Genomic DNA, 115,343 nt, shown 5'->3' on the forward strand with positions numbered 1-115,343 from the left:
TCTCCATACCGCACGCGTTTGAAGATGGCGCCGGTCCGCGCCCATTTTTGGGAGAATTCTTCCAGTGTGTCTTCGACTGACTCCGCTTCGTCGTCGGTGAGCGCGCCGCGAATGCGGGTCATGAAGGAGTGCGTGACGGCATCGGTAGCGAAATAGACGTCGGCGGGGTTCGCGATACTCTCGGCAAACTGCTGGGCGTGACTGTGCCGAAAATTGTCGAGAACGGACAAGGTGCCGCAGATTTCATAGGTGGATGACATGGAATTTCTCCCTAGGCGAATCCAAGCCTGTTGGGGTACGAGCAGACGCGTATATCAAGACGCGATATCGTCGCGTCTTCGGTAGCGTACGTTCATCACACTAGTACTCAAAATCGCACATGTCAACAATAGATCCGAATACGAGTAACTTTTCGATTCGCCTCAGGCAGGAGCGGCGGCGTTTGCACATGAACCAGGAGGATTTCGCTAACGTCGGTGGTGTTCGAAAGCAGGCCCAGTCCAATTACGAGAATGGCTTGAGATTCCCGGACGCAGGCTATCTGGTCCGGATCGCGGAGGCAGGCGCCGATGTTCAGTATCTGCTGACTGGCCGGACGTCTACGCCGGCCACGCTCGTGCTGACCCACGATGAGGAACGTCTTCTGGCTGGGTTCCGCGATCTGAAGGCGCGGGAAAGATATGGTGTGCTCGCGCTCATCGAGGCGATTGGCAAGTTTCCTCAGCAATAGCCTTCCCAAGCGGGCCGTCCCTCAACGCGCGTCGTCCGATAGACCGGGCGCGCCGCGCGAATGATCCGATTGATATCGGGTTTTCCGCTGGCAGACAGAGTTCGCCGGGTCCAGTCATCGCACCGGTATTGGCCCCGGCAAGGCGGACGGCGGGTTGGGCGCCGCGAAGTACCGCATGCGTTTGATACGGGCACGTCGATGACCGGCTGATGATTGCTCCAGTACACCATCAGCCCGAACACCAAGGCCGCATAGACCACAACCGCCCCCATTGCCAGAAACACCGTCTGACGCACACCCCGCCGCGTCGATGCGGCAGTTTGCCGGGCGGCGGCGTCTACTTTCTTCGTTGCCGCATCGACGGTTGCCTCGAAGCGCTGTCGTGCCTGTTCTAGCTTCGCGGCATGCTCGGCCGCGCTGCGTATCAGCAACCCGTCTTTTCCGGTCAGGCACCGGGCCACGTCCTGCACGATGCCGTTCGCGCCCTTGTCGACGAGCTTGGTAAGTTGCCGGACCGAGAGTTCGGCCAAGACTTTGCGATACTCGGCAGTCGATGCACGTTCGATGTCCAGTATGGTCTCCCGCAAACTCAGAACTGCTTTGGACTGCGCTTCGATTACCGATTGAGCCTGATTGCTGACCACGCGCGCACTGTTGCCGATCTTGCGTAGGGCGAGATCCGATGCTTCTTCGATTGCCTTCGCAGTGTCCTCAGCTTGTGCCTTCAGCTCGTCCAGGGTCATTTGCGTGATCGCGAACGGGACCCACGACGGATCATCGAACGTCAGTCCGTAGGCAATCGCCATCTCGTGAATGCGTTCGCGATCCGTATGGTCGAGCCGCGAGAGCAGCCGGTCGAATGCCGCGCTGCTCATCAGGGACTCCCTGCCAGTCCGAGATACTGGGCGGCTTGATCGAGTTGGGCGTCCACCGCCTGCATCCAGCGATGCAAGCGCGAGCGTTGGGGCGTCGTCAGCCTGGTATCCTCGCGTGCGTCGGAAAACGTCAGCAGCTGCTCGTCGATTGCGACAAGCACACCAGCCTGGAGCTTCGGCAACGCGATCTCAATGCCGCCGTATTCGGGCAGCATTGTGTAGCCTGGACTCGGCGGGCTGTTGCCATGGCCGTACCACATGAAGAAGTCTTCGCGATCGCCAAACCATTGATTGACCGCCACGACATAGTCTGCCTGTTTCCCGGCCAGTTCGATCATCTCGCGCACCGTGCGGGTACTGGCGCTGAAAGGCGACAGGACATTGACGAGCGTCGGCCGATAGCCGGCCCGCACGAGTTCCGAAAAAAATCCCGTCTCGGCGTCGAACTGTTTCAGTTGCGTGAGCGACGCGGCCGGCATGTCGGCGAGGATTAGCGGCCGACCGAGATCGACCGCTGCGAGCAACTGATCGCGCTCCCGTTCTGGACCTGTGAAGCGGATCGGTACGACGCCGTCGGGCATCTGATCGGCGACCGGCTCACCGTGCACGTCGAGCTTCGCGTAGAACTGGAACAGGTTGCCGATCTCGCCGTCGCCATCGATCATCAACGCGTCGCGTTGTTCGCGTCGGAACCGGTCCGCCAACGCCCGCGCTTTCAGACTTTTACCGGTCCCGCCCTTGTCGCCGCAGACCATCACGAATCGTTTCATCGCTGATTTCATCGTTGGCCCCGCTTCGTGGCGCCCTGAGTCAATGCCGAACCCAGCGGCGTGATTGCCCGGCCGCGTGGCACGTCCGTCTTTGCTTCCGATGCTGCAATCGGTTGATCAGCGACCGGCCACAGGCCGGCTTGACTAGCGCCGGCTGCCACTGCAGCTTGCGGCACCGGTGGCGCCGCGGTCATGCGGCGTTTGTGGGGCCGTTTCGCACGCGGGCGCTTGGCATCCGGTTGCGCATTGATCAGTGCTTGTCGTAGCGCCGTCTGGATCGTGCTGGGCGACACGTCAATGCCGGCGACGTCCTTGAAGAACGCCACAAGGTCGCGGATGCGCCAGCCCGATTCCAGCGCTGCACGCAGCGTATCGGCGCGCCGGAGGATTTCGTGCGCCAGCGGTGGAGCGGTGCCGGGCGGCGTACGTTCCTGCATCCCTTCCAGCGCTGCGTCGAGCCTGGCCCACTGATCGGGCGAGGGGCGTTGCCGTTTTGTGGTCATCGTGCCGTCCTGTCGGAATCGATCCCGTTCGGGCATGTCTTCACCGTACACACGCAACGGCACGGCAGCTGTAACAGGATCGACCACCTCGCGTTACAACAGCGCACTGATGGGCGCGCGTTTGTTCGCCGTTGCCCAAACCCGAAATCTGCGCTTACTGTTTTATGGTCCACACAGCCCGGTTGGCGCGGCACACTGGTCTTGCGTCGGGGCTGCGTTGCTCGCTGCGCCGCCCGTGACGGCGCGGTGTGCAGCGTGTGCAAATCGATCACGCCAGGATGCTCGGCGAGCGTGCGGCATTCGTTCCGATACGTTTGGCGTTCACGAGGACGCGCATCAATCGCGGGGGCAGGGTGAGGGTTGTGCAACCGCGCGGCATGCGCGCCGTTGCCCACCGCCAGGCCGCCACTCGCTGTTGCTCGTTATGCCTGACTACCCCCTGCTCAGGGCGCTGCCCCGAGACCCCGAACCCCGCGCGCCGCCCACGCGTGCTCACGCCGAAGGAGGCGCTCACATGACCCACGGCACCGAAAACAGGCAGCGCACGATTGTCGTCGGCGTGCGCGTGACGGGGGACGAACACGTCGCCCTCCTGCAAAAGGCGAATGATTGCGGCCTCACGCTGGCGGCGTATTTCCGCGCCTGTGCATTCGGCCGGAAAACGAGAAACGTCGCCACCAGCCGCGTGCTCGATGCGCTGACGGTTCTGGGCAACGAACAGCGCCGCATCGGCGGCTTGATCAAGCATTTGCGGGGCGAGGAATATCTGTCGGCCCATGAACGCGCCACGTTGATAGGGCAGATCGAAACCGCGCAGCGCGCTGTGATCGACGCGATTCGGCGCGTCGACCATGCTGGCTAAGATTCCACCGAAGCGCGGCGACGCACGCAGCAGCTTCCGCTCGCTGATCGAGTACGTGACGCGGACCGACGAGGGGCAAACCTCCGACATCGAGACGTTCACGAACTGTCTGTCGCTGGAGACGGCCCATGCGGAGATGCATGCAGTCGCGGATCGGAGCGCCCGCGTGCGGGATCCGGTACTCCACTTCGTGATCTCGTGGCGCGAGGGGGAGCAGCCGAATGCGGCTCAGGTGCGTGAAGCGGGCCGCACGGCGCTCGAGGTGCTGGGCATGCCGCCCGACGCGCATCAGTACGTGTTCGCCGTCCATCGCGACACCGATAACGTGCATCTGCATGTCGTCGCGAATCGCGTGAATCTGGACACCGGACGTGCCGTGCATCCCGGCCTGAGCTACCTGAAACTGGATCGCTGCATGCGTGAACTGGAACTGCGCCAGGACTGGCAGCATGATCGCGGACCGTACGTCATCGTTGATCATGGTGACCAGCACGTCGTCGAGCGCGATCGTACGCATCGAAAGGAGCGGCCCTTGCAACCGGCACGGGCACGCGATTTGGAGGTGTTCAGTGGTATGGAAAGCCTCGCCACGTACGTGAGCGGGGCGCCGAAGCAGGAGGTGCTGGCGGCGCTCAAGAAGCCTGGTGTGACGTGGCAGGACGTGCATGAGGCACTGGCGCGACACGGATTGGAGCTACGCATCAAGGGGCAGGGGCTGGTGTTTGCCGCGAAAGGGCGCGACGACCTAACGCCGGTGAAGGCGAGCAGCGTGCACGAACACCTGGGCCGCGGCAAGTTGGAAAAGCGCCTTGGACCGTGGGTCGAACCGATCCGCGTGATCCGGGTCTCAAGCGCTGAGCGACAGTATCTGGAACGGGAGATCGATGGTGCGCGCGCCGTACGCCGCGAAGCACGGGCCCGCATGCGGGCCGACCTGCGCGCAAGCTATGAGCTCGACCGCACGAAACAGCAACGCGACTTCGACACGGCGCGGCAACAGATGCGCACTCGGCACCGTAACGACCATCGCGCATTGCTGGATCGGCATCGACAGGTGCGCGAGCGAATCCGCAGCAGCGGCATGCGCTCGGTCGAACGCAAGGCGGCGTATTCCGTATCGGCCTTCGAGCGTGCGCGTGAACTCGAGATTCTGCGCGAGCAACAAGAAGGGGAGCGGGTGGCGCTGCCGCGACCGCAAACCTATCGTGAATGGGTAGAGATGCGGGTAAGGGAAGGTGATGAAGCGGCGATTGCGCAACTACGAGGCTGGGCCTATGCGGCGCGACGCCGGCGCAAGCAACTAGTGGAACCCGAGCGCCGTAACCGGATCACCGGGCTATTCGGAGACGACCGCGATCCGCTGCCGCCGAAGCGGGTGCAGGTCATGGAGCACTGGACGTGGCGCGTCGACACCGCGAGCGGCAACGTCGACTATCTGCACGAGGGCGCGCGGCAGTTTACCGACGAAGGCTGGGGCGTCGTGTTTGCGTCCGATGCTGCGCAGTGGGACGCGATGCTGACAGGATTGTTGCTCGCGCGTCAGAAGTTCGGCTCGGCCATCGACGTGAGCGGCAGCGAGGATTTCCGGGAGCGGACTGTCATGCTGGTCGTTGCCTATCGGCTCAACGTAACGTTTGGCGACGAGGCGCTGGAGGTGGGGAGGAAGCAACTCATGCAAGCGCGGGAGCAACGTGAGCACGCGCGGGAAGCGCAGAGAACGTTTCCTGTTCCTCCACAGCGAGCGGGCGATCGGTTACAGGAGCCACAGCCGGTGCCGAATCCGGAGCAGTCATCCGATGGACTGGAGCGCTAGGGACGTACGGTCTTGATTTTATGGAGATCGAAGCATAGGTTGTGGTCATGAACCCGATTCCTGATTCTCTCGATCTGTATCGACGCGGCCCCGGCCGCGACGCAGATGTATTGCCGGCATATGCCATTCGCTTGGGCTGCGAGGGATTCCGTTCGCAGCTCGATCGCGTCTCACATGAGAATCGGTCGGTGTCGGTTGGGGTGCTCGGCTCGTTCTTGATACTTGCGACGTTCACGTTGGTGTTCAGCGTTGAAGCGCAGCGCGTTCCGATGCTGGCCTGCTTCGCCGGTATGGTCGCTTGGGTGGCGATCTTCTACGGCCTGTGCGGATGGACGCAGTGGAACAGGATTCGCTCTGCCAGCTTGCTGCGAGTCGGCCGCATCAACGCGTGGCTTGCGATGCTGAGTCTATGCGTGCGGTTGGGATGGCGCACGATCGCGCAACGCATCCGCATGACACTCGGCATGTTACCTGTTGTCCTGAATCGTCTTAGGGCCTGCCTTCGCATGCGGCTGGGCTTGATCGATCTCAACCTCACAGCATTCCGCATTGTTCCGCCGAAGACCCCGCACGCCTGAGCGTGGCGCAGATTGCTTTGCCTCTTGCTGCGCGCGCGGCGTGCTTCCCTGATGAACTCGAAGAGGCTGCCTATGTTTCGGAGGCAGTCTGATGGCTCGGAAGACTTCTGTGCCGTGGCCAACCGGGCCGCTAGTCCCCGGTTATCTGCTGCGTTTCACTGATCTGCGACTCTACGTTCGCCTGTCACGGCAAACTGTTCTGGCGTTGGAGCAAGCGGGGCGTTTTCCGCGCGCCGTGCGGTTCGGGCCACGCTGCACGCTCTGGCGCTCAGATGACGTGATCGAGTGGCTGGTTGCCCCTGAGCGTTACCGTGTGCGGCCTCCAGAGGATCTTCATGAGCCGTGAGCTCGAATCTGCAGACGTTCACGCAACAATCCCTGCGAGACGGCGCGACGCCGCTATCAGATCGGTGTAGGGAGCGTTATCGAGCTGCTCAATGCTCAGTCGGCACTTGCCAAAGGAAAGAGGCAGCGTATTCAGGCGCTGACTGATTGACGATCAGAGAGGCTTCAACTTGCCTCGAAACTGCGGTGGCTTGGGATGTGGAGCGTGCAGTCCTTGTGACGAGAGCTTTGAGGTGGGTTGGCGAGGACGGGGCCTTACCCGTCAAAACTAGGGCGCGGCATTGAAGTCAGGTTTGCCGCCCGCTGAGTTCGTTGTAGAGGCGCGACACCGTGACATGCGATTTTATCGCATGCAATAAATCATACTGGCGCACAAGAATCAATTTTAAATGTCAATTTTAGGGATTGACGTTTGGTGTGGTCATGGAAATGGATCGATGGTTTTCGCAAAAAAGTTCGCGACTAACGGAGTGTTTTTTAAGGAAGGTGGTCAATAGGCTGCGTGTCTTGATTTTATTGAAAAATAAAGGGATTGGTCGATGTGACTCGGTGCTCTCGGGTTTCTGGGAGCATTGGTCGAGTCAATTTTATAATGTCGTTTTGTGTGTTGGATTTTGGTTTGTAAAATGTTTCAAATTGTCAATTTGGTGTGGTCGATTGCGATGCTGAAATTTGCGGTGTTGAGCTGGCAGGACATGTGCATTGCTGCAGAAAAATAGTTGGGCAGTCAATCGATCAAGTGCCTTTGCAATCCCTGACAATGCGCGGGCGAATATTTCGATAGATTTCGGCGTGAGAGACCAACCATTACGCCGCTAACAAGTGAAGAAACGAGAAACTTCGGCCGCGTTGATTTCGGCGTTGGCGAGCGTTTCTGCGCTAGCCCAAGGCGTTCCGCCATCCGAAACTACGTCCGGCCCACAAATCCAGCGTTTGCAGCAACAGCAACTTGAGGCCACCAAGGAGCTGAATCCACGCCCCAATGTGCTGACACCCACCGGAGAAAAATCTTCGGCGCCCAGCGTCACGAGCCTGCCGCTCGATAACCCGTGTTTTCCGATCAAGGAAATCGCGCTGGAAGACAATACATTTGGCTGGCTCGCGCGTTTCCTTCAACCGGTCGTGGGCCAGTGCGTCGGCAAGACCGCACTCAAGCAGATCCAGGATGCAGCCAATAATGCGCTGATCGAGCGCGGTTACGTGACGTCTCGCGTGCTCGTGCCGACGCAATCGTTGCAATCGGGCACGTTGACGCTACGCGTTGTGCCGGGACGCATCAGCGAGGTCCGAGCCGACAAGCCCACGATTGGCTGGTTGCGCGCAGCACTACCCACTTCGGGCGGAGTGCTGTTGAACCAGCGCGACATCGATCAAGGTTTGGAGAATCTGCGTCGTCTTCAATCCCAGTCCGATGCCACGTTCGACATCGCGCCGGGCCTGAATCCGGGAGACTCCGAACTCGTCTTTCACCCTGGAACCGGCAAGCGCTGGCATGCCGTTATCGGGACGGACAACGCGGGCCTCGATTCGACGGGCAAGTACGAACTGTCTGGCTCGTTCACGTTCGACTCGCTGTTTCACCTCTACGACCAGCTGCAAATTGCCGGCACGACGAACGCCAACTTTGGCGCATCCGACAAGGGCAACCAGTCGGTGTCTGCCAACTACAGCGTGCCGATTGGCTATGCGATGCTGACGTTGAACGCGAGCCGCTCTCGCTATAAGCAGACGGTGGCCGGTTTCGATGCGCCGATCGAATACAGCGGCGTGCAGTCGCAGCTTCAGGCTGGCCTGTCGGGTGTGATCTATCGGAACGCTCACGCGCGTACGGAGCTTCACGGCAACTTGTTCCACAAAATCAGTCGCAACTCGCTGGATGGTGTCGATCTCCCCGTGCAGCATCGCGACATCATCGGCTACGAGCTCGGCATCGCACATCGCCAGTACATCGGCGATGTTGTCCTCGACGGCTCGTTCGCCTGGCGCGCATCGCTGCCGGGGCTGTCCAGTAATTCGGGCACGGTGGTCGGCACCCCCGACTTCGACGGCAAGACACAGGTTGAGTTGGCAAGCCTCAGCGCCCAGGTCCCTTTCAAGATCGGCAGTCAGACGTTCTCGTACCAGTTCGGCTGGAACATGCAGAACGCACGTACGCCCCTGACCCCTTCCGACTATTTCACGATCGGCACGCGTTACGCCGTGCGCGGCTTCGATCAGCAACTGACGCTGGCTGCAGAGAGCGGCTGGGTCGTTTCCAACGAACTTGACTGGTATGTGCCGACGCCTGTTGGCACGCAGGCGCTTTATGCCGGCGTCGATGCCGGGCGCGTGCGAGGGCCGGCCGCACAGTACCTGCTCGGCGAAACGCTGGTCGGTGCCGTTGTCGGTGTGCGCGGCAATCTCGCACCGAAGAACGTGCTCGGTGCCGCACTGAACTACGACGTGTCGCTTGGCTTCCCGTTGTCGAAGCCGCAGGGCTTCAAGACGAGTTCGCCGACGTTGCTGTTCCAGGTCAGCACATTGTTCTAAGCAGTAGGGGCGCGCCGAGCGGAACGACATGTTGCGACTCGGTGTTTTTTGTCGATCGAGAAAGAGAAGAAGGAAAGACTATGCAGAACGCGTATGAGAAGCGTCGTGTTTTTCAAGCCGTAGCGGCAACGTTTGCGGTGGCGGCAGCGCTTGGCCTGAGCGCATGTGGCGGTGGTGACGATGGTGGCAGCGGTAGCAGTGCCGCATCGAGTGGCGCGTCGTCGAACGCAGCACCGTCGGGCAGCGCGTCGTCTTCGTCGGGGATTCGTGTGGAAGGGCAATCGCAATCGATCTCGAGCCAGGTTTCGACGGTTCGTGTTCTGATGCCGCCCGCGTCGTGGAACGGCGGGCAGATGCCGAACGGGAATTACACGCTGGCGGCCCTTTCTCAGCCTGTATCGACGCTCAAGGAGCAGGCGCCGGGTGCGTATATCGCGATTCCTTATGGTTCGTCGGGCACGATCAAGACGCTGACGAAAGGCGTCGTGACGGACCTCGCTGGAAATGGCGACATCGCGATCGGCCGCTGGGCGGACGGCACCGATTCGTCGGGCGCTACGTATAACGCGAATCAAGGCCAGGTCTGGGCGGTCGGCGTACCGGTTGCAATTGATGCGACCTCGCCTGTGCAGATGCAATGTTCGCTCGCCTTTGCTACACGTCCGACGTCCGCGGATGGCAACACGGCACCGGGTTCGCTTGCTGGCGCCACGGCGACGCTGACAACCGGTACGAACACGTTCGGCAATACAGCCATCAATTACACGTTGAATCTGCAGTACTCGATCGGCAACGACCAGAACCAGTCGTTCGTCGGAACTTCCTCGGTCGGCCTCACCGAACTCAGCTCCAAAACGAAGTCGACGCTGATGAGCACGGTCATGGGTTCGGATGCGAAGCAACCGTACCTGATCGTGTCGTACGGCATCCCGGCAACGACGACGGGCAACATCAACGGCTTGGTGGCACTGAGCTGCAAGTAACGTGAGTGGGGCCGGTCGTTTGCGCGATGTGCGCAATGCCGGCCTGACATGCATTCAAGAATAGAACGATCATGAATTCCGGAATCTTTCGCTTGGTGTTCAGTGCCGTGCGCGGCATGCTGGTGGCAGTTGACGAAAACGCGTCGGCGCATGGGGGCGGTGAGCGCTCTCGTGCACGGCGTGCCGTTCGTCCGGCAGCCGAGGATTCCGGAATCTCGATCTGGTTTGCGGCCCGTGCGACTGTCTTTGCTGCGCTCTGTACATTCGGCATGCAGCCGCTCGTTGCGGAAGCGCAGGCCACGCTGCCGATCACGCCTGATCGTAGCGGTCCGACCCATCCGATCGTGGGCGTGTCGGCATCAGGCGTGCCGCTCGTCAATATCACCGCGCCGAAAAACGGCGTCTCGCTGAACAACTTCACGCAGTACAACGTCGGGACGAAGGGCGCGGTGCTGGTCAACAGCGGCCAGAATTCACAGACGCAGCTCGCCGGCTGGGTGCAAGGTAACCCGTTCTTGGGTAACAGCTCGGCGCGTGTGATCGTCAACCAGGTCACGTCGGGCAATCCCAGTCAACTGCTCGGACCGACCGAGATCGCAGGCAATCGCGCGAATCTCGTGATCGCGAACCCGGCAGGCATCACCTGTGCGGGTTGCGGTTTTCTGAATGTGCCGCGTGTCACGCTGACGACCGGCGTGCCGACGTTCAATCCGGACGGCACGTTGGCAGGTTTCAACGTGACGCAGGGGCAGATCGGCATCGCCGGTGCAGGGCTCGATGCGCATGGCAGTGCGATCGACCTGATCGCGCGCGCGATGACGATCAACGGTCAGGTGTGGGCGGATTCGATCAACGCAGTGGCGGGAGCGAACCGGGTCGACTATGCGAGCAGCACTGCGCAGGCACAGACCGGTACCGGCGCAGCGCCGGGCGTCGCGATCGACGTGCAAGCGTTGGGTAGCATGTTTGCCAATAGTGTCCGGATGATCGGGACCGAGGCTGGGGTGGGCGTGCGAGAAGCGGGTTCCGTCACGTCACTGACCGGTGATATTCAAGTCTCGAACAACGGCGATGTGACGATTGCGCCGACCGCGCGTCTGCAATCGGCCGCGAACACCCGGATCGATGGCGCCAACGTCGCCCAGCAAGGCACGATTGTCAGTACGCAGACCACCGATCTGAACGCGTCGCAGGCATTGTCGAACGCCGGAACGATTTCGTCGGGCGGCAACACGAACCTCATTGCGGCAACCTCGCTCGACAACAGCGGGCAGGCATACGCGGGGGCAGATTCCGCAGGTAATCTCGTCGGCGGTGGCTCCGTCACGGCACGCGCTGCGAATCTGATGAGCAGCGGCACGTTCGCAGCGGGCGATAACGTCAATCTGTTCGCAAACGACGTCACGCTCGACCACGGGACCGTGAATGCGGCCAGCGCAATCAATGTCACGACGAACGGCGCGCTGTCGAACGTCGCCGGCACGATGAGCGGTCAGAACGTGACGCTGAATGCGGGGCAACTGGTCAACGACTCGGGCGTCATCAGTTCGCAGAACCTGGCGAATGTGGCCGCGCAATCGGTATCGAACCGGTCCGGCACGTTGGCGGCCGATGCGCTGTCGCTGAACTCGTCCGGTGCGCTCGACAATACCGAAGGGCACATCACGGCGCGCACGGCGCAGATCGCTGCAACCGACCTGACGAACGTGGCCGGTGAGATCGGCACGTCGACGGGCGCGTTCGCACTGACGGCGACCGGGAACGTCGCGAACGATAACGGGAAGATTGCAGGCGGCAATGGTCTAACGCTGACGGCGAATACGGTTTCCAATGCACAGGGACAGATCGGTTCCGTATCAGGCAATACCTCGCTCGACGTCACGCAATCGCTGAACAACGCAAACGGCAAGCTTGCGTCTGGTAACGACCTGACCATCCACACGGCCCGTCTCGACAACTCGGCCGGATCGATCAGCGCACACGCCGCACAGATCACCGCGACCGATGTCGTGAATGCGGGCGGCAAGATCGGCACCACTGACGCACTGACCGTGACGGCGACGGGCGACGTTTCGAATCAGTCGGGCTCCATGGTCGGCGGCAATGGCCTGTCGGTGACGGCAAACAGCATTGGCAACGCGGCGGGTACGATCGGATCGGCCACCGGCGACACGACGCTGCGTGCGACGCAGTCCCTGACGAACACTGGCGGTACGGTGAGTTCGGCCAATGCGCTCGTCGTTGCAAGCGATACGATCGACAACTCGAACGGCAGTATGACGGCCGTGCGCGGTGCGCAAATCCAGACGGGGGATCTCGCCAATGCGGGCGGCCAGGTCGGATCAACGTCGGATGCATTGTCGCTGACTGCCACGCGCACGCTGTCGAACGATAGCGGCAAGCTGGTGGGGGCGACCGGGTTGTCCGCAACCGCTGGCACGCTGAGCAACCGTGCAGGCCAGATCGGTACGTCCACCGGCGACATGGCGCTGACCGTCTCTCAGGCACTCGACAATACCCAGGGCAAGATTACCGCAGCTGGCGCGCTGAATACGCAGGCCGGTACGTTCGACAATTCGCAAGGCACGGTGTCGGCGGATGCGGCGAAGCTCACTGTAGCAGGCGCATTGACGAATGCAGGCGGCACGATCGCGGCGACACACGACACGACCGTGACGGCGCAGACCGTGTCGAACCACGGTGGCACCATCGGTTCGGTTTCCGGCGCGTTGGCGGTGACGACATCTGGCACGACGGACAACGCTGGCGGCAAGCTGCTGGCATCAGGCGACACGACCCTGTCCAATGCTGGACTGCTGAACTCGGGCGGCACGATCACGGGGGCGAACGTCACGCTCGCGTCCGGACAGGGGGCGATCGACAACACGCTCGGTAAAGTGGCGGCAAGCCAATCACTGACGAGTCGGTCGGGAGCATTCGATAACCGGTCGGGCTTGGTGCAGGCAACGGGAGCGGTTGACATCGATACGCACGGCCAGACGTTCGACAACGGCGTACTGGCAGGGCAGTCCACGGGTGGTCAGGTTCTCGGCAATGGCGTCACGCTGGCAACCGGAGCGCTGAACAACGCAGGTGGTGCCATCTCGTCGAGCGGTGCGGCGACCGTCAATGCCGCATCCGTGACCAACGACGCGGGTTCGCTCGTGGCGGACGGTGCATTGACAGTACGAAGCGCCGGTACGGTGTCGAACGTGGCAGGCCAGATTGGCGGCAACCGGGACGTAACGGTGTCCGGTACGACGGTCGACAACACGCGCGGGGCGATGCACGCGAGCGGCGCGCTGTTGGTGACGGGCGATACGATTCGCAACGCGCAGACCGCCAATTCGACGCTGCCAACGACGGCAGGTGTGCCGGGGCTGACGGCAGGGATGGAGGGCGCAAGCGTTACGCTGAACGCCAACCAGGCGATCGACAATACGTCCGGCTCGATTCGCGCGGACAAGGATGCGAAGCTCACAGCACCGACGATCGACAACACGTCGGGGAGCATCCAGTCGAAAGGCACGGCAACGTTGATGGCATCGAATACGCTGATCAACAGCCAGGGCGACATCAACGGCGGCCAGCGACTGACGGTCTCGACCGGGACGCTCAACAATGACGGCAAGCTCCAATCGGCGGGCGACGTCAACGTAACGACGCAAGGCAATCTGACCAACAGTGGGCAGATCGTCGCTGGTCATGATCTGACGACCACGGTCGGCGGCGCGCTCGACAACAGCGGCACACTGTCGGCCGGTAATGTCGCCAATGTGAACGCCAATGCGATCCAGAACCGTGCGACCGGCGAGATTTTCGGAGGCACTGCCACCAACATTCATGCGAACCAGTCGATTACGAACGAAGGACTGATCGATGGTGGTACCACGACGGTGACAGCCGGGGACACCATCACGAATGCCGGTGGCCGGATCTACGGCGATACCGTCGCGGTGGGTGCGAACGCGGTTGTCAACGACCGGAATGCCCAAGGCGTAGGTGGCGTGATCGCATCGCGCGGCGACCTCGACATTGGCGCGCAGACACTCAAGAACCAGAACAATGCACTGATCTATGCGAGCAACGACATTCGAGTCGGCGGCGCGCTGGACGCGAATCATCTGGCAACCGGCAGCGCCCAGCTCGTGACGAACAACGGCGCGCAGATCGATGCCGGCCGTGACATTACGATCGGCGCGAACCGGTTCGAGAACCTGAATTCGAACTTCCAGACCTCGACCGTCACGACCGACAGCGGCAATCAGTTGTGGTACCAAGTACCGGGTTCGACTGAAAAAATCGATCCGTCGACCGTTTACCTGTACCAGAAGAACAGTCAGGAAATTCATCCAGGCACGGACTACCAGTGGGCGCTGGACGACGACCAGAAGTTCATTCTGCTGCCGTCAACCAAATATCCGTTCGCCGAGTACGCGAAGTACACGATGAACGGGGTCGCGGGCAAGATCGATAACACCGCGTATCCCGCAAGCAACTTTGGTGCGGACGGCGCAGCCGCACAAAGCGGTGCGTATCGGACCGTCCCGGCTGACATTTGGGCAACGATCGGCGTAGCGCCGCCGCCGGACGCGAATCCGGCGTGGATGACGTCGGGGCCATTCGCCATGACTGCGGGTGCTGGACTGGTTAACGGCAGACGCGGCGTCGGCAGCGATTGGTTCGCCATCAAGCCGCCCACGGAAGCCGATGTGACTGGTCAGAAGCCGCCAGTCTTCGGGCCGCAGAGCCCATCATGCCTGGACTCGACCAGTGCGGCTTGTGCGCCGTTCCAACAGTGGTACAAGGCGACCGTTGCGGCCTATCAGAACCTGAACCAGGCGCTGGTCGGCTATAACGCGGACGTGTCGAACCGCCTTGTGCAGACCTATACCGTCTACACGGTCGATGTGAAATCGACCAAGGACGTGGTAACGGCTTCGCAACCCGGCACGATCACCGCTGGCCGACATATCACGATCAACACGCCCTCCGGCGTCAACGACAAGAGCCAGATCGTGGCCGGCGACGGCAACAATCCGATGAACGTGCAGAACATCGGTGCGATCGGTACTGAAACGTTCACCGGCTCGGGCAAGGCGATCTATACCTGGGTCCAGTCCGCCGGCGCCTTCCATGGCGACGAACGCGCGACCTCGACGACGAACTACTCGCCGGCCATTCCGTCACAAACGATCGATCTGCCGGTAGTGCTGACCGATCCGAGCAAACCGTCCAATCCGATCAAGAGCGTGGCCGCGGCGACGTCCGCTGCGCAGGGCGCAAGCGGTACGGGCGTGACACCGGTGGCGGGCAAGGATGTTGCCGGGCAAGTGCTGATCGGCGCGGGCGTGTCGGGTGTCGGTGTGGGGGACGTATCGGCCGTGAAGGCCAATGTGGGTGATGTCGTCGTGCGCACGGCGACGCCGAACACGCGTTTGCCCAACAACGCGCTGTATCAGGTCACGAGCGACCCGGGCAGGCACTTCCTGATCGAGACGGACCCGCGCTTTACCGATTATCGGAAGTGGTTGTCGAGCGACACGATGCTGGATGCGCTCAAGGTCGACCCCAATACGGTTCTCAAGCGCATCGGCGACGGCTTCTACGAGCAGCAACTGATTCAGCAACAGATCATTCAGACGACCGGCCAGCGGTTCGTCGGCGACTATACGAACAACCAGAGCGAATACGAAGCGCTGATGGCGAGTGGCGTGAAGGCGTCGCAGCAGTTCGGGCTGAACGTTGGCACGGCACTGACCGATGCGCAAATGGCCGCGCTGACAAGCGACATAGTCTGGCTCGTGAATCAGACGGTGACATTGCCGAATGGCAGCCAAGAGATGGTGCTTGTGCCGCAGGTGTATCTGCACGCGAACGCGGCGGACGTGACTGGTGAAGGCACGATCATCTCCGGCAAGAACGTTACGGTCGATGCCAACGGCACGTACAAGAACTCGGGCACGATCGCCAGCCGCAACGTGACGATCATCCATGCAGATTCGATCGAGAATCGCGGTACGGTTTCGGGTGGAACTGTGCTCGCGAGTGCGAACCAGGACCTCAATAATCTTGGCGGGTTGATTCAAGGCAATACCGTAGCGCTGTCAGCCGGCCGCGACCTCAACCTGACAAGCACGACCAGTTCGGCGAAGGCTGCGAATGGCAGTGCGACCGGCATCGATCGTGTATCGACGGTCAATGCGGGTACGCTTCAAGCCGTTGCCGGTCGGGACGTGAACGCCAATGCGGCCGTTATTGCGACGACCGGCGATGTAGTGCTGGCCGCGAACAACGACGTCAATCTGAACGCGGTTCGTCAGAGCAGCCAGGACGCGGTCAAGTGGGACGACCGCAACCACGCGGAACACTCGGCGTCGAGCGATACGGGCACGCAGATCGCGACGGGCGGCAACCTGGCGATTGTGGCCGGCCATGACGTGAATGCAACGGCTGCGTACGCCAACGCGCAGGGCGCAATTGGCGTCAGCGCCGGCCATGACGTTAACCTGAAGGCCGGTGAACAGAGCGCGAGCGCGAACGACGAGCACTATCACAAAGAAAACGGCTTCCTGTCGTCGAAATCGACACACACGATCGATTCGAGCAGCTACACCAATGCGGTCGGCACGACGTTGTCGGGCAGCACGGTTGCGGTGCAGGCCGGCAACGACCTGACGGCGAAGGCCGCGACGATCGCAGGGACCAACGACGTGAGCCTTTCTGCTGGCCACGATCTGACAGTCACGACAGCGGACACAGCCTCGAGCGAATATCACTACAAGGACGTGAAGAAGTCCGGCCTCGGCAGCGCGGGCGCCGGAATCTCGTATGGCACAAACCAGACGATCGATACCAGCCGCGATACGGTGAAGGGGTCGCAGGGCAGCCTGATCGGCAGCACGGACGGTAGCGTGTCGATGGTGGCTGGCAACAAGCTCCATGTGACAGGTTCCGACATCGTTGCCGGCAAGGATGTGACCGGCATCGCGAAGGAAGTGACGATCGATGCGTCGCAGACGGATCGTCATCACGAAGAAACCCATGAGGTAAAAAGTTCGGGTTTCACGCTGGCCGTGAAGTCGCCGGTGATCGATGCGATCCAGAACGTGAATCAGCAGGCGCAGGGCGCGGGCGGCAGTCAGGATGGCAGGGCGGCAGCGCTGCACGCGATTGCGGCGGCGGGCGGCATGGTCGATCTGGTCGGTGCAACGGGCAGCATGACGAATGCGCTGAATGATCCCAAGGGCAAGGTCGAGGCGAAGGTCGAATTGAGTTTCGGCTCGTCGTCCAGCAAGTCGACGTTCACCGAGAACAGCACGCAGAACAACGGCAGCAGCGTGAAGGCCGGCGGTACGGCTGCGTTCGTCGCGACGGGTGACAAGAGCGCCGGACAGGGCAACGTGACGATCCAGGGATCGGACGTGACCGCGAAGGATGTGCTGCTGCAGGCGACGAACAAGGTCAATCTGGTCAACAGCACGGACACGGATAGCACGCGCAGCACGAACGAGTCGAAGAGCGCGAGCGTGGGCGTGTCGTATGGCACGGGCGGGTTCGGCGTATCGGCGTCAATGTCGCGCGCACACGGCGATGCAAACTCGGATGCGGCGACGCAGAACAACACGCACGTCAACGCGAGTAACACGGCAACGATCATCAGCGGCGGCGACACCAATATCATCGGCGCGAACGTCAATGCGAACAAGGTGATCGCGGATGTTGGCGGCAATCTGAATCTCGCGTCGGTGCAGGATACGAGCCATAGCGAGGCCCACCAAAGCAGTTCGGGCGGTGGGTTCAGCGTCAGCCAGGGCGGCGGCAGCGCGAGTTTCAGCGCGCAGAACGGTCATGCGAGCGGCAACTACGCGGGCGTGAACGAGCAATCGGGCATCCAGGCTGGAAGCGGTGGATTCGTCGTCACGGTTAAGGGCAATACGGATCTGAAGGGTGCGTACATCGCGAGTACGGCGACGCCAGACAAGAACCAGCTCACGACGGGCACGCTGTCGTTCTCGGACGTTCAGAACAGTTCGAGCTACAACGCGAGCAGCTTCGGGATCGGTGCTGGTGGCGGCGTCGGTGATGGTGGCAACAACTACGCCACGCATGGCCAGACGAGCGGCAAGAATACGGGCGGTGGCCAGCCGCTCTACGTGAGCGAGAGCGACAGCAGTAACGCAACCACGAAGAGTGCAATCAGTGCCGGCAACATCACGATCACGGACAAGGCGAGCCAGAAGCAGGATGTGGCGACGCTGAACCGGGATACGACCGATCTGAACGGCACGGTCAGCAAGACGCCGGATCTGCAGCAGGTCCTGAGCAACCAGTCGGATCTCATCAACGCGGCGCAAGCGGCGTCGGAGACGATCGCGAAGCAGATTGGTAGCTACGCCGATAGGAAGCGGGACGAGGCACAGACGAAGGCGAATAACGCGACCGATCCGACGCTCAAGGCACAGTATCAGCAGGAAGCCGACAGTTGGGCTGAGGGCGGTGACAACCGTGTTGCGCTGCATATCGCTGGAGGGGCGCTGACCGGCGGGTTGACCGGTGGTGGCTTGGGTGCGGCTGGTGGGGCGGCAGGTGCGGGCGTGTCGGCGAAGCTCGCACCGCAACTGAATGAAATCGCGCAGTCGATCAAGGATGCCGGGCCGACCGGCAACGCGAACGCCGACGAGTTACTGGGTAACGTGGCGTCGAATCTGCTGGCAGGCGGAGCTGGCGCGCTGGTCGGCGGCGGGACGGGAGCGCTGACTTCAACTACCGTGGATCGCTTCAATCGGCAATTGCATCCGGACGAAAAGAAGGCCATCCACGACAAGGCGAATGGCGATAAGGCACTTGAGAAGCGTTTGACCCGTGCGGCCTGCTTTATAGATCAGTGTTGGGCGGAGTTTCCGCCTAACAGTGCAGCCTTTAATGCAAACTTCGTTTCGCTTGTTGAGGCGGAGAATCTGAAATCGGAAATAGGATGGGTGAAGGGGCAGCAAGATAAAGGGCTGTTCGTGTATACGGATGGTCAGCAATATTTTGATAATGTTAAGGCGAATCTTATTGCCCCTGGAAAGGATGCCATTAAGGTGGTGACGGGCGGTATCGCGACGACTACCGGTCTCGGTATATGTGGCGTTGGTGGGCCGGCGTGTATCGTTGGAGGGCCAATGACTGCCATGGGAGCCAGCGACTTTACTGAGGGCGCTTCTGGGTTGTACAACTTTTATATGGGTCGTGGGGCCGCTGGATATAACCCTTTGAGAGAGACTTTCTCTTCCATTTCTCCTAAATGGGGTGGGACGGCGTATGACGTCGTGAATTTTGGTGTAAGCGTCGGTGGTCTCTTTGCGCCTCGCACACTTAATGTTGGACTTGCCGACGGGCTTGGTCGCCCACAGTCGATGTTTGGTGTTACGGTTCCTGCATACAACAACGTTAAATTGCTTCCGCTCACAAAAATGCCATTGCCAGGGGTAAATCAACCATTGATGCTGTTTGGGGTTGGGTCAAGAGGTGTTGCGGTTTACAATGATGTATCGAAGGAAACCAAGCCGAGTCGTCCATGACTAAAAACGCTTACGAGGGAATTTTCCGATTCCTGGCAATTGCATTTATTTCTTTTGGGACGGGTGTATTCTGGGCATTTCTGGTGTCGGAGCTGATTCGACATGCATTTGATTTGAATGAAGATAAGACGTTGATATATTTCGGTGGGCCATTTTTGTTGATTTATTTTTTTTGGTGTTGGCGCTTACTGTCTCGAATTTTTTCGCGGGCTGGGGGGCTGTAAGAAACTATCGCGAAGCAGATCGGCACTTATGCGGACAAGAGGCAGGCGGAAGCGCAAAAAAATGTGAATAATACGACCGATCCGGCGCTCAAGGCGCAGTATTTGCGGGAGGCCAAGGACTGGGCCGAAGGTGGCGACAATCGCGTTGCGCTGCATATCGTGGCCGGTGCGCTGACGGCGGGATTGACGGCGGGCGGGCTCGGATCGGCTGGCGACGCGGCGGGAGCCGGCCTGTCGGCTAAGCTCGCCGAGGATGCCCGATCGAGCAAGGATGCCGGGCCGACCGGCAACGCGAACGTCGACGAGGATTCTGAGCCGTGGCGTCGGGTGCCTTGTGAGATTTGCTGGTGGCGGGAGATAAACGAGAAAGCTAGATATTTTCCTCGTGCCTGGTTACCCCGACCAGGTACTTTCGCATGCCGACTCTGGGCGGCATGCATTTTTTATTTGTAGGTGTTGATGCGTCTGCTGTGCGGCTCAATGGGGTGACACGCGACCATATTCGGGATCACGAAAGCGACCGTGACGGGAGGGGGCGCAAGGATATGCTGCTAGCAGGCGATGTTATTGGTTCAAAAAATAATGGCACCAAAAATGCACAAGGTTGTAGTTGGAATTTTACTGGTGCTGTCGGCTACGTCGACGTTTGCCGAGTATCGAGAGGCTTGGGTGAGTCCGGGCGAGCTGAAGAATCTGGAGGCGGAACAGAAGCGCACGCTGGGCAAGACGCCAGCTAAAACACAAGAGAAGGCGAGTGTGGCTTCGTTGTCTCGTCGCGATCAACAAGGTCGCGTACCGGGGCAACGCTCGTCAGATCCGATCGCTGCTTTTGCGCACGGCGACGGACGAGCGAGCTTACCTCGAAAATCACAAGCAACTTCGCCCCCGCCTTATAAGGCGAAGGTCGTTCGTCGGAAAGTGAAAGCGGACGTTGGCACTGGCCGCCGAATGAAGGCAGTTACTCGGTCAATGGTGTAACGGTACTCGTTTGGGCATATGCGCACGCGACTGAAAACACATTCGCAGGTTCTTGAAAAGGGAGAGAGTCAAATGCAAAGATCCAAATGTTTTGCTTCGGTAGTGGCGGCTGCCGCTGTTCTTGGGTTGAGCGGTTGCGCGACCGAGTCGTCGCGTACGCTCGACGTGCCACCCGTCAGCAGCGCGCAGAAGCCATATGCCGGCAAGCCGGTCGCGATTGCAGTCGGCAAGTTCGATAACCGTTCGAGCTATATGCGCGGCATCTTCTCCGACGGTATCGACCGACTCGGCGGCCAGGCAAAGACGATCCTCGTCACGCGACTTCAGCAGAGCCGGCGCTTCAACGTGCTTGATCGCGAGAACCTCGACGAGATCAAGCAGGAGGCCGGGTTCATGAAGAAGGCGCAGGCTGTGAAGGGCGCGAACTACGTGGTGACGGGCGACGTGACGGAGTTCGGCCGCAAGGACGTCGGCGATCAGCAGTTGTTCGGCATCCTCGGCCACGGCAAGACGCAGGTCGCCTATGCGAAGGTCAACCTCAACATCGTCGATACGACGACGTCGGAGGTTATCGCATCGAGCCAGGGTGCGGGCGAATACAGTCTGTCGAACCGCGAGATCATTGGCTTCGGCGGTACCGCGAGCTATGACTCGACGCTGAACGGCAAGGTGCTCGACCTCGCGATTCAGGAAGCAGTCAATCACCTTGTTGAACAGGTCGACGCAGGCTCGCTCAAGACGGCGCAGTAAGCGCCGCGAAGTTCATTGATTCAAACGTCAAAATAAGGAAGAACTATGAAACGGGGTATTGGGCTGTCGGTGATTGCGACCGCCTTGCTGCTTGCTGGTTGCGCGGCGCCGACCACGCCGCCGCTTTATCAGTGGAACGGTTATCAGCCGCAGGTGTATGAATACTTCAAGGGCAAGACGTCGCCACAAGAGCAGATTGACGCACTTGAGAAGGCACTCCAGGAGATTCGCGCGAAGGGCAACAAGCCGCCGCCGGGATTTCACGCACATCTCGGGATGCTATATGCCAGCGTTGGTAACGGGCAGCAGGCCGCGCAGGAGTTCCAGGCTGAAAAGGATTTGTTCCCGGAATCAGCCGCCTACATGGATTTCCTGATGAAGAAGCCCGCGCAACAAAAAACTGCCAAACAGTAACGTACCCGCCATGTTCAAAACACTTTCATTCAAGCTGCTGTCCGTGCTGTCGATCGCCGTGCTGTTGAGTGCGTGCGCACAGTCGGTCACGCGCCCCGACTATACGGCTTTCAAGAAGAGCCAGCCGCGCTCGATTCTCGTGCTGCCGCCAGTGAACGAGACCAACGATGTCACTGCGACCTACGGAATTCTGTCGCAGATGACACAGCCGCTCGCCGAGGCCGGATACTACGTCGTGCCGGTTGCAGTGATGGACGAGACCTTCAAACAGAACGGCCTGACGAATGCGGCCGAAATCCAAGGAACGTCGCCTACGAAATTGCGCGAGATCTTTGGGGCGGATGCTGTCTTGTATTCCAAAGTGACGCAATATGGCTCGGTTTATCAGATCATCGACAGTACAACAATAGTTGCAGCGACCGCGAAACTCGTAGATTTGAAGACAGGCGACGTGCTTTGGCAGGGCGAAGGTCGGGCGACTGGCAAGGAGATCGGCAATAACGTCAACGTGGGCGCATTCGGGATTGTTGGTGTGCTGGTGCAGGCGGCAGTCAAGCAGGTCGCGCATTCGCTTTCTGACGAAGGCCATGACGTTGCTGCGCTGACGAGCAACCGCTTGCTGTCGGCCGGGCCTCCGAAGGGATTGCTGTATGGTCCGAGATCGTCGAAGTTCGGAACAGATTGACCTTGCTTTGTTCGGTGCGGGCGCAACAGCACACGGAGTCGTTGTAGCAGATTGAAGGTAGCGTAACTATGTCCAGAATTGATGAACCTGTTCGTCCTGGCATCCTCAGGGAAAACCGTGAAACCCATGCGGTCCGGCGCTTCGATGCCACGGTTGGTGCGATCACGGCAAAAGAGCCCGTCAATGACGCCGAAACCGAAGACGTGGATCTGACGGATTACCTGATGCGGGCGTGGTACGACCTGATTCATCGGTCGCCGACGCCCGTACCGCGATGCCCGCATTGTGACGGGCTACGCATTCGGGCCGAACGCCCTTCTGGCAAGAGCAAGCTGCCGACCTATTTTTGTCATACGTGCAAGAAGCGCTTCAATCGCTTGACCGGTACGCCGTTTTCAGGTCTCCAGAATCTGGCAAAGGGCACGGAAATGATTCCGCTGCTGTCGCGGCAGATGTCGATGATGCAGGCGGGTGAACGGCTGGGTCGCACACAAAAGGCTGTACTGTCGTGGTTGTTGGCGTTTCGGCGCTTCCTATTGGAACTCGATCCGTCAGGGCGATGGGAGGCTCGTGTTCGACTTGGCGTGCGAGTTGCACCGCGCGCACGTTGTACGAAGTGCGGATTCGAGGGCGGGTTCCTGTCGGGCGGATTCGATCCTCAGCGGCGGCGGCGTATCCGTTGCCCGAAGTGCGGGCGTAGCCGGCTCCTGGATGTGTTGCAGGATGGGGGGGAAGGCGTCGAAGGCGAAGTGATGCACGACGCGATCGACACGGCAATTCGAGTGCGTCGCAAGGTGCATCCAAAGATGCTCGTGCCGGTCGTGGCACGTGTGGCGAGCGTCAGTGATGCGGCGCTCGAAGCGAAGGTGCGGGATCGCGTACTGTGGAGCGAACGCGAATTGCCGGAACGCTGGCTGGCTCCCGGACCCGTCGAGCGAGTCGAGGATGCGGTGCTGTCAGCGTTTTTGCTGGAGCGGATCGAGACGGCGTTGAGTCAGAGTACGGAGTCACCGCAATGTCCGTGGTGTGGCAGCGAACACACGGAATATCATCCACAGCGACGGCCTAATGGACTGCCCGGCTTTCGGTGTCGCGCGTGCTTGTCCTATTTCACGCGAATATCGAACACGCCGTTGAATGGTCCTCATATGCGCAAGCATGCTCGGCAACTCACGCGGATGCTGGGATGGCGGGAGACCGGTAAGGCTGCTGCCCTTGAGCTCGGAGTCGATTCTGAGGTGGTTCGTCGTTGGGTATATGGCTTGCGTCAATGGTTGCTGATGCTCGATCCTACTGGTCGTATGGAGGCACGGGCCAGGCTGTGCATTAGTCGCGAACCTATTGTGCGAACGTGCGCGAAATGCGGGCATGTTGGACCGATCCGACTGTTGGGGCCGACGAATCGTCCGTTGGCGGCGAACGGAGAACGCCAATACAGATTCCGGTGTGGCAGTTGCGCACGTTGTAGTCGAACGTGGCTGTCGTCTGCTGACCGAGGGGTAGCTTCATAGGCCGGAAAGCAGGGCGGGGCGCCCAGATGGCGTGGCTTGGTACACGACAGCAAGCGCTAGAAATTTCAATGCTGTTGTTTGAAGATCAGATCGGTAGAGGAGTGCAATGGGGCTTCTAGATAGATTGCTCGACAAGGCGCATGTATCAGACGCTGGGCCACGAAAGGCGATTTTCCGGGTGCTGCTAGACGATGAGGGTAGAGTTCAGGATGTCGTGATGAAGAATAGCAGTGGAAATCCTGAGGTTGACCAGCAAGGTCGAGCGAAGTTTATGAACATGCGGTTTCCGCCTGGTCGCTTGGGACCCACTTCCAAGAAGGCACGGCGTTGGCACGAGTTTGCTTACTCGGGGGAAGAAGATAAGTAGCGTTTGATTGATCCGATGCGCGTTGGGTACGCTGAACCCGTAGCAAAGGCAGCCGTGGGACAGGGGGGAGTTGGTAGTGAAGCGAGTCGGTAAGCGCCATCGGGGCGTACCTCTGACGAAAGAGATGTTGCTACCGCTGTCGATCGAGAAGGTGCGATCGTTGTCACTGGAGAATCACATGGCACTGGCCGTGGTTCGTTCCGGGAACGGGGATTGTGACCAAGTCACCTGTCTGCTGCGAGTCGTCTACCTGGCGTTCTTCATGCGCAGCGAGACGACCTCCGGCTCAGACCTGGATTTGTATCGACGAGCGGAGACTGTATTGGACGCTTGTATCGCGCGTGCCGAACGCGGCGAGGCGTGGGCGCTTTACGAGAACGAGTTGGCCGACGTGGAGCGCGTGTTGGTCGTGCATGACGAACAACTGGCCGCGATTCCGAAGCATCGCTATCTGGCGGCTTGGGATCGACTTCAACGCTCTGTGATGGGTGGTGGCCGCTCGCCGATTCCAACACGTGATACTCAGTAGACGCGAGCATGAGCCATACTAAGGGCGTGCGTCCACTGCTGTCCTGCGCGATACACGATGGAGTCCGGTTGATTGAAGGATTCGCAGTAAGTATCTGCTGGGGGCACTTTTGGGGGCATGGGGCTGAGGATTTGTCTGGGCTGCCCTTGTGTGGCGTGGGATTGGTTGATTTGTTCCATTCCTGCAGCCGCACCATATTGAACGAAGGGCCGGGAGATTGATTCTCCCGGCCCTTTGTTTTTTTGGATATCCAAGGCGAAACACGCGACGCCGACCGCATGGCAAACCGGCTTCGGCATACGGCATCCAACTCGGTCACAAGCATCGCCCTCGAGGCTGAAGATGCCTACGCTCCCGCCCCGATCCGCACGACGTGCGCTGCGCTGGCAATCCGAGTGCGCATCGCACATCGTTGCGCCCCCCTTTCCCTGTCACGCCCGCGTCATGCTGCGCCCCTAACGTTGCACGTTCCGCCGCGGCGCCACCGTCGCGATTCGGGCGTGCGTAACCCGCACGCGACGCCGTGCTTGCGTCGCGCAACGGTCAACCGGGATCTCGCTCCCGGCGGCGCATCGACTATGCCTCGCGTCATTCCATTCAAAAACACGATCGACGCCGTTCGAACCGGATCGCGGACGATCAGGAGACAAGGACCATGTTGAGTCCGCATGAATTCTCGATGCTGCTGCGCATAGCCCGCGCACCGGACAGCGTCGACCTGGCGAACCCCGCGTTCGCCGTGCTCGTCGAAAAGCGGCTCGTCGACGATACGCAGGTACGCGTGAATGAGGTGGCTGCGCGCCCGGCGCTGACGCCGATCGGCCAGATGCTGCTCGCGCGCTTCGACGAAGCGGCCTGAGCGAAGAGAGCGGGAGAGAAGAGGCGTCACGCCTTCGCCGCAGCGAGTGACGTGACGCAACGCGAGCGCGGCGAACCGCTTACTGCGCGACCGGCACCGTCACGTCGCTGCCGAACCAGTGCATCGAGATCTTCTTCAACGTGCCTTCCTTGCGCAGTGACTCCAGCGCATCGTTGATCGCCTTCTCGAACTTCGGATTGCCCTTGCGGAACGGGATCGCCATCTCCTGCTTGCCGCCGTTCAGCACCGCGCCCGAGCGCAGCGGCAGGTTCGACGTCTTGATCATGTACGGCAGCATCAGGCGGTCGTCGAGCGTCGCCTCGATCCGGCCTGCCGCGAGATCACGCAGCTTTTCCGGTGCGCCAGGATACGTCTGCACCTCGATGCCCGGCACGCTGCGCGCCATCTGGTCGTAGTTGGTGCCGAGCGTCACGCCGAGCTTCTTGCCCTTGAAGTCCTCGAGCGACTTGAAGTTGCGCGTGTCGTCCTTGCGCTGGATCAGCTGCGCGGCCGAGTACGTGTACGGCTCGCTGAAGTCGAGCGCCTCCTTGCGCTGCGGCGTGATCGTGACCTGGTTGACGATCACGTCGAACTTGCCGGCCTGCAGCCCCGCGATGATCCCGCTCCATTCGGTCGGGACGAACTGCGTCTTCACGCCGAGCTTGCCGGCAACCGCATTCGCGACGTCGACGTCGAAGCCCTCGAGCTGACCCGACGTGCCGCGCGAGTTGAACGGCGGATACGTGCCTTCGAGGCCGACGCGCAGCACGCCGGCTTTCTTCACCGAGTCGAGCAGGTCTTCGGCGTGCGCGGCGACGGCCGTGAAACCGAGGGCCGACGCGAGCAGCAGGCCAGATAGCAGGAACTTCGAACGTTTCATCGTGGATCTCCAGTGTTTAGTGTGGTGATGGCGCACCGGGCATCGATCGTGCCCGGGCCGGGCCGAATGACGGGCACGTAGACACTACTCGCAACCGGGCGGCGCCGGAAGTCGAATTGGCCCTGATTGCAATCGATTTCAGCGGGCGGCGGGGTGGCAGCGCGGTGTGACGACGTGGCACGTGAGCGCTGGACGAGCGTTAGAAAGGTTTGCCGTGGACGTTCGGACCAACGATTAAAAATACTCTTTTAAATCAGGTCATTTTCCGAGTCGGCTAGTAATTTGTCTGTAAAATCGCGCGAGCGAAAATCGCATCACGCGCCATCCGAGGGCGCGTCAAAAGAAGAAAAGGCCGTTGCCATGAACATGCAGAACACTGTTGCCGCATTGCGCGGCGGGTTGCTTCAGCAGGACCGGCTGCTGAAGCTCGATACGCCATTGGGCGCCAACGTGCTGACCGTGCAGCGGGCCGTCGGCCGGTCGCGCATCGGGCGCGCGTACGAATTCACGCTCGATGTGCTGTCGACCGACAGCGATCTGGAGCTTAAAAAGCTGATCGCGCAGCCGGTCACGTTGTGGATCCAGCAAGGCGATCGCAGCTACCGGCCGATCAACGGGTACGTGCACACCGCGCGCCGCCTCGGCGCCGACGGCGGGCTCACGACCTATCAGCTCACGTTCGCCGATTTCATCCATTTCCTGAAGTTTCGCCGAGACCAGCGGCTCTGGAACGACACGACCGTCGACCAGATCATCAGCGACGTGCTGAACCAGCATCCGCAGGCGCAGGGGCATTTCCGCTTCGCGCTGTCGAAACCGCTGCCGAGCCGTTCATACACTCGTCAGCACGACACCGACTGGCATTTCGTGCATCGGCTGATGGAGAGCGAAGGCCTCTACAGCACATGGCAGCAGGCCGACGACGGCAAGTCGCATACGCTCGTGATCACCGACAACCTGCAGGCGTTCGCGCCGCTGTCGCCGGAGACCGTGCGCTTCTATCGGGGCGGCGCGGCGAGCGAAGCCGACGCGTTCACGCAATGGTCGGGCTCGCGCACGCTGCAGAGCGTGACCCGGACGACGCGCACGTTCGACTACAAGAATCCGTCGCAACCGTCGAACCCGAAGGGCACGACGCTGCCGACGATGGGCGGCCAGGGCGAATTGCCCGACCAGCTCGAAGTCTACGAGTACACCGGTGCGTACACGTATCTGGACCAGACGCGCGGCGACCATCTGACGAAGCTGCGGATGGAGGAATGGGAGTCGCAAGCGAAGCGCTTCCACGGCGCGGGCGGCGTGCGCGCGATCGATGCCGGCCGTCGTTTTACGCTGGCGGATCATCCCGAACACGATCGCGATCCGGCCGACCAGCGCGAGTTCGCGGCGATCGGCGTCGAATGGTGGATCGAGAACAACCTGCCCGTCGCGAGCAGCAGCGCGGACTTTCCGTACAGCCTGCGCGACGCGTTGACGCAAGCGCAGGAGGGCTACGGTGCCGACGCCGCGTTCCGCGTGCCGCATGACGACGGTTCGGTCGGCTTCTATCTCGTCGAGGTCGAAGCGCAGCGCGTGAGCGTGCCGTATCGCAGCCCGTTCGAGCACGAGAAGCCGAAGATGCATCTCGAGACGGCCATCGTCGTCGGGCCGCAGGGCGAGGAAGTCTATACGGATGAGCTGAACCGGATTCGTGTGCAGTTCGTATGGGATCGTTTGAATCCGGGCAACGAGAACGCGTCGTGCTGGGTGCGCGTCGTGCAGTCGGATACCGGCGGCGGTTACGGTGGCGTGCACGTGCCGCGCATCGGCGAGGAAGTGCTGATCGACTACGTGGGTGGCGATTGCGACCGGCCTTTGGCAGTCGGGCGCGTGTACAACGGCGCGAACCAGCCGCAGTGGCATAGCGACGGGATTCTGTCCGGGTATCGATCGAAAGAGTATTCGGGCAGCGGCTACAACCACCTCGTGATGGACGACGCGACCGGGCAGAACCGCGTGCAGCTGATGAGCAGCAGCGCGAACAGCCTGCTGCATCTCGGCTACCTGATCGACCAGAACGGCAATTCGCGCGGGTCGTATCTGGGCAGCGGGTTCGATCTGCGTTCGGATGCGTATGGCGCGGTGCGGGCGAGTCAGGGCCTGTACGTGACCACGCACCCGAAGGCGCCGAACAGCCAGCCGCTCGACGTGAAGGAAGCGCAGCAGCAACTGGTGACGGGCGAAAGCCTGGTCGAGGCGATGTCGGGCGTGAGCGAGCAGCATCAGGCGGAAAGCCTCAAGGAAGCCCACGACACGATGCGCGCGTTCACCGACGCGACGCAGGACAGCGCGTCGGGCAACGCGTCAGGCGGACGCACGGCAGGCGGCGGCACGGGCAGCGCGAATGCGTTCAAGGAGCCGGTGATGCTGTTCGGCAGCCCGTCGGGGATCGGGATGTCGACACAGCAGTCGCTGCACGTGGTCGCGAACGATCACGTGAACGTCGCGAGCGGACAGAGCGTGCACGTCGCCGCGGGCAAGTCGCTGATCGGCAGCATCGGGCAGAAGCTGAGCCTGTTCGTTCAGAACGCGGGGATGAAGCTGTTCGCCGGCAAGGGCAAGGTCGAGATCCAGGCGCAGTCGGACAACGTCGAGGTGACCGCGCAGAAGGCGGTGAAGGTTGTGTCCGCAACTGACCGGATCGAGATCGCGGCCGACCAGGGGATTCTGCTGACGAGTGGCGGCGGGTACATCCGCATCAAGGACGGCAACATCGAGATTCATACGCCGGGTGCGGTCGATGTGAAGGGCGCGTCGCATACATTCGCGGGGCCGGCGAGCATGGGATATCCGCTGCCGAGCCCGCGGCCGGACCAGCCGGGGCAGTTGGAGCTGTTTCACAAGTACGTGAACGGCGAGGCAGTGAAGGGCGGGCTGTTCACGGTGAGAGACGTGAACGGCGCCGTGCTGAAGAAAGGGGCGCTCGACAACAGCGGTTATACGGCTGTGAGCGGTTTGCCGCCGGGTGCGGTGCGTGTCGAGTTCGGGAAGGATCCGCGCGAGTCGGCTCAACCCGCAAATTACTTCAAGCAGGCGCAGTGGCCGGTCGAGCCCGTCGAGCCGTCGCCGCAGGCGGCGCAAGCCGCGGCGACGGAGCAACTCGCGAGCCAGTTGAAGGGGATGGCGCCTGCGGCGACGACGGCTGCGATGGGGCTTGCGAGCGGAGGTGGAGCCGGTGCTGCGTTGGGCGGACTGGCGAGTTCCGCATTGCCGGCCGCGGCAAGTGCGCTGGGTGGGGCAGGCGCGGTTTCCGCGCTACAGACGGCATCGAGCCTGGGCAGTGCCGCGAAGCAGGTGGCCGGGATGGTGCAGGCAGCTCGCCAAGGTGGGCTCGCGGCGCTGGCCGCGCCGGCTGCGAATGCGGCATCCGGTGCGCTGCAGGGCGCGCTACCCGGTGTCGCCGGGATCGCCGGAAAGGGCGCTACGACGGTGGCGTCAGCCGCCGGTGCGACCGGCATGAAGCTTCCGACGAGCGGGTTCGGCGGACCGCTGAAATCCTGAGAGGGCGGCTCGTCAGCCGTCTTGAAAAAACGAATTGAACGAACAACGACATGGCACAACAACTTCCACCTGGCGCCGAGAAGGAACAGGCCGTTTCCTGGCTCAGCGATATTTCGCCGAAAGATGTAGCGGCGGGAGGCGACCGTTTCAACAAGTGGCTGCTCAAGATCAGCGGCAATCACATTTCGTTCGAGGATCTCAAGACCTTCGCAAGCGCGGTGCCGATCATCGGCAACCTGATGGCGTTTTACGATGCGGTGTGCGACATCGTGATGATCGTCGAGAAGCGCCACGCCAATCTGCTCGATTACCTTGGGCTTGCGATCAACCTGATCGGCGTCATTCCGGTTCCGCCGCCACTCGCGTCGTTCCGACTGTCGGCACGGCCGCTGCTGGCGCTCGTGCGCAATCAATTGCTGGTGTCTCGCGGCAATCTCGGCGCGGCGCTCATTTCGGTGCTCGTCACGCATGTCAACGCCGCGGCCGCGACCGAAATCGAGAACTTCCTGAAGACCCTGCAGGACGTTCTTGTCGAACTGCTGAACGACTGCGCGCATAAGGCGCAGGAGTTGATGCTCGGTATTGCTACCGGGCTGGAACTCGCCCTCAAAGGGCAAATTTTCGACAGCAGTGCCAACGTGCGGCGTACTGCACAGATCGCCCGGAAGATGGACAAGCGGTCCTGGTACAACCCGATGCTGGTGGTTGATGCGATCGAGTACGGTTACGAAGGTTCGATCGCGTTGGGGAAGCAAGCCGGGAACGCGACGGTCGGGACTGCGGCGAAGCTTGCTCCGGATTCGTGGCTGCAACCGTTCCGCGATATCGTCGCGTTCCTGAAGGACGAGGCGCCGAAAGTCGCGAAGGCGATCCGCGATCTGAACGGCAGCGAAGAAGGCAAGATGCTGTGGCTGATCGCGCAAGTGATCGAGGCCGTGGCAAGAGTGCGCGCACGCGGGAAGCTTCACGAAAAGACCGCCGACGTGCCGCCCGGCGGCAAGGGGCGCGCGCAGCACGATCGTCCTCAGGAGCCGGCGGGTGCGATCGGACAGCAGGCGCATGCGGAAGGCGCCGGCCAGAGTCCTTGTAAAAGTTGCGGGATTGGCGCATCGACCGGGTCGATCGATTTTGCTTTCGGCGATGAGACGTTCACTCACACGGACTTTGAACTGCCCGGCGCACTGCCGCTCGTCTGGGCGCGCACGTACCGGTCGCGCCTCTCTGCATACGACAACGGAGAACTTGGCGCGCGGTGGCTCACGCCATACACGACGCGCATCGATGTCGAAGGCGATACATGGTTCTTTCGCGATGCCAGCGGGCGCAGCATCGAATATCGAGCGCTTGCAGCCGGAGGTGTGCATGACGATCTCGCGGAAAACCTGACGCTGACGCGTCTGGACGAGACGTGGGTCGCGATCGCATACGGCCACGACGAGCTTCACGTGTATGAACGGCGCGGCAATGCGTTCCGGCTTGCGATGCAGAAGGACCGTGCAGGCAATGCGATCACGCTCGATTACGACGCGCTCGACCGCGTGGCACGCCTGATCGATGCGAGCGGCAACGTGCTGTCGTTCGAGCACGACAAGCAAGGCCGGATCGTGCTGATCGAGCAGGTGCTCGACGATGGAAAGCGCCGTACGCTTGCGAGCTACGCCTATGACGAAGCGGGCGATCTCGTGCGCGCAACCGACCGGTATGGCAACGCGTGGAGCTATCAGTACCACCGTCATCTCGTGACGCGCTATACCGATCGCACCGGCCGCGGGATGACGCTCGAATGGGACGGCGCGGACGCTGAAGACAACGCGAACGCGAAATGCGTGCGCGAGTACGCGGACGACGGCAGCCTCGATATCCGCCTTGCATGGCATCCGAACATTCGGCTGACCTACGTGACCGATGCGCTCGGTCAGATGTCACGCTACTACTTCAACATCAAGGGATACGTTTATCGAATCGCCTATCCGGACGGCAGCGAGGAATGGTTCCGGCGCGACGAGCATAACAATCTGACGCTGCACATTCTGCAAGACGGCAGCATTGAGCAGATGCGTTATGACGCACGTGGCAACCGGACCTGGCACGAGCGCGCGGACGGCAGCATCGTCGAGATGGCATACGACGGCAAGGATCGGATGATCCGGCTCGTCGATCCGAACGGCCATGTGTGGCAGCGCAAGTACGACGATGCGGGCAATCTCGTCGAAGAAATCGATCCGCTCGAGCATGCGACGAAGTACGCCTACAACGACAAGGGGTTGCCTACGCAGATCACCGATGCGAAGGGCGGCTCGAAGGCGCTTGGATACAACGACGCCGGGCAATTGACGAGCTACACGGACTGCTCCGGAAAGAAGACGGAGTGGCGGTACGACGATATCGGCCGCGTGATCGAGACAAAGGACGCGTCCGGTGGCGTGGTTGCCTATGGTTATGGCCCGAACGGCCAATTGACGGAGACGCGTTCGCCGGCTGGTGTCGAGCACGTGCAATACGACGCTGAAGGTCGGTTGTTGCGGCATACGGATCAACTCAATCGATCGACCCGATACGGCTACGATGCAGTGGGTCGTATTGCGAGCCGCGCGGACGCGCTCGGGCAGACGATTGCGTATCGCTACGACCGTCTCGGCCGCTTGACCGCGCTGACCGATGCGAACCTTGCGACGTACCAGTTCCACTACGATCCGGCGGGGCGGTTGATCGAGGAAATCGGTTTTGACGGCAAGTCGACGCGTTATCAATACGACCCGGACAGCGGCAGCCTTGTTTCGGTTGATGAAGCGGGTTGCGTGATATCGATCGACGTCGACGCAACCGGTCGCCTGATGAAGCGTGTGGCGGGGGAAAGCGAGGAGCGGTTTGCCTACGACCGGAGCGGCAGGCTGATCGACGCGGTGAACCGGTACAGCCGCGTGCAGTTCTTCTTCGATCCGGTCGGCAATCTGGTGCGCGAACATCACGCGTACGATCTGTTCGGCGAGCGGCGTAGCTACGTCTGGCACCACGAATACGACGAGCTCGGCAACCGACGACGTACCGTGCGGCCGGATGGGCATGCGGTTGACTGGCTGATGTATGGCTCGGGGCATGTGCACGGGATGCTGCTCGATGGCGAGGAGCGTGTGCAATTCGAGCGCGATGACCTGCATCGCGAGACGGTACGCATGTTGTCGAGCAAGGTCGGACAGCGCACGCATTACGACCCGGCAGGACGCGTACTGCAGCAGACGATCCAGCGGTCGACCTCGCCCGCGCCGCTCGCCGAGCGGCGGTATCGCTATGACGCGGTCGGGCAATTGTCGCGGATCGAGGATAGTCGCAAGGGCGGGACGGATTACCGATACGATCCGGTCGGGCGGCTGATCGAGGCGATCAGTCCGGTCGCGAAGGAGCAGTTTGCGTTCGACCCGGCGAGCAACATCATCGATCCGGTGCGGTCCACCGAAGCGCCGGCCGCCCGTTCGAGCCCGGTGCGGCCGGAAAGCACGTTGCCGGTCGAGGTGCCGAAGGTGCTGGGCAACCTGCTGAAGGCGTATGCGGGGATGCACTTCGAGTACGACGCGCGCGGGAATCTGGTGCGCAAGCGTACGCCTGCGGGGCAGCAGGAATACGAGTGGGACGAGTTCAATCGCTTGCTGTCGGCGCGGGTTGCGGAGGCGTCGCGGCAGAGTCAGTCACGGTATTTCTATGATGCGTTCGGTCGACGGATCGCTAAGGAGGTGAACGGCGAGCGGACGGTGTTCGGGTGGGATGGCGACGCGCTGGCGTACGAGAGCGATGGCGAGCGTGGCACGCACTATCTTTACGAGCCGGGAACGTTTGTGCCGCTGGCGCAGTATGTGGCGGAACCGGTTGAGGGAATCTCGACGCCGGAGTGGAAGAGTACCGACCGCTATGTGCCGGAGGAGGATCCGCTGCAGAAGATGCCGGAGCGGCGGGGTGACGCGGCGCTGTTCTATTACCACTGCGATCAGATCGGGACGCCGCAGTTGCTGACGGATGACGACGGAGACGTCGTGTGGGAAGCGTCGTATAAGGCGTGGGGCGAAGCGCGGGAGGTCGTTGCGCGAGTGTCGAAGGCGGCGGGGATCGTGGCGAGGAATTCACTGCGGTTCCAGGGGCAGCAAGTCGATGAAGAGACGGGGTTGCACTTTAACCGCAACCGCTACTACGATCCCCAATCGGGCCGCTTCGTTAGCAAGGACCCGATCGGGTTACAAGGCGGCATCAACGTCTTCCAGTACGCGCCCAATCCAGTGCAGTGGGTCGATCCGTTAGGTCTTTCGAAGCAATGTCGTAAATGTTTGCCTAGCTGCAATGATTACGCGTCTCAGGGGCCGAAAGATCCAACGGAGATGGCCCAAGAACTTTCCAATCAGATCAACCAAAACTCGGTAACGTTCTCTACGCCCACAACACAGGGCCACATTGACCTGCAAGGGGCATCGCATTTCGATAAGGCCACGGGAACCGATATTCCGACACCTCATGTTCAGACTCGTAAAATTAACATAGGACCAAACGGCCAGGTGACGACATCGAAAAAGACGGAGGTTACAAGGGCTGCGACTAAACAAGATGTTCGCGTTGCAAGGGAGTTGGCGAGACGAAAGGGATTGTGCAAATGAGTGATCTTATTAATGCTTTGCAAAACTGGTATACCTCCCAATGTAACGACATTTGGGAGCACTCTTATGGCGTCGAGATTGCCAATATCGACAACCCGGGCTGGAAGGTTAAGGTAAGCGGTGCATCAGGAAGGAAGCCCATCGATATGAACGCAGAGCGCGATGAAGACGATTGGATCACAGTGAAGGCGACCGAAACGGAATTCGTCGGGTACGGCGGTCCTGGTAATCTCGATGAACTGCTGGCACTCGTCGTAGATTGGTTGCCGTAAGTGCAAAGGGCCGCGTGAGCGGCCCTTGTTGTCTGTATGATGAGTTGAAGATCGGCGTTCGGGTAGTATGGGTATATGCTACCAATCCGGTTGACTGGATTGATCCAGTGGGACTCAAATACGTACCCCGTAGTCGTGCTTGTGATTTGCTTGGAAAGGATAAGTCGAATAAGTCGAATAAGTCGATAAAAATATTTCTGAATGGCGGCGTGTTGTTTTTAGAGGTACTCTGAAGGAGGAGCGAACGAAGTTCTTGTGCGACGATTTTGTGAAGATTGGGCCGGGAAAGCGTCAGGTTTGCGTGACGCCATCAGATTATAGTGGCGGTCATGGGGTGGGCGGCGCCACTGTGCCGGATACTCCGTATGTTCGTTTTGAGCTCTTGCGGCGACGGGTAACGGAAATCGTCTTGTTACAAAGAACGTGCAAGTTCCACTTGATGCTGGGAATAATGGATGTCAATGATGTTGGAGGTGTTGTGGGAATGCGGTGGAATTTCATTCATCTTTGATTTGAAAGAGGGGGGTGTTCCTTGGTGCGCTAAATGGCCTCAAGGAAGGTAAAAAATTCGAAAAAAATGGTGAATGATAAGTTGACCGGGGGGTGATTCGCTTCGCGTTTTTTGCGGGGAGTGATGACGGCTTTAAAAATGCCAAAGATGGTGCGGAAGTTATTTTGTCGATTGAGGTGTGTGAGTATGCAGGTCACAAACTAGAGGGGTTGAAGATAGGTAGAGGATTTTCGACGCCTGAGTTCGTGCAGCTAAGAAATTTGAAATCGAAGGGCAAGGTTTTAGATGCATTCTTTGTTATCGGAAAGTAGCGCTTGCAAGCGCGAGTAATGATGGATCTTGGGTTGAGATATAAATATGTCGACGTATGATTGGGTTGCCACGAATGGTGGCATCACTCTCGCGTGACGGACTCCCGCTTTGCCTTCGCGAAAGTTGAATTTGTGCTTCGGAACAGCAGTCAACCCTTGCAGCATCGTTCGGGACTCGGGCGCACTGTCATACGATAGTTGAGGGGTAAGTATGCAAGGGCTTCGGAAGATTATTTTTTCGGTTGAAGAAGGGTGGAGACGGATATCCTAAAATGGAATATGAATCTCTCCGGGGGATATTTTTCGGATGATTTGTCGTACGTCGTCGACAATGTTCCGTATTACGCCTATCGCGTGAATAAGGGGGTACGGTAGCGCATCCGTTCATTGACCGATAGCTCCCGCCGAGCCAACCCCGCGCATACGAACTTGGCATAATCACGCCTTGCTCGACACGAGCGCCGCTGCGCAGACACGCTTGTGCAACCGCCGCATCTTGGCTCGGGCGTATTGACTCCAGTCCCGTTACCACCGCAATACCCATGTCGACCATCACCGCGACCACCGCGTCGCTGAAACACATTCTCGAACATCCCGGCGATTTTTCCGGTTGGCTCTGTTTGCCGCCGATGCCGTGGACGCTCGATACAGAGGGCGCATTCACCGAAGCCGCCGACGACCCCGAAGCCGCCGCGCCGCCCGCTACCGCACCGCAACCCGGCTGGCGCGTAACGCTGAATAGCGCGACGATCGAGGACATCGTGATCAATGCGCATGACCAGGTCGACGAACCGAGCGTCGCGCAATTGTTCGACGCGTTCGTGTTCTACGTCGACAACGAGGAATTCATTCTGCTCTGACGACGCACGACGCACGACGCACGACGCACGACGCACGACGACGCGCCCCACGCACCACAGTAAAAAAGGACCGCCGAGCGGTCCTTTCTTCACGAAGCGTCAACATCCGAACGAAGCCTGCCCCTCAAGGCAAGGAAATCGTCAAATTCGCCGACTCCGGCCCGACCTTGATCACCTGCGAATAAGGCGCCAACGCCTGCAGCGTCTTGTCCTTGAGATAGGTATTGAGCCCGAGATACCCGAGCAGGGCCACCAGCGCAAACACCGCCCCGATCGCCCAAACCGGGACCTCCCGCTTCAACCGATGCGCGATCTGATCCGGCAGCGGCCAATGCGGCGCAAACGCCGCCCGCTTGCCCTTCATATGCGCGATCTCATCCCCCAGCCGCGCGGTCAGATACGCGAGCTTCTCCGGCCCCTCGAGCAGATACTTGCCCTGGAACCCGAGCAGCAGGCACATATGAAACACCTCGAGCGACTGCAACCGCGCCGCGCCTTGCGCGCGACATTCCTCGAGATACTGAAAGAACTTCTCCCCCGCGAGTTGCTCGCCGAACAGCACGAGCTGCAGCGGCCGGCGTTCCCAGTCGGTGCGGATCTTGAACTGCGACGACAGCACCATTTCATCGACCGCCGCGCAATACGCGAACTTCGCGCCATACACGTCCTCGGCCGGGATGTTCAGCTTCTTCGCGCCACGCTCGAAATCCGCCAGAAACTCCTGGATCTTCGTGCTGAACTCGCTCGCGCTGTCCGGCTCGCGGCCGTTCTTGAGCAGGAACAGCATGAAGAACCCGTCGTACAGCAGGTCGAGCAGCGAACGGGCCTGGAACGCGGCGTCGGTCGACGCCGGGGTATGCAGCGGGGCCGGCGCGTTGTCGCCGAACAGGGAAGGCGCGTAGCTCATGATGTGACCGCGATCAGTTCGAATTTCAGGTCATTGATGCCAGTCGGCGCGTAGATCATCGCGGACTGGGCCTGCAGCATGCGCTCGTACAATGCGCCGCGCGAGTCGAGCTGGAAATAGCATGCACCGGGCCGCACCGGAATCGCGGGCGGCACCTGCGGCATGTACGACAGCCGCACGCCGGGCATTGCCGACAGCACGAGCTTGTCGACGTCGTCGGGCGCGCCGACCTTGAAGCGCGCCGGCACCGCATCGATGAGCTCGACGTTCGGCATGTCCGCGGACACGGCCAGATAGAACTCGGTCTTGTCGTCGATCTTGCCCGAATCGAGGCGGCCGAGGTGGAACGACGGACGCACCTCGTCGAGCGTGATCGCGAAGTAGCGCGTCGAGATCACGGTGTCGAGCAGCTCGCGCAGCATCAGGTCGAGACGCGCGAAGCTCGGGCCCGGATCGTCATGGCGATACACGGGCAGGTCGGCGAGCGTGTAGCCCTTCGAAAACGTCATCAGCTGGCCCGCGAGGCGCAGCAGTTCCTGGAACAGCCGCTCCGGATGCAGCGCCGCGTGCTGGTGCAGGTGCGCGAGCGTCGCGAACGCGGCGTTCGCCGTGTGCAGCAGCCAGAACGACGCGATGTCGCCCGAGCGGAACTCGATGATGTTCTTCGACGGTTCGCGGTGAAAACCGTACAGCGCGTTCACCTTCGCCTGCAGCGCGTCGACGAGCTGGCGCAGCCGCTGGTGCAGGATCGGCGACGCGTCGATCGCGAGGCACGGCGGCACGAAGCTGTCGTCCATCTCGAAGCCGGACGTCGCTGTGCGGCGCACGCGCACGAGCGGCACCGACAGAAGCTGGTCGCGCGGCTCGCTGTGCGCGATCAGCTTGACCTGCGTCTTCAGGAACGTGATGTCGGCTTCGGCGGCGTCGGTGAAGTTGTCGGCGACGCTCGTCTGCTCGCTGACGAAGCGCGTCATGAAGCCGGCGGCCGGATCGTCGCTGTAGTTGGTGCCGTTCTCGCGCAGCGGGTGCAGCGCGAGGTAGAACACGAATTCGTTGATGCCGTCGGGCAGCGTGTCGAGCGCGATCGGCGGCGGCAGGTCGTCGGCCTGCGGCGCGGCGTAAAGCGCGCCGTCCGGAAACACGAGCGCGAGCTCGGCCACGCGCAGCACGTTGCTGCCGAGCGCATCGCGGTCGATGCGCACCGAGCGCACGCCCCAGTTGTACGGCTGGATCGCCTGGATGGATTCGAACAGGCGCGCCTCGTGGTACGCGTCCTGCCGCTGAAAGTGTTGAGGCCGGAGGAACAGCCCTTCCCCCCACAGCACCTTGGCCGAATAACTCATGTCAAATCCGGTTAATGTCGCGTTGCGATGTAATCGATTTGTTCGTGCCCGAATTAATCGCCATTTTGTTAACTCTTGTTAAATGACATTCGTGCGTCATGTTTAACCGCAGGTCACCGACGAAAGCAAATTCAGCGGTTGCGAAGGCGCACCCTGTTGCGGTGCGATGACAGAGCCGTCGGTGACCGTCATCGCGCAATTATGCAGGCCGATGATTATGCCGGATTTCTCCGACTTTGCCGGGTCGAACGTCAGTTTCCATCGCTGGATTGCGGGATCGCGGAACAGCGCGACGATGCCGAATGCCTGCGCTTCGCGCGACAGCTTTTCGGTTGCCGTATAGCGCTGGCCCGGAATCAGCGTGATTTCACGCACGTTCAGCAGATCGGCGCCCAGCGCGGCCTTTTCCTTGGTCGGATCGGTGAATGCATCGAACGGCGCTTGCTGGAACGAAGTCGGATCCTTCAGCGCGTAGAGCCTGACCACCAACGCGAGCGGCTTGTGATCGTTCGCGGCATTGAGGTTCGGCGCGGCGGCGAGCGTGAGCCCGATGTTGCGCGGCGGTTTCTGGGCATCCGGCACGTCGGGCTTGCCGACGCCGGCGGCCTGCATGACGGCGCTCGCGGCGGAGCCGAGCAGCGGGGCGGCCGCGCATCCGGCCAGGAGCGCGCAGGCAATCAGCGGCAGCGCATAGCGAATCATGGACGATCTCATCGTGTTTACGGCGTGCCGCCTTTAACTCCCCTGTCAAAACTGCCGGGTATTTCCGCGTTCGCCGCGAATCCCCGGCGTATCGGCCGTTCAACTATTAAGCACACGCGCCCGGCAGCGTGCCTTCGGAAATTTTTTCCGTCGTTCGCGCAAAGCGTTGCAGGCCAAGTAAAACTTGCGCATTCCGGTCGATGCGAAAGCCGTCGGCGAGCCGCTGCCAGAGGCGTTTCGAGGGGGTGGCGCACGATTTTAAAAGGAATTACTCTGCACGCAGCGATTGAATTATGAAAAATTGATCGGTACTATACCCGCGCGCTTCTTGCAAAGCAAAAGAACCAGATTCTCAACGATTTTAATACTCACGCGCCGGTGGATATAACGATGAAAGACCGTCTCTTCGCAAAACTTTCTGGGGTAGTGCTGGCTTGCGGCGTGATCGCCGGTTGTGCGAGCCAGCCGCCGGCGCCGCCGTCTGCCGAGGTGTTCAACAAGTCGCTGGCCGATGCGGACGCCGTCGCGAAATCGGGTGACCAGGACAAGGCGCTCGGCCTGTACCAGCAGCTCGCGAAGTCGGATCCGACGCGCGAGGAGCCGTGGTCGCGCATCGCGCAGATCCAGTTTGCCCAGAACCACTACGGCCAGGCGATCGTCGCCGCGCAGGAAGCACTGCAGCGCGATGCGACCGACCGTCAGGCGAAGAGCGTGCTCGCGGTCGCGGGGCTGCGGATCGCGACGCAGTCGCTCGGCGAACTGCGCCAGGATTCGTCGCTCGCGGGCGATGCGAAGTCGGACGCGCAGGCGCTCGCGAAGCAGCTGCGCGACACGCTCGGCGAATCGGCGCTGTTCCCGCCGGAGCAGAAGGCGCAAACGCGCAAGGTCGTGCGTCGCCAGATTCACCGTCCGAAGGCCGGCGCCGGCGCTGCAACCGAGGTCGCCGCCGGTGCTGCCACCACGCCGACGGCGTCGGGCAACACCGCGCCGCAGAAGGGCGGCGCCGATCCGTTCAGCGCACTGCGCAACTGATCGCAACTGACCGCAACTGACGCGATAACCACAACTAACCTGGGAGCCGTCGAGATGGCCAAGAAAGAAAGCATTCAGAAAAGCTTGCAGAAAATACGGCCGCCGCGCGTCCAACTCACCTACGAGGTCGAGAAGGGCGACGCGATCGAGGTAAAGGAACTGCCGTTCGTCGTCGGGGTCGTCGGCGATCTGGCGGGCCAGTCGGAAGTCGAGCAGCCGAAGCTGCGCGACCGCAAGTTCGTCAACATCGACCGTGACAACTTCGACGACGTGATGAAGGCGATCGAGCCGCGTGCCGCATTCCAGGTGGAAAACCGCCTGAGCCCGGAAGGCGGCAAGTTCGCGGTCGACCTGAAGTTCCGTTCGCTGTCGGATTTCAACCCGGACGAAGTCGTCGAACAGGTCGAGCCGCTGCGCCGCCTGCTCGAGGCGCGCTCGAAGCTCGCCGACCTGCGCAACAAGCTCGCCGGCAACGACAAGCTCGAGGACCTGCTGTCCGAAGTGCTGAAGAACACGCAGCAGCTGCAGGAGCTCGCGAAGGGCACCGGCGGCGACAAAGACGGCGAATGACGACGGAGTGTTGAGATGAACCAGCAAACGGCTGCGGCCCAAGCGAGCGGCGCGGAATACGCCGCCGGGACTTCGCTGCTCGACGACATCGTCGAGAAGAGCAAGGTCGCGAAATCCGATTCCGAGCATGCACGTGCGAAGGACCTGATCGGCGAACTCGTGCACCAGGTGCTCGACGGCACGGTGATCGTGTCGGACAACCTGTCGGCGACGATCGACGCGCGCGTCGCGGAACTCGATCGCCTGATCTCCACGCAGCTGTCCGCGGTGATGCACGCGCCGGAATTCCAGCGCCTCGAAAGCACGTGGCGCGGGATGGATTACCTGGTCAAGGAAAGCAACACCGGCCAGACGATCAAGATCAAGGCGCTGCACGCACCGAAGCGCGACCTCGTGCGCGACTTCAAGGGCGCGAGCGAGTTCGACCAGAGCGCGCTGTTCAAGAAGGTCTACGAAGAAGAGTTCGGCACGTTCGGCGGCTCGCCGTTCGGTGCGCTGATCGGCGATTACGAGATCTCGCGCCAGCCGGAAGACATGTACTTCATCGAGCAGATGTCGCACGTCGCGGCGGCCGCGCACGCGCCGTTCATCGCGTCGGCGTCGCCCGAGCTGCTCGGCCTCGAGTCGTTCTCCGACCTCGGCAAGCCGCGCGATCTCGGCAAGGTGTTCGACACGGTCGAATACGCGAAGTGGAAGTCGTTCCGCGATTCGGAAGACTCGCGCTACGTCGGCCTCACGCTGCCGCGCTTCCTCGGCCGCCTGCCGTTCAATCCGAAGGACGGCCAGACGGCGGAGAACTTCAACTTCGTCGAGGACGTCGACGGCACCGAGCACGACAAGTACCTGTGGTGCAACGCGGCGTGGGCCTTCGCGGCACGCCTGACGGCCGCGTTCGACGACTTCGGCTGGTGCGCGGCGATCCGCGGTGTCGAGGGCGGCGGCCTCGTCGAGGACCTGCCGACCCACACGTTCAAGACCGACGACGGTGAAGTCGCGCTGAAGTGCCCGACCGAAATCGCGATCACCGATCGCCGCGAGAAGGAGCTGAGCGACCTCGGCTTCATCCCGCTCGTGCATTGCAAGAACTCGGATTACGCTGCGTTCTTCGCCGCGCAATCGGTGCAGAAACCGAAAAAATACAGCACCGACAGCGCGAATGCGAACGCCGTCCTGTCCGCCCAGCTTCAGTACATCTTCTCGGTATCGCGCGTCGCGCACTACCTGAAGGCGATGATGCGGGACAAGATCGGCAGCTTCGCATCGGCGCAGAACGTAGAGACTTTCCTCAACCGGTGGATTTCGCAGTACGTCCTGCTCGACGACAACGCGTCTCAGGAACAGAAGGCGCAATTTCCGCTGCGCGAGGCATCCATACAAGTGTCGGAGATTCCGGGCAAGCCGGGCTCGTATCGTTCGGTCGCGTTCCTGCGTCCGCACTTTCAGCTCGACGAACTCTCGATTTCTCTGCGACTTGTCGCTGATCTGCCCAAACCGGCAAATTCATAAGCGAGTAAATCGCCCGGGCGGGCCGCCTGGGTAGGACGTTAAAACCACCTCTTTGGGGAGTCGAAGGGCCATGTTACATATGCACTTGCAGTTTGGTAGTCCGGCGGTGAAGGGTGAATCCGCGGACAAGGACCATCAAGGCTGGATCGAGCTGAAATCGTGGGATCACTCGATCGTTCAGCCGCGTTCGGCAACGGCATCGACCGCAGGCGGTCACACGATGACGCGCTGCGAGCACGGCGACATGATTTTCACGAAGGAAATCGATTCGTCGAGCCCGCTGCTGTATCAGCACGCGTCGGGCGGCACCACGTTCGATGAAGTGACGGTCCATTTCTCGCGCGCGGACGGTGAAGGCAAGCGCGTGCAGTATCTGGAAGTGAAGCTCAAGTACGTGATCATCTCGAGCATCGCACCGAGCGTTCGCGAAGAAGGTCTGCCGCTCGAGACGTTCTCGCTGAAGTACGCGGCCGTGCAGTGGAAGCAGACCCAGCAGAAGATCGGCGGCAACCAGGGCGGCAACACGCAAGGCGCCTGGAGCCTGACGAAGAACGACAAAACCTACGCGGTCTAAGGTCGGTTGCGGCAACGGGGCGCTCGGCGTCCCGTTGCCGTTTTCGCTGTGCACGCCGGCCGATGAAAAGATTCGAACCCAGTTTTCTCGACAAGCTGTTCGACGACGAACCGCATCTGCCGGCCTCGGCCGCGATGCGGCAATTGTCGCTGGACGAGCTCAAGAACACGGTCGCCCGCGACGTCGAGGCGATCCTCAACACCCGTATCGCGCACACCGAAATCGAGCTGGCCGCGCTGCCGGAATGCCAGAAGTCGGTGCTGACCTACGGGCTGAACGATTTCGCGGGGCTGAGCCTCGCGAGTCACTACGACCGCGCGTTCATCTGCAAGTCGATCCAGCAGGCCATCGCGCGCCACGAGCCGCGGCTGCAGCAGGTGCAGGTGACGTTCGAGCTGAACGAGCAGTCGACCAACGCGCTTTACTTCGCGATCCAGGCGCTGCTCGTCGTGCACCCGGCCGAGGAGCCGGTGAGTTTCGATGCGATGCTGCAGCCGTCGACGCTGCAGTATTCGGTCACGCGCGCACGCGCGGCCAGAATGCTGTGAATCGAGCTGCCGAGCGGGCCGGACCGCCCGGTGGTGGATCAGGGTCCGGCAGGAAATATTGAGGTTCGGGGTCGTCGATGGAAGAATTGCTGCCGTATTACGAGCGCGAATTATCGTTTTTGCGGCGCTATTCGCGAGATTTCGCCGAGCGCTATCCGAAGATCGCCGCGCGGCTCGCGTTGTCGGGCGAGCACTGCGAGGATCCGCACGTCGAGCGGATGATCGAGTCGTTCGCGCTGCTCGGCGCGCGCATCAACAAGAAGCTCGACGACGACTACCCGGAATTCACCGAAGCGCTGCTGGAAGTGCTGTATCCGCACTACCTGCGGCCGTTCCCGTCGTGCTCGATCGCGCAGTTCACGCCGGCGTCGCCCGGCCAGCAGACCGAACCGGTCGTGATCGACCGCGGCACCGAGCTGAAGAGCCGCCCGATCCGCGGCGTGCAGTGCCGGTTCCGCACCGCGTACGACGTGACGCTCGCGCCGATCCGCATCTCGGAGGCGCGCTACACGCCGGTCGCGCTCGCGCCGAGCGCGACGGTGCTGCCGTCCAACGCGACGGGCGTGATCTCGATCACGTTCGAATCGCTCGCCGCGCAGCTCGATCTCGGCGCGCTGAAGCTGCCGACGCTGCGCGCGCACCTGCACGGCGAGCAGTCGTTCGTCGCTGCGCTGACCGACTGCCTGTTCGTCAACGTGCTCGGCGCGTACGTCGAGCCCGAGCGCAACGGCCGCTGGACCGCGCTGCGCAAGCTGCCGATCGCGCACGCCGGCTTCGACGAGGACGACGCGCTGATCGACTACCCGGCGAAGTCGCACCCCGCGTATCGCCTGCTCACCGAATACTTCGCGTTCCCCGACAAGTTCGATTTCGTCGATTTCGATCTTGCGGCCATCGCGCGCGCGTCGGGCCGCTGCCAGCGCGCGACGCTGCATCTGGTGCTGCAGGACGTGCGCAGCGATTCGCACGTCGCGCGGCTGCTCGAGCTGCTGACGGCCAGCCATTTCCGGCTGTTCTGCACGCCGATCGTCAACCTGTTCCGCCAGCACGGCGAGCCGATCCGCATCACGCACCGCGCGGTGTCGTATCCGGTGATCGCCGAAGCGCGCCGCGCGTTCGCGTACGAGGTGTACTCGATCGATTCGGTGAAGCTCGTCCGGCAGCAGGCGCATGAAGAATCGGTGATCGAGTTCCGGCCGTTCTATTCGCTGCATCACGGCGAATCGGCACGGATCGGTCACTACTGGTTCGCGCGCCGCAACGACTGGGTCGCGCAGAAAAGCCCCGGCTACGAAACCGAGATCTCGATCGTCGACATCGACTTCGAGCCGACCTCGCCGCAGACCGACACGCTGAGCCTCGACCTCACCTGCACGAACCGCGACCTGCCGGCGATGCTCGCATTCGGCCTCGAAGGCGGCGACCTGTTCCAGGAAGGCGGCGCGCAGACGAGCGGCATCTCGATGCTGCGCCGCCCGACGCAGAGCGTGCGCTTCGAGCGCGGCCGCGCCGCGCACTGGCGGCTCGTGTCGCATCTCGCGCTGAACCACGTGTCGCTGGTCGCGCACGGGCTCGCGCCGCTCAAGGAAATGCTGACGCTGTACGACCTGCGGCGCACCGCCGTGTCGATGCGCCAGATCGACGGCCTCGCCGGCGTCGAGCAGCGCGGCGCCGTGCAGTGGCTGCCCGGCAAGCCGTTCGCGACCTTCGTGCGCGGCATCGAGATCCGCCTGACGATCGACGAGGAGCACTTCGTCGGCGCGAGCCTCGCGTCGTTCGTACGCGTGCTCGACAGCTTCTTCGGGCTGTACGTCCATCTCAACAGTTTCGTTCAACTAGTCGTGGTGTCGAAGCGCACCGGCGAGGAGATCATTCGATGCAAGCCCCGCACCGGCGAATCGATCCTGGCGTAGTCGACGCGCTGCTCGACGAGCCGCACCGCTTCGAGTTCTTCCAGGCGGTGCGCGTGCTCGAAGGGCTATTCGCGCGGCAGGCGTCCGATGCCCCCGGCGCGTGGCGGCAGGGCGACGTCGTCGCGCAGCGCATCGAATTCCGCAACACGCTGTCGCTCGGCTTTCCGCCGAGCGAGATCGAAGGCGCCCGCTCGTTCGACGACGACGGCACGCTGCTCGACTCGGGCGAGGATCGCGGCGCCGCGCTCGCGGCCGGCGAGCTCGGTCACGTCGAACTGACACCCGCATTCTTCGGGCTGCTCGGCGGGCAGGGCGCGCTGCCGCTGCACTACACCGAGCAGATCGTCGCGCGCGAGCACCTGAAGCGCGACCACGCGGCGCGCGCCTTCTTCGACGTGTTCTCGAACCGCGCGACCGCGCTGTTCTACGCGGCGTGGAAGAAATACCGGCTGCCGTTCCATTACGAACTCGACCGCGACGAGCGCTACCTGCCGCTCCTGCTCGCGATCGCCGGCGTGCCGAGCGACGAGGTGCGCGACAGCCTCGCGGCCGGCGCGGGCGGCGTGCTCGACGAGGCCGTCGCCGGCTACGCGCTCGCCGCGCGGCACCGGCCGATGTCGGCTGCCTACCTGCAGCGCACGCTGTCCGATTACTTCCGCGTGCCGGTGAGGATCGACCAGTTCGTCGGCAAGTGGTACGACGTGCCGCCCGACCAGCTGAGCGTGCTCGGCGAGGTCAACGCGGTGCTCGGCGCGACGGCGCTCGTCGGCGAACGCGTATGGCAGCGCGACATGCGCGCGCGGATCGTCGTCGGCCCGCTGTCCAAGCGCGACTACGAGGCGTTCTTGCCCGGTGGCGCGCAGGCCGTCGCGCTCGAGCGGATGCTGACGCTGCTCGCCGGCGTCACGCTCGAATACGAGGTGAAGCTCGTGCTGAAACGCACCGAGGTCGGCGCGAGCGTGCTCGGCGCAGGCTCGCGGCTCGGCTGGGATGCGTTCCTCTGCACCCGCGACGCAGCCGAAGACCGCTCGGACGCCCGCTATGAACTGCACGTGATTCACTGATTCCGAACGACAACAAACAATCGAACCTGAGATCGACGCCATGAGCACGCCCCTGAAGACCCTGATCACGAAACTGAACCCGCTGTGCCGGCACGCGACCGAGCGCGCGGCGAGCGCGTGCCTGGCGCGCGGCCATTACGAGGTCGATCTGGAGCATCTGTTTCTCGCGCTGCTTGACCAGGCGACGGGCGACCTGCCGCTCGCGTTGCGTGCGAGCCGCGTCGATCCGCATGCGCTGCGCGCCGATCTCGAGCGCGAACTCACGCGCCTGAAGACGGGCAACACGCGCACGCCGGTGTTTTCCGTGCACCTGATCGCGCTGTTCGAACAGGCCTGGTTGATCGCATCGCTCGATTCGCAGCTCGGCCGCATCCGTTCGGGGCATCTGCTGCTCGCGCTGCTGACCGCGCCCGATCTCGCGCAGTTCGCGCAGCGCATGTCGTCGCAGTTCGCGGAAATGAACGTGACGGACCTGAAGCACAAGTTCGACGAGATCATGGCCGGTTCGAGCGAGGCCGAGCCGCGCCAGGCGGATGCGGAAGGCAGCGACGTCGCGCCGGCCGCCGACGGCGCCGCGCCCGCGGCCGGCCCGTCGAAGACGCCCGCGCTCGACACGTACACGACCAACCTCACGCAGCGCGCGCGTGACGGCAAGATCGACCCGGTGATCGGCCGCGAAGCCGAGATTCGCCAGGCGATCGACATCCTCATGCGCCGCCGCCAGAACAACCCGATCATGACCGGCGAGGCCGGCGTCGGCAAAACGGCGGTCGTCGAGGGTCTCGCGCTGCGGATCGCGGCCGACGACGTGCCGCCGCCGCTGCGCGGCGTCGCGCTGCACGTGCTGGACATGGGCCTGCTGCAGGCCGGCGCGAGCGTGAAGGGCGAGTTCGAGAACCGCCTGAAGAGCGTGATCGACGAGGTGAAGAAGAGCGCGCACCCGATCATCCTGTTCATCGACGAGGCACACACGATCATCGGCGCGGGCGGCCAGGCCGGCCAGAACGACGCGGCGAACCTGCTGAAACCGGCGCTCGCGCGCGGCGAACTGCGCACGATCGCCGCGACGACCTGGAGCGAATACAAGAAGTACTTCGAGAAGGATGCGGCGCTCGCGCGGCGCTTCCAGGTCGTGAAGGTCGAGGAGCCGAGCGAGCCGCTCGCGGCCGCGATGCTGCGCGGGATGTCCGGGTTGATGGAGAAGCACTTCAACGTGCGGATCCTCGACGACGCGATCACCGAGGCCGTGCGCCTGTCGCATCGCTACATCAGTGGCCGCCAGCTGCCGGACAAGGCGATCAGCGTGCTCGACACCGCGTGCGCGAAGGTCGCGCTCGCGCACAGCGCGACGCCCGCGGCGATCGACGACACGAAGAAGCGCATCGAGCGCATCGACGCGGAAATCGCGTCGCTGGAGCGCGAGGCGGCGGGCGGCGCCGCGCACGACGAGCGCCTGGGCGAACTGCGCGGCGCGCGCGACACGGCGCTCGCGCAATTGACCGAGGACGAGGCGCGCTATGAAGCCGAGCGCGCGATCGTCGTCGAGATCACCGAGCTGCGCGACACGCTCGACCGGGCGCGCGGTCCGTCGGAAGACGGCGAGCCGGTCGACGTGCCGGCCACGCGAGAGAAGCTGGCCGAACGCGTCGCGGCGCTGCACGCGCTGCAGGGCGGCGAGCCGATGGTGCCGCTGCAGGTCGACGGCCACGTCGTCGCCGAGATCGTCGCCGCGTGGACGGGCATTCCGCTCGGCCGGATGGTGAAGGACGAGATCGACACCGTGCTGAACCTGCAGCCGCTGCTGACCGCGCGCGTGATCGGCCAGGACCATGCGCTCGATGCGATCGCGCAACGCGTGCGCACGGCGACCGCGAACCTCGAGGATCCGAACAAGCCGCGCGGCGTGTTCATGTTCGTCGGGCCGTCGGGCGTCGGCAAGACCGAGACGGCGCTCGCGCTGGCCGACATCCTGTACGGCGGCGAGCGCAAGATGGTCACGATCAACATGAGCGAGTACCAGGAAGCGCACAGCGTGTCGGGCCTGAAGGGCTCGCCGCCGGGCTACGTCGGCTACGGCGAGGGCGGCGTGCTGACCGAGGCCGTGCGCCGCAACCCGTATTCCGTCGTGCTGCTCGACGAGGTCGAGAAGGCGCACCCGGACGTGCTCGAGATGTTCTTCCAGGTGTTCGACAAGGGCACGATGGACGACGCCGAAGGGCGCGAGATCGACTTCCGCAATACGCTGATCATCCTGACGTCGAACGTCGGATCGGCCGCGGTGATGCAGGCGTGCCTGAACAAGCCGGCCGAGGAACTGCCCGATCCGGACGCACTCGCCGAGGCGCTGCGCCCGCAGCTGTACAAGACGTTCAAGCCCGCGTTCCTCGGCCGGATGAAGGTCGTGCCGTACTACCCGATTTCCGACGACGTGCTGGCCGAGATCATCGAGCTGAAGCTCGAACGGATCCGTCGCCGCATCGAAGCGAACCACAAGGCCGCGTTCGAGTGGGACGAATCGCTCGTCGACGCGGTGCTCGCGCGCTGCACCGAGGTCGATTCGGGCGCTCGCAACGTCGACCATATTTTGAACGGCACGCTGCTGCCGGAGATCGCGGGCCACGTGCTCGGCCGGATCGCCGACGGCGCGGCCATCGCGCGCATCGCGGTGCGCGCGGACGAGGCCGGCGAATTCGCCTATACGGTCGAATGAACCCCCGCACGCGACATCTCATGCATCAACGGATTCACTGAACCATGCCGATCAATCTCCCCGAGCTGCTGACGCCGATCAGCGATGCGTCGCCCAGCGGCGACGACCTGCTGTTCTCGAATGAATTCGACGCGATCCAGGACGCGCGGCGCTACGACGATCCGACGCTCGACCAGGGCGAGTGGGTGACCGAGATCAAGGAGGCCGACTGGGGCTTCGTCGTCGATCACGCGGGCGCGCTGCTGCGCACGTGCACCAAGGACCTGCGGCTCGCCGTATGGCTGACCGAGGCGCTCGCGCTGGAGGACGGCATCACCGGCCTCACCGAAGGCTATGCGCTGCTGGAAGGCCTGTGCCGCGACTACTGGGACACCGTGCATCCGCTGCCGGAAGGCGACGACGTCGAATACCGGCTCGGCAACGTCGCGTGGCTGTCCGGCCGCACGGCCGAGCTGCTGCGCGGCATTCCGGTGACCGACGGCGCATCGAACGCGTTCACCACGCTCGACTGGGAAGTCGCGCAGCATGTGGCGCAGGCCGTGAAGCGCGATCCGGAACATGCGGACGACATCGCGCGCGGCAAGCCGTCGGTCGAGCAGGTCGATGCGTCGCGGCGCGTGACGTCGATCGCGTTCTACACGACGCTGCTCGCGAACCTGAAGGCGTTCGAAATCTCGCTCGACGCGTTCGAGGAGCGGCTCGTCGAACGCGCCGGCGATTCGGCGCCGAGCTTCCGGCAGACGCGCGACGCGTTCGAGACCGTGTACCGGCTCGTCGAGCGCTTCGCGCGCGAGCAGGGCTATACGGGCAGCGCGCCGCATGCGCCGTCGGCGCCGCAGGCGCAGCCCGAGCGCATCGAGCCGAGCTTCGGCGACGCGTTCCACACCGAGGAGACCCATGTGCAGTCGCAGACCGCTCCGCGTCCGCCGGTGACGCAAATGATCGCCGGCATCCAGAACCGTGCGCAGGCCGTCGACCAGCTTCGTGCGGTCGCGCGCTACTTCCGCCAGACCGAGCCGCACAGCCCGGTCGCGTATCTCGCGGACAAGGCCGCCGAATGGGCCGACATGCCGCTGCACAAGTGGCTCGAGAGCGTCGTGAAGGACGACGGGTCGCTGTCGCACATCCGCGAGCTGCTGGGGGTGAGGCCCGACGAGCAGTCGTGAGCCGCCGCTTGTTGACCTGAGAGCGCGGGCCCGGCGGGCTCGCGATGAACGAGAAGAAGGGTGACGCATGAACGTGACCGAACTGGCACAGGCGATTCGCGGTGGCCTGATCCAGCAGGATCGGCTGCTGAAGACGGACATCCCGTCGCTGCCGAACAATGCGCTCGTGCCGCGCCGCGCGGTGACCAGTTCGGCGCTCGGCCGCGATTTCAGCGTGGCGCTCGATCTGGTGTCCACCGCGAGCGACGTCGAGCTCAAGACGCTGATCGCGCAGCCGATCACGCTGTGGATCCAGCAGCCGGACAAGTCGTATCTGCCGATCAACGGCTATGTCCACACGGCGCGACGGCTCGGCGCCGACGGCAGCCTGTCGAGTTACCAGCTGCGCTTCGCGTCGTGGATGCATTTCCTCAAGTTCCGCAGCGACATGCGGTACTGGCAGGACCAGCCGGTCGACGCAATTCTCTCCGACGTGTTCGATACGCATCCGCAGGCCAGGGGCCAATACCAGTTCGCGTTGTCGAAACCGTTGCCGTCCCGGTCGTACTGTCGCCAGAGCGAAACCGACTGGAACTTCGTGCACCGGCTGATGGAGGACGAAGGGCTGTTCGGGTTCTGGCGGCACAGCGAAGACGGGAAGGCGCATACGCTCGTCATCACCGACGACGTGCATGCGGTCGATGCGCTGTCCCCGAATGTCGTTACGTTCGATCGTTCCGGCAGCGGCACCGAAACCGCCGGGTTTACGCAGTGGACCGCATCGCGGACGTTGCAAAGCACGCTGCACACGACGCGCACCTTCGACTACAAAGCGCCGTCGTCGGCGGCCAATCCGAACGGCACGTCGCTGCCGACCAAGGCCGGCCAGGGGGACCTGCCGGGCCAGGCGGAAATCTACGAATACACCGGCGCGTACACGTATCCGGGCCAGGACCGCGGCGAACACCTGTCGAAGATTCGTCTCGAGGAATGGGAGTCGCGCGCGAAGCGCTTCTTCGGCGTGGGCGGCGTGCGCGCGATCGATGCCGGCCGGCGCTTCACGCTGACAGGTCATCCCGAGCACGACCGCGATTCGGCGAGCGAGCGCGAGTTCGCGGCCATCGGCGTCACGCGGTACATCGAGAACAATCTGCCGGTTTCGGACCACGAAGCGAGCTTTCCGCATAGCCTGCAGGACCAGCTGGCGCAGGTGAAGGCCGGTCACGGGGAAGCGGCGGCATTCGAAGTTGGGCATGACGACGGCTCCGCCGGGTTCTATCTCGTCGAGGTCGAAGCGCAGCGCGCGAGCGTGCCGTACCGCAGCCCGTTCGAGCATCGCAAGCCCGCGATGCAGCTCGAGACGGCGATCGTCGTCGGGCCGAAGGGCGAAGAGGTTTATACGGACGAGCTGAACCGGATCAAGGTCATGTTCGTCTGGGACCGCCAGAGCGAAGGCCGCGAGAACGCGTCGTGCTGGATGCGTGTCGTGCAGTCCGATACCGGCGGCGGGTACGGCGGCGTGCATATTCCGCGGGTCGGCGAGGAAGTGCTGATCGGCTACATCGGCGGCGACTGCGACCGGCCGATCGTCATGCATCGCGTGTACAACGGTGCGACCAGGCCGCAGTGGCATAGCAACGGGATCCTGTCGGGCCTCCGGTCGAAGGAGTATGCAGGATCGGGGCACAACGAGATGGTGCTCGACGACGCGACCGGGCAGAACCGCGCGCGCCTGTTCAGCAGCAGTGCGAATTCGTTGCTTCATCTCGGCTATCTGATCGAGCAGAACGGGAACACGCGCGGTGCGTATCTCGGCTCAGGCTTCGACCTGCGCACGGACGCGTACGGCGCGATGCGAGCCGGGCAGGGCCTGTACGTGACGACGCATCCGAAGCAGGCGAACAGCCAGCCGCTCGACGTGAGTGAGGCGAAGCAGCAGCTTGGCAATGCGCAGGGGCTGATCGAATCGATGTCGCAGGTCAGCGAGATGCATCAGGCGGAGAGTCTCGGCACCGGTCGCGATGCGCTCAAGCAATTCGCCGAGGCGACGCAGAACAGCGTGGCGGGGGCGGCCTCGGGCGGTGGCAGGACCGCAGGCGGCGGGACGGGGAATGCGAATGCGTTCAAGGAGCCGGTGATGTTGTTCGCGAGCCCGGCGGGGATTGGGGTGGCGTCGCAGCAGTCGGTGCACCTGGCGAGCGACCGGCAGACCAATATCGTCAGTGGTCAAAGTACGTTCATTACCAGCGGGAAGTCGCTGATCGCCGGCATCCGGGATCGCATCAGCCTGTTCGCGCAGAACGCCGGGATGAAGCTGTTCGCCGCGAAGGGCAAGGTCGAGGTTCAGGCGCATGCGGACAGCATCGAACTCACAGCGCAGAAGACCGTGAAGATGATGGCGGCGACCGAGGCCGTCGACGTGGCCGCGAAGCAGGAGATCCTGCTCACGTCGGGTGGCGCCTATATCCGGATCAAGGGCGGCAACATCGAGATTCACGCGCCGGGGAAGGTAGATTTCAAGGGCGCTCAGCACCAGTTCAGCGGACCGACGAGCATGCAGTATCCGCTGCCCGCGATGCCGGGCGGCACGTGCAAGCAATGCGTGCTGAATGCGCATAGCGGTCGTGAATCGATGGTCGAGGCGGATTGATGGACGAAGTCAACGATACGGGTGACACCATCGAGATGGCGGCGGATGGGCCCAATCCGCGCGAGCGTGAATGGCCGGCGTTCGTGGAGACGCTGAAGGCATCGCTGGAGCACGAGGCCGGCGACGGCAGACCGATGCGTCTGTACGTGCTCGTCGACACGCGCGGTTATCAGGAGCTGGACACGCAGCTGGCAGCCGTGCGCGGCCTGCGTTACGCGTCCCTTTGGACCGATACCGGGCTGGATGCCTATACGGATATCGCACCGTACCTGATTGCGTTCGACGGTCGCGCACTCGACGGCGGGGATGCGGAGCAGCATCGCGTGCTGCGTCAGCTGTGGCTGGATGCCGTCGATCTGCATGCGGTGACGTGGTTGTGCTCGGCGTGGTCGTTCGACGCGCTGGATGCACATCTGCGCCAGTACGTGAAGTACGCGCTGCCGAACGGTCGCGCGTACTACCTGTTCTTCTTCGACAATCTTGTATTCGGGCGGCTCCGACAGGTGTGGAGCGACACGCAGGCGCAGCAGTTCGTCGCGCCGTTTAGCGAGATCCGATATCGCGATCGTCGGCTCGACGAAGTCGTGTGGCGCAACGACACGCCGGCGGTTGAAGGTGTGATGTCGGCAAGCGACGCACCGGACCTCAGCGAGCGGCAGCACGCGCTACTGATCGAGCTCGGGTACCCGGACAAGCTCGTGCTGAAGTTTCGCGAGACGATGGCGGCGGTGGTCGATCACCTGTCCGATGCGGAACTCCATGATCAGGTTGTCGAGCAACTCGAACGCGCAGCAGCGCACGGGATTGCCGAAGAAGCGGAATTGCAGTGCTACGTAATGACGGGCGTGCTGGTTGCGCCCCGGTTCGACGAGCATCCCGCGGTGCGGGTGTGCCTTGGAGCCGTGGCGCATGGAGAGACGACGCTCAATGACGCGTTGGCGACGATCGACGACGCGACATGGAATGCGATTCGCGATGCGCACGAGCGGGAATCGATGGAGGCGCTTCGTGGCGTGGCGTAGGTCCGCGCCGGCGATGTGCCTGGTTGCGGCGGCTTTGAGCGCGTGTGGCAAGTCGGAGCCGGTGTATAGCGGAGTTTCGGTAATGGGTCGGAATTATCTGCCGTACAACATGAGCGGCTTCACCGTGATGGACGCGTTTGGAAACAAGGCAAGCGGCGGCGGGGACGACCCGCCGGGTGCAGGTGGGGGGAGCGTGACGTGTTGCTACCAACTCAAGGGCGCCGAGTTCACGGTCGAATGGAAGTATTACGATGCAGACCGATGGACGATGGACGACTCGCACATGCAGGAGGTCGAGACAAAGGTCGTGATGCCACCGTCGGTCGTTCCTGAGCAGCTCGGCGCCCGCATTCTCGAAGTTCATTTCTATCCGGATCGTCACGTCGAGCTTCAATTTCCGGGCGAACTTCTCGACAAGTCGCGTATTCCGATCGTCGAGGTTTCCCGATGGATGGCGACTCGTTATCAGGCGCAACTGGATAGGAAATTTGCAGATACGGACGGGCAATCGCATCGTCGCATCGCGCGTGCAGTGGCTGCTGCGTGGCTGAAATATCGGCTGACCGACTGGCGTGATCTCGCGCAATACGTGTACTTCGACCTGCTGGTGAACAGTCGATTCGATTCGCACCCGACGGTCCAGCGCATCTTGCAGACTGATGCCAGTCAACCCGGTACGTTCGCGAAGTCGATGCAGACCTTGTCGAAGAACGTGCTGTCGGCTTTGGCGAGCGGCCGCTTCGAACCCGTGGCTGTCCCGGCGGTTCCTGACGGCTTGCTGCCGTCACCGCGTATGGACGAGGCGCGACATGGTTGATTTCGTGGGGAGAGGTTCTGGCTATGAGTGGAAGGGCCGCTTACGTGACGGGCGGAACGATACCGATGCGTGGGATATGCCTGCAACGCATGCTCGACAATATTCGGAAGGAAAACATCAGTGAATAGCACGACGGGATTTTCGGGGCTGGCGAGCCGTGTTCTGGCTGGGTGTCTGCTCGTGACGGCCATGGCGGCGTGCGGCAAGTCGGAGCCGACATATAGCGGCGTTTCGGTCATCGCTCACAACTATCTGCCGTACAACCTGGACGGGTTCACGATCACCGATGCCCACGGAAACAAGGCGGGTGGGGGGAACAGCTTGCCGGGTGGTGGGGGCGGGGTGACGTGTTGCTACAAGCTCCAGGGAACCGAGTTCACGGTCAAGTGGAATTACGTCGACGTCGACCAGTGGCATAAAGGCAATGAGGAAACGCTTCACGCCGAGGCAAAGGCGACGTTGCCCCCATCGCAGGTTCCGGAGAAGGTAGGCGATCGAATCCTCGAGGTTCACTTCTATCCGGATCGTCACGTCGAGCTTCAGTTTCCTGGCGCGTTGATGGACGAATCGCGTATTCCGATGATCGATGTGTCGCGCTGGATGGCGAGCAGGTATCAGGCGCAATTGAGCAAGCGGTACGACGAGCGTGAAGACCAGCAGTTTCGTCGTGTCGCTCGAGTTGTTGCGTTGGCATGGTTGAAGTACCGCCTCGTCGATCTCGACGATTTGAAGCAGTACGCTTACTACAACCTGCTCGTGAACAGTCGCTTCGACTCGCATCCGGAGATCCAGCGCATGTTGCAAGCGGATGCCGGCAAGCCAGGCGCTTTTGCGAAGTCCATGCAATCGTTGCCGAAGAATGTTCTGTCTGAATTGACGAGCGACAAGTTCGAACCGGTCGCAGTGCCACCCATATCCGACGGGCTGGTTCCGCCGCCGCGTGTCGAGGAGAAAAAGCATGGCTGAAAGAGTCAAACTCGATCCGGATGACGCGACGCCAACATCCGTATACGCCCAAATCGCAAACCAGAATGCGACGATGTACCCGAAGGGCGATTGCATGCCGTGCGGCGCGACGATTCGGATGGGCTTTTTCTTCGATGCATTCGGACGCCATCGCGATATCGACGATCCATCGAGTTCGCAATACTCCAATATCGCCCGGCTCTGGGAAGCGCATCGCGATATGGAGGATCCGAGACGGCCCGCGAATCAGTTCTGGTTTCGCTTCTATTATTCGGGATTGGGCACGCCCCTCAACGAGTCAGCCAAGGCCGAGGAATGGATCAATGCTGCCGTAGCCGCGAGCAAGATGGGGGGCAAGAAGGCGTTGAGCGGAGCGCAATCGGTCGCCAAGTCGTTCACGCGCGTCAATACGCCGCTCAAGCAGGCCAGCGTAAAAAAACGTGTCGACGACGTAAAGAAGCAGCTCATCGATGGGTTCCTCGAGGGGGATTTCTCGCTTCGACCAATCGACAAGGCATTCCAGGATCTTCGGAAGGATATCGAACGCATTCCCGCTCAGGCGCGGCGTGTCATGAACGTCTTGAATGCATCGCCGGAGCGATACTGGGAACGAACCAAGGCGACCGGAACGCTGCTGTGGCGCAACGCGAAGAACGACTTCAAGAACAACGTCAAAGGCGCTCCGATGAAGGCGGGCTGGGCGGTCGCTCGCAGCCTCTTTGTCGGTATAGCGATGGAGAACGTGCCGATCGTGCGTGACAATTCCGTCATGGCCAAAGCTTTCGGCACAGGTGTCGATACGCGGTTGATCGCCGCCAAGGACCAGTTCAAGACTGCGTACGAGGCCGTCAAGAGCCAGATGCCGAAAGTCCGGGCGATCGAGGTTTCGGTGTTCGGCGCGGATCGAGGGTGCGTGCTCGCACGTGCGTTCATCAACGATCTGGCGGAGAAATACAAGCGCAGGGACGACACGGATCTCGCTATTGACGGTGTGTCGATTCAGATCAAATTCGTCGGATTGCTCGATGCAGTTTCATCCATCATGTCGGAGGAGGCCGGCGAGCTGATCGGAATGGTGCCTTATCTGGGTATGCTCAAAACCAGCTTCAAGGATCGTCCTCTCGCCATCCCGGCCAGTGTGCAGCGCTGCGTTCATTTTGCCGCTGCGCATGAGATGCGCTTCTATCAGCGACTCGACAGTCTCGAGAAAACCCGTGGCGAACAGTTTCTCTATCCGGGCACGAGCTGTGATGTCGTCGGCGGCGCGCCGAGCGGGGCCATGGGGCTCAATGCCGAATTGATGAGAGTCCCGCTGCAAGACATGTTGCTGGAAGCGATCAAGGCGGGCGCGGTCATGGACACCATGGAGGATCTGTACCTGTACAACGCGCCGGTGTTCAAGCGTTTCAAGCTCTCGGATCCGATCAAGTACGGTGGTAAGGAGTATCGAATCAAGGCGCTGGTCAACGCCTACCGCACCCTCGTCCCGCGCAAGCCCGGCGCCGACTTCATGGAGCATTCGAAAGTCTTCATGCGCTGGATTGCAGCCCGCTACATGGATCCCGACTTCCGCCGCACGATTGCCGACCCGGTTGCCGACTGGAAACGCAACATGAGCGACGCTGACCTGCAGCGCAAGACGGCGAAGTCGCAACTCGACTGGGAACTGCAGCGACAAGGCATCAACATGAGCATGCTGGCCAGCCGCAGCCAGGAGGACCAGGCGAAGCTGCGGGGCATGAAGGCAGCGAGCGACGCGGCACAAAAGCGCTATGAGAAGCTGATCGCGGAAGCGCCGAAGGACTATTCGACGGTCTGGGAGCGTCTCGAGAAGGAAGCGGCAAAGAAGCTGCGCCGCGCGTCGTATCAGGACGGCCTGAAGCAATCCGCCGAGCGTATCCGTAACATGCCGGATTCGTGGGACTCCAATAACAAGGCGAGCGCGGACGCGATCGAGGCGGCTATGCTGCCGGAAGCCGAGATGGAGGTGGTGTCGGCCTGGAAGGAAGGGGTCGAAGGCAAGCATCCGCTTCCGCAGGAGGTCATGGCGCTGTTCGACATGCTTGTCCACGATACGTTGTTGACGAGCTGGCAAGACCACGTGCTGGCGCCGTCACTGTACTTCCGCACTCGCGACAAGGATACGTTCGGGTCGAGCGATCTCGCAAAGGAAGCGAAGCAGCGCAAGAAAGACGATCTTGCCGCGGCACGTATCGACCAGGCGGCCAAGCAGAGCCAGGAATGGGCGCGGGGCTACAAGGGCGGCACAACTCCCCCCATTCATTGAGCGGCGTTGCTGGATGACGGAGCGCCAGCCTCGCTGTCTATCAGGGAAGAGCGCTCCGCGAGATGACCGCCATATTCGAATGCTGAACCGCCGAACATCGACTCACGGCAGATTCAGCATGGCGCCTGGCCTACAAGCAACTCCGCGAAACCGGCCTGCACGTCCGCATCACGCACCGCTGGCGCGATTCCGCGCGCGCCGTGCTTTGCGCCGCACCGCATGCTTTTTGCGATCCTCGATCCACGGAAGCAGCGCAATGCTCACCGCACACAGCATCAAGCCGCCGACCAAGGCGAACAGACCGAATCCGATTTCTCGTACCCATTCCCCGCCCACAACCGCTTCGTTGCGCCGCGCAATACCCGGAAACATCGGCGAAACGCGCAGACCATCGTTCCCGGCCTCGCCGCAATACGTCTTCGTGAACGCGGCGAACTGTTCGCGACCGATGTTCGACGCGGCCGAACGCGAATAAACAGGCGACCCGGCAGGCCGCCACGTCGTGTCGTAGTGCTGCGTCTGCCCTGCACCATAGCGGAAGACGGCGCGCGCTTCCCATGTCACGTCGGACTTGCCATATCGCAGAGACAACTCGCATCGCTCGACGAAGGCGGGGACATGAGGCCATGCACCAGCGCGAACGAGGATGGCCGAATTGATGACGCCCGATGCGCCCACCAGCACGAAGACCGCACCGAAAACCAGAAGAATGGCCGATCGCAAGCAGCGCAGAGCGAATTTCATCGGAATTGCTGGATTCTCGCCATACCCCCGAATGCTCCGCCTACTGCCCCACCCGGAACTCGATCCGCCGATTCCTCGCCCGCCCTTCGGCCGTATCATTCGGCGCAATAGGCTGATCCGGCCCGACCCCCGTCGTCGTCATCTGCTGCGGCGGGATGCTCTTCGTGATCAGATACCCCTTCACCGCGTCCGCACGCGCCTGGCTCAGCGCGATGTTCGACGTCCGGTTCCCGGAGTTGTCGGTATGCCCGATGATGTCGACCGTGCGGTTCTGCATCTTCGCGAGCGCGGCCGCCATCTGATCGAGAATCTGCCTGCCTTGCGGCGTGAGCGTCGCACTGCCCGTTTCGAACTCGATCGTGCGATTCGCGAGCGTCTGGTCGAGCAGCCCCTGCTCGGACGCCGACACGCGCAGCCCGTTCTTGATCGTATAAGTCGGATTCAGCGTATTCGCCATGTCGCTCGCGAGCTGCTGGCGCTGCGCCTCGTTGTGCACCTCGCCCTTCATCTCGATCTGCGTGCCGTTGATCTTCAGCTGGCCTTTGCTGATCTGCTTCAACTGCGCACCGAGCAGCTTCTGCACGTTCGCGCTCCAGTTCGGCGGCGTCGCGACGTCGCCGACCTCGATCTGGTCGACCACGTTCGCCGCGCCGTAGGTGTCGCGCAGCTTCTGCAGCACGGCGGCCTTGGTCGCCTCGTCGGGCACCTTGCCGCCGACCACCACCTGGCCGGGCGACGCGTTCGCGGGCGGCGGTGCGATCGTGCCGGCCGTGCCGCGCACCACCGTGCCGGACGCCGTGGCCGACGCGGCGCCAGGGTTGGCGTTCCCGGGCAGGGCAGTGGCCGCGACCGTGCCGTTGCCGACCGGCGTGACGGTCGCGCCGCCCGTGTTCTGCGCATGGGCCGCGCCGCAGGCGACGAGGCCCGCGGCGGCGAGAGCGGATACGAAGGGCGACAAGCGCGTGCGCCGGACCTGAATCGTGCGTTGCATCCCGTCAGCCTCCGATGAACGCTTCGCGGAAGGCGTCGATGGCGACGCGCAGCGAGAGTTGCGGTTGGTCGAGGTAGCTGACGAGCTTGCTGATCTGGTGATCGTTTTGCGCATGGGCGTCGATCCACTCGGGATCGTCGATGTCGATGTTGTGGGCGGCGTAGGTCTGCGGATCGACGACGCTCAGCAGCGTCTTCGACGACGCGCCGTTGAAGCCGATGATCAGCCGTTCGCGTTCGGCGATCGTGCCGATGAAGATCGCGAGCTCGAAGTCGGCCTGCGCGACGAACGGTGCGATCAGTTCGAGCCAGAACGCGGCGACGAGGCTGCGATAGAACGGGTCGACCGGCAGCGGCAGCGTGAGGCCGCGCTCGATGTGCGACGAGCCACTCTGCATCACGGGCCGCAACAGCGAACCGAGCGCGAGCATCGCGCCGCGCAGCCGCACCGGATGACCGCTTTCGAGCAGCATCTGCTGCAGGCCGTACAGCGACTGGTGTTCGATGAAGTCGTTGAAGGTGCCGTCATGCGACGTGCCGGGGCCGCCGACGTCGATCGGCACCTGCGTATCGCCGAGCGCCTGCAGCGCGCCGGGCGGCTCCTCCTTCGCGAGCAGCGCCGGCATCTGCGCGGCGACGCGCGACCACAGCCGCGCGAACGCGAGCGGGCTGCGCGCGAGGAACGCGAGCGGCCGGTCGACCTCGAGCGCGGTCGCGCCGAGGAACGGGAAACGGCGCATCGACACGTCGTGGCTCGCGACCATGTGGCCCGCGATGGCGAGCTTGCTGCGCGAGCCGAGGAACGCGAAATGCATCGGCTTCGCATCCTCGTAGACGATCTTCCAGCGCGGATCCTCCGCGAGCAGTTCGAGTGCTTGCGCGATCCAGCGATCGAGCGTCTGCAGCAACTGCGGATTGTGCTGGCTCTTCACGAAGTCGCCGCGCGACGGAATCTTGCCGAAGTAGGCGATCTGCGCCTGAACGGTTTGCGTCATTGCGCCCCCTGTGCGTTCGTTGCGGTGGCGGCCGCGACGGCCGGTGCGGCCGCCGGCGCGCCCGAGCCGGCCTGCGTCGCGTTCTGCGCGGCACCCGCGCTCGCGTCGGCGACCGACGACGGCAGCTGCAGGCCGCGCAGGCTCTGCTGCTGCGGCTGGTCGCCGCCGCTGCTGGTCGGCTGCGACGTGCTGATGATGCGCATCGTCACCGACACGTTCACGCTGCCCTGGACCCACGTGAGGTCGAAGGTGCCGTCCGGACGGCGCTTGCGCTGCGCCGAGTTGATCAGCTTCTCGAGACCGTAGCGGCCCGGTTCGTTGACGAGCTGCACCGTGCGGCCGTCGAAGGTCGTCGCGGACAGCGTCGCGCCCGGCGAGCCCTGCGGGTTCGGCCACACGAAGTTGGTCCACTGCGGCGGCGTGTTGCGGTAGCGCAGCTGCTGGCCGTCGATCGCGATCGTGTATTCCGTCGTGCCCGTGCTCGGCTGCGGCAGGATCTGGAACACGGTCTGCGGTTCGGCCGCCGCGGCCGCGCCGCCCGCGGCGCCGCCGGCGAGCGGGGCGACCCAGCGCGCGAAGCCGTTCGTGAAGTCGGGCGTGAGGCCGATGCCCATGTCGCCCCACGTGCGGGCGGCGAGCGTGTCGCCGCGGCGCACCGCGAGCGGGCCCAGCGTCGTGCCGACGAACTTCGCGATCGCACCGTCCGGACCGAACACCTGCGCGATTTCACCGGCGCCGGCCTCGACCTTCGCGTTCGCCGCGAACGGGTACTTGGTCGCGAGCGAGCTCTGGAACGGCTGGTAGACCTGCGCGTTCCATACCTTGTTGACTTCCGCGCTGGCAGGCTGGATCACCACCGAGAACGCCTGCATCAGCGGCCGCACCAGCAGCGGACGCAGCGACTTGCGTTGCGAATCGGTGAGGCCTGTCAGCATCTGCTCGTCGACGAACTTCAGCGAATCGGCGAGTTCCGAGCCGTTGCCGTCGAGCGTCTGCTGCATCAGCTGGCGCGCGCCGGGGCCGGGGTCGCCCTGGTTCTTGATCACGTTGAAGCGCGTACGGACCTTCGACAGCGAATCCATGTAGCCCTTGAGCATCGACGTGCCGTCGTGCGTCGCGACGATCCGCGCGAGCCCGATGAACTCCTGGCCGATCGGACCCATCGGCACCTCGGCCGGATTGCCGTTGATGTCGATGTTCGCGGCCGCCACCTGGCCGGCCTGCGAGCGCGTGAACAGCTGCTTGACCCAGTTCACGACGCCGGTCTGCGCCTTCTTGATCGCGACGTTCGCCAGCGACGGGTTGTCCCACGACGTCTGGTCGTACGCGGTCTCGAGGATCTTGCGGATCGGCGAATCCTGCGGGTCGCCGAGGCGGTTCATCCCGTCGACGGCCTGGCCGAAGCTGCTGAAGCCCTGCACCGCGATGCCCTGCATGAACTTCTGCCAGTGCTGCGCGTACTCGGTCTTGTACATCCCGACGAGAGTCTTCTGGATCTGCTCGGGGCTGCCTTCCAGCGTCAGGTCGTCCTGCGTCGACGTGTTCAGGACCCAGTCCTTCGCCTGCAGTTCCTTGGTCGCCGCGTCGCGGATCGCCGGCTGCACGTAGTCGAACCACGCTTCGCGCGTGAACGTGCCCGGAATCGCATAGCTGCCGGCGACCAGCCCCTGGTTGCCGTCGCCGACGATGCGCGCGATGGTCATCGGCGCGAAGCGGGTCGACGCGCGCGCCTTGATTTCCTCGTAGACGCGCTGGCGGGCCGGCATGCCGCGCACGACGCGGCGCAGGTTCTCGCGGGTCTGGTCGACGAGCGCGAGGTTCGCGTCGATCATCGGCCAGTCGTTGTCGTTCACGCGGGCGAGATAGAACGAGATCATGCGCTCGGCGCTCTTGATCATCTCGTCGCGCGGCATGTTGCCGCGATTCGTCTCGAGCCAGCCGCGCCAGAAGCGGGCGAGCTGGTCGGTCAGGTGCGCCTGTTCGACGTGACGCTTGTCGGACAGCATCAGGTAGGTCTTCAGCGCGTTGTACGCGTCCTGCACGTTGGTCGGCGACGCGTCGCTGTAGAGGCCGCCTTGCGGCGCGGCCGGCTGTTGCGGCGCGGCGGCGGCCGCCGCCGCCGCGGATGCGCCTTGCGCGGCGCCGGCGAGCGGCGTGGCGCCCGGCGGGTTCGTCGACACGGGAATCGCGCCGCCCTGCACGGCCCCCGATTCCGGCGGGCGCGTCATCGGCACGAGCTGTTCGGGATGCGCGTTCACGTCCTTCATGAACGACGCGAGGTTCTGCGAGACCGGCGCGAGCAGGATCTGGCGCACGCCGTTGTAGTACTCGGTCAGCAGGTGCTGCTCGAGACGGTCGCCCTGGTACAGGCCGAGCGACACCGACACCGGCTTGTCGCGGCGGAACTGTTCGAGCTGTTCGATGCGGTCTTCCAGGATGTCCATTGCCTGCAGGCGCGACTGCAGGTCGTTGCGGCCCTGCTGCAGGCGCGTGACGTTGTCGAGGTCGGCCTGCACGTTCGCGACGAGCTGCTGGTTGCCGATCGTCGACCAGGTCCAGCCGCCGAGCGCGAGTGCGAGCGCCGCGACGAAGCCGAAGAAGGTCGCGTAGCGCAGCCGGGTCTTGGTCGGGCTCGCGAACTGGCGCACGGTCTGGCGGTCCGCGAAGATCACCTTCGAGAACAGGTCGCGCAGGAAGAAGCCGTTCTTCGAGAACGCGCTGTGCGGCTTGGGCAGCGCGCTCGCGTCGAGGCCGAAGCGGTGCGCGATGCGCTGCGCGGCGGCGCTGTTGGTTTCGCCTTCCTGCAGCGCGCTGGTGAAGTAGAAGCCGCGGAAAATAGGCTTGTACTGGAACGGGTTGTTCTCGAACAGCGTCGCGAGGAACGCGCGCAGCGACGGCTTGATCGTCGAGAATTCGAGCGGGAAGCTCAGCTGGCCCGGCGACAGCTGGTTGCCGCGCGACAGCGACAGCTGCGCGACGCTGATTTCCTTCAGCCCTTCGTAGAGTTCCTCGAAGTGCGTGTCGAACTGCGCGACCACGTCGCGCTTGTCATCGGGCTCGTAGGGCAGGGTGGCGCCCCACACGCGGTCGTATTCGTGCTTGTCGCTGCTGCTGAAGAATTCGGTGAAGCCGGTGATCAGGTCGGCCTTGGTGAACATCACGTAGACCGGCGCGAACACCTCGAGCTTTTCCGTCAGTTCCTGAACGCGCTGACGGAGATTCTTCGCGAGGTTGATCGCGAACTCGGGGCGGTTGCCGGTGAGTTCGGCGATGCTCGCGGTGACGATGATGCCGTTGATCGGCGCCTTCGGACGATAGCGCTTCAGCAGGCCGAGAAAGCCGAGCCATTCGCTGCGGTCTTCCTCGTGCACCGAGTAGCGGCCGGCCGTGTCGAGCAGGATTCCTTCGGTCGTGAAGAACCAGTCGCAGTTACGCGTGCCGCCGATGCCGTGGATCACCGCGCTGTTCTTGTCCGCGAACGGAAACTGCAGGCCGGAGTTCAGCACGGCGCTGCTCTTGCCGGCGGCCGGGTTGCCGATCACGATGTACCACGGCAGTTCGTACAGCGCGGAGCCGCCCGACACCTGGCCGATCTTCGACGTCTTGATCGTCTTCACGGCGTCGGACAGGCGCGTGCGCAGCACGTCGAGGTCGGCGGTCTTCGTGTCGGGTGCGAGCGCGGCCGCGGCCGGCGCGGCGATCTTGCCGGTTTCCGCCTGCTCTTCCAGCACCTGCCCGAGCTGCCGGTTCGCGCGCTTCACGCGCCAGCGGCGCACCAGTGCGACGCCGAGCCACAGCACGAGGATCGCCGCGAAGGCGACCGCCGCCCACAGGAGCGGCAGCTGCAGCATGTCGGCAGCGATGAAGAGAATCGCCGCTAGCGCGACGATCCCGACAATCGAGAGCGTACGCGGATGAGTCAGCACGTTGAGGATGCGTTGCATAGGACGTTCAGGTTCCGGTGCGATTCGGTGAGGCGACGCAGGCGCGCCGAGCGGCAAGCGTGGCGCCGCGATGTGTCGCCATGCTGTCAAACGGGATGAAGGGGGCTGGCATCAATGCGCCCGCGGCATCGGAGAAGGCGCGCGCAATAATGAAAGGACGCTGTGAGAATTAAAACGGAAGCGGCTGCCTGAAAAAATCGCGCAACGGAATGCCCGATTGTTTGCGCCGCCCAAATCGTTTCCTGCCGGGTGATTAAAAAGCCCCATGCCGCCCTCATTATTTCTTGTCCGGCAGCCCTGACTAGCTGCCGCGTCCCAGTTTAAAACCGGGTTTATGGTATTCCACGTGCCCGAGATCCATCATTTTCCAACGGCCTCCCCAGGTCAGGCCGACTTGCTCGGCGACCTGTCCGTACAACTGGTAGCCGCGCATCGCCCAGGGATCTTTCTCGGAAATGACCAGCTTGCCGTCGCGCAGAAACGCGTTGTCGGCCGCGAGCCCGAACTGGTGATAACTCTGGAAGGCCGCCGCATTGGTCACGTTGGTGCCCATCTGCGCGAGCCGGTTCTGTCGTTCCGGACTCCGATAACCTTCCAGCAGCGCCATCTCGTAACCATATTGTTCGTGCATGATCTTGTAGACCAGCAGCAAACGCGTACGGAAATCGGGATCCAGCAGGTTCCAGTCGCGGCTTGCATCTCTCAGCGCAGGCCGTACCTGTTCGACTTCCTTCGTGGCAAAGACTTCCGGCGGCAACGGCGGCGGCGGCACGAGCTGTTCGCCCTGCAGCAGCGCGGCGATCTTCTCGTCAGGCACGCGCGCCGTGTCGTCGTACTGAAATAATTGCCGACCGCGTAACGCAATGGCCACCAATGGCGGCGTCGCAAGAATACCTGCCGACACCATAATCATCAAGCGCCGCCGGATCAGTAAATTTTGCACGTCACTTAATGCGCCGCGCGTAACGGTTGCCGATTTAACAATTTGACTTCGCGTACGTGCGGCGTGATCGTTCGCGCGGCGCGTCAGGCGGCCGCGAAACTGGGCGACGGATTCGAAAACGGTCGCGCGGATACCCGGTAAAAGCAACAGTGCCGCAACCGCGACGGCAAGGGCGAAATAGGCGACGAGTGCGACGGCAATCAACGAAATCCCCGGAAATTGGAATTGATTGTGTTTTGCAATGCTTGCTCTTAGAATCAGGCTGCTTTGAGAGGCCGGGCTATATTATCGCGGTGAATTAAACCAGGATTCAATGAGACGCTGAATGAGTGCGCCGGAAAATTCAAATTCGAAAACCCCGCCCAGCCTGCTATCCGATACCAAACCGGCAGGCGGGGGCGAACCGCAGCAGTCGCGCATTCTCGCGAATCTGGAAGGACGTGTCACGCCGCCGGCCGAACCGCCGCGCCGTTCGCTGAAGGGGCCGATCGCGGCTGTCGTCGCGCTCGTGGTCGCCGTCGGCGGCTGGGGCGCATGGCGCTGGCAGCAGCAATCCGGCGAGGCGGCCGTCGTGGCCGCCGCGCCCGTGCAGGCACCGGCAAAGGCCGAGCCGGCCAGCGCCGCCGCCGTGCAGGTCGCGCAGAATGCCGCGTCGGCTGCGCCCGTCGTGCAAACGGCGACGATCGTCAACGACGATGCCGCGTCCCAGGTCGTTGCGTCCGCATCGGGCGCGTCGGGCGCGGACAACAGCCGCTTGTCGCGCGCGCTCGCGAACGGTGCCGACGATGCATCGGGCGCGGCCACGGCGGGCGCCGTCGCCGCGACGGCTGCCGCAGCAGCGGCGACGACGAAATCCGCGAAGGCCGACGCCACGAAGAGCGACAAGGTCGCCGCCCGCAGCAAGGCCGATGCGAAGGCCGACGCGAAGGCGGAGGCTCGCAAGCATCACAAGGAACAGCAGGCGGAGCTCGCGCAGGCGAAGAAGCGTCGCGAAGCGACGACCCGTTCCGCGAGCGCGAAGGCATCCGGGAAGGACGACCCGGATGCGGACCTGCTCGCCGCGCTCGTCGCCCGTACGAAGCCGGCCGACAAGAAGGTCGCCGCGCAGAAGGGGCAGGTCGTGCCGACCAAGACGGCCGCCGCGACGGGCGGGTCGCTCGCATCGCGCGTGAAGGATTGCGCGGAGCGCGGCTTCTTCGAGGATCAGCTGTGCCGCTGGCGCGTCTGCGACGGCCACTGGGGCAAGGATCCGGCCTGCCCGACCGCCGCGCAGTCGGAGACGCGGCAGTAACCGGCATCACACCAGCCTGCACATCGCACCTGCGCCGCCCACCGGGCGGCGCGTTGTTTTTGGGGACGTCTTACGCCGGACGGCAGGATGTGACAATGTCACGAAAATGCCGCATGCATCGGGCATACGTTTCCTTCCATTTCCCGGCGTGGCGCCGCAATGCGCGATGCGCGGCGCGGCGAGCGCCGCACGACCTTCGACACGATGGACCTGATCGTACAGACTTACGGCGCCGATACGTCCGGCATGGTGTGCGGATTCCGCTTCGTCCCGGGCGGATCGGGCGCGATGCTCGATGCCGATGCGGCCGCCGCATGGCTGCGCGCGTGCCGCGAGCGCGATGCGGCCGCATCGGACGATTTCGTCTGGCTGCACTTCAATCTCGCGCACGGCGCGAGCGAGCGCTGGATGCGCACGCACCTCGGATTGCCCGACAGCTTCTTCGAATTCCTCCACGAAGGATCGCGCTCGACGCGCATCGAGCAGGAGGACGGCGCGCTGCGCGCGATCGTCAACGACGTGATGTTCAACCTCGAGCTGACGCCGTCGGAAATCGCGACGCTGTTCGTCCACGTCGAGCGGCGCATCATGGTCACCGCGCGGCTCAAGCCGCTGCGTTCAGTCGATACGCTGCGAGCCTGCGTGCGCGACGGCGAGCGGTTCCGGTCGCCGGCCGAACTGCTCGTGCACCTGCTGCGCGACCAGGCCGACCTGCTGATCCAGATCATGCGGCGCACGAGCATCGACGTCGATCGCATCGAGGATCGCTTCCTGTCGCAACGGCTCACGTCGAACCGCATCGAGCTCGGCGCGATGCGCCGCACGCTGACGCGGCTGCAGCGCATGCTGGCGCCCGAGCCCGGCTCGATTTTCCGGCTGCTCGCGAAACCGCCCGCGTGGCTCCACGCCGAAGACGTGCAGGAACTGCGCGAATCGACCGAAGAGTTCTCGCTGGTGCTCGCGGATCTGTCTGGGCTCAACGAGCGGATCAAGCTGTTGCAGGAAGAGATCGGTTCGCGGCTCGACGAGCAGAACAACCGGACGCTGTTCACGCTGACGCTCGTGACCGTGATCGCGCTGCCGATCAACATCGTCGCGGGTTTCTTCGGGATGAACGTCGGCGGCGTGCCGTTCTCGGAGAACAAGCACGGGTTCTGGCTGATGGTGCTGCTGGTCGCGGGCTTTACCGCACTCGCCGCGTGGTGGGCGTTTCGCCGGCGCGACGATCGCTAGGGCCCGTTATTGGCGTGAACAGGCGCCAGGTCGGCATTGGCGCGGCGCCGCACGCGGCGGCAACAAAAAACAGGCCCCGCATCCGGGGCCTGCGATAGGCGGTGAAGGGACGTGAAGGGACATGAAGCGTCGAACGCCGGCCGGCGCCGCGTATCGCGCGGCACCGGCCGGCCGGATCACGTTACTGAACCAGCGTCTTGCGCGGCTTGAACATGCCCTGGTAGCGCAGCGACGGACGTTCCTTCACCGTCGGCGCGATGCCGCCGAAGCTCGGCGTCTGGCGCAGCTTCATCGCGGCCGGCGAAGCGACCGAGCCGATCGACGTCGAACGCGAAGCCGGCGCGAGGTTGTTCGCGACGAGCAGCGCGGCCTCGCTCTTCAGGTTCGCGAGCAGCACCGGATCGACCGAGCTGTTGACCTGCGTGAGCAGGCCGCTCCACGCGGCGTCGCTGTAGTTCACGACGTAGTAGTCGAGACCGCTCGGATCCGCGACCACGCCCGTGCAGCCGTCGATCCGCGTCTGCGTCTGCGTATCCTTCAGCGCGAGCGTCGTGCGTTTCGCGAGACCCTGGCCGTACGCGAGCGTGATCGGTACCGTCCACTGCAGGCCCGGATACGCGTTCTTGTTCGGGAACGGCTGCTGTTTCAGCGTGACGACCGTCTGGTTCTTCGTCATGTCGCACTGCGTGTCGAGCGAGATCAGCGGCACGCCCGTCTGGCGCACGTAGCTGTCGCCGATCGGGCCGACCGCCTGGCCGCTTTCCTTCGACAGCGCATCCCACAGGCGCTTCGGCGTGCCGTTGCCGAACGAGTAGTCGACCAGGTACTGCTGCAGGCCGCGGCGCAATGTCTGCTCGCCGAGATAGTTCTCGAGCGTCTTCAGCACATGGCCGCCCTTGTCGTACGTGAACGCGCTCGCGCTCAGCACGAAGTCGTTCGATGCCCAGTCGTTGAAGTTCGGCGCGACCGGGAACGCGTTCGGGCCGATGTCGCGATTGATCACGCGATACTTGTTCTTCACCTGGTCGAGCCAGCTGAACTCGTCGGGGAAGAACTGGATCGTCGTCTTCGTCTCGAAGAACGTCGCGAACGACTCGTTGAGCCAGACGTTGTCCCACCAGTCGGCCGTGACGAGATCGCCGAACCACTGGTGCGCGACTTCGTGCGTCAGCACCTCGTTACCGTAGCGCGACATCGGCTGGCCCGGTTGCGGCAGGATGTCGTCGGCGAACTCGAGGATCGACCCCCAGTTCTCCATCCCGCCGAAGTTCAGGTCCTTCTGCTCCTTGAACGCGTCGTTCGCGGCGACCGTATCGAACTTCGTCAGCGGCAGCGGGATACCCGTGTAGCGGTAATAGAAATCGAGCGCCTGCTTGGTGCGGTCCATCGCCGGCTTGGCCCAGTCGCTCATGCCCGGCGGCGTGAACACGCGCAGGTGCAGGCCGCCCTTGCCGCCCGGCAGCGGGCTCGAGAAGTCGTCCTCGTAGGTATCGAACAGGCCACCGCCGAAGAACAGCAGGTACGACGGCATCGGCGGCGTCTTCTCGAACTGCACGAGCTTGTAGCCGCCGCCGACGTTGGTCGACGGCTTCTCGGCCGCGTTCGACACGACGCGCCAGTTCTGCGGCACTTCGGCCGTCACTTCATAGGTCGGCCGGAAGGCCGGCTCGTCCCAACCCGGGAACCACTGGCGCGACAGGTTGGTTTCGCCCTGCGTGAGGATCGCGCCGCTCGTCTTGCCGTCGGTGCCCTTCAGGTCGACGCGGAACACGCCTTCGGCGGCCGAGCAGCCCGGATACGGGTCGTCGCCGCAGCTGCCGCCCGTCTGCGTGGCCGGATCGTCGTACGACTTGAAGTTGATGATGCCGGACCATTCCATGTGCAGCGAATAGTTGCCCGGCGCGATCGTGCCGGCAACGGGGCGCAGCTGGTAGAAGTCGCCCTTGTCCTGCGGCGTCGCGATCAGCTGGATGTTGCCCGGCTGCAGCGTGATGCGGCCGTTCGTGAACTTGATCCGGTGGCCGGCGATCACGATGTTGTTGACCGGCTTCAGCACCTTGATCTCGACGTCGGCGCGCCCGTCGAACGCGTTCAGCGCATCGTTCGGGCGGAACCACAGCCGGTAGTTGACCGGTACCACGGTGTCCGGCAGCTCGACGGGCGACACGCTCTTGTCGACGTTGGAGGCTGACGGCGGCGTGTTGGCGGCGGGCGACGAGCTCGAGTGCGGCGCGCCGGCGGAGCTGAGTGCGGAAGCCGAGCCGACGCCGCTGTCGTCGCCGCCGCACCCGGCGAGCGCGAGTGCGGCAACCAGCGGCAGGTAACGCATCTTGTGAATGTTGATCGACATGACTGAAACCTCGATTGTTGAAAGAATCGTTCAGTGCTGCGAAAACGCCGGCAAAAGAAATCCCTCGCCGTTAATCAACAGCGACGAGAAATGCCAATGACGGATTATTCGAAAAGACGGCCGGCCGACTACGTGAAGGTAATCATGGTTTACTGCCCCCTCTGTGTTTCCGGATGTCGGTTAACTGGCCGGTTCAAAATGGCCGGGCGCGGGTTGTACTGAATTGATTTCGCGCGCACGACACGGGGCCGCCCGCCCTTATGCGGGCGTGCATTCCCTTTGAACCGACGACCCACGGGGCTGGCCGTACCAGGCCGCAGGACGGAAGGACGGCGTGTCGCCGTTCCGTAAAATCGCCGTCATACGGCTTGAAGGTTTGTCGGCCTGCTCGAAGGATGCGTAAATATACTTGATGGTTTTGGGTAAAGGAAACGAAAAAATTAGAAAGTGCTTCTCTTGAATTTTTCGCGCGCCATTGAATGCTGGGAGGCATTAATTCGCTTTCTGTTTAGCCGTTCGTTTCCGTAGTTTTAATCTATTAACGATCTCGCCGATGCGCGAAAACTACGAATCAGGGCGTGGCGCAGCGCGCTCGGTACAATGCGGCGACGACCCGCCGATCGATTGCCGCAAGGAGGCCAGCCCATGCCACGAGCCCTGTTCCGTATCGCGCCGCTGCGCGCCATGCTGCTGCTGTTCGCCGCCGTCTTCGCGCTCGGCGGGTGCGCGGGCCTGACGCGCGAGCCCGTGAGCGTGACCGTCGCCGGGCTCGACCCGCTGGCCGGACAGGGCCTCGAGATGCGCTTCAGCCTGAAGCTGCGCGTGCAGAACCCGAATGACACGCCGATCGAATACGACGGCATTTCGGTCGCGCTCGACCTGAACGGCACGCCGTTCGCGAGCGGGGTCAGCGATCGCTCGGGCGTCGTGCCGCGCTTCGGCGAAGCCGTGATCGACGTGCCCGTTTCGGTGTCGGCGTTCGCCGCCGCGCGGCAGGCGTGGAACCTGCCGGGCGCGGCGGCCAGCGGCGAGTTGCCGTACGCGCTGCGCGGCCGGCTCGCCGGCGGCGTGCTCGGCACCGTGCGTTTCAGCGATGCGGGCACGTTGCGCATGCCGGCGACGCCGGGTTGGGGCGGCTAGAGCGATGCCTGCGCGACGCCCGGGATGCCCGGCCGGACGAAGCGGCGCGATTGCAGCGCCGTCTGACGATTCCTGACGATCGTGTTTCGTGCGCCTTACGTTTTGCGCTGCAATCGCGTTTAGACTGCCTCGGTCCGGAGGGCCGGACGACTTTTTCGAGAGGGCACCATGGCAGCGAAATTCGTCATCAAGAAAGCGAACGACGGGCAGTTCCTGTTCCACCTGAAGGCCGCCAACGGCGAGATCATTCTGCGCAGCGAGCTGTACAAGACGAAGGCGTCGGCGGAAAACGGCGTCGCGTCCGTGCGCAAGAACGCACCGGACGACGCGCGCTACGAGCGCAAGACCGCGAGCAACGGCCAGTTCATGTTCAACCTGAAGGCCGGCAATCACGAGATCATCGGCACGAGCGAGCTGTACAAGGCTGAAGCCGGCCGCGAGAACGGCATCGCGTCGGTGAAGCAGAACGCGCCGGACGCGGCGCTGGACGACCAGAGCTGACGCGCCGCGAGCATCGCGCGGGTGGCGGCCAGGGCGGTCGCCCGCGCTTTGCCGCGCGGGCAAAGCGCGGTATGGTGTGGTCCGCGCGGCGCACTCCGGTAGTCCGGTAGCGCCGCCTGTCTGAAGCCAACCGTAGCCGAGCTCGCGTGACCGATTTCCCCGTTTTCCACTGGACCGACGCCGACGGCGCCGAACATGCCGTGCGCTGGCGCTCCGAAGCCGGCGTGCAGCCGCCGAAGCGCGCCGTGCCCGCCGACGACCGCGTCACCGCCGACGCGGCGTACCGCCTCGCGTGCGAGGGCACCGCACTCGTCTGGCAGGGCGATTTCCAGAATGCACGCCAGCTCGTGCAGGCGATGGCGCGCCGCGTCGAACGCAAGCCGAAGAAGGCGAAGGCCGCGGTCGGCGTCGACGCGTTCAACCTGCACCGGCTCGCGCAATCGCAGCGCGCCCGCACGCTCGGGATGCTGCTGATCCCGCTCGACGCCGACTACACGATCCCGCTGCGCCGCGCGCCCGACGTGCGCGCCGCATGCGAGGAAGCATACGGCCCGGGCGGCGCGCCGTCGGTCGTGTCGCTGCGCGAACTGCTCGGCCTCGTCGGCGCGCACGAATGGCGCAAGAAGGGCGTGCCGATCCCGGCGCTCGGCGGCGCGCCGATCCATCCGCATTACGGCGTGTTCTCGCCGGTGCGCGGCGAATACGTCGAACTCGTCGCGCGCACGCCGCTGCCCGCGACCTCGCTCGCGTTCGATATCGGCACGGGCACCGGCGTGCTCGCGGCCGTGCTCGCGTCGCGCGGCGTCGAGCGCATCGTCGCGACCGACCAGGATCCGCGCGCGCTCGCATGCGCCCGCGAGAACGTCGCGCGGCTCGGTCATGCCGGGCGCGTCGACGTCGTCGAAGCCGACCTGTTTCCGGCCGGCCGCGCGCCGCTCGTCGTCTGCAACCCGCCGTGGGTGCCGGCCCGTCCGAGCGCGCCGATCGAATACGCGGTCTACGATCCCGACAGCCGCATGCTGCGCGGTTTCCTCGCGGGGCTTGCCGACCATCTCGAACCGGGCGGCGAGGGCTGGCTGATCCTGTCCGATTTTGCCGAGCATCTCGGCCTGCGCCCGCGCGACACGCTGCTGCAATGGATCGACGAAGCCGGCCTCGTCGTGCTCGGCCGCGAAGACATCCGCCCCGCACACCCGAAGTCGGCCGACGCGGACGATCCCCTGCACGCCGCGCGCCGCGCCGAGGTCACGTCGCTCTGGCGGCTCGGCGCGCGAGCCTGATCGCGTATTTTCGGTAAACTGTCGCCATTCCTCACGAATTCCCGCCGCCGGGCCGTGGTCGACCGACCGTGGCCCGGCGCCGTTTCACGATGTCGAACAAGACCTACGAAATCCGTCCGGAGCAGTCCGTCGAGCTGCTGAAGGAACTGCACATCCTGACCCGCGACGGCAAGCTGAACCAGGACAGCCGCCGCAAGCTGAAGCAGGTCTATCACCTGTTCCAGTTCATCGAGCCGCTGCTCGCGAGCGTGCAGGCCGACAAGGGCGGCGTGACGCTCGTCGATCACGGCGCCGGCAAGTCGTATCTCGGCTTCATCCTGTACGACCTGTTCTTCAAGCAGCAGCCGGGGCACGGCACGCCGGCATTCGCGTCGCACGTGTACGGGATCGAGACGCGCGAGGAACTCGTCACGCGCTCCACCGAACTCGCCGCGCGGCTCGGATTCGGCGGGATGTCGTTCCTGAACCTGTCGGTCGCCGATTCGATCACGTCGCCGAAGCTGCCCGAAACGGTCGACGTCGTCACCGCGCTGCATGCATGCGACACGGCGACCGACGACGCGATCCGGTTCGCGCTCGCGAAGCGCGCGCAGCACATCGTGCTGGTGCCGTGCTGCCAGGCGGAGGTCGCGGGCGTGCTGCGCAAGAACAAGGGCAAGTCGCTCGCGAACGCGCTGACGGAAGTGTGGCGGCATCCGCTGCATACGCGCGAATTCGGCAGCCAGATCACCAACGTGCTGCGCTGCCTGCAGGTCGAGGCGCACGGCTACCAGGTGAGCGTGACCGAGCTGGTCGGCTGGGAGCATTCGATGAAGAACGAGCTGATCATCGCGCAGTACAAGAACTTGCCGCGCCGCAAGCCCGGCGAGCGGCTGAACGAGATCCTCGGCATGTTCGGGCTCGCCGAACTGAACGAGCGCTTCTTCGCGCCGGCACCCGCGGCGGCGGCCGGCGAGGCCGTCGAGCAGTCCGCGGACTGAGGCGGATCGAGGCGACCGAGGCGGACCAAGGCGGACCAAGGCGGACCAAGGCGGACCGACGCCCGGCCCCCGTCCGCCGCGCGCCAGCCACCCGCCGCGCGACGCGTCAGACGTCGTCGCCCGGCCGGCGCATCCATTCACGCCAGCCGTCGTGGCCGAGGCGGCGCAGCGTTTCCTGGTTTTTCTCGTAGATCGCGGATGCGTCCGGGAACGCATCGACCGCGCGCGCGATGCTGTCCTCGCGCAGCAGGTGCAGGATCGGATACGGCGCGCGGTTCGTGTAGTTCTCGATGTCGTCGGCTTCGCTGCCTTCGAACCGGTACTCGGGATGGAAGCTCGCGATCTGCAGCACGCCGTCGAGTCGCAGTTGCCGCACGAGCCGCTCGGCGAAGAACAGCGCATCGTTGTAGTCGACGAAATCCGCGAACGCGCGCGGATAGATCACGAGCGTCGTGTCGACCTGCTGCGGATCCGCCGCTTCGAGCGCGCGCAGCTCGGTTTCGAGATCGGCGAGCGCATCCTCGAGCGTCGTCGCTTCGCTGATCGCATAGCGTACCTGTTCCTTCACATAGACACTCTTCGCGAACGGGCACAGATTGAGCCCGATCACCGCGCGCGCGAGCCAGTGCCGCGTGGCGGCGAGAATGTCGTCGTGGGAGTCGGGGCGGGTATCGGTCATGGCGGAGGCGGTCGGGCGAAGCGGCAGCGAGGGCCGCATTGTAGCCGGAGCGGGCACGCCGGGTCGGCGCGTGCGCCGCCCGTCACGCGCAGGCGGCGTCGATCAGCTGCGTGGCCAGCGCGGGCGCGGTGCCGATCGGCGTTTCGCCGTGCCGGTAGGTCTGGCTGGCCGCGTAGATGCCTTCGACGATGAGCGCGAGCGCGTCGGCGAGCGCTTTCGGCTGCCGGGCGCCCGCGCCTTCGCACAACTCGAGGAGCCGCTTCATCAGCTGTTCCTTGTTCTGCGCGACGCGCTCGCGCGCCGGATGCGACGTATCCGGGAATTCGGCCGCGACGTTGACGAACGGACAGCCGCGATAGTCCTTCTGCGTCGCGCGTTCGGCCAGATCGACGAAATACTGGATCAATTGCGCCTTCGGCTGGCCCGGATGCTTCGCGACGCTCGAATCGAGACGCTCGAAGAAGCACGCATCCATCCGTTCCAGATACGCGAGGATCAGCTCGTCCTTCGACGAGAACTGGCGGTACAGGCTCATCTTGTTGACGCCCGCGCGCTCCACGACCGCCTCGACGCCGACCGCGCGCACCCCTTCCTTGTAAAACAGCTCCTCCGCGGCGCGCAGCAGGTGTTCCTGCGCGGCGGCCGCGGCGATCGGCCGGCGCGTGCGGCGTGCCGGCGGCTTGTTGGCGGCCTCGATGCCCGACATGATGACCCTCGACTGCGTGGTGAATTGCTTGACATGTTACCGACTGGTAACTACGATCGCAACACACTTGTGACCGATCGGTAACAATGCCGACCGGATCGACAGACAAATGCCACGTATCGGCCCGGGTCAGCCGATGCAGCGTGCGGCGGAGGTGGCCCGGAGGTGAGGCGGGGCTGGCGCGCGAGCGCGGGCCAGCCAACTGGAGAGCGACAACATGAACTGGGCAGTGACACGAATCGGCGGGCGCTTCCACTACGGATGGCTCGCGGCGGCGGTGGTTTTCCTGATCCTGCTGGCGGCGGCCGGCACGCGCGCGACGCCGAGCGTGCTGATGGTGCCGCTCGAGCGCGAACTCGGCTGGAGCCGCGCGGCGATTTCGCTGGCGATTTCGGTGAACATCGCGCTGTACGGCCTGACGGGCCCGTTCGCGGCCGCGGCGATGCAGCGTTTCGGGCTGCGGCCGACGATCCTGACCGCGCTGGTGACGATGGGCGCGGGCGTCGCGCTGTCGTCGATGATGACGCAGAGCTGGCAGATGGTCGTGATCTGGGGGCTGATGGTCGGCTGCTCGACCGGCGTCGTCGCGCTGACGCTGTCCGCGACTTTCGTCACACGCTGGTTCCATGCGCGGCGCGGGCTCGTGATGGGCATCCTGACCGCGAGCACGGCCACCGGCCAGCTCGTGTTCCTGCCGATGCTCGCGGCGATCGCGCAGCGCCACGGCTGGCGGCCGGTCGTGCTGGTCGTCGCGGTGGCGGCCGCGATCGTGATTCCGCTGGTCGCGTTCCTGCTGCCCGAGCGACCGGCCGACGTGCAGCTGCGCCCGTACGGAGAGCCGGCCGACGCGCCGGCGGCGCCCGACGCGACGAAGGAGAACCCGCTCGCGGTCGCGTTCCGCACGCTGCTGACCGCGAGCCGCTCGCGCGACTTCTGGCTGCTGTTCTTCAGCTTCTTCATCTGCGGCGCGAGCACCAACGGCTACGTCGGCACGCACCTGATCGCGATGTGCAGCGACTACGGGATGTCCGAAGTGCAGGGCGCCTCGCTGCTCGCCGCGATGGGCGTGTTCGACCTGTTCGGCACGACGCTGTCGGGCTGGCTGTCCGACCGCTACGACAACCGCGTGCTGCTGTTCTGGTACTACGGGCTGCGCGGGCTGTCGTTGATCTACCTGCCGCATGCGTTCGGCATCGACTTCTTCGGTCTGCCGCTGTTCGCGATGTTCTACGGGCTCGACTGGATCGCGACCGTGCCGCCGACCGTGCGGCTGGCCACCGACGTGTTCGGCAAGGCCGCGGCGCCGGTCGTGTTCGGCTGGATCGTCGCCGGCCACCAACTGGGCGCGGCGTTCGCGGCGCTCGGCGCGGGGCTGCTGCGCGCGAGCCTCGGCACCTATACGATCGCGTCGATGATCTCGGGCGCGCTCTGCATCGTCGGTGCGCTGATCGTGCTGCGGATCAATCGCGGCCCGTCCCGCGCGGCCGCGCAGGCCGCCTGAGCTCGGTGCGCCGGCCGACCCGTGCGCGGGTGCGGCCGGTCAATGCAGGATCGGTGATTTGCATTGCGCGGGATGACCGGGCGCGCGACGGCTCAAGCGGTTATGCTTGCGGTTCGCCGGGCGTTCGCGCCCTTCATCGATGTCAGCGAGGAACCGCATGTCCGTCAAACCTGCTCCCACCACTGTTTCGATTCACGACCTGATCGCCGGCCGCTGGAGCCCGCGCGCGTATTCGGACGAGCCGATCAGCGCCGCCGATCTGCACGCGGTGCTCGAAGCGGCGCGCTGGGCGCCGTCCGCCTACAACGCGCAACCGTGGCGCTTCATCGTGTTCGATCGCACGCAGGACGAAGCGGCGTTCAAGCACGCATTCGCGACGCTGGTGCCGTTCAACCAGGGCTGGAACGCGCCGGCGCCGGTGCTGATCGCCGTGACCGCGCATACGCTCACGCCGAAGGGCGAGCCGGCGCCGACCGCGCTGTACGATGCGGGCGCGGCCGCGATGTCGCTGGTGCTGCAGGCGCACGCGCTGGGTCTCGCCGCGCACCAGATGAGCGGCTTCGATGCGAAGGCGTTCCGCGATGCGTTCGAGATTCCGGCCGACGTCGCGATTCCGGCGATCATCTCGCTCGGCCACTACGGCAACGTCGACAAGCTCGACCCGGTATTGCGCGAACGCGAAAAGGCGCCGCGCACGCGCCATGCGATCGGCGAGGTCGTGTATGCGGGCGCATGGAAGAAGGGTTTCGACGCCGCGGCCTGATGGTGCAAGCGGCCAGGCGTGCGTCGAGCACCTTGTCCGCACCGGTTGCCGGTGCGCTGCAGGCGGGCAGCGGGGCGCGTCGGGCACCCCGTCTGCACCTGTCGCCGGTGTGCCGCAAGCGGGTGCCGGGGCGCGTCGAGCACTCTGTCCGAACCTGTCGCCGGTGCGCTGCAAGCGGGCGGCGGGGCGCCTCGGGCACCCCGTCCGCCCCTGTCGCCGGCATGCCGCAGGCGCGCCTGATCTCCGCCCCGGGCCGGTTGCACCGCGCCGGCGGCCGCCCCCGGTTGTGATCCGGCGGGCTTCATGTTAAAAAGCCCGTCCTTTCCGTTTTCGCGCCGGCCATGCTGCGGCACCTTCCCATGACTTACTGCGCGATCGATTTCGGCACGTCCAATTCCGCCGTGGCCCTGCCCGACGGCGATGCCATGCGCCTCGCGCCCGTCGAGGGCGACCACCTGACGCTGCCCACCGCGATCTTCTTCAACAACGACGAGCAGACGGTCGAATACGGCCGGGCGGCGCTCGCGTCCTATATCGACGGTTTCGACGGCCGCCTGATGCGCTCGATGAAGAGCATCCTCGGCTCGCCGCTCGCGGAAACCACGACCGATCTCGGCGACGGCAGCGCGATGGCGTACACGGAGATCATCGCGCGCTTCCTGACGCACCTGAAACGCAAGGCCGAAGCGCGCGCCGGCGCGCCGATCGGCCGCGCGGTGCTCGGCCGGCCGGTGTTCTTCGTCGACGACGATCCGCGCGCCGACCGTCTCGCGCAGGACCAGCTCGAAGCGGCCGCGCAGTCGGTCGGGTTCGCGGACGTGCATTTCCAGTACGAACCGATCGCGGCCGCGTTCGACTACGAGTCGCGCCAGCAGGCCGAGCGGCTCGTGCTGGTCGCCGACATCGGCGGCGGTACGTCGGACTTCTCGCTGGTGCGCGTCGGGCCGGAGCGGATGGCGCGCCTCGAGCGCAAGGACGACGTGCTCGCGCACCACGGCGTGCACGTCGCGGGCACCGATTACGACCGGCGCGTCGAGCTGGCGGCGATCCTGCCGGCGTTCGGCTACCGCGCGCTCGATCCCGAGGGACGCGAGCTGCCGAACCGGATCTACTTCGACCTCGCGACCTGGCACCTCATCAACACGGTCTACACGCCGAAGCGGCTGGGCGAGCTGAAGCTGATGAAGCACCTGTACCAGGACGTGCGGCAGTACGACCGGCTCACGCGCGTGGTCGAGCAGCGGCTCGGGCATGCACTGATGGCGCGCGCGGAAGAAGCGAAGATCGGTGTGGCGGCGGGCGGGGAGACGATGATCGACCTGAACGACGTGGAAGAGGATCTGCAGATCGCGTTCGACGCCGAACGCCTGGTCGACGCGAGCGTCGACGACACGGCGCGCATCGTCGATGCCGCGCGCGAAACGGTGCGGCTGGCGGGCGTCGCGCCGCGCGACGTCGGCGCGCTGTATTTCACCGGCGGCTCGACCGGGCTCGCGTTCCTGTCGGGTGCGCTCGCCGGCGCATTCCCGGACGCGCAGCCGGTGTTCGGCGATCGCCTCGCGAGCGTCGCGACCGGGCTCGGCATTCACGCGCAGCGGCTGTTCGGCTGACCGGAGGCCATTCTCGATCGTGGCGGCCGCATGGCCGCCCGCGCCGGAAAACAAAAAGCCCCGCCGAAGCGGGGCTTTTTTACACGAATTATCGCGCCGAACTTAGACCGGACGGATGTTCGCAGCTTGCAGACCCTTCGGGCCCGTCTTCACTTCGAATTCAACCTTCTGGTTTTCTTGCAGCGTCTTGAAGCCTTCGACGCGGATTTCCGAGAAGTGCGCGAACAGATCGTCGCCGCCGCCTTCCGGGGTGATGAAGCCGAAGCCCTTTGCGTCATTGAACCACTTGACGGTACCGGTTGCCATGTTACTTGTTCCTAAAAAGATAAAACGGGGCCGAGGCCCATGGGGTGCGGAAAATCAAGGAAGGGGGTAATGGGACCAACCGGAGTACCGTTGATGGGCGAACTACGAAAGAACCAATTCACTCGCCGCTTGAAATCCTGCAACGTTGTTTATACGGGTAATCGGTCGCGCGGTCAACCGGATTTCCATGCACTCAGGGTTATTGCGGAGTTAAGGTTTACAAACCTTGCAAACGATGCGACTTTTTTGTAGGGGCCGAACGATTTTGGCGCCAACTTGGAGGTGCAACCGTTAAACTACGCGCCGCGTGGACGGGTTGCCCCGATCGGGTGATCCTTCCCCCCAAAATTGCATGCGCGCTGCTGTCCGAGCCGATCCCGGACCGCGGGCCGACCATGCTTTTTGAGACATAGGAGAGGATGTGAAGAGTTCTATTCAACGGAACATCGGCCCGTTTGCACTGATGCTGACGGGGCTGGGTTCGATTATCGGTTCGGGCTGGCTGTTCGGCGCCTGGAAGGCTGCGAAGATTGCCGGTCCGGCGGCGATTTGCGCATGGATCATCGGCGCGGTCGTAATTCTCGCGATTGCGCTGACGTACGCTGAACTCGGTGCGATGTTCCCCGAGTCGGGCGGCATGGTGCGCTACGCGCGCTACTCGCACGGTTCGCTGGTGGGCTTCATCAGCGCGTGGGCGAACTGGATCGCGATCGTATCGGTGATCCCGATCGAGGCGGAAGCGTCGATCCAGTACATGAGCACGTGGCAGTATCCGTGGGCGCATGCGCTGTTCGTGAACGGCGAGCTGACGACACCCGGCCTGCTGCTGTCGGCCGTGCTGGTCGTCATCTACTTCATGCTGAACTACTGGGGCGTCAAGGCCTTCGCACGTGCGAACACCGCGATCACGATCTTCAAGTTCCTGATCCCCGGCCTCACGATCCTCGGCCTGATGCTGTCGAGCTTCCACTCGGAAAACCTCGGCACTGCATCGAATGCAAGCTTCGCGCCGTACGGCTGGTCGGCCGTGCTGACCGCGGTCGCGACGAGCGGTATCGTGTTCGCGTTCAACGGCTTCCAGAGCCCGGTGAACCTGGCCGGCGAAGCGCGCAATCCGTCGCGCAGCGTGCCGTTCGCGGTGATCACGTCGATCCTGATCGCACTCGTGATCTACGTGCTGCTGCAGATGGCGTACATCGGTTCGGTGAATCCGGCCGACGTCGCGAAGGGCTGGTCGCAGTTCAACTTCTCGTCGCCGTTCGCCGAACTCGCGATCGCGCTGAACCTGAACTGGCTCGCGATCCTGCTGTACGTCGACGCGTTCATCAGCCCGAGCGGCACCGGTACGACCTACATGGCGACGACCACCCGCATGATCTACGCGATGGAGCGCAACAACACGATGCCGAAGATGTTCGGCAACGTGCACCCGATCTACGGTGTGCCGCGCCAGGCGATGTGGTTCAACCTGCTCGTGTCGTTCATCTTCCTGTTCTTCTTCCGCGGCTGGAGCTCGCTCGCGGCAGTGATCTCGGTCGCAACGGTGATCTCGTACCTGACCGGCCCGATCAGCCTGATGGCGCTGCGCCGCGCGGCGACCGACATCGAGCGTCCGCTGTCGATCCCGCTGATGAAGCTGATCGCACCGTTCGCGTTCGTCTGCGCGTCGCTGATCCTGTACTGGGCGAAGTGGCCGCTGACGGGCGAAATCATCCTGCTGATGATCGTCGCGCTGCCGGTGTATTTCTACTTCCAGGCGAAGTCGGGCTGGACCGGCTGGGGCGCCGACCTGAAGGCCGCATGGTGGCTGGTCGCGTACCTGCCGACGATGGCCGTGCTGTCGCTGGTCGGCAGCAAGGAGTTCGGCGGTTACGGCGTGCTGCCGTACGGCTGGGACATGCTGATCGTCGCGGCAATCTCGCTGGTGTTCTACTTCTGGGGCGTGAACACCGGTTACCGGACCCAGTATCTCGACGAGCGCGAGTCGCACGACGAGATCCTTGAAGGGGTCGGTGCCTGACGCCTGACCTGCCACCGGAATCGGCGGTGGCGGAAAGCGCAAAAAAGCCCGTCCGAGCGATGCTCGGGCGGGCTTTTTATTTGTGCTCGGCGCTTGTGTCGCCGTGTCGCGCGATTCAGGCGGCCGCGCTTGCGAACACGTAGTTCGTCATCGCGAGCACGCGTTGATACGTGCCGAGCGACTGGATGCCGAGCTGGTAGTCGTCGTCGGCTGCGCCGAGCGCGGTGAACACCGGCAGCAGGTGCTCGTCGGTCGGATGCATCAGCGCTGCGTGCGGCGCCTGCCGGCGATAGTCGAGCAGCGCGTCGACGTCGCGCGCGGCCAGCTTCGCCTCGAACCAGTCGATGAATTCCGCGACGCGCGGGTCCGCATCCTCGGGCGCCGCGCTGAAATCGGCCGCGCGCAGGTTGTGCGTGATCTGGCCCGAGCCGATCACCATCACGCCTTCGTCGCGCAGCGGCCGCAGCGCGCGGCCGAGCGCGAAGTGATGGGCCGCGTCCGCACGCGGCTGGATCGACAGCTGCGCGACGGGTACGTCGGCCTCCGGGAACATCAGCAGCATCGGCACCCACGCGCCGTGGTCGAGACCGTGCTCGGTCGTCGCTGTCGCGATGCCGGCCGCGTTCAGCAGCGCGGCCGCCCGCTCGGCGACCTCGGGCGCGCCCGGTGCCGGGTAGCGGATCTCGTACAGTGCGCGCGGGAAGCCGTAGAAGTCATGGATCGTTTCCGGGTGCGCGGCCACGCTCGCGACCGGCTGCTGCGTGCCCCAGTGCGCGGACAGCATCAGCACCGCGCGGGGGCGCGGCAATTCGGCGCCGAGGTGCGTGAATGCGCCGGACGGCAGCGTCGGGTCGATCGGCAGCGTCGGGGCACCGTGTGACAGGTAAAGCGAAGGCAAGCGGTTCATGGTGGGGAGCCTGCAATAGTGGGTTGCCTGTGACTATAGGCGCGCACCGGACATTGATAAATCGGCTTGCCGGAATTTGATTGAATCGCAATGGTTGATAATTCGGCCGATTCAGGTGCGCGGGAGCCGGCGCGGGGAGGCGGGGCGTGGCTGGATCGAACCGGAAGGCGGCCGAATCGACGAAGATGCGTGGAGAACGGCGCCGAAGCGCCGCGTCGAGCGGCTTACCGTGCGGGCCGGATGCCGGCCCACGGCGTCGTCATCGGTGCGCTGAGCGCGAACAGGTCGAGCACGCGCGTGACGGTCTGGTCGACGAGTTCCTCGATCGTCTTCGGCATCGCGTAGAACGCGGGCAGCGGCGGAAACACGATGCCGCCCATTTCGGTCACGGCGGTCATGTTGCGCAGATGCGCGAGGTTGAACGGCGTTTCGCGCACCATCAGCACGAGACGGCGGCGTTCCTTCAGCGTGACGTCGGCCGCGCGCGTGATCAGGTTGTCCGACAGGCCGTGCGCGACGCTCGCGAGCGTCTTCATCGAGCAGGGGGCGATCACCATCCCGTCGGTTGCGAACGAACCGGACGCGATCGTCGCGCCGACATCGCGTACCGAATGCACGACATCCGCCCGGCCTTCGACTTCGGCCTTCGACAGCTGCAATTCATGCTGGATATTGAGCCAGCCGGCGTTCGAAACCAGCAGATGCGTTTCGACGCCGCCGGCGGCGCGCAGCAATTCGAGCAGCCGCACGCCGTAGACCGCGCCGGTGGCGCCGGTGATCGCGACGATCAGCCGGCGTGGCGGCGCGCTGGGAGATGCCATCGGGAACGGGGCGTTACGCGGCGGCGAACAGTTGCTGCAGTTCGCCCGACTGGTACATCTCCATCATGATGTCCGAGCCGCCGATGAATTCGCCCTTCACGTACAGCTGCGGGATGGTCGGCCAGTTCGAGAATTCCTTGATGCCCTGGCGGATCTCGTCGTCCTCGAGCACGTTGACCGTCTTGAACTGGTCGACGCCGCAGGCTTTCAGCACCTGCACGGCGCGGCCCGAAAAGCCGCACATCGGGAATTGCGCGTTGCCTTTCATGAAGAGCACGACCTGGTTTTCGTCGACGATTTGCTTGATACGTTGTTGGGTGTCCATGACTGACCTTGCGTTGGCGGGGCGTTAGAACGAAATGATAGCGGATTTCAACCGGGCGGGCCGGCCGTCAGACGGGCCGGCGGCCGCCCGTGGTGCGTTCGATCGCGGCGACATCGGCGAGCGATTCGACCGCGACGAAGCCGCGTGACACGAGCAAGGCACGCACGGCTTCGGCCTGGTCGTAGCCGTGCTCGATCCAGAGCGTGCCGCCCGGTTTCAGGTACGCGCCGGCGCCTGCGACGATCGTGCGGATCGCGCTGAGGCCGTCGGCATCGTCGGTGAGCGCGCCGCGCGGCTCGAACCGCAGGTCGCCCTGCGCGAGGTGCGGATCGTGCTGCGCGATGTACGGCGGATTGCTGACGATCGTGTCGAACGCGAGCGTCGGCTCGAGCGCGGCGTACCAGTCGCTCTGCAGCCAGTGCAGCGGGCCGCCGGGGCGGCGCGCGTCGAGCAGCTTGTGCGCGTTGCGCCGGGCGACGTCGAGCGCGGCCGATGAGCGGTCGAGCGCCCACACGCGTGCGTCGGGCCGTTCGGCGGCGATCGACACGGCGATCGCGCCGCTGCCGGTGCCGAGATCGAGCACGGCCGGATGCGGGCGACCGTCGATCGCGTCGAGCGCGGCTTCGACGAGGAGTTCGGTTTCGGGGCGCGGGATCAGCACGTCGGGCGTCACATCGAACGGCCGGCCGAAGAATTCGCGCATCCCGACGAGCTGCGCGACCGGCTCGCCCGCGACGCGGCGCACTTCGAGCGCCCGGTAGCGCGCGATCGCGGCGGGCTCGAGCGGGGCGTCGCCGCGCGTGATCAGCTGCGTGCGGGTCCAGCCGAGCGCGTACGCGAGGAGCACGCGCGCATCGACCGGGTCGAGCGGCGACGCGCGCAGCAGATCGTCGGCGGTGGTGTCGGGCATCGCGACCTCAGTCGGTGTCGCCGAGCGACGCGAGCAGTTCGGCCTGGTGTTCGGTGACGAGCGCGCCGATCAGTTCGTCGAGATCGCCGTCCATCAGCGCCTCGAGCCGGTACAGCGTGAGGTTGATCCGGTGATCGGTCATCCGGCCCTGCGGGAAGTTGTACGTGCGGATCCGCTCCGAGCGGTCGCCCGAGCCGATCAGGCTCTTGCGCGTCGCCGCTTCCTTCGCGTGCTGCTCGTGATACTGCTTGTCCTTGATGCGCGCGGCGAGCACCTTCAGCGCACGATCCTTGTTCTTGTGCTGCGAGCGGTCGTCCTGGCACTCGACGACGATCCCGGTCGGGATGTGCGTGACGCGCACCGCCGAATCGGTCTTGTTGATGTGCTGGCCGCCCGCACCCGACGCGCGGAACGTGTCGATCCGCAGGTCGGCCGGATTGATCTCGACCTCGCCGATTTCGTCGGCTTCCGGCATCACCGCGACCGTGCAGGCGGACGTGTGGATGCGCCCCTGCGTCTCGGTCGCCGGCACGCGCTGCACGCGATGGCCGCCCGATTCGAACTTCAGCCGCGAGTAGGCACCCTGGCCGGCGATCCGCACGATCACTTCCTTGTAGCCGCCGAGATCCGACGGGCTCTCCGACATCATCTCGACCTGCCAGCGCTGGCGTTCCGCGAAGCGCAGGTACATGCGCAGCAGGTCGCCCGCGAACAGCGCCGACTCGTCGCCGCCGGTGCCCGCGCGGATTTCGAGGAAGATGTTGCGGTCGTCGTTGGGGTCCTTCGGCAGCAGCATCTTCTGCAACTCGCCTTCGAGGCGAACCATGCGTTCCCGCGCGCTGCGAATCTCGTCTTCGGCGAAATCGCGCATCGATGCATCGGCGACCAGCTCCTGCGCGGCCGTCTCGTCGCTGCGCGACTGGCGCCACAGCGCGTACTGCTCGACGACCGGGCCGAGTTCCGCGTGTTCGCGCGTCAGCTTGCGGTACTGGTCGAGGTCGGCCGTGACGTTTTCGCGGCTCAGCAGGTCGTTCAGTTCGGCCAGCCGGATAGACAGCTGGTCGAGCTTGCGTTGCATGCTCGTCTTCATGGTGTGGAGCGACGCTCCCGGACAAAAGGGGTATTCGAAAAGGATAGGCCGGCGCGCGGCCGGCGGCAGGGGCAACCGGCCGGCGCTAGTGGCCGGACTGGTCGTTCGAGCGCGGCGCGTGCTGGTAGAAGCCGCGCATCAGGTCGATCAGCGAATCGCGGTCGGTGCCGTTCACGCGGTTGAGCGCGCTCGTCGGGCCGTGGATCAGCTTGTTGGTGAGCGCCTGCGACAGCGCTTCGAGGACGGCGGCCGGATCGTCGCCGCGCGCGAGCAGCTTCTGCGCTTTCTCGACTTCCGCGCGGCGCAGCGCGTCGGCCTGCGTATGCATGTGACGGATCACCGGCACGACGCTGCGCGTGTCGAGCCACTGCATGAAGTTCTGCACGCGGGTTTCGATGATCGTCTCGGCTTGTGCAACCGCGGCCTGGCGTGATGCGTTGCCTTCGCGCACGATCGCACCGAGATCGTCGACGGTGTAGAGGAACACGTCCTTCAGCTTGCCGACTTCCGGCTCGATGTCGCGCGGCACCGCGAGGTCGACCATGAAGATCGGCCGGTGGCGGCGCGCCTTCACCGCACGTTCGACCGCGCCGAGGCCGATGATCGGCAGCGTCGACGCGGTGCACGACACGATGATGTCGAATTCGTGCATGCGGGCCGGCAGGTCCGACAACGGCATCGCGCGGCCGTTGAAACGTTCGGCGAGCCGCTGGCCGCGTTCGGCCGTGCGGTTCGCGACGACGAGCTCGCGCGGGCTCTGCGCGGCGAAGTGCGTCGCGCACAGCTCGATCATCTCGCCGGCGCCGATGAACAGCACGCGCTGATCCGACACTTTTTCGAAGATGCGCTGCGCGAGGCGGACCGCGGCGGCGGCCATCGACACCGACTGCGCGCCGATCTCGGTCGTGCCGCGCACTTCCTTCGCGACGGCGAACGTGCGCTGGAACAGCTGGTTCAGATAGGTGCCGAGCGCGCCGGCTTCCGTCGCGGTGCGCACCGCATCCTTCATCTGGCCCAGGATCTGCGTTTCGCCGAGCACCATCGAATCGAGACCCGACGCGACGCGGAATGCGTGCCGGACCGCTTCCGATTGCGGCAGCGCATAGACGTGCGGGGCGAGTTCGTCGACCGGAATCTGGTGGTACTCCGACAGCCAGCGAATCGCACCCTCGCGGGCGGCCCGATCGTCGGTCGCGCAATAGAGTTCGGTGCGGTTGCAGGTGGAGAGGATTGCCGCTTCGGGCGCATTCGGCGCCTGGGGGCCGAGGAACACGTTCTTGAACGTGACGAGAGCCGGCTTGATTTGCTCGAGCGGAAACGCCACGCGTTCGCGCAGGGCGACAGGCGCAGTGTGGTGGTTGATTCCGATCGTGAGGAGTTGCATATCGAGGGCTATCGTTTAGCCCCATATTATAGCGTTTCAGCGATTTCCTCACTTGCGGCATACCGGGCATCGGCGTGGCGCGGCCTCGAATTTGGGGGCTCGATCGGCACGCGGTCGAGCTGGTAGCCGTAGCCGTAGAGCGGCAGAAGCCGGTAGCCGTGCTCCGGAAGCAGCCGCAGCTTGCTGCGCAGCCGGGACGCATGGGTGTCGAGCGTGCGCGACTTCATGTCGCGGCGGCGGCCCCACACCGTTTCGAGGATATGGGCGCGCGACACGGGCCGCGACAGGTTCGCGAACAGCAGCTGTGCGAAGCGGAACTCCTTCGGCGTGAGCGCGACGATCGCATCGCCGAAGCGCACGAGGCTGTGGGTCGCATCGAACGCGTATTCTCCATACATTTCGCGCGAGCGATTCGGCGGCCGCCGGACACCTGCGCGCCGGCTCAGCGCGTTGACGCGTGCGAGCAGCTCGGGGCCGCTCACCGGGCGCACGAGGCAGTCGTCGGCCCCAGCGTGCAGGCACGACACGACTTCGCTTTCGCGCGGCAGCTGCATCACGGCGATGGCCGGCAGCCCGGGCAGGATCGCCTGCGCCCGCGGAATGACTTCCTCGGCTGGCTGGTCGCCGGCCCAGTTGCCGATGATCAGCATGTCGCAGGTATCGGTGGCGAGCCACTCGAAGAATGCCGCGCTGGACGGAAACGCGTGGCACACATGGCCGCCGGCGAACAGCAGGCGGTTCAGGAGCGCAGCATGATGCGCCTCCGGATCGATGAGAGCGATTCGCATGAGGATTTCTTCAATACGCCTGCGGGTGCGCGCTTGCCATAACGTCGGGTCGGCCCCTACACTCGAATGTTCGCGGCGCCCGGCTGGTCTCGGGTTCGATGGATGAATCGATGCTAGCCGCTGGCAACGTTCACGCCTATGGGACGAATCTGAATTTATAGAAGGCGTCGAATGAACTGGTTTGGAATCCTTGTCCTGGGAGCGGCCGTCGGGCTGTTCGGCCGGTGGCTGCATCCGATGCGGCGCACGGGCCGGCCGGCATGGTGGATCGTGGTGCTGGTCGGCATCGCAGGCGCCGCCGCCGCGCGCATGGCCGGCAATCTCTCTGGACTGTTTTACGACGGCGAAACGCTCGAATGGCCGGTCTGCACCGGTGTCGCGTTCCTCGCCGTAGCCGTGACGGTCGCCGTGTCGGCCCGTCGCTGAACGCTCTCAGGTGAAATCATGAATGCCCGTCTCCCCGAAGTCTCGTCGGTGCCGGCCCGCCTCGCGCTGCTGCGCGGCGCGATGGTCCGCGAGGACCTGGCCGCCTATCTCGTGCCGTCCGCCGATCCTCACCTGTCCGAGTACCTGCCCGAGCGCTGGCAGGCGCGACGCTGGCTGTCCGGTTTCACGGGCTCGGTCGGCACGCTGGTCGTGACCGCGGATTTCGCGGGCTTGTGGGTCGACAGCCGCTACTGGGTGCAGGCCGAGGCCGAACTCGCCGGCACGGGCGTCCAGCTGATGAAGATGACGGGCGGGCAGCAGAGCGCGCCGCACGTCGACTGGCTCGCGCAGAACGTGCCGGCCGGGACGACGGTCGGCGTCGACGGCGCCGTGCTCGGCGTCGCGGCGGCACGCGCGCTGACGGCCGCGCTGAGCGCGCGCGGCATCGCGCTGCGCACCGATCTCGACCTGCTCGACGCGATCTGGCCGGAGCGCCCGGGGCTGCCGGGAGACGCGGTGTTCGAGCACGTGGCGCCGCAGGCCGACACGACGCGCGCGAGCAAGCTCGCCGAAGTGCGCCGCGCGATGCACGCGCAGGGCGCGCAATGGCATTTCGTGTCGACGCTCGACGATCTCGCGTGGCTGTTCAACCTGCGCGGCGCCGACGTCAACTTCAACCCCGTGTTCGTCGCGCACGCGATGATCGGGGCCGATCGCGCGACGCTGTTCGTCGCCGACGGCAAGGTGTCGCCGGCGCTGGCCGCGTCGCTCGCGCAGGACGGCGTCGAGGTCCGCGCGTACGACGCCGCGCGCGCGGCGCTCGCGGCGCTGCCCGACGGCGCGACGCTGCTGATCGATCCGCGCCGCGTGACGTTCGGCACGCTCGAGGCCGTGCCGGCCGGCGTGAAGCTGATCGAGGCCGTGAACCCGTCGACGTTCGCGAAGTCGCGCAAGACGTCCGCCGAGATCGAGCACGTGCGCGTGACGATGGAGCACGACGGCGCCGCGCTCGCCGAGTTCTTCGCGTGGTTCGAGCAGGCGGTGAACCGCGAGACGATCACCGAGCTGACGATCGACGAGCAACTCACGGCCGCGCGCGCACGGCGCCCTGGCTACGTGTCACCGAGCTTCGCGACGATCGCCGGCTTCAACGCGAACGGTGCGATGCCGCACTATCGCGCGACGCCCGAGTCGCACGCGACGATCGCCGGCGACGGCCTGCTGCTCGTCGATTCGGGCGGCCAGTACACGACCGGCACCACCGACATCACGCGCGTCGTGCCGGTCGGCACGGTCAGCGACCTGCAGCGCCGCGATTTCACGATCGTGCTGAAGTCGATGATGGCGCTGTCGCGCGCACGCTTCCCGCGCGGCATCCGCTCGCCGATGCTCGACGCGATCGCGCGCGCGCCGATGTGGGCGGCCGGGCTCGACTACGGCCACGGCACCGGTCACGGCGTCGGCTACTTCCTGAACGTGCACGAGGGCCCGCAGGTCATCTCGCACTACGCGCCGGCCGAGCCATACACGGCGATGGAAGAGGGGATGATCACGTCGATCGAGCCGGGCGTGTACCGGCCCGGCAAATGGGGCATCCGGATCGAAAACCTGGTCGTGAATCGCGCGGGCGGGCAGACCGAATTCGGCGATTTCCTCGCGTTCGAGACGCTGACGCTGTGCCCGATCGACACGCGCTGCGTGCTGATCGAGATGCTGCATGAAGAAGAACGCGCGTGGCTGAACGCGTATCACGCGACCGTGCGCGAGCGCGTCGGCCGGCACGTGAGCGGCGACGCGAAGGCGTGGCTCGACGCGCGCACGCAGCCGATCTGACGCGACGCGCAATACACGACAGATACTGGCCGCGCGACGGCCGGACCACGACGGAGAGGGCAATCGATGGCAGACACCGCAGTGATCGTGATCGACATGCAACGGGGGCTGGTGCAGCGGGCGCGGCCCGCGTACCGGCTCGACGACGTCGTGTCGGGCATCAACCGGCTGACGGCGGCGGCACGTGCGGCAAACGCGCCCGTGTGCTTCGTGCAGCACGACGGCGATGCGGACGACGACATCGTGCCCGGCACGCCCGGCTGGGAACTGCATGAGGAACTGATCGTCGGTCGCACCGACTGGCGCATCCGCAAGCAGGTGAGCGATTCGTTCCACGACACGCCGCTCGCCGCGCAGCTCGACGGCCACGGCATTCGTTCGGTGCTGATCTGCGGTTATGCGACCGAGTTCTGCGTCGATTCGGCCGCGCGCCGCGCGGCACTGCTCGGCTATCGGACGACCGTCGTGTCCGACCTGCACACGACGAACGAGCGCGCGCACCTGTCGGCCGCGCAGATCGTCGCGCATCATCACTTCGTGTGGGAAAACAATACGCTGTCGGGCAATGCGGTGACGCCGCGTCCGCTCGCCGACGTGCTTGCCACGGAGTTCGCATGACGATCAAGGCGGTGGTGTTCGATTTCGGCGGCGTGCTGATCGACTGGAGCCCCGAGTACCTGTACCGGCAACTGATTCCAGACGAAGCCGAGCGCCGCTGGTTCCTCACGCACGTGTGCGCGATGGACTGGGTGATCCGGCAGGACGGCGGGCAGACGATCGACGACGGCACGAGCGAGCTGGTCGCGAAGTTTCCGGCGCACGAGACGCTGATCCGCGCGTTCTACGCGCGCTGGCACGAGATGATCGGCGGCGTGCTCGACGAAGGCGCCGCGCTCGTCGACCGGCTCGATGCGCAGGGGATGCCGCTCTTCGGGCTGACCAACTGGTCCGCGCAGACCTTTCCGTATGCGTGGGACAACTTCCCGGTGCTGCGGCGTTTCAAGGACATCGTCGTGTCGGGCCGCGTGAAGCTCGTGAAACCCGATCCGGCGATCTACCGCGAGATGCATGCGCGGATCGATCCGCACCTGCCGGGCATTGCGCCGCATGAGCTCGTGTTCATCGACGACAACGCGAAGAATGCCGCGGCCGCGACGGCACTCGGCTGGCATGGCATTCATCACACGAGCGCGGCCGCGACCGAGACGCGTTTGCGCGAACTGGGCGCGCTCGCGTAGGCGTCGCGCCGGACCGCCGGATGAAAAAAGCGGGCCATGAGCCCGCTTTTTCGTTCTGCCGATCTGGAAGCGGCCGCATTCGGCACCCGGCGTCGTGTCGCCGCGTCGCCGGATGCACGGGCCGCGCCACTTAGCGGCTGATCGGCTTGTAGCGCAGGCGCTTCGGCTTCGCGGCTTCCTCGCCGAGGCGCGCACGCTTGTCGGCTTCGTATTCCTGGTAGTTGCCGTCGAAGAACGTGACCTGCGAATCGCCTTCGAACGCGAGGATGTGCGTCGCGATCCGGTCGAGGAACCAGCGATCGTGCGAGATCACCATCACCGAGCCGGCGAATTCGAGCAGCGCGTCTTCCAGCGCGCGCAGCGTTTCGACGTCGAGGTCGTTCGACGGTTCGTCGAGCAGCAGCACGTTGCCGCCGGAGATCAGCGTCTTCGCGAGGTGCAGGCGGCCGCGTTCGCCGCCCGACAGGTTGCCGACGATCTTCTGCTGGTCGCCGCCCTTGAAGTTGAAGCGGCCGATGTACGCCCGCGACGGCGTTTCGTACTTGCCGACCGTCAGCACGTCGGCGCCGCCCGAGATTTCCTCGAACACCGTCTTCGAGCCGTCGAGCGCATCGCGGCTCTGGTCGACGTACGCGAGCTTCACGGTCGGGCCCATCACGACTTCGCCCGAATCCGGCTGTTCCTTGCCGGTCAGCATCTTGAACAGCGTCGACTTGCCGGCGCCGTTCGGGCCGATGATGCCGACGATCGCGCCGGCCGGAATCTTGAAGTTCAGGTTGTCGATCAGCAGGCGGTCGCCGAACGACTTGCTGACGTTCTTGAACTCGATCACTTCATTGCCGAGGCGGTCGCCGACCGGAATGAAGATTTCCTGCGTTTCGTTGCGCTTCTGGTATTCCTGGCTGTTCAGCTCCTCGAAGCGCGCGATACGCGCCTTCGACTTCGCCTGGCGGCCCTTCGGGTTCTGGCGCACCCACTCCAGTTCCTTCTTGATCGCCTTCTGGCGCGCCGATTCCGACGCTTCTTCCTGCTTCAGGCGCTCTTCCTTCTGGTCGAGCCAGCTGCTGTAGTTGCCCTTCCACGGAATGCCGTGGCCGCGGTCGAGTTCGAGAATCCACTCGGCCGCGTTGTCGAGGAAATAGCGATCGTGCGTGACGGCGACGACGGTGCCCGGGAAGCGCACCAGGAACTGCTCGAGCCAGTCGACCGATTCCGCGTCGAGGTGGTTGGTCGGTTCGTCGAGCAGCAGCATGTCCGGCTTCTCGAGCAGCAGCTTGCACAGCGCGACGCGGCGTTTTTCACCGCCCGACAGGTGCTCGATCTTCGCGTCCCACGCCGGCAGGCGCAGCGCGTCGGCGGCCACTTCGAGCTGCTGCTCGGGGCTGCCGCCGTCGCTCGACGCGAGGATCGCTTCGTATTTCGCCTGCTCGGCCGCGAGCGCGTCGAAGTCGGCGTCCGGTTCCGCATAGGCCGCGTAGATTTCCTCGAGCTTCTTGTTCGCCTGGAACAGGTCGCCGAGGCCTTCCTCGACGGCTTCGCGCACCGTCTTCGTCGGATCGAGCTGCGGTTCCTGCGGCAGGTAGCCGATGTTCAGGTTCGGCATCGGCGTCGCTTCGCCTTCGATGTCCTTGTCGACGCCCGCCATGATGCGGATCAGCGTCGACTTGCCCGAGCCGTTCAGGCCGAGCACGCCGATCTTCGCGCCGGGAAAGAACGACAGCGAGATGTCCTTCAGGATCTGGCGCTTGGGCGGCACGATCTTGCCGACCCGGTTCATCGTGAAAACGTATTGGGCCATTTGGGTGTGAAACTCAGAAAGGGTTGAGACTGCCGCGCAGCGCATCGGCGTGCGTGGCGTCGGGTGATTCGGTACGGAGCGTGCCGCGCGGGGCGCGGCGGTGTCGCCGCGGGTTGGCGGCGCGAGCGCGTATTGTACTTCGGCGCCGGCTGCCGCTGGCACCGCGCTGGCCATTCGGCCGACCCGCGTTCACAGCCATCCGGCGACGCCGCCGTGCCCGGAGCAGGTGCCGCGCCGATGGCGGCTGAAGCTGTACGTGCCGTCGCGGCAGCGCGCGCTCGCGCCCTCGGGCACGCGGCCCGATTTCGAATGCGCCGGTGCATGGACGGTGTCGCCGTCGCGATTGCGGTACGTGTCGTGCCGGTCGAGGTCGGCTTCGCTGCCGTAGCCGGGCGACGCGCGATAGGCGTGCGCCGCGGGCGGCAGGGCGGCGCACGCGACGAACAGCGCGGCCGACAGGGTTGCGATGCGTGTCGCGCGGCGGAGCAGGGCGGGCATGGTCTCTCTGCGGATGTCGTTGTCCGTTGCCGGTGGCTGGCGGGCCGACGGCCCGGGCCGCATGTTAGCCGATCGGCTCGAGATCGTTGCCGCCGCCCCGCGCTGCAGCGACGCTACGCCGTGCCCGTCATCGATGCCGCGCCGTCGGCCTGGGCTGCCTCGAGAATCCACCGACGGAACGCGGCGACTTTCGCGCGCTCCGCATGATGCGGCGGATAGACGAGGTAGTACGCGAAGTCGTCGAGCCACGCGACGTCGGCAAGCTGCACGAGCCGGCCGCTCGCGAGCTCGCCGCGCACCATCGCCGCCGGCAGCAGGCCGGCGCCCTGGCCGGCGAGGATCGCCTGCAGCAACAGACTGGAATCGTCGAACGCGGGGCCGCGCGGCGGGCCGAAATCGGCGATTCGCTGCGCGTCGAACCAGATGTGCCAGCCCTTGCGTTCGGCGTCGTGCAGATGCGGCCATCCGGCCAGGTCGGCGGGCGTGGCCGGCATGCCCAGCCGCGCGACGAGTTCCGGCGCCGCAAGCGCGACGATCTCCACGGTCAGCAGCCGTTCGCTGCACAGCCCGATGTAGCGGCCGAGACCGTGGCGGATCGCGACGTCGACGCCGTCGCGCGAGAAATCGGCGAGCGCATGGCTCGCGACGATCTGCAGGTCGACGTCCGGGCATGCGTCGCGGAACTGCGCGAGGCGCGGCACGAGCCATGCGGATGCGAAAAACGGCGTGACGCTCACCGTCAGCACGCCGCTGTCGGCGGCGCCCGACACGCGCTGCGACGCGTCGGCGATTTGCCGGAACGCGTTGCGCACGGGCGGCAGATAGTCGCGGCCCGCGGCGGTCAGCAGGATGCCGCGGTTCACGCGCTCGAACAGTTGCACGCCGAGATGGGTCTCGAGCGTGCGGATCAGCTGGCTCACCGCGCCGGGCGTGACCGACAGCTCTTCCGCTGCCGATTTCACCGACAGGTGGCGGGCCGCTGCCTCGAACGCGCGCAACGCGTTGAGCGGTGGCAGACGGGAACGGTTCATTGAGTTTTTCTAAAGCGAAAGGCCGACGAAATATCGTTTGAGGCAAGGCATGCGCGCGAGTACCGTTGTCGCATCGGATCGGATTCGTCACGGCTGCTTCGCGGCGGTCGATGCGATCAACATAGTTCAACTATATCCATGAGGCAATCCGGACGCCGCGCGGCGTCCGGCGGAACCTGAGAGGACCATCGTCATGAGCGGCCCGCGCGCGTCGCGCGTCTTCTACGGCTGGTATGTGGTGGCGGCCGCGTTCGCCGTCACGTTCGTCGGCTTCGGCAGTGCGTACACGTTCAGCGCGTTCGTCGAAGCGCTGCAGCGGGATTTCGCCGCATCGCGCGGGCAGATCTCGCTCGTGTTCTCGCTGGCCGGCTTCCTGTATTTCGGCTTCGGCATCGTCAGCGGCCCGCTTGCCGATCGTTTCGGCTCACGGCGGCTCGCCGTCACCGGCATGTTGCTGACGGCGGCGGGTCTCGCGGCGGCCGGCGCCGCGCATACGCTGCTGCAGGTCTATGTCGCGTACGGGCTCGGTGTCGGCCTCGGCGTCGGCTGCGCGTATGTGCCGGCCGTCGGCGCCGTGCAGCGCTGGTTCGTGCGGCGGCGCGGCTTCGCGTCGGGGCTCGCGGTCGCGGGGATCGGCGTCGGCACGCTCGTGATGCCGCCGCTCGCCGCCGCGCTGATCGCGCACGTCGGCTGGCGCGGCGCCTATTTCACGCTTGCGGCGCTCGCCGTCGCGATCGGCGCCGGGATGTCGCTGCTGATCGAGAACGACCCGCGCGGGCGCGGGCTGTTGCCGGACGGGGAGGCCGTGCATCCGGCCGCCGGCGGAGGCTTGCCGGAAGCGGGCGGGCACACGGCAGGGGCCCCGGACTCCGTGAACGCTGCTGATCGCGCGCGGGCTGCCGCAGCGGCGCCCACCGGCGCGACGCTGCGCGAGGCCGTCACGTCGCGACCGTTCGCGAGCCTCTACGCGGCGTGCCTCGTGTGCTCGTTCGGCGTCTTCGTGCCGTTCGTGCACCTCGTGCCGTATGCGCTCGATCATGGCGTCGCATCGTCGACGGCCGTGCTGCTGCTCGGCGCGATCGGCGTCGGCAGCACGGCTGGGCGCTTCTTTCTCGGTGGCCTCGCCGACCGCTTCGGCCGCCGCGCATCGCTGCTCGCGATGTTCGCGGGCATGGCCGTCGCGCTCGTCGCGTGGGCCGGCGCCGGCAGCGTCGCGACGCTGGCCACGTTCGCACTCGTGTTCGGCGTGTTCTACGGCGGCTGGGTCGCCGTCCTGCCCGCCGTCGTGATGGACTACTTCGGCGGCCGCAACGTGAGCGCGATCATCGGCGTGCTGTACACGAGCATCGCGTTCGGCACGCTGATCGGGCCGGCTGCGGCCGGTTTCATCTACGACGCGGGTGGCGGTTATCTCGTGCCGATCCTGGCCAGCGCGGCCGCCAATGCGATCGCGTTCGCGATCGTCGCCACCACCGGCCGCGCGCAGATGGCCGTGCGCGCGGCCGGCCGCTAGACGCGCGTCGCCCGCTGCGAGGCACGGCGCCTTCCAGCTAGGCGCGATCTACGATTTCCGCTACGGTGGCCGGATCTCGATCATCGACGGCTGGAGGCGCATCGTGACATTCGACGAAGTGCGGCAGATCGCGCTCGCATGGCGCGGCGTCGAGGAGGGGGCGTCGTACGGCACGCCCGCACTCAAGGTGAAGGGCAAGATGCTCGCTCGCCTGCGCGAGGACGGCGATACGCTCGTCGTGAAGGGCGTCGGCCCCGACGAGCGCGCGTGGCTGATCGAAGCGGAACCCGACGTGTATTACCTGACCGACCACTATGCGGGCTGGCCGATCGTGCTGGTGCGCCTGTCGGCCGCGCATCCCGACGCCGTGAGAAACCTGCTTCTGCGCGAATGGCGCGCGATCGTGCCGGCCAAATGGCGCGACGCAGGGCCGGACGACGCCAACTGAGCCGCGCCGGCGCCGCACGCGATCCGCTTCGACGGAACGTGTTCACCATGATGCCGAGCGGGCACGCGCCGTCATCACTTGCCCGATCCGGTTGCCCGCAGGCGGACGCCGAACCGGATCATGCGTTGCATCGGTTCGCATCGATGCAACAAGTGGATCCATCGAAATTCTTCAATTGGTTCTTAGTGAAGAACCGTTTGATGCTTACACTCCTTCGCTTCGAAGGCGGCTGACCGACAGCCGACGGAAAGGGCGCACGCGATGCGCCGGCACCTCGTGCGCCGCATCGCACCCGCGGCTTCGCAGACTGCGTCGCGCACCGACCGGAACAGGCTCGACCCGGCTTCCTGCCCGTATGCGCGCATGCGCGGCGGGCTGCCGGGTTCAACAACGACAACTCCCCGCCGCCTTCACGCGACACCCGGTCATACCAGAACCGTTTTTTGGAGAGAGACACATGAGTGGAAGCAAGACAGGCCTCGGCACGGGTCTGAAGCAGCGGCACGTGACGATGATGTCGATTGCCGGCGTCATCGGCGCGGGCTTGTTCGTCGGCTCCGGCCACGCAATCGCGGAAGCCGGCCCGGCTTCGATCCTCGCGTATGCGATCGCGGGCGTCCTGGTCGTGCTGGTGATGCGCATGCTCGGCGAGATGGCCGTCGCGCATCCGGACAGCGGTTCGTTCTCGACCTATGCCGATCGCGCGATCGGTCACTGGGCGGGCTTCTCCATCGGCTGGCTGTACTGGTGGTTCTGGGTGCTCGTGATCCCGATCGAGGCAACCGCTGCGGCTACCATCCTCAATGCGTGGTTCCCCGGCGTCGCGACCTGGATCTTCGCGCTCGGCATCACGCTGCTGCTGACGATCACCAACCTCTTCTCGGTCAAGAACTACGGCGAATTCGAATTCTGGTTCGCGCTGATCAAGGTTGTCGCGATCGTCGTGTTCCTGTGCATCGGCGGTGCGGCAATCGTCGGCATCGTGCCCGCGCCGGCCGTATCGGGCGTGTCGAACCTCTTCGCGCACCAGGGCTTCATGCCGAACGGCGCCGGCGCGGTGCTCGCGGCGATGCTGACGACGATGTTCTCGTTCCTCGGTACCGAGATCGTGACGATCGCGGCCGCCGAGTCGGACAACCCGCAACGCCAGATCGTGCGTGCGACCAATTCCGTCATCTGGCGTATCACGCTGTTCTATCTCGGCTCGATCCTCGTCGTCGCGGCGATCGTGCCGTGGAACGATCCGCTGCTGCCGAAGCACGGCTCGTATCAGCGTGCGATGGAGCTGATCGGCATTCCGAACGCGAAGGCAATCATCGACGTGATCGTGCTCGTGTCGGTCGCGAGCTGCCTGAATTCCGCGCTGTACACCGCATCGCGGATGCTGTTCTCGCTGTCCAAGCGCAAGGACGCACCTGCGTTCCTGCACAGCACCGATTCGACCGGTACGCCGCGTGCGGCCGTGCTGGCATCGACCGCATTCGGTTTCCTGACCGTGATCGCGAACTACCTGATGCCGGAGCAGGTGTTCGGCTTCCTGTTGGCGACGTCGGGTGCGATCGCGCTGCTCGTGTATCTCGTGATCGCGATCTCGCAGCTGCGGATGCGCAAGACGCTCGAATCGGGCGGCGCCGACCTGACGCTGCGGATGTGGCTGTTCCCGTGGCTCACGTGGGCGGTGATCCTGTTCATCTGCGGCACGCTGACCGTGATGTTCGTCAGCGAGGAACACCGGATGGAAGTCGGTGCGACGGCCGTGCTCGCGCTGCTCGTGCTGTTTGCGTCTTGGCTGAACAAGCGCGGTCGCGATGCGCGAGCGGGGGCGGGGCGGCGGGTGTCGGCGATGTGATGAAGTGACGATGCGGCAGCGGGCCTGAGCGTTCGCTGTCGGTTGGCGGAGAGGTTCCCGTCGTAACAAATGGCCTGATCGGCAAAAGCCGGTCCGGCCATTTGTCTTTCAGAACAAGCGGATGCCGTTTCCCGTGTCGACATGGATTTTTCGGCGACAGCGGCGGTATCGACATTTGTGGTCAAAAATCGAACTTGTCTGATTTCATTGGCGGCAGTGACTTAATACATTGATCACTTCGATAACCGGGGTGAATCGATGGGCGAATCGATTTGGAATCCTTTGTTATACGGCTGGATTCAGAAACCAGGCCGTAGGTTCGTTACCGAATACGGGGCGCATCTTCCCGTGTTCACCCTATCGAGCCCAGAGCGATGAGCGGGCGGCCGATACCCCATGTACGCGCTGCATTTCATGCACGCGACGGTTTTCCCTTGGGGGGCACGTATTTTCCTGCGGCCGGTGCCACTTGTTTACCGGTACTCATTTGCCCTGCAACGGGCCTTCGCCAGTCCTTTTATTTTCCATTCGCGGATTGGCTGCGCGCAACGGGATATTCGGTATTCGTATTCGATTATCGGGGGATGGGGGCGTCGCTCGACGTGCGTCACGTTCGCCAGTCGCGTGCCCGCAAACAAGACTGGGGGCAGCTTGACATGCCCGCAGCGCTTGACTGGCTTCTTCGAGAAACCGGCGCGAGCGAAGCGCATCTGATCGGTCATAGTGCCGGCGCACAACTGGTCGGACTGATGCCGAATCACGCGTCGGTACGCTCGCTGTGTGCGATATCCGCTTCATCCGGATACGTCGGCAACATCCGGTGGCCGAATCGAATTGCCGCATTGTCGCTGGCAAATGTCTACGTCCCGGTTACCGCACGTCTGCTCGGCTATGTGCCTGCCCGGGTGCTCGGCTGGGGCGACGATCTGCCTGCACGCGTCGGGCTTCAGTGGGCCCGATGGTGTCGCCGCCCCGGATACGTAGCGAACGAGTTCGGGGTCGGCATTGCGCGTCATTACTACAACGAATTCTCCGCTCCCGTCACCGTAGTCGCAGCGACTGACGATCCGCTCGCGACGCCGGCCAATATCGAAGACTGGCTGCGATGGTTGCCGCGAGCCAGATGTCACGTCCATTTCATCAGCCCGGAAAAATGCGATGGCCGCGCAATCGGTCACGTCGGCATGTTCCGCCGCCAGCATGCGTCGCTGTGGCCGGAACTCACCAGAGGATTGCTGAGTTGACGCTCAGGCCCGCTTGCGTCCTCAAATCAGGAGACCACGATGGACGATTCAATCGACATGAAGATGCGCTTCAAAGCAGTCAGAAACGAAGCGAGGGAGACGCGCGCGTCGCTTTACCATCTCACCAATCGATGCAATTTGCGCTGCAAGGGGTGCTGGTTCTTCGAAAACGAATTCGACGTCGCGTCGGATGAGTTGAACGATACGTTGCATCTCGAGGCACGCGTGAAGGATGAGGCGGCGCGCGGGATCAACGCGCCATTGCTGATAGGCGGCGAGCCCGCGCTTTATCTGGACCGGATAAGCGTGTTCAGGAAATACATGCCGAAGGTGTCCGTTTCGACAAACGGGCTTCGACGAATTCCTTACGAGGGTTTCGAAGATGTCACCATTGCGGTCTCGGTGTTCGGTGGCGGCCCGCTCGATGACGAACTACGCGCGATCGGCCCGAACGGAAAGCGTTTCACTGGCTTGTTCGACAAGGCGTTGGCTAATTATCGCGACGACGAACGGGCAGGTTTCGTCTTTGCCGTGTCGATCGATGGAATGGCTTATATCGAAGAAACGGTGCGCAGGATCCGGGATAACGGAAATCGACTGCTGTTCAATTACTACAGTCCATACGATGTTGCCGGGCCGCTTCGCCGACGTGGTGAGGAGCAACTCCTGAACGTATTGCTCGAATTGAAGGCCAAATACCCTGAAACCGTGGCGAGCCATCCGTACTACCTGGCAGCACTCATGCGTGGGGAAACCGCCTGGGGAACATTCGGCTATGCCAGTTGCCCGAGTGTCAGCGAAGGTCATCCGCAGAATGCGGAACGGTTTGCCTCGGGGTGGCCCGCGTTGCCGAAATTCAACGCGTATCGCGCAGACCTGCATACGCTGGCGCGCTGCTGTACTTCAGGAGAATGCGCGAAGTGTCGCGACAGCCAGGCCGTGATGTCGTGGTTGCTCGTTAACGCCAAGCATGTGCTGCAGGAAGCCGATGGACTTAGGACATGGACGGAGGTCGCGGAGAGCTATTTCAGTCAGTTCGTCTGGTCAAGTTACCATCCGCGCAACCGCGTTGGGCGCACGTCGGATTGCACGGTGCAGTAATGCGATGCAGTTGCCGGAATCGAAAATCAAAAAGCCCGCAAAATGCGGGCTTTGTGCATGGGTATCGGAGCGAGGTTCAGACGTTGAACAGAAAGTTCATCACATCCCCGTCGTGCACGACGTATTCCTTCCCTTCCGCACGCATCTTCCCGGCTTCCTTCGCACCTTGTTCGCCCTTGTACGCGACGAAGTCGTCGAATGCGATCGTCTGCGCGCGAATGAAGCCGCGCTCGAAGTCCGTATGAATCACGCCGGCCGCTTGCGGCGCCGTGTCGCCGATGTGGATCGTCCACGCGCGCACTTCCTTCACGCCCGCGGTGAAGTAGGTCTGCAGGCCGAGCAGCTTGAAGCCCGCGCGGATCACGCGGTCGAGGCCCGGCTCTTCCATGCCCATGTCGGCGAGGAACGCTTCCTTGTCCGCATCGTCGAGATCGGCGATTTCCGCCTCGATCGCCGCGCACACCGCGACCACCGGCGAGTTCTCGCTTTCCGCGTACTTGCGCACCGCTTCGAGGTGCGGGTTGTTCTCGAAGCCGTCGTCCTTCACGTTCGCGACGTACATCGCCGGCTTCGCGGTGATCAGGCAGAACGGCTTGAGCAGCGCCTGCTCGTCGTCCGACAGATCGAGGCCGCGCACGGCCTTGCCCTGGTCGAGGTGCGCGCGCACCTTCTCGAGCACCGCGGCGAGCTTCACCGCTTCCTTGTCGTTGCCGGACTTCGCGGCCTTCGAGTAGCGCGTGAGCGCCTTCTCGACGGTGCCGAGGTCGGCGAGCGCGAGTTCGGTGTTGATCACTTCGATGTCGTCGATCGGGCTGACCTTGCCGGCGACGTGGATGACGTTGTCGTCCTCGAAGCAGCGCACGACGTGCGTGATCGCATCGGTTTCGCGGATGTTCGCGAGGAACTGGTTGCCGAGGCCTTCACCCTTGCTCGCGCCCGCGACGAGGCCCGCGATGTCGACGAATTCGACGACGGCCGGCACGATGCGCTCGGGGTTGATGATCTCGGCGAGCGCCTTCAGGCGCGTGTCAGGCACTTCGACGATGCCGACGTTCGGCTCGATCGTGCAGAACGGGTAGTTCTCGGCGGCGATGCCGGCCTTGGTCAGCGCATTGAACAGGGTGGACTTGCCGACGTTGGGCAAGCCGACGATGCCGCATTTGAGACTCATGGAATCCTTCGGACGGGTGGAGCGGCGCGGCCGGACAAGGCACGGCGGCGCGGGAAAATAGGGACGGCCGGCGCGCGGGGCGCGGCGGGCCGACGTTCAAAGGCGCTATTGTACCGTGCCGACGCCCCGGTTTCCGGCCTTCACCCGAACGCCCGATGCGACGGGCCGCCGCGCTGCCGGACCCGCCTGCGATTCTGCTGATTTCCCGCAAAGTCCGGCCGCGTAAGGGATTGGCCCCACGGCTATAATGCCCGCCATGACTGCCCACCACACCTTCGACGTCGCCGTGGTCGGCGGCGGGCTCGTCGGCAAGACGGCCGCGCTCGCACTGACCCAGTCCGGCTACAAGACCGCCTTGCTCGCCCAGCCGGCCACGCCGCGCCCCGCCGATCTCGCGTTCGACACCCGCATCTACGCGCTGTCGTCCAGCTCGCAGGCATTGCTGGAGCGGCTGCGGGTCTGGCAGGCGCTGGACCATGGCCGGCTCGCGCCGGTGTACGACATGCGCGTGTACGGCGACGCGCACGCGGAGCTGCATTTCTCCGCGTACCAGGCCTCCGTGCCGCAACTGGCCTGGATCGCCGAATCGTCGCTGATCGAGACGTCGCTGGACGCGGCGCTGCGGTTCCAGCCGAACCTCACGTGGTTCGACGCGCGTGCACAGGGCTTCGACGTGCGCGACGACGCGGCCGTGCTGACGCTGTCGTCGGGCAAGGTGCTCGAAGCGGACCTCGTGGTCGGCGCGGACGGCGCGCATTCGTGGGTGCGTTCTCAAATGGGGGCCAGGGTCGAGCGGCGCGATTACCGGCAGACGGGCGTCGTCGCGAACTTCAAGGCGTCGCTGCCGCACCGCGAGACGGCCTGTCAGTGGTTTCACGAAGGCGAGATCATTGCGTTGCTGCCGCTGCCGGACGGTCACGTGTCGCTCGTATGGTCCGCGCACACCGCGCATGCGGACGAACTGCTCGCGCTCGATCCCGCGCAGCTCGCGGCGGAAGTCGAGCGCGTGTCGCACGGCCAGGTCGGCACGCTGGAATGCGTGACGCCGGCGGCCGGCTTCCCGCTCGCGCTGCAGACCGTCGACAAGCTGATCGCCCCGCGCGTCGCGCTCGTCGGCGATGCCGCGCACCTGATCCATCCGCTCGCGGGGCAGGGGATGAACCTCGGGCTGCGCGACGTCGCGGCACTCGCCGATGCGATCGCGAACAAGGAGAGCTTCCGCAACCTCGGCGATACGGTGCTGCTGCGCCGCTACGAGCGCTCGCGCCGCGAGGACATCCGCGCACTGATGGTCGCGACCGACGGGCTGCAGCGGCTGTTCGCGGTTCCGGGCTCGTTCGCGAAGGCGGTCCGCAACGCGGGCATGGCGTTCGTCGGCGCGCAACCGCTCGTGAAGCGCTGGCTCGTGTCGGCCGCGCTTGGCTGAGCGAACCTTCGCGCCCTCGGCCTGTCGGACTGGGCTCCGTTACGGCGTACACTGTGACGTGCACTCCGATTGAGCTGAAGGAACGACAGGATGAAAAAAACGATCCGCATCGCATCGCTGGCGCTGGCCGTCACGATGGCGACGCTCGGCTGTACCGCGCAGGCCGACCAGACCACCGACAAGCTGAAAGCCACGCTGCAAGCGCGTCTCGGCAACGACGCGCCGATCAAGAGCGTGTCGAAGTCGCCCGTCGCGGGCCTGTACGAAGTGAACCTCGGCACGCAGATCATCTATAGCGATGCAGCCGGCGACTACGTGCTGCTCGGCGATCTCGTCGACACCAAGACGCACAAGAACCTGACCGACGCGCGCCTGTCCGACCTCAACAAGATCGACTTCGCGAGCCTGCCGCTCGCCAACGCGATCAAGGTCGTCAAAGGTAACGGCGCCCGCAAGATCGCGGTGTTCTCCGATCCGAACTGTCCGTACTGCAAGCGCCTCGAGACGACGCTGCAGTCGGTCGACAACGTGACCGTCTACACGTTCCTGTACCCGGTGCTGTCGCCCGATTCGACCACGAAGTCGAAGGCGATCTGGTGCGCGACCGACCGCGCGAAATCCTGGGAGGGCTGGATGCTCGACCATCGCGTGCCGACCGGCGCCGGCGCCTGCGATACGACCGCGCTCGACAAGAACCTCGCGCTGGGCCGCGGGATGAACGTCACCGGCACGCCGACGATCTTCCTGCCCGACGGCCGCCGCCTGCCGGGCGCGGTGTCGGCCGACCAGCTGAACCAGGCGCTCGCGTCGAGCAAGTAACCGGCGACACGCCGGGCCGCACGGCCCGGCCAGCGAGGGGCGCCCGCGATCTCTGCCGGCGCCTCTCTTCGTTTCCGCCGCCGTATTCCGTCTGATTCCCCGTCCGATTTTCGACCGATTGCCACGATGACCCAGCCGATCCGCTATTCGATTGCCCCGAAAGATCTTGCCGCGCACCTGTTCGAAGTGACGGTGACGGTCACCGATCCCGATCCCGAAGGCCAGCGCTTCTCGCTGCCGGTATGGATTCCGGGCAGCTACCTCGTGCGCGAGTTCGCGCGCAACATCGTGACGCTCGCCGCGTTCAACGACGCGGGCCGCAAGGTACGGATCGCGAAAACCGACAAGAACACGTGGCAGGCCGCGCCGGTGAACGGCGCGCTGACGTTGCGCTATGACGTGTACGCATGGGACCTGTCGGTCCGCTCCGCGTATCTCGACGACTCGGGCGGCTTCTTCAACGCCACGGCCGTGTTCCTGAGCGCCGCCGGCCGCGAGGATGCGCCATGCGAGGTCGACATCGCGAAACCGGCGGGCCCGGCGTTTCGCACGTGGCGGGTCGGCACGTCGTTGCCCGAGGCACGCGGGACCAGGCGCTACGGGTTCGGCGCGTATCGCGCAGCGAACTACGACGAGCTCGCCGACCATCCGGTGACGATCGGCGAATTCGCGCTGGCGACGTTCGACGCGCACGGTGTGCCGCACGACATCGTGATCGCCGGGCGTGTGACGCAGCTCGACATGGAGCGGCTGCGCACCGACCTGAAGCGCGTGTGCGAAGCGCAGATCGCGCTGTTCGAACCGAAATCGAAACAGGCGCCGATGGACCGCTACGTGTTCATGACGCTCGCGGTCAGCGACGGCTACGGCGGCCTCGAGCACCGTGCGTCGACCGCGCTGATCTGCAACCGCACCGACCTGCCGGTGAAGGGCCGGCCGGAAACGACGGAAGGCTATCGCACGTACCTCGGCCTTTGCAGCCACGAGTATTTCCATACGTGGAACGTGAAGCGCATCAAGCCGGCGGCGTTCGTGCCGTACGACCTCGCGCGCGAAAACTACACGTCGCTGCTGTGGCTGTTCGAAGGCTTCACGTCGTATTACGACGACCTGATGCTGGTGCGCAGCGGGCTGATGTCGCAGGACGAATATTTCGCGGCGCTCGGCCGTACCGTCGGCGGCGTGCTGCGCGGTACGGGGCGCCTGAAGCAGAGCGTCGCGGACAGCTCGTTCGACGCGTGGATCAAGTACTACCGTCAGGACGAGAACGCGACCAACGCGATCGTCAGCTATTACACGAAGGGTTCGCTCGTCGCGCTTGCGTTCGATCTCGCGATCCGCGCGCAGACGCGCAACCGCAAGTCGCTCGACGACGTGATGCGTCTGCTGTGGCAACGCTACGGCCGCGAGTTCTATCGAGGCAAGCAGGCGGGTGTCGAAGAAAACGAGGTCGAGACGCTGATCGAGGAAGCGACGGGCGTCGCGCTCGGCCGGCTGTTCGCGGACGCCGTGCACGGCACGCGCGACCTGCCGCTCGCCGACCTGCTGGCGCCGTTCGGCGTGACGCTCACGCCGGAGGTTGCAGCGGGTGCGACCGCGAAGCCGACCATCGGCGCGCGGCTGCGCGGCGGCGTGGACTGCACGCTGGCGGCGGTCTACGAAGGCGGCGGCGCGCATCGCGCGGGGCTGTCGGCGGGCGACACGCTGATCGCGCTCGACGGGCTGCGCGTCACCGGCACGAACCTCGACATGCTGCTCGCGCGTTACCGGCCGGGCGACAAGGTCGAGGTGCACGTATTCCGCCGCGACGAGCTGCGGACCGCGAAACTGAAACTGGACGGGCCGGAAATCGCGCGCTACCGGCTCGCGGCCGCCGCGAAACCGGCTGCCGCGCAGAAGGCCCGCGAAGCCTGGCTGAAGGGCTGAGCATGCACGGGCGGGTTTCGGGGCGCGATCATGGATTGTTCTGTTGCTGCAACAATCCGTCGCCCTGAACCCGCTTTTTCGCGGCCATGCGGCCACGCACAATGGCGTCACTCGCGCTACCGAAGCGCAACCAAACCGGAGCCTGACATGACGACCATTCTGCAAATCAATTCCGCGGCGCGCTCGCAAGGTGCGCAATCCACGCTGCTGGCCAACGAACTGACGGCAAAGCTGCAACAATCGAACCCCGGTTCGAAGGTCGTGGTTCGCGACCTGCTGGCCGACGCGCTGCCGCACCTCGACGAATCGGTGCTCGGCGCATTCTTCACGCCGGCCGACCAGCGCAGCGCGGAACAGAATGCGATCGTCGCGAAGAGCGATGCGCTGATCGCCGAACTGCAAGCCGCCGACATCGTCGTGATCGGCGCACCGATGTACAACTTCGGCGTGTCGTCGCAACTGAAGACGTATTTCGACTGGATCGCCCGCGCAGGCGTCACGTTCCGCTACACCGAGAACGGTCCGGAAGGCCTGATCAAGGGCAAGAAGGTTCACGTGGTGACGGCGCGCGGCGGCAAGTACCTGGGTACGCCGAACGACAGCCAGACGCCGTACCTGCGCTCGTTCCTCGGCTTCATCGGCCTGACCGACGTGAACTTCATCCACGCTGAAGGCCTGAACCTCGGGCCGGATGCGCAGAGCGCCGCGCTCGCCAGCGCACGCGAAGCGATCGCTGCCGTCTGAGGCCGACGCGGGTGCGCCGCACCCGCTGCGTCCGACGGATGAAAAAAACGCCGCGTCCCGAAAGGGGCGCGGCGTTTTTGCTTGATGCGGACGAAGGCGAAACGTGAAGCGCTAACCGCGCAACGCGGTTACGCAAGCGTTTCGGCCACCTCCGGCAGGCGCCAGTCGATCGGCTCGCGCCCAGCGTCGACCAGATAGTCGTTCGCGAGCGCGAAGTGGCGGCAACCGAGGAAACCGCGGTGAGCGGACAGCGGCGACGGATGCGGCGCCTCGAGCACGCAGTGCGCGCTCGCATCGAACAGCGCGCGCTTGGCCTGCGCATGCGCGCCCCACAGCATGAACACGAGGCCGCGATGGCGGTTGGCGAGTTCGCGGATCAGCGTGTCCGTGCATTGCTCCCAGCCGCGCTTCGCGTGGCTCGCGGCCGCACCGCGCTCGACCGTCAGCACGGTGTTGAGCAGCAGCACGCCCTGGCGCGCCCAGGTATCGAGGCAGCCGTGACGCGGCGTGTCGTGGCCGAAATTCGCGGCGATCTCCTTGAAGATGTTGCGCAGCGACGGCGGCGTGCGCACGGCCGGCGGCACCGAGAACGCGAGGCCGTGCGCCTGCGGCGTGCCGCGGTCGTCGCCGTGGTACGGGTCCTGGCCGAGGATCACGATCTTCACGTCGTCCGGGCTCGTCAGGCGCAGCGCGCGGAACACGTCGGTCGGGTAGACCGTCTTGCCGGCCGCGCGTTCGTCGTCGACGAAGCGGCACAGCGGCGCATACGCGTCGCTGTCGGTGAAGGGTTTCAGCACGTCGCGCCAGACGGCCGGCAGCGCGTCGAATTGCGCGGCGAGGTGCGGGACATCCGCGACAACAGGGGCGGCGGGAGTGCCGGGAGCGTCGGCGGCAGCGGGCTGCGGCGCGGCGGAAACCGGCGCGGCGGCCGCGGCCTTCTTTGCGGGCTTGCGCCCGGCTGCGGCCGGCGCAGGCGCCGGGGCGGGAACATCGTCCTGCGCCGTTTCCGGCACGGGATCATCGAACAGCGACGCCTGCTGCGGCGTGCGGAAAGTCTTGCGGGTTGCCATGCGTGATGCGGGTTTATTGCGCGCGCAGCCGGTAGCCGCGTTGCGCCTTGCTGATGTTTTCGGGGGCGAGGCCCGGCAGCGCCTGCTGCAGTTCGGCGGCGAGTGTCGCGAGCGCCGCTTCCGGGCCGTCGATCAGTTCGAGTTCGATTTCGCTGATCGGTTCGCGGCGCGTATCGTGTTCCGCCTGGACGACGATCTCGCCGACGTCCACCGCGGCCTCGACGGTTGCGCCGCCGATTGCGATGCGCCACAGCGTACGCGAAAAATCCGTCCGGAACAGCGCGTGCAGCGCGGGCGCCGCATCGCGCAGCGCGCCGGCAGCCTCCGGCACGTCGCACGCGGTGACCAGCGCGTCGATTTCGAGCGCATCGCCGGCGACCGGCAATTCCCATTCATGGCGGCGATGCAGGCCGGCTTCGGCGCTGCCGACGGTCTTGAAGGTCTGCAGCCAGCCGTGCGGCGTGCGGCGCACGCGCACCGCGCTCTTCGAACGAGCCAGCGCGAGGTCGGGCGTGTCGTAGTAGACGTTCGCCAGCGCGATCACGTTACCGGTTTCGCCGGTCAGCGTCTCGAAAAAGCGCCGCGCCGCATCGGCCTGGCCGGCCGGCAGTGCGAGCTTGATTTCCTTTTCGATCGCCATCAGAAGAACATCCGCGCCAGTTCCTCGCCCGGCTGGTCGGCGCGCATGAACGCTTCGCCGACGAGGAACGCGTTCACGTTCGCCGCGCGCATCGTGTCGACGTCGGTGCGCGACAGGATGCCCGACTCGGTCACGACCATGCGATCCGGCGGAATCATGTCGAGCATGTCGAGCGTGGTCTGGATCGTCGTCTCGAACGTGCGCAGGTTGCGGTTGTTGATGCCGAGCAGCGGCGTCTTCAGCGTCAGCGCCTGTTCCATCTCGTCGCGGTCGTGAACTTCGACCAGCACCGCGAGGCCGAGCGAGTGCGCGTATGCCTCGAGGTCCTGCATCAGCGGCGTGTCGAGCGCGGCCGCGATCAGCAGGATCGCGTCGGCGCCCATCGCGCGCGCCTCGAGGATCTGGTACGCGTCGACGATGAAGTCCTTGCGCAGCACCGGCAGCGTGCACGCCGCACGCGCTTCCTCGAGATAGCGGACGCTGCCCTGGAAGAATTGCTCGTCGGTCAGCACCGACAGGCACGCCGCGCCGTGGGCCGCATACGAGCGCGCGATGTCGGCCGGCACGAAATGCTCGCGCAGCACGCCCTTCGACGGGCTCGCCTTCTTCACTTCGGCGATTACCGCCGCCTGGCCCGCTGCCTGCTTCGCGCGCAGTGCGCCGACGAAGTCGCGCAGGTCGCGCGCCGATGCGTCCAGTTTCAGTGCCTCGAGCGGCGTGCTGCGCATGGCCGCCGCGACTTCTTCGCGCTTGACGGCGATGATTCGGTCGAGAATGTCGCTCATGTGGGTTCCTGCTTGATTCGTAAAGGGAGTCAGCGCTTGAACTGCTGCGTGAAGCGCACGAGTTCGTCGACCTTCGCGCGTGCCTTGCCGCTCGCGATCGCTTCGCGGGCGAGCTGGATGCCGTCGGCGATCGATTCGGCGATATTGGCTGCATAGAGCGCGGTGCCCGCGTTCAGCGTGACGATCTCGCGTGCGACACCCGGCTGGTTGTCCAGCGCGCCGAGCAGCATCGTGCGCGATTCCTCGGCATTTTCCACCTTCAGCGTGCGGTTCGATACCATCTGCAGGCCGAAGTCCTCCGGATGGATCTCGTATTCGTGCACCTTGCCGTCGCGCAATTCGCCGACGAGCGTCGCGGCGCCCAGCGATACTTCATCCATCCCGTCCTTGCCGTACACGACCAGCACGTGCTGCGCGCCGAGGCGCTGCATCACGCGCACCTGGATGCCGACGAGGTCGGGGTGGAACACGCCCATCAGCTGGTTCGGCGCGCCGGCCGGATTGGTCAGCGGGCCGAGAATGTTGAAGATCGTCCGCACGCCGAGCTCGCGGCGCACGGCCGCGATGTTCTTCATCGCCGGATGATGGTTCGGCGCGAACATGAAGCCCATGCCGGTTTCGGCGATCGATGCGGCAACCTGGTCGGGCTGCAGGTCGATGTTCACGCCGAGCGCCTCGAGCACGTCGGCGCTGCCGGACTTGCTCGACACGCCGCGGTTGCCGTGCTTCGCGACCTTCGCGCCGGCCGCCGCCGTGATGAACATCGACGCGGTCGAGATGTTGAACGTGTGTGCACCGTCGCCGCCCGTGCCGACGATGTCGACGAAGTTCGAGTTGTCCTGCACTTCGACGTGGTTCGCGAATTCGCGCATCACGGTCGCGGCGGCGGCGATCTCGCCGATCGTCTCCTTCTTCACGCGCAGCCCGGTGATGATCGCGGCCGCCATCACGGGCGACATGTCGCCGCGCATGATGAGCCGCATCAGGTGCAGCATTTCGTCGTGGAAGATCTCGCGGTGCTCGATCGTGCGTTGCAGCGCTTCCTGCGGGGTAATCGTCATCGTGCGTCTCCCGTCAGGCTGCCGGCGCGGCCGCGCGGGCCGTTGCGCGGTTCTGCTTCAGGAAATTCTCGAGCAGCGCGTGGCCGTGCTCGGAGAGGATCGATTCCGGGTGGAACTGCACGCCTTCGACCGGCAGCGTCTTGTGACGCACGCCCATGATCTCGCCGTCGTCGGTCCACGCGGACACCTCGAGGCAGTCGGGCAGCGATTCGCGTTCGATCGCGAGCGAATGGTAGCGCGTGACGTCGAAATGCTTCGGCAGGTCGGCGAACACGCCGCGGCAGTCGGTTTCGATCCGGCTCACCTTGCCGTGCATGATGGTCTTCGCGCGCACGACGCGGCCGCCGAACGCTTCGCCGATCGCCTGATGGCCGAGGCAGACGCCGAGGATCGGCTTCTTGCCCGCGAATTCGCGCAGCACGTCGAGCGTGATGCCCGCGTGCTGCGGGTTGCTCGGGCCGGGCGACAGGCAGATGGCGTCGGGGTTCAGGCGCGCGATGTCGTCGAGCGTGATTTCGTCGTTGCGATAGGTGTGCACGTCCTCGCCCAGTTCGCCGAAGTACTGGACCAGGTTGTAGGTGAACGAGTCGTAGTTGTCGATCATGAGCAGCATGGTCAGTCTCCGGTCAGAAGTCGCTATCGAGGCCGTCCTGGACCTGTTCGGCCGCACGCAGCACCGCGCGCGCCTTGTTCTCGGTCTCTTGCCATTCGGATTCGGGCACCGAGTCCGCGACGACGCCGGCTGCCGCTTGCACATACAGGTTGCCGTTGTGGATCAGGCCCGTGCGGATCGCGATCGCGAGATCCATCTCGCCCGAGAACGACAGGTAGCCGACGGCGCCGCCGTACAGCCCGCGCTTGATCGGCTCGAGCTCGTCGATCAGTTCCATCGCGCGCACCTTCGGCGCGCCGGACAGCGTGCCGGCCGGGAACGTCGCGCGCAGCACGTCGTAGTTCGTCATGCCGGGCTTCAGCTTGCCTTCGACCGAGCTGACGATGTGCTGCACGTGCGAGTACTTCTCGATCACCATCTTGTCGGTCACCTGCACCGAGCCGATTTCCGCGATGCGGCCGACGTCGTTGCGCGCGAGGTCGATCAGCATCACGTGCTCGGCGATTTCCTTCGGATCGTTCAGCAGTTCGGTCGCGAGTTCCGCATCGCGCTCGGGCGTATTGCCGCGCGGACGCGTGCCGGCGAGCGGACGGATCGTGACGATCTGGTCTTCGCCGCGCTTTTCCTGGCGCACCAGGATTTCCGGCGATGCGCCGACCACGTGGAAATCGCCGAAGTTGTAGTAGTACATGTACGGCGACGGATTCAGCGAACGCAGCGCGCGATACAGCGACAGCGGATTGTCGCGATACGGCTTCGTCAGACGCTGGCCGACCTGGATCTGCATCAGTTCGCCGGCCGCGATGTATTCCTTCGCCTGGCGCACGGCGGCCAGATAGTCTTCCTTCTTGAACTCGCGGAACGTCTCGGTGCGCACACTCGCCGACGTGACGGGCGGCTGCACGGTCGTGCGCAGGCGCTGCTTCAGCTCGCGCAGGCGCTGCTTGGCCTTCGTATAGGCTTCCGGCTGGGCCGGGTCCGCATAGATGATCAGATAGAGCTTGCCGGCGAGGTTGTCGATCACCGCGACTTCTTCGGTGAGCAGCAGCTGGATGTCGGGCAGGCCGAGATCGTCGCGCGGCGCGGTGTTCGCGAGTTTCTTCTCGATGTAGCGCACCGCGTCGTAACCGAAATAGCCGGCGAGGCCGCCGCAGAAGCGCGGCAGGCCCGGGCGCTGCGCCACCTTGAAGCGCGCCTGGAACGACTCGATGAATTCGAACGGGTCGCCGTCGTGCGTCTCGACGACCTGGCCGTCGCGCACCACTTCGGACACGCCGTTGCGGGTGCGCACCAGCGTGCGGGCGGGCAGGCCGATGAACGAATAGCGGCCGAAGCGTTCGCCGCCGACCACCGACTCGAGCAGGAACGAGTTGGCGCCCGCGCGTTCAGGCTGGGCCAGCTTCAGGTAGAGGGACAGCGGCGTTTCGAGGTCGGCGAGCGCTTCCGCGATCAGCGGGATGCGGTTGTAGCCTTCGTTCGCAAGCGATTGGAATTCGAGTTCGGTCATGTTCCGGTCCTGTTCGGGACGAGCGGCGGAGTGCGCCAGGGATCACTTGACGCTACGCGGGCTGCCGTCGGCGAAAGGGCGGTCGATCGAGAAGTGCCTGTTGCCGGCCGGCACGCCGGGCGTGAACGTCGCGAGCCTGCGGCCGGTCCTGAACGCAAGCGTTCGGACGCGGTAGAACTCGAGGTGGTGCGACGATCGGCGCGCGGCTGCGCAGCGAGATAAAAAACGGCGCTGAAGACGTGCCTCAGCGTACCTCATCGAAGAGGTTAGCGCGACCAGCGACGCCAGGGCCAGGCTCCCCGGTCGATGCTGCTCAGACTCCGTTTTTTATTCAGAAACATGCGGATGGAAGAAATAATCAGAGGGTTGGCCGGCCGGCGTTGTGCGCGGTGATCGCGCGGGCCGCGACCAGCAACGAATCGACTATACCATCCGAATTTATCGTTTGTATAGCTTTGCCGTGGTTGTAGCCGTATGGCACCGTCAGCGTCGCCATCCCGGCCGCGCGGCCCGCCAGCGCGTCGTTTTCCGAGTCGCCGATCGCGACCGCCGCGTCCGGCGCGACGCCGAGCGCTTCGCACGCCGTCAGCATCGGCAGCGGATCGGGCTTCTTGCGCGCGACGCTGTCGCCGCCGAGCACGATGCCGAAGCGATCGATCAGCCCGTATTGCTCGAGCAGCTCGACCGCGAAGCGGTGCGGCTTGTTCGTCACGCATGCGAGCCGGATGCCGGCCGTGCGCAACGCATCGAGGCCGGTTGCGACGTCCGGATAGAGACGCGTGTGGCGGCCGTTGATCTTCGCGTACTCGGTCTGGTAGATCGCGAGCGCGTCGTCGAAGCGCGCGTGCGCTTCGTCGCGCGTGAAGCGCGGCTTCAGCACGCTCTGGATCAGATGCTCGGAGCCCTTGCCGACGTAGCCGATCACCTCGTCGCGCGACGTGGCCGGCGCGCCGAGCTGCGCGAGCATTCCGTTCAGCCCGGCCGTGAAATCGTCGGCCGTGTCGACCATCGTGCCGTCGAGGTCGATCAGCGCCGCGTCGATGCGCGGCGTCGCGAAACGGACCGTGCCGTCGGCTGCGGCCCCGGCCAGCGAGGAATCGGCCACGGCGTCAGCTCCGCGCGACGGTGGCGAGCGCGGCACGCATCTCGTCGATCACCGTGCGGTAATCGGGCTTGCCGAAGATCGCCGAACCCGCGACGAAGGTGTCCGCGCCGGCCGCCGCGATTTCCGCGATGTTGTCGGCCTTCACGCCGCCGTCGACCTCGAGCAGGATCTCGCGGCCGGTGCGCTCGGTGTACGCGTCGATGCGGGCGCGCGCTTCGCGCAGCTTGTTCAGCGTTTCCGGAATGAACGACTGGCCGCCGAAGCCCGGGTTCACCGACATCAGCAGCACGAAGTCGAGGCGATCCATCACGTGATCGAGATAGTTCAGCGGCGTCGCCGGGTTGAACACGAGGCCGGCCTTGCAGCCGTGATCGCGGATCAGCGACAGCGTACGGTCGATGTGGTCCGAGCCTTCCGGGTGGAAGCTGATCAGGTTCGCGCCGGCTTTCGCGAAATCGGGCACGATCCGGTCGACCGGGCGCACCATCAGGTGCACGTCGATCGGCACCTGCACGTGCGGGCGGATCGCCTCGCAGACGAGCGGGCCGATCGTGAGGTTCGGCACATAATGGTTGTCCATCACGTCGAAGTGAATCCAGTCGGCGCCGGCGGCGACCACGTTGCGGACTTCTTCGCCGAGCCGTGCAAAGTCGGCCGA

General features: G+C 64.4%; 93 protein-coding genes and 1 pseudogene (1 of these 94 running past the window's edge). 58 read left to right on the forward strand and 36 right to left on the reverse strand.

The features are described from left to right. Positions 1-260, reverse strand: a pseudogene (locus tag DIE12_RS23790) (hypothetical protein); the annotation flags it as partial. A 119-nt stretch (positions 261-379) separates the two neighbouring features. Between DIE12_RS23790 and DIE12_RS23795 the strand changes: the two are divergent. Further along, positions 380-730, forward strand: a complete 351-nt coding sequence (locus tag DIE12_RS23795) for a helix-turn-helix domain-containing protein (RefSeq protein ID WP_124522321.1) — start codon at positions 380-382, stop codon at positions 728-730. On the opposite strand, the gene DIE12_RS23800 is transcribed toward DIE12_RS23795, so the two are convergent. Genes DIE12_RS23800 through DIE12_RS23810 form a run of 3 tightly spaced genes read right to left on the reverse strand, consistent with a single transcriptional unit; the run spans position 721 to position 2,878 of the window. Next, positions 721-1,605, reverse strand: coding sequence for a hypothetical protein (locus DIE12_RS23800; protein ID WP_124522319.1), 885 nt, complete (start codon positions 1,603-1,605; stop codon positions 721-723). The genes DIE12_RS23795 and DIE12_RS23800 overlap by 10 nt on opposite strands. After that, positions 1,605-2,375, reverse strand: coding sequence for a cobalamin biosynthesis protein CobQ (locus DIE12_RS23805; RefSeq protein WP_124522317.1), 771 nt, complete (start codon positions 2,373-2,375; stop codon positions 1,605-1,607). The genes DIE12_RS23800 and DIE12_RS23805 overlap by 1 nt, the downstream gene beginning before the upstream one ends. 8 nt (positions 2,376-2,383) lie before the next feature. Beyond that, a complete protein-coding gene (locus DIE12_RS23810; protein ID WP_124522315.1) occupies positions 2,384-2,878 on the reverse strand; it encodes a hypothetical protein in 495 nt (164 codons plus the stop codon). A gap of 514 nt (positions 2,879-3,392) precedes the next feature. On the opposite strand from DIE12_RS23810, the gene DIE12_RS23815 reads away from it, so the two are divergent. From DIE12_RS23815 to DIE12_RS23885, 15 genes are all read left to right on the forward strand, one after another. Further along, complete coding sequence (locus DIE12_RS23815) at positions 3,393-3,740, forward strand: plasmid mobilization protein (protein ID WP_124522313.1); 348 nt, start codon at positions 3,393-3,395, stop codon at positions 3,738-3,740. Further along, a complete protein-coding gene (gene traI, locus DIE12_RS23820; RefSeq protein ID WP_124522311.1) occupies positions 3,730-5,553 on the forward strand; it encodes a TraI/MobA(P) family conjugative relaxase in 1,824 nt (607 codons plus the stop codon). The genes DIE12_RS23815 and traI overlap by 11 nt, the downstream gene beginning before the upstream one ends. A gap of 47 nt (positions 5,554-5,600) precedes the next feature. Then, positions 5,601-6,131 carry a hypothetical protein gene (locus DIE12_RS23825; RefSeq protein WP_124522309.1) on the forward strand — a complete coding sequence of 177 codons (531 nt, stop codon included), beginning with the start codon at positions 5,601-5,603 and terminating at the stop codon, positions 6,129-6,131. 91 nt (positions 6,132-6,222) lie between these two features. Further along, positions 6,223-6,477, forward strand: coding sequence for an AlpA family transcriptional regulator (locus tag DIE12_RS39100; protein ID WP_124522307.1), 255 nt, complete (start codon positions 6,223-6,225; stop codon positions 6,475-6,477). Between the two features lie 821 nt (positions 6,478-7,298). Beyond that, complete coding sequence (locus DIE12_RS23835) at positions 7,299-9,005, forward strand: ShlB/FhaC/HecB family hemolysin secretion/activation protein (RefSeq protein ID WP_185640999.1); 1,707 nt, start codon at positions 7,299-7,301, stop codon at positions 9,003-9,005. An 80-nt stretch (positions 9,006-9,085) separates the two neighbouring features. Continuing rightward, complete coding sequence (locus DIE12_RS23840; RefSeq protein WP_124522305.1) at positions 9,086-9,988, forward strand: hypothetical protein; 903 nt, start codon at positions 9,086-9,088, stop codon at positions 9,986-9,988. A 71-nt stretch (positions 9,989-10,059) separates the two neighbouring features. Then, on the forward strand, positions 10,060-19,554 hold the full coding sequence (locus DIE12_RS23845) for a hemagglutinin repeat-containing protein (RefSeq protein WP_124522303.1): 9,495 nt from the start codon (positions 10,060-10,062) through the stop codon (positions 19,552-19,554). 287 nt (positions 19,555-19,841) lie between these two features. Further along, on the forward strand, positions 19,842-20,231 hold the full coding sequence (locus tag DIE12_RS38180) for a hypothetical protein (protein ID WP_185640998.1): 390 nt from the start codon (positions 19,842-19,844) through the stop codon (positions 20,229-20,231). A 108-nt stretch (positions 20,232-20,339) separates the two neighbouring features. Next, the gene (locus tag DIE12_RS23855) at positions 20,340-20,756 is read left to right on the forward strand and encodes a hypothetical protein (RefSeq protein WP_124522301.1); all 417 of its coding nucleotides are present in this window, start codon (positions 20,340-20,342) and stop codon (positions 20,754-20,756) included. A gap of 72 nt (positions 20,757-20,828) precedes the next feature. Beyond that, on the forward strand, positions 20,829-21,506 hold the full coding sequence (locus DIE12_RS23860) for a CsgG/HfaB family protein (RefSeq protein ID WP_124522299.1): 678 nt from the start codon (positions 20,829-20,831) through the stop codon (positions 21,504-21,506). Between the two features lie 45 nt (positions 21,507-21,551). Then, on the forward strand, positions 21,552-21,920 hold the full coding sequence (locus DIE12_RS23865; protein WP_124522297.1) for a DUF4810 domain-containing protein: 369 nt from the start codon (positions 21,552-21,554) through the stop codon (positions 21,918-21,920). Between the two features lie 10 nt (positions 21,921-21,930). Continuing rightward, positions 21,931-22,605, forward strand: coding sequence for a DUF799 domain-containing protein (locus DIE12_RS23870; RefSeq protein WP_124522295.1), 675 nt, complete (start codon positions 21,931-21,933; stop codon positions 22,603-22,605). Between the two features lie 68 nt (positions 22,606-22,673). After that, positions 22,674-24,116 (forward strand): DUF746 domain-containing protein, encoded by a 1,443-nt coding sequence (locus DIE12_RS23875; protein ID WP_124522293.1) that lies wholly within the window; start codon positions 22,674-22,676, stop codon positions 24,114-24,116. Positions 24,117-24,607: 491 nt separating this feature from the next. Continuing rightward, a complete protein-coding gene (locus tag DIE12_RS23880) occupies positions 24,608-25,012 on the forward strand; it encodes a hypothetical protein (protein ID WP_124522291.1) in 405 nt (134 codons plus the stop codon). A 655-nt stretch (positions 25,013-25,667) separates the two neighbouring features. After that, a complete protein-coding gene (locus DIE12_RS23885; protein WP_044845939.1) occupies positions 25,668-25,871 on the forward strand; it encodes a hypothetical protein in 204 nt (67 codons plus the stop codon). Between the two features lie 79 nt (positions 25,872-25,950). Here DIE12_RS23885 and DIE12_RS23890 read toward each other — a convergent pair whose 3' ends face one another. Further along, entirely contained in the window at positions 25,951-26,751 is an 801-nt protein-coding gene (locus DIE12_RS23890; RefSeq protein WP_044845938.1) for a cystine ABC transporter substrate-binding protein, read from the reverse strand. 360 nt (positions 26,752-27,111) lie between these two features. Here DIE12_RS23890 and DIE12_RS23895 point away from each other — a divergent pair, with 360 nt between their 5' ends. The 5 genes from DIE12_RS23895 (at position 27,112) to DIE12_RS23915 (ending at position 36,882) form a co-directional block, all read left to right on the forward strand. Further along, positions 27,112-30,291 carry a type VI secretion system Vgr family protein gene (locus DIE12_RS23895; protein WP_124522226.1) on the forward strand — a complete coding sequence of 1,060 codons (3,180 nt, stop codon included), beginning with the start codon at positions 27,112-27,114 and terminating at the stop codon, positions 30,289-30,291. 50 nt (positions 30,292-30,341) lie between these two features. Next, positions 30,342-34,928: an RHS repeat-associated core domain-containing protein gene (locus DIE12_RS23900; RefSeq protein ID WP_260429041.1), complete on the forward strand. Its 4,587-nt coding sequence runs from the start codon at positions 30,342-30,344 to the stop codon at positions 34,926-34,928. Continuing rightward, entirely contained in the window at positions 34,925-35,200 is a 276-nt protein-coding gene (locus DIE12_RS23905) for an immunity 53 family protein (protein WP_124522224.1), read from the forward strand. The genes DIE12_RS23900 and DIE12_RS23905 overlap by 4 nt, the downstream gene beginning before the upstream one ends. Before the next feature lie 603 nt (positions 35,201-35,803). Then, positions 35,804-36,022, forward strand: coding sequence for a hypothetical protein (locus DIE12_RS23910; protein ID WP_124522222.1), 219 nt, complete (start codon positions 35,804-35,806; stop codon positions 36,020-36,022). A gap of 542 nt (positions 36,023-36,564) precedes the next feature. After that, on the forward strand, positions 36,565-36,882 hold the full coding sequence (locus DIE12_RS23915; protein ID WP_124522220.1) for a hypothetical protein: 318 nt from the start codon (positions 36,565-36,567) through the stop codon (positions 36,880-36,882). Between the two features lie 124 nt (positions 36,883-37,006). On the opposite strand, the gene icmH is transcribed toward DIE12_RS23915, so the two are convergent. From icmH to tssJ, 3 genes are all read right to left on the reverse strand, one after another. Beyond that, on the reverse strand, positions 37,007-37,789 hold the full coding sequence (gene icmH / locus DIE12_RS23920; protein ID WP_044845934.1) for a type IVB secretion system protein IcmH/DotU: 783 nt from the start codon (positions 37,787-37,789) through the stop codon (positions 37,007-37,009). Further along, positions 37,786-39,132 carry a type VI secretion system baseplate subunit TssK gene (gene tssK, locus DIE12_RS23925; protein ID WP_124487867.1) on the reverse strand — a complete coding sequence of 449 codons (1,347 nt, stop codon included), beginning with the start codon at positions 39,130-39,132 and terminating at the stop codon, positions 37,786-37,788. The genes icmH and tssK overlap by 4 nt, the downstream gene beginning before the upstream one ends. Before the next feature lie 102 nt (positions 39,133-39,234). Further along, complete coding sequence (tssJ, locus tag DIE12_RS23930; RefSeq protein ID WP_044845932.1) at positions 39,235-39,846, reverse strand: type VI secretion system lipoprotein TssJ; 612 nt, start codon at positions 39,844-39,846, stop codon at positions 39,235-39,237. 378 nt (positions 39,847-40,224) lie between these two features. On the opposite strand from tssJ, the gene DIE12_RS23935 reads away from it, so the two are divergent. The 14 genes from DIE12_RS23935 (at position 40,225) to DIE12_RS24000 (ending at position 58,638) form a co-directional block, all read left to right on the forward strand. Further along, positions 40,225-40,866, forward strand: a complete 642-nt coding sequence (locus DIE12_RS23935) for a M48 family metallopeptidase (protein WP_124522218.1) — start codon at positions 40,225-40,227, stop codon at positions 40,864-40,866. 54 nt (positions 40,867-40,920) lie between these two features. Further along, on the forward strand, positions 40,921-41,436 hold the full coding sequence (gene tssB / locus DIE12_RS23940) for a type VI secretion system contractile sheath small subunit (RefSeq protein ID WP_059465242.1): 516 nt from the start codon (positions 40,921-40,923) through the stop codon (positions 41,434-41,436). A gap of 15 nt (positions 41,437-41,451) precedes the next feature. Further along, positions 41,452-42,942, forward strand: a complete 1,491-nt coding sequence (tssC, locus tag DIE12_RS23945) for a type VI secretion system contractile sheath large subunit (RefSeq protein ID WP_006751237.1) — start codon at positions 41,452-41,454, stop codon at positions 42,940-42,942. A gap of 70 nt (positions 42,943-43,012) precedes the next feature. Beyond that, positions 43,013-43,516, forward strand: a complete 504-nt coding sequence (locus tag DIE12_RS23950; RefSeq protein ID WP_006477093.1) for a type VI secretion system tube protein Hcp — start codon at positions 43,013-43,015, stop codon at positions 43,514-43,516. Positions 43,517-43,578: 62 nt separating this feature from the next. Next, positions 43,579-44,064, forward strand: coding sequence for a type VI secretion system baseplate subunit TssE (tssE, locus tag DIE12_RS23955; protein WP_044845929.1), 486 nt, complete (start codon positions 43,579-43,581; stop codon positions 44,062-44,064). A gap of 77 nt (positions 44,065-44,141) precedes the next feature. Then, positions 44,142-45,977, forward strand: a complete 1,836-nt coding sequence (tssF, locus tag DIE12_RS23960; protein WP_124487868.1) for a type VI secretion system baseplate subunit TssF — start codon at positions 44,142-44,144, stop codon at positions 45,975-45,977. After that, positions 45,941-47,041 (forward strand): type VI secretion system baseplate subunit TssG, encoded by a 1,101-nt coding sequence (tssG, locus tag DIE12_RS23965; RefSeq protein WP_124487869.1) that lies wholly within the window; start codon positions 45,941-45,943, stop codon positions 47,039-47,041. Before tssF ends, tssG begins: the two co-directional genes overlap by 37 nt. A 40-nt stretch (positions 47,042-47,081) precedes the next feature. Then, complete coding sequence (gene tssH, locus DIE12_RS23970) at positions 47,082-49,751, forward strand: type VI secretion system ATPase TssH (protein WP_124522216.1); 2,670 nt, start codon at positions 47,082-47,084, stop codon at positions 49,749-49,751. 44 nt (positions 49,752-49,795) lie between these two features. Further along, complete coding sequence (gene tssA / locus DIE12_RS23975) at positions 49,796-50,917, forward strand: type VI secretion system protein TssA (RefSeq protein WP_124522214.1); 1,122 nt, start codon at positions 49,796-49,798, stop codon at positions 50,915-50,917. 67 nt (positions 50,918-50,984) lie between these two features. After that, positions 50,985-53,546, forward strand: a complete 2,562-nt coding sequence (locus tag DIE12_RS23980) for a type VI secretion system Vgr family protein (protein ID WP_124522212.1) — start codon at positions 50,985-50,987, stop codon at positions 53,544-53,546. Continuing rightward, positions 53,546-54,568, forward strand: a complete 1,023-nt coding sequence (locus tag DIE12_RS23985) for a DUF4123 domain-containing protein (protein ID WP_124487873.1) — start codon at positions 53,546-53,548, stop codon at positions 54,566-54,568. The genes DIE12_RS23980 and DIE12_RS23985 overlap by 1 nt, the downstream gene beginning before the upstream one ends. A 13-nt stretch (positions 54,569-54,581) precedes the next feature. Continuing rightward, a complete protein-coding gene (locus DIE12_RS23990; protein ID WP_124487918.1) occupies positions 54,582-55,385 on the forward strand; it encodes a DUF3304 domain-containing protein in 804 nt (267 codons plus the stop codon). A gap of 189 nt (positions 55,386-55,574) precedes the next feature. Further along, the gene (locus tag DIE12_RS23995; RefSeq protein WP_124487919.1) at positions 55,575-56,351 is read left to right on the forward strand and encodes a DUF3304 domain-containing protein; all 777 of its coding nucleotides are present in this window, start codon (positions 55,575-55,577) and stop codon (positions 56,349-56,351) included. Beyond that, positions 56,344-58,638 carry a DUF2235 domain-containing protein gene (locus DIE12_RS24000; protein ID WP_124522287.1) on the forward strand — a complete coding sequence of 765 codons (2,295 nt, stop codon included), beginning with the start codon at positions 56,344-56,346 and terminating at the stop codon, positions 58,636-58,638. The genes DIE12_RS23995 and DIE12_RS24000 overlap by 8 nt, the downstream gene beginning before the upstream one ends. Before the next feature lie 168 nt (positions 58,639-58,806). On the opposite strand, the gene DIE12_RS24005 is transcribed toward DIE12_RS24000, so the two are convergent. From DIE12_RS24005 to DIE12_RS24025, 5 genes are all read right to left on the reverse strand, one after another. After that, the gene (locus tag DIE12_RS24005) at positions 58,807-59,382 is read right to left on the reverse strand and encodes a DUF3592 domain-containing protein (RefSeq protein WP_124487875.1); all 576 of its coding nucleotides are present in this window, start codon (positions 59,380-59,382) and stop codon (positions 58,807-58,809) included. Positions 59,383-59,422: 40 nt separating this feature from the next. Beyond that, positions 59,423-60,373, reverse strand: coding sequence for an OmpA family protein (locus tag DIE12_RS24010; protein ID WP_124487876.1), 951 nt, complete (start codon positions 60,371-60,373; stop codon positions 59,423-59,425). A 4-nt stretch (positions 60,374-60,377) separates the two neighbouring features. Continuing rightward, positions 60,378-61,367, reverse strand: a complete 990-nt coding sequence (gene tagF, locus DIE12_RS24015; protein WP_124487877.1) for a type VI secretion system-associated protein TagF — start codon at positions 61,365-61,367, stop codon at positions 60,378-60,380. After that, positions 61,364-65,311: a type VI secretion system membrane subunit TssM gene (tssM, locus tag DIE12_RS24020; RefSeq protein WP_124522208.1), complete on the reverse strand. Its 3,948-nt coding sequence runs from the start codon at positions 65,309-65,311 to the stop codon at positions 61,364-61,366. The genes tagF and tssM overlap by 4 nt, the downstream gene beginning before the upstream one ends. 301 nt (positions 65,312-65,612) lie before the next feature. Then, a complete protein-coding gene (locus DIE12_RS24025) occupies positions 65,613-66,458 on the reverse strand; it encodes a M15 family metallopeptidase (RefSeq protein WP_044845915.1) in 846 nt (281 codons plus the stop codon). 121 nt (positions 66,459-66,579) lie between these two features. Here DIE12_RS24025 and DIE12_RS24030 point away from each other — a divergent pair, with 121 nt between their 5' ends. After that, positions 66,580-67,545: a phage tail protein gene (locus DIE12_RS24030; protein ID WP_124522205.1), complete on the forward strand. Its 966-nt coding sequence runs from the start codon at positions 66,580-66,582 to the stop codon at positions 67,543-67,545. A 204-nt stretch (positions 67,546-67,749) separates the two neighbouring features. Beyond that, positions 67,750-68,778, forward strand: a complete 1,029-nt coding sequence (locus DIE12_RS24035; protein ID WP_044845996.1) for a transporter — start codon at positions 67,750-67,752, stop codon at positions 68,776-68,778. 181 nt (positions 68,779-68,959) lie between these two features. Here the strand turns inward: DIE12_RS24035 and DIE12_RS24040 are convergent, their stop codons facing one another. Then, positions 68,960-71,128 carry a M1 family metallopeptidase gene (locus DIE12_RS24040; RefSeq protein WP_044845913.1) on the reverse strand — a complete coding sequence of 723 codons (2,169 nt, stop codon included), beginning with the start codon at positions 71,126-71,128 and terminating at the stop codon, positions 68,960-68,962. 645 nt (positions 71,129-71,773) lie between these two features. On the opposite strand from DIE12_RS24040, the gene DIE12_RS24050 reads away from it, so the two are divergent. From DIE12_RS24050 to DIE12_RS24065, 4 genes are all read left to right on the forward strand, one after another. After that, on the forward strand, positions 71,774-72,268 hold the full coding sequence (locus tag DIE12_RS24050) for an LEA type 2 family protein (RefSeq protein WP_124522203.1): 495 nt from the start codon (positions 71,774-71,776) through the stop codon (positions 72,266-72,268). Positions 72,269-72,436: 168 nt separating this feature from the next. Then, positions 72,437-72,769 (forward strand): YegP family protein, encoded by a 333-nt coding sequence (locus DIE12_RS24055; RefSeq protein ID WP_044845911.1) that lies wholly within the window; start codon positions 72,437-72,439, stop codon positions 72,767-72,769. A gap of 146 nt (positions 72,770-72,915) precedes the next feature. After that, positions 72,916-74,049 (forward strand): class I SAM-dependent methyltransferase, encoded by a 1,134-nt coding sequence (locus DIE12_RS24060; protein ID WP_124522201.1) that lies wholly within the window; start codon positions 72,916-72,918, stop codon positions 74,047-74,049. An 89-nt stretch (positions 74,050-74,138) separates the two neighbouring features. Beyond that, positions 74,139-75,029, forward strand: a complete 891-nt coding sequence (locus tag DIE12_RS24065) for an SAM-dependent methyltransferase (protein WP_124522199.1) — start codon at positions 74,139-74,141, stop codon at positions 75,027-75,029. Positions 75,030-75,135: 106 nt separating this feature from the next. Here the strand turns inward: DIE12_RS24065 and DIE12_RS24070 are convergent, their stop codons facing one another. Both DIE12_RS24070 and DIE12_RS24075 read right to left on the reverse strand, forming a co-directional pair. Further along, a complete protein-coding gene (locus tag DIE12_RS24070; RefSeq protein WP_124487886.1) occupies positions 75,136-75,708 on the reverse strand; it encodes a DUF1415 domain-containing protein in 573 nt (190 codons plus the stop codon). Positions 75,709-75,790: 82 nt separating this feature from the next. Next, positions 75,791-76,414, reverse strand: a complete 624-nt coding sequence (locus DIE12_RS24075; protein WP_124487887.1) for a TetR/AcrR family transcriptional regulator — start codon at positions 76,412-76,414, stop codon at positions 75,791-75,793. 217 nt (positions 76,415-76,631) lie between these two features. Between DIE12_RS24075 and DIE12_RS24080 the strand changes: the two genes are divergently transcribed. The 3 genes from DIE12_RS24080 (at position 76,632) to DIE12_RS24090 (ending at position 80,288) form a co-directional block, all read left to right on the forward strand. Next, on the forward strand, positions 76,632-77,915 hold the full coding sequence (locus DIE12_RS24080; protein WP_124487888.1) for an MFS transporter: 1,284 nt from the start codon (positions 76,632-76,634) through the stop codon (positions 77,913-77,915). A gap of 157 nt (positions 77,916-78,072) precedes the next feature. Continuing rightward, complete coding sequence (locus DIE12_RS24085; protein WP_044845905.1) at positions 78,073-78,678, forward strand: nitroreductase family protein; 606 nt, start codon at positions 78,073-78,075, stop codon at positions 78,676-78,678. A 359-nt stretch (positions 78,679-79,037) separates the two neighbouring features. Continuing rightward, positions 79,038-80,288, forward strand: a complete 1,251-nt coding sequence (locus tag DIE12_RS24090) for an Hsp70 family protein (RefSeq protein ID WP_044845904.1) — start codon at positions 79,038-79,040, stop codon at positions 80,286-80,288. A 102-nt stretch (positions 80,289-80,390) separates the two neighbouring features. Here DIE12_RS24090 and DIE12_RS24095 read toward each other — a convergent pair whose 3' ends face one another. Then, positions 80,391-80,594, reverse strand: a complete 204-nt coding sequence (locus DIE12_RS24095; RefSeq protein ID WP_006477070.1) for a cold-shock protein — start codon at positions 80,592-80,594, stop codon at positions 80,391-80,393. Between the two features lie 421 nt (positions 80,595-81,015). Between DIE12_RS24095 and DIE12_RS24105 the strand changes: the two genes are divergently transcribed. After that, positions 81,016-82,614 (forward strand): APC family permease, encoded by a 1,599-nt coding sequence (locus DIE12_RS24105; protein ID WP_124522197.1) that lies wholly within the window; start codon positions 81,016-81,018, stop codon positions 82,612-82,614. A 115-nt stretch (positions 82,615-82,729) separates the two neighbouring features. Here the strand turns inward: DIE12_RS24105 and DIE12_RS24110 are convergent, their stop codons facing one another. The 7 genes from DIE12_RS24110 to DIE12_RS24140 all read right to left on the reverse strand — a co-directional run bounded on the left by DIE12_RS24110 (position 82,730) and on the right by DIE12_RS24140 (position 88,839). Beyond that, on the reverse strand, positions 82,730-83,521 hold the full coding sequence (locus DIE12_RS24110) for a class III extradiol ring-cleavage dioxygenase (protein ID WP_124522283.1): 792 nt from the start codon (positions 83,519-83,521) through the stop codon (positions 82,730-82,732). Between the two features lie 224 nt (positions 83,522-83,745). Beyond that, the gene (locus DIE12_RS24115) at positions 83,746-84,342 is read right to left on the reverse strand and encodes a UbiX family flavin prenyltransferase (protein ID WP_124522195.1); all 597 of its coding nucleotides are present in this window, start codon (positions 84,340-84,342) and stop codon (positions 83,746-83,748) included. A gap of 13 nt (positions 84,343-84,355) precedes the next feature. Continuing rightward, entirely contained in the window at positions 84,356-84,667 is a 312-nt protein-coding gene (gene grxD / locus DIE12_RS24120; RefSeq protein ID WP_011883132.1) for a Grx4 family monothiol glutaredoxin, read from the reverse strand. A gap of 67 nt (positions 84,668-84,734) precedes the next feature. Next, positions 84,735-85,577 (reverse strand): peptide chain release factor N(5)-glutamine methyltransferase, encoded by an 843-nt coding sequence (gene prmC, locus DIE12_RS24125; RefSeq protein WP_124522193.1) that lies wholly within the window; start codon positions 85,575-85,577, stop codon positions 84,735-84,737. Positions 85,578-85,584: 7 nt separating this feature from the next. Continuing rightward, positions 85,585-86,667: a peptide chain release factor 1 gene (gene prfA, locus DIE12_RS24130; RefSeq protein WP_044845899.1), complete on the reverse strand. Its 1,083-nt coding sequence runs from the start codon at positions 86,665-86,667 to the stop codon at positions 85,585-85,587. A gap of 85 nt (positions 86,668-86,752) precedes the next feature. Next, the gene (gene hemA, locus DIE12_RS24135) at positions 86,753-88,051 is read right to left on the reverse strand and encodes a glutamyl-tRNA reductase (RefSeq protein ID WP_044845898.1); all 1,299 of its coding nucleotides are present in this window, start codon (positions 88,049-88,051) and stop codon (positions 86,753-86,755) included. Positions 88,052-88,077: 26 nt separating this feature from the next. After that, positions 88,078-88,839, reverse strand: a complete 762-nt coding sequence (locus DIE12_RS24140; RefSeq protein WP_124487893.1) for a response regulator transcription factor — start codon at positions 88,837-88,839, stop codon at positions 88,078-88,080. Between the two features lie 171 nt (positions 88,840-89,010). On the opposite strand from DIE12_RS24140, the gene DIE12_RS24145 reads away from it, so the two are divergent. From DIE12_RS24145 to DIE12_RS24160, 4 genes are all read left to right on the forward strand, one after another. After that, a complete protein-coding gene (locus DIE12_RS24145) occupies positions 89,011-89,265 on the forward strand; it encodes a hypothetical protein (protein ID WP_044845896.1) in 255 nt (84 codons plus the stop codon). Between the two features lie 18 nt (positions 89,266-89,283). Further along, the gene (locus DIE12_RS24150) at positions 89,284-91,098 is read left to right on the forward strand and encodes an aminopeptidase P family protein (protein WP_124522191.1); all 1,815 of its coding nucleotides are present in this window, start codon (positions 89,284-89,286) and stop codon (positions 91,096-91,098) included. Positions 91,099-91,164: 66 nt separating this feature from the next. Next, positions 91,165-91,716, forward strand: a complete 552-nt coding sequence (locus DIE12_RS24155; RefSeq protein WP_124522189.1) for a cysteine hydrolase family protein — start codon at positions 91,165-91,167, stop codon at positions 91,714-91,716. After that, on the forward strand, positions 91,713-92,336 hold the full coding sequence (locus DIE12_RS24160) for an HAD family hydrolase (protein ID WP_124522187.1): 624 nt from the start codon (positions 91,713-91,715) through the stop codon (positions 92,334-92,336). Before DIE12_RS24155 ends, DIE12_RS24160 begins: the two co-directional genes overlap by 4 nt. A gap of 130 nt (positions 92,337-92,466) precedes the next feature. Here the strand turns inward: DIE12_RS24160 and ettA are convergent, their stop codons facing one another. From ettA to gcvA, 3 genes are all read right to left on the reverse strand, one after another. Next, on the reverse strand, positions 92,467-94,134 hold the full coding sequence (gene ettA / locus DIE12_RS24165; RefSeq protein WP_044845892.1) for an energy-dependent translational throttle protein EttA: 1,668 nt from the start codon (positions 94,132-94,134) through the stop codon (positions 92,467-92,469). A gap of 189 nt (positions 94,135-94,323) precedes the next feature. Continuing rightward, a complete protein-coding gene (locus tag DIE12_RS24170; protein WP_124487898.1) occupies positions 94,324-94,632 on the reverse strand; it encodes a DUF3761 domain-containing protein in 309 nt (102 codons plus the stop codon). 113 nt (positions 94,633-94,745) lie between these two features. Then, a complete protein-coding gene (gene gcvA / locus DIE12_RS24175; RefSeq protein ID WP_124522185.1) occupies positions 94,746-95,663 on the reverse strand; it encodes a transcriptional regulator GcvA in 918 nt (305 codons plus the stop codon). Positions 95,664-95,856: 193 nt separating this feature from the next. Between gcvA and DIE12_RS24180 the strand changes: the two genes are divergently transcribed. The 5 genes from DIE12_RS24180 (at position 95,857) to DIE12_RS24205 (ending at position 101,818) form a co-directional block, all read left to right on the forward strand. Continuing rightward, complete coding sequence (locus DIE12_RS24180) at positions 95,857-97,176, forward strand: MFS transporter (RefSeq protein ID WP_124522183.1); 1,320 nt, start codon at positions 95,857-95,859, stop codon at positions 97,174-97,176. A 103-nt stretch (positions 97,177-97,279) separates the two neighbouring features. Continuing rightward, positions 97,280-97,624: an MmcQ/YjbR family DNA-binding protein gene (locus DIE12_RS24185; RefSeq protein ID WP_124522181.1), complete on the forward strand. Its 345-nt coding sequence runs from the start codon at positions 97,280-97,282 to the stop codon at positions 97,622-97,624. 457 nt (positions 97,625-98,081) lie between these two features. Beyond that, a complete protein-coding gene (gabP, locus tag DIE12_RS24195) occupies positions 98,082-99,473 on the forward strand; it encodes a GABA permease (RefSeq protein ID WP_124487902.1) in 1,392 nt (463 codons plus the stop codon). 374 nt (positions 99,474-99,847) lie between these two features. After that, positions 99,848-100,717 carry an alpha/beta fold hydrolase gene (locus DIE12_RS24200; protein ID WP_124522177.1) on the forward strand — a complete coding sequence of 290 codons (870 nt, stop codon included), beginning with the start codon at positions 99,848-99,850 and terminating at the stop codon, positions 100,715-100,717. A 39-nt stretch (positions 100,718-100,756) separates the two neighbouring features. After that, positions 100,757-101,818 carry a radical SAM protein gene (locus DIE12_RS24205; protein ID WP_124522278.1) on the forward strand — a complete coding sequence of 354 codons (1,062 nt, stop codon included), beginning with the start codon at positions 100,757-100,759 and terminating at the stop codon, positions 101,816-101,818. A 76-nt stretch (positions 101,819-101,894) separates the two neighbouring features. Here DIE12_RS24205 and ychF read toward each other — a convergent pair whose 3' ends face one another. After that, positions 101,895-102,989: a redox-regulated ATPase YchF gene (gene ychF / locus DIE12_RS24210; protein ID WP_059532716.1), complete on the reverse strand. Its 1,095-nt coding sequence runs from the start codon at positions 102,987-102,989 to the stop codon at positions 101,895-101,897. Positions 102,990-103,236: 247 nt separating this feature from the next. Here ychF and DIE12_RS24215 point away from each other — a divergent pair, with 247 nt between their 5' ends. From DIE12_RS24215 to DIE12_RS24230, 4 genes are all read left to right on the forward strand, one after another. Beyond that, on the forward strand, positions 103,237-104,415 hold the full coding sequence (locus tag DIE12_RS24215; protein ID WP_124487905.1) for a UbiH/UbiF family hydroxylase: 1,179 nt from the start codon (positions 103,237-103,239) through the stop codon (positions 104,413-104,415). Between the two features lie 90 nt (positions 104,416-104,505). Then, positions 104,506-105,234, forward strand: a complete 729-nt coding sequence (locus tag DIE12_RS24220) for a DsbC family protein (protein WP_044845883.1) — start codon at positions 104,506-104,508, stop codon at positions 105,232-105,234. Between the two features lie 126 nt (positions 105,235-105,360). Further along, on the forward strand, positions 105,361-107,160 hold the full coding sequence (locus DIE12_RS24225; protein ID WP_124522173.1) for a M61 family metallopeptidase: 1,800 nt from the start codon (positions 105,361-105,363) through the stop codon (positions 107,158-107,160). Between the two features lie 147 nt (positions 107,161-107,307). Next, complete coding sequence (locus DIE12_RS24230) at positions 107,308-107,904, forward strand: FMN-dependent NADH-azoreductase (protein ID WP_124487907.1); 597 nt, start codon at positions 107,308-107,310, stop codon at positions 107,902-107,904. A 128-nt stretch (positions 107,905-108,032) separates the two neighbouring features. Here the strand turns inward: DIE12_RS24230 and DIE12_RS24235 are convergent, their stop codons facing one another. From DIE12_RS24235 to rpe, 8 genes are all read right to left on the reverse strand, one after another. Then, entirely contained in the window at positions 108,033-108,974 is a 942-nt protein-coding gene (locus DIE12_RS24235) for a uracil-DNA glycosylase (protein WP_124487908.1), read from the reverse strand. Positions 108,975-108,987: 13 nt separating this feature from the next. Then, a complete protein-coding gene (locus tag DIE12_RS24240) occupies positions 108,988-109,614 on the reverse strand; it encodes a CYTH domain-containing protein (protein WP_044845879.1) in 627 nt (208 codons plus the stop codon). Beyond that, the gene (gene trpC / locus DIE12_RS24245; RefSeq protein ID WP_044845878.1) at positions 109,614-110,399 is read right to left on the reverse strand and encodes an indole-3-glycerol phosphate synthase TrpC; all 786 of its coding nucleotides are present in this window, start codon (positions 110,397-110,399) and stop codon (positions 109,614-109,616) included. Before trpC ends, DIE12_RS24240 begins: the two co-directional genes overlap by 1 nt. Before the next feature lie 29 nt (positions 110,400-110,428). Then, on the reverse strand, positions 110,429-111,460 hold the full coding sequence (trpD, locus tag DIE12_RS24250; RefSeq protein WP_039318793.1) for an anthranilate phosphoribosyltransferase: 1,032 nt from the start codon (positions 111,458-111,460) through the stop codon (positions 110,429-110,431). A 13-nt stretch (positions 111,461-111,473) separates the two neighbouring features. Next, a complete protein-coding gene (locus DIE12_RS24255; protein WP_124522171.1) occupies positions 111,474-112,073 on the reverse strand; it encodes an aminodeoxychorismate/anthranilate synthase component II in 600 nt (199 codons plus the stop codon). A gap of 13 nt (positions 112,074-112,086) precedes the next feature. Beyond that, positions 112,087-113,580 (reverse strand): anthranilate synthase component I, encoded by a 1,494-nt coding sequence (gene trpE / locus DIE12_RS24260; protein ID WP_059449739.1) that lies wholly within the window; start codon positions 113,578-113,580, stop codon positions 112,087-112,089. Between the two features lie 358 nt (positions 113,581-113,938). Then, the gene (locus tag DIE12_RS24265; protein ID WP_124487911.1) at positions 113,939-114,685 is read right to left on the reverse strand and encodes a phosphoglycolate phosphatase; all 747 of its coding nucleotides are present in this window, start codon (positions 114,683-114,685) and stop codon (positions 113,939-113,941) included. Positions 114,686-114,689: 4 nt separating this feature from the next. After that, positions 114,690-115,343 carry the 3' portion of a ribulose-phosphate 3-epimerase gene (rpe, locus tag DIE12_RS24270; RefSeq protein ID WP_044845875.1) on the reverse strand. 33 nt of this gene lie beyond the right edge of the window, so 654 of the gene's 687 nt are visible here — the last part of the coding sequence; its start codon lies beyond the right edge, outside the window; it ends in the stop codon at positions 114,690-114,692.

Origin of the sequence: Burkholderia sp. Bp9015, assembly GCF_003853505.1 — a bacterium.
Classification (GTDB): Bacteria; Pseudomonadota; Gammaproteobacteria; order Burkholderiales; family Burkholderiaceae; genus Burkholderia.

Excerpts from the sequence above, each read along its gene's own strand:
- DIE12_RS23795 (WP_124522321.1), top strand. The coding sequence starts at position 380 with ATGTCAACAATAGATCCGAATACGAGTAACTTTTCGATTCGCCTCAGG.
- DIE12_RS23800 (WP_124522319.1), bottom strand. The coding sequence starts at position 1,605 with ATGAGCAGCGCGGCATTCGACCGGCTGCTCTCGCGGCTCGACCATACG.
- DIE12_RS23805 (WP_124522317.1), bottom strand. The coding sequence starts at position 2,375 with ATGAAACGATTCGTGATGGTCTGCGGCGACAAGGGCGGGACCGGTAAA.
- DIE12_RS23810 (WP_124522315.1), bottom strand. The coding sequence starts at position 2,878 with ATGACCACAAAACGGCAACGCCCCTCGCCCGATCAGTGGGCCAGGCTC.
- DIE12_RS23815 (WP_124522313.1), top strand. The coding sequence starts at position 3,393 with ATGACCCACGGCACCGAAAACAGGCAGCGCACGATTGTCGTCGGCGTG.
- traI (WP_124522311.1), top strand. The coding sequence starts at position 3,730 with ATGCTGGCTAAGATTCCACCGAAGCGCGGCGACGCACGCAGCAGCTTC.
- DIE12_RS23825 (WP_124522309.1), top strand. The coding sequence starts at position 5,601 with ATGAACCCGATTCCTGATTCTCTCGATCTGTATCGACGCGGCCCCGGC.
- DIE12_RS39100 (WP_124522307.1), top strand. The coding sequence starts at position 6,223 with ATGGCTCGGAAGACTTCTGTGCCGTGGCCAACCGGGCCGCTAGTCCCC.
- DIE12_RS23840 (WP_124522305.1), top strand. The coding sequence starts at position 9,086 with ATGCAGAACGCGTATGAGAAGCGTCGTGTTTTTCAAGCCGTAGCGGCA.
- DIE12_RS23845 (WP_124522303.1), top strand. The coding sequence starts at position 10,060 with ATGAATTCCGGAATCTTTCGCTTGGTGTTCAGTGCCGTGCGCGGCATG.
- DIE12_RS23855 (WP_124522301.1), top strand. The coding sequence starts at position 20,340 with ATGTTATTGGTTCAAAAAATAATGGCACCAAAAATGCACAAGGTTGTA.
- DIE12_RS23860 (WP_124522299.1), top strand. The coding sequence starts at position 20,829 with ATGCAAAGATCCAAATGTTTTGCTTCGGTAGTGGCGGCTGCCGCTGTT.
- DIE12_RS23865 (WP_124522297.1), top strand. The coding sequence starts at position 21,552 with ATGAAACGGGGTATTGGGCTGTCGGTGATTGCGACCGCCTTGCTGCTT.
- DIE12_RS23870 (WP_124522295.1), top strand. The coding sequence starts at position 21,931 with ATGTTCAAAACACTTTCATTCAAGCTGCTGTCCGTGCTGTCGATCGCC.
- DIE12_RS23875 (WP_124522293.1), top strand. The coding sequence starts at position 22,674 with ATGTCCAGAATTGATGAACCTGTTCGTCCTGGCATCCTCAGGGAAAAC.
- DIE12_RS23880 (WP_124522291.1), top strand. The coding sequence starts at position 24,608 with ATGTTGCTACCGCTGTCGATCGAGAAGGTGCGATCGTTGTCACTGGAG.
- DIE12_RS23885 (WP_044845939.1), top strand. The coding sequence starts at position 25,668 with ATGTTGAGTCCGCATGAATTCTCGATGCTGCTGCGCATAGCCCGCGCA.
- DIE12_RS23890 (WP_044845938.1), bottom strand. The coding sequence starts at position 26,751 with ATGAAACGTTCGAAGTTCCTGCTATCTGGCCTGCTGCTCGCGTCGGCC.
- DIE12_RS23895 (WP_124522226.1), top strand. The coding sequence starts at position 27,112 with ATGAACATGCAGAACACTGTTGCCGCATTGCGCGGCGGGTTGCTTCAG.
- DIE12_RS23900 (WP_260429041.1), top strand. The coding sequence starts at position 30,342 with ATGGCACAACAACTTCCACCTGGCGCCGAGAAGGAACAGGCCGTTTCC.
- DIE12_RS23905 (WP_124522224.1), top strand. The coding sequence starts at position 34,925 with ATGAGTGATCTTATTAATGCTTTGCAAAACTGGTATACCTCCCAATGT.
- DIE12_RS23915 (WP_124522220.1), top strand. The coding sequence starts at position 36,565 with ATGTCGACCATCACCGCGACCACCGCGTCGCTGAAACACATTCTCGAA.
- icmH (WP_044845934.1), bottom strand. The coding sequence starts at position 37,789 with ATGAGCTACGCGCCTTCCCTGTTCGGCGACAACGCGCCGGCCCCGCTG.
- tssK (WP_124487867.1), bottom strand. The coding sequence starts at position 39,132 with ATGAGTTATTCGGCCAAGGTGCTGTGGGGGGAAGGGCTGTTCCTCCGG.
- tssJ (WP_044845932.1), bottom strand. The coding sequence starts at position 39,846 with ATGAGATCGTCCATGATTCGCTATGCGCTGCCGCTGATTGCCTGCGCG.
- DIE12_RS23935 (WP_124522218.1), top strand. The coding sequence starts at position 40,225 with ATGAAAGACCGTCTCTTCGCAAAACTTTCTGGGGTAGTGCTGGCTTGC.
- tssB (WP_059465242.1), top strand. The coding sequence starts at position 40,921 with ATGGCCAAGAAAGAAAGCATTCAGAAAAGCTTGCAGAAAATACGGCCG.
- tssC (WP_006751237.1), top strand. The coding sequence starts at position 41,452 with ATGAACCAGCAAACGGCTGCGGCCCAAGCGAGCGGCGCGGAATACGCC.
- DIE12_RS23950 (WP_006477093.1), top strand. The coding sequence starts at position 43,013 with ATGTTACATATGCACTTGCAGTTTGGTAGTCCGGCGGTGAAGGGTGAA.
- tssE (WP_044845929.1), top strand. The coding sequence starts at position 43,579 with ATGAAAAGATTCGAACCCAGTTTTCTCGACAAGCTGTTCGACGACGAA.
- tssF (WP_124487868.1), top strand. The coding sequence starts at position 44,142 with ATGGAAGAATTGCTGCCGTATTACGAGCGCGAATTATCGTTTTTGCGG.
- tssG (WP_124487869.1), top strand. The coding sequence starts at position 45,941 with ATGCAAGCCCCGCACCGGCGAATCGATCCTGGCGTAGTCGACGCGCTG.
- tssH (WP_124522216.1), top strand. The coding sequence starts at position 47,082 with ATGAGCACGCCCCTGAAGACCCTGATCACGAAACTGAACCCGCTGTGC.
- tssA (WP_124522214.1), top strand. The coding sequence starts at position 49,796 with ATGCCGATCAATCTCCCCGAGCTGCTGACGCCGATCAGCGATGCGTCG.
- DIE12_RS23980 (WP_124522212.1), top strand. The coding sequence starts at position 50,985 with ATGAACGTGACCGAACTGGCACAGGCGATTCGCGGTGGCCTGATCCAG.
- DIE12_RS23985 (WP_124487873.1), top strand. The coding sequence starts at position 53,546 with ATGGACGAAGTCAACGATACGGGTGACACCATCGAGATGGCGGCGGAT.
- DIE12_RS23990 (WP_124487918.1), top strand. The coding sequence starts at position 54,582 with ATGTGCCTGGTTGCGGCGGCTTTGAGCGCGTGTGGCAAGTCGGAGCCG.
- DIE12_RS23995 (WP_124487919.1), top strand. The coding sequence starts at position 55,575 with ATGGCGGCGTGCGGCAAGTCGGAGCCGACATATAGCGGCGTTTCGGTC.
- DIE12_RS24000 (WP_124522287.1), top strand. The coding sequence starts at position 56,344 with ATGGCTGAAAGAGTCAAACTCGATCCGGATGACGCGACGCCAACATCC.
- DIE12_RS24005 (WP_124487875.1), bottom strand. The coding sequence starts at position 59,382 with ATGAAATTCGCTCTGCGCTGCTTGCGATCGGCCATTCTTCTGGTTTTC.
- DIE12_RS24010 (WP_124487876.1), bottom strand. The coding sequence starts at position 60,373 with ATGCAACGCACGATTCAGGTCCGGCGCACGCGCTTGTCGCCCTTCGTA.
- tagF (WP_124487877.1), bottom strand. The coding sequence starts at position 61,367 with ATGACGCAAACCGTTCAGGCGCAGATCGCCTACTTCGGCAAGATTCCG.
- tssM (WP_124522208.1), bottom strand. The coding sequence starts at position 65,311 with ATGCAACGCATCCTCAACGTGCTGACTCATCCGCGTACGCTCTCGATT.
- DIE12_RS24030 (WP_124522205.1), top strand. The coding sequence starts at position 66,580 with ATGAGTGCGCCGGAAAATTCAAATTCGAAAACCCCGCCCAGCCTGCTA.
- DIE12_RS24035 (WP_044845996.1), top strand. The coding sequence starts at position 67,750 with ATGGACCTGATCGTACAGACTTACGGCGCCGATACGTCCGGCATGGTG.
- DIE12_RS24040 (WP_044845913.1), bottom strand. The coding sequence starts at position 71,128 with ATGTCGATCAACATTCACAAGATGCGTTACCTGCCGCTGGTTGCCGCA.
- DIE12_RS24050 (WP_124522203.1), top strand. The coding sequence starts at position 71,774 with ATGCCACGAGCCCTGTTCCGTATCGCGCCGCTGCGCGCCATGCTGCTG.
- DIE12_RS24055 (WP_044845911.1), top strand. The coding sequence starts at position 72,437 with ATGGCAGCGAAATTCGTCATCAAGAAAGCGAACGACGGGCAGTTCCTG.
- DIE12_RS24065 (WP_124522199.1), top strand. The coding sequence starts at position 74,139 with ATGTCGAACAAGACCTACGAAATCCGTCCGGAGCAGTCCGTCGAGCTG.
- DIE12_RS24070 (WP_124487886.1), bottom strand. The coding sequence starts at position 75,708 with ATGACCGATACCCGCCCCGACTCCCACGACGACATTCTCGCCGCCACG.
- DIE12_RS24075 (WP_124487887.1), bottom strand. The coding sequence starts at position 76,414 with ATGTCGGGCATCGAGGCCGCCAACAAGCCGCCGGCACGCCGCACGCGC.
- DIE12_RS24080 (WP_124487888.1), top strand. The coding sequence starts at position 76,632 with ATGAACTGGGCAGTGACACGAATCGGCGGGCGCTTCCACTACGGATGG.
- DIE12_RS24085 (WP_044845905.1), top strand. The coding sequence starts at position 78,073 with ATGTCCGTCAAACCTGCTCCCACCACTGTTTCGATTCACGACCTGATC.
- DIE12_RS24090 (WP_044845904.1), top strand. The coding sequence starts at position 79,038 with ATGACTTACTGCGCGATCGATTTCGGCACGTCCAATTCCGCCGTGGCC.
- DIE12_RS24095 (WP_006477070.1), bottom strand. The coding sequence starts at position 80,594 with ATGGCAACCGGTACCGTCAAGTGGTTCAATGACGCAAAGGGCTTCGGC.
- DIE12_RS24110 (WP_124522283.1), bottom strand. The coding sequence starts at position 83,521 with ATGAACCGCTTGCCTTCGCTTTACCTGTCACACGGTGCCCCGACGCTG.
- DIE12_RS24115 (WP_124522195.1), bottom strand. The coding sequence starts at position 84,342 with ATGGCATCTCCCAGCGCGCCGCCACGCCGGCTGATCGTCGCGATCACC.
- grxD (WP_011883132.1), bottom strand. The coding sequence starts at position 84,667 with ATGGACACCCAACAACGTATCAAGCAAATCGTCGACGAAAACCAGGTC.
- prmC (WP_124522193.1), bottom strand. The coding sequence starts at position 85,577 with ATGCCCGACACCACCGCCGACGATCTGCTGCGCGCGTCGCCGCTCGAC.
- prfA (WP_044845899.1), bottom strand. The coding sequence starts at position 86,667 with ATGAAGACGAGCATGCAACGCAAGCTCGACCAGCTGTCTATCCGGCTG.
- hemA (WP_044845898.1), bottom strand. The coding sequence starts at position 88,051 with ATGCAACTCCTCACGATCGGAATCAACCACCACACTGCGCCTGTCGCC.
- DIE12_RS24140 (WP_124487893.1), bottom strand. The coding sequence starts at position 88,839 with ATGCGAATCGCTCTCATCGATCCGGAGGCGCATCATGCTGCGCTCCTG.
- DIE12_RS24145 (WP_044845896.1), top strand. The coding sequence starts at position 89,011 with ATGAACTGGTTTGGAATCCTTGTCCTGGGAGCGGCCGTCGGGCTGTTC.
- DIE12_RS24150 (WP_124522191.1), top strand. The coding sequence starts at position 89,284 with ATGAATGCCCGTCTCCCCGAAGTCTCGTCGGTGCCGGCCCGCCTCGCG.
- DIE12_RS24155 (WP_124522189.1), top strand. The coding sequence starts at position 91,165 with ATGGCAGACACCGCAGTGATCGTGATCGACATGCAACGGGGGCTGGTG.
- DIE12_RS24160 (WP_124522187.1), top strand. The coding sequence starts at position 91,713 with ATGACGATCAAGGCGGTGGTGTTCGATTTCGGCGGCGTGCTGATCGAC.
- ettA (WP_044845892.1), bottom strand. The coding sequence starts at position 94,134 with ATGGCCCAATACGTTTTCACGATGAACCGGGTCGGCAAGATCGTGCCG.
- DIE12_RS24170 (WP_124487898.1), bottom strand. The coding sequence starts at position 94,632 with ATGCCCGCCCTGCTCCGCCGCGCGACACGCATCGCAACCCTGTCGGCC.
- gcvA (WP_124522185.1), bottom strand. The coding sequence starts at position 95,663 with ATGAACCGTTCCCGTCTGCCACCGCTCAACGCGTTGCGCGCGTTCGAG.
- DIE12_RS24180 (WP_124522183.1), top strand. The coding sequence starts at position 95,857 with ATGAGCGGCCCGCGCGCGTCGCGCGTCTTCTACGGCTGGTATGTGGTG.
- gabP (WP_124487902.1), top strand. The coding sequence starts at position 98,082 with ATGAGTGGAAGCAAGACAGGCCTCGGCACGGGTCTGAAGCAGCGGCAC.
- DIE12_RS24200 (WP_124522177.1), top strand. The coding sequence starts at position 99,848 with ATGAGCGGGCGGCCGATACCCCATGTACGCGCTGCATTTCATGCACGC.
- DIE12_RS24205 (WP_124522278.1), top strand. The coding sequence starts at position 100,757 with ATGGACGATTCAATCGACATGAAGATGCGCTTCAAAGCAGTCAGAAAC.
- ychF (WP_059532716.1), bottom strand. The coding sequence starts at position 102,989 with ATGAGTCTCAAATGCGGCATCGTCGGCTTGCCCAACGTCGGCAAGTCC.
- DIE12_RS24215 (WP_124487905.1), top strand. The coding sequence starts at position 103,237 with ATGCCCGCCATGACTGCCCACCACACCTTCGACGTCGCCGTGGTCGGC.
- DIE12_RS24220 (WP_044845883.1), top strand. The coding sequence starts at position 104,506 with ATGAAAAAAACGATCCGCATCGCATCGCTGGCGCTGGCCGTCACGATG.
- DIE12_RS24225 (WP_124522173.1), top strand. The coding sequence starts at position 105,361 with ATGACCCAGCCGATCCGCTATTCGATTGCCCCGAAAGATCTTGCCGCG.
- DIE12_RS24230 (WP_124487907.1), top strand. The coding sequence starts at position 107,308 with ATGACGACCATTCTGCAAATCAATTCCGCGGCGCGCTCGCAAGGTGCG.
- DIE12_RS24235 (WP_124487908.1), bottom strand. The coding sequence starts at position 108,974 with ATGGCAACCCGCAAGACTTTCCGCACGCCGCAGCAGGCGTCGCTGTTC.
- DIE12_RS24240 (WP_044845879.1), bottom strand. The coding sequence starts at position 109,614 with ATGGCGATCGAAAAGGAAATCAAGCTCGCACTGCCGGCCGGCCAGGCC.
- trpC (WP_044845878.1), bottom strand. The coding sequence starts at position 110,399 with ATGAGCGACATTCTCGACCGAATCATCGCCGTCAAGCGCGAAGAAGTC.
- trpD (WP_039318793.1), bottom strand. The coding sequence starts at position 111,460 with ATGACGATTACCCCGCAGGAAGCGCTGCAACGCACGATCGAGCACCGC.
- DIE12_RS24255 (WP_124522171.1), bottom strand. The coding sequence starts at position 112,073 with ATGCTGCTCATGATCGACAACTACGACTCGTTCACCTACAACCTGGTC.
- trpE (WP_059449739.1), bottom strand. The coding sequence starts at position 113,580 with ATGACCGAACTCGAATTCCAATCGCTTGCGAACGAAGGCTACAACCGC.